The organism is Shinella zoogloeoides (assembly GCF_020883495.1).
Taxonomy (GTDB): Bacteria; Pseudomonadota; Alphaproteobacteria; order Rhizobiales; family Rhizobiaceae; genus Shinella; species Shinella zoogloeoides.
Map to the genome: position 1 here is coordinate 3768201 of NZ_CP086610.1, position 109010 is coordinate 3877210.

118 protein-coding genes and 2 tRNA genes (2 of these 120 cut by a window edge) are annotated in these 109010 nt (G+C 64.9%); 81 read left to right on the forward strand and 39 right to left on the reverse strand.

The features are described 5' to 3' along the window. The 5 genes from K8M09_RS18470 to K8M09_RS18490 all read left to right on the forward strand — a co-directional run. Nucleotides 1–453, forward strand: the end of a protein-coding gene (locus K8M09_RS18470; protein ID WP_160786764.1) for an ABC transporter permease. It extends 687 nt beyond the left edge of the window; 453 of the gene's 1140 nt are visible here — the last part of the coding sequence; its start codon lies off the left edge, out of view; its stop codon occupies nucleotides 451–453. After that, entirely contained in the window at nucleotides 450–2084 is a 1635-nt protein-coding gene (locus K8M09_RS18475; RefSeq protein ID WP_160786763.1) for an ABC transporter ATP-binding protein, read from the forward strand. The genes K8M09_RS18470 and K8M09_RS18475 overlap by 4 nt, the downstream gene beginning before the upstream one ends. Before the next feature lie 8 nt (nucleotides 2085–2092). Then, the gene (locus K8M09_RS18480) at nucleotides 2093–3052 is read left to right on the forward strand and encodes a 2-hydroxyacid dehydrogenase (RefSeq protein ID WP_160786762.1); all 960 of its coding nucleotides are present in this window, start codon (nucleotides 2093–2095) and stop codon (nucleotides 3050–3052) included. A 3-nt stretch (nucleotides 3053–3055) separates the two neighbouring features. Continuing rightward, nucleotides 3056–3529, forward strand: coding sequence for a Cys-tRNA(Pro) deacylase (gene ybaK / locus K8M09_RS18485; RefSeq protein ID WP_160786761.1), 474 nt, complete (start codon nucleotides 3056–3058; stop codon nucleotides 3527–3529). 61 nt (nucleotides 3530–3590) lie between these two features. After that, on the forward strand, nucleotides 3591–4829 hold the full coding sequence (locus K8M09_RS18490) for an aminopeptidase (RefSeq protein ID WP_160786760.1): 1239 nt from the start codon (nucleotides 3591–3593) through the stop codon (nucleotides 4827–4829). Nucleotides 4830–4835: 6 nt separating this feature from the next. On the opposite strand, the gene K8M09_RS18495 is transcribed toward K8M09_RS18490, so the two are convergent. The 3 genes from K8M09_RS18495 to K8M09_RS18505 form a co-directional block, all read right to left on the reverse strand. After that, complete coding sequence (locus K8M09_RS18495) at nucleotides 4836–5426, reverse strand: NAD(P)H-dependent oxidoreductase (protein WP_160786759.1); 591 nt, start codon at nucleotides 5424–5426, stop codon at nucleotides 4836–4838. A gap of 7 nt (nucleotides 5427–5433) precedes the next feature. Further along, complete coding sequence (gene xseA / locus K8M09_RS18500; protein WP_160786758.1) at nucleotides 5434–7014, reverse strand: exodeoxyribonuclease VII large subunit; 1581 nt, start codon at nucleotides 7012–7014, stop codon at nucleotides 5434–5436. An 81-nt stretch (nucleotides 7015–7095) separates the two neighbouring features. After that, the gene (locus K8M09_RS18505) at nucleotides 7096–8928 is read right to left on the reverse strand and encodes a hypothetical protein (protein ID WP_160786757.1); all 1833 of its coding nucleotides are present in this window, start codon (nucleotides 8926–8928) and stop codon (nucleotides 7096–7098) included. 113 nt (nucleotides 8929–9041) lie between these two features. Here K8M09_RS18505 and K8M09_RS18510 point away from each other — a divergent pair, with 113 nt between their 5' ends. Both K8M09_RS18510 and K8M09_RS18515 read left to right on the forward strand, forming a co-directional pair. Further along, nucleotides 9042–10040 (forward strand): glycosyltransferase, encoded by a 999-nt coding sequence (locus tag K8M09_RS18510; RefSeq protein ID WP_160786756.1) that lies wholly within the window; start codon nucleotides 9042–9044, stop codon nucleotides 10038–10040. After that, nucleotides 10037–10426 carry a GtrA family protein gene (locus K8M09_RS18515; protein ID WP_160786755.1) on the forward strand — a complete coding sequence of 130 codons (390 nt, stop codon included), beginning with the start codon at nucleotides 10037–10039 and terminating at the stop codon, nucleotides 10424–10426. Before K8M09_RS18510 ends, K8M09_RS18515 begins: the two co-directional genes overlap by 4 nt. Here K8M09_RS18515 and K8M09_RS18520 read toward each other — a convergent pair. Beyond that, entirely contained in the window at nucleotides 10384–11184 is an 801-nt protein-coding gene (locus K8M09_RS18520; RefSeq protein ID WP_160786754.1) for a helix-turn-helix domain-containing protein, read from the reverse strand. The two genes, K8M09_RS18515 and K8M09_RS18520, sit on opposite strands and share 43 nt — an antisense overlap. Before the next feature lie 127 nt (nucleotides 11185–11311). On the opposite strand from K8M09_RS18520, the gene K8M09_RS18525 reads away from it, so the two are divergent. From K8M09_RS18525 to K8M09_RS18540, 4 genes are all read left to right on the forward strand, one after another. Then, the gene (locus tag K8M09_RS18525) at nucleotides 11312–11722 is read left to right on the forward strand and encodes a hypothetical protein (RefSeq protein ID WP_160786753.1); all 411 of its coding nucleotides are present in this window, start codon (nucleotides 11312–11314) and stop codon (nucleotides 11720–11722) included. A gap of 136 nt (nucleotides 11723–11858) precedes the next feature. After that, on the forward strand, nucleotides 11859–12884 hold the full coding sequence (locus K8M09_RS18530; RefSeq protein ID WP_160786752.1) for a histone deacetylase family protein: 1026 nt from the start codon (nucleotides 11859–11861) through the stop codon (nucleotides 12882–12884). A gap of 98 nt (nucleotides 12885–12982) precedes the next feature. Next, the gene (locus K8M09_RS18535) at nucleotides 12983–13858 is read left to right on the forward strand and encodes an EamA family transporter (RefSeq protein ID WP_160786751.1); all 876 of its coding nucleotides are present in this window, start codon (nucleotides 12983–12985) and stop codon (nucleotides 13856–13858) included. A gap of 77 nt (nucleotides 13859–13935) precedes the next feature. Beyond that, nucleotides 13936–14598, forward strand: a complete 663-nt coding sequence (locus K8M09_RS18540) for an OmpA family protein (RefSeq protein ID WP_160786750.1) — start codon at nucleotides 13936–13938, stop codon at nucleotides 14596–14598. A 7-nt stretch (nucleotides 14599–14605) separates the two neighbouring features. Here K8M09_RS18540 and K8M09_RS18545 read toward each other — a convergent pair whose 3' ends face one another. After that, a complete protein-coding gene (locus K8M09_RS18545) occupies nucleotides 14606–15067 on the reverse strand; it encodes a group III truncated hemoglobin (protein ID WP_160786749.1) in 462 nt (153 codons plus the stop codon). A 58-nt stretch (nucleotides 15068–15125) separates the two neighbouring features. Then, nucleotides 15126–15950, reverse strand: coding sequence for a C40 family peptidase (locus tag K8M09_RS18550; protein ID WP_229341999.1), 825 nt, complete (start codon nucleotides 15948–15950; stop codon nucleotides 15126–15128). A 119-nt stretch (nucleotides 15951–16069) separates the two neighbouring features. Here K8M09_RS18550 and mbfA point away from each other — a divergent pair, with 119 nt between their 5' ends. After that, nucleotides 16070–17053 (forward strand): iron exporter MbfA, encoded by a 984-nt coding sequence (mbfA, locus tag K8M09_RS18555; protein ID WP_160786748.1) that lies wholly within the window; start codon nucleotides 16070–16072, stop codon nucleotides 17051–17053. A gap of 239 nt (nucleotides 17054–17292) precedes the next feature. Here mbfA and pheT read toward each other — a convergent pair whose 3' ends face one another. The 6 genes from pheT to infC form a co-directional block, all read right to left on the reverse strand. After that, nucleotides 17293–19719: a phenylalanine--tRNA ligase subunit beta gene (gene pheT, locus K8M09_RS18560; protein ID WP_160786747.1), complete on the reverse strand. Its 2427-nt coding sequence runs from the start codon at nucleotides 19717–19719 to the stop codon at nucleotides 17293–17295. 22 nt (nucleotides 19720–19741) lie between these two features. After that, nucleotides 19742–20827, reverse strand: coding sequence for a phenylalanine--tRNA ligase subunit alpha (pheS, locus tag K8M09_RS18565; protein ID WP_160786746.1), 1086 nt, complete (start codon nucleotides 20825–20827; stop codon nucleotides 19742–19744). Continuing rightward, nucleotides 20820–21686, reverse strand: a complete 867-nt coding sequence (locus K8M09_RS18570; RefSeq protein ID WP_160786745.1) for a lipopolysaccharide kinase InaA family protein — start codon at nucleotides 21684–21686, stop codon at nucleotides 20820–20822. Before K8M09_RS18570 ends, pheS begins: the two co-directional genes overlap by 8 nt. Before the next feature lie 88 nt (nucleotides 21687–21774). After that, entirely contained in the window at nucleotides 21775–22179 is a 405-nt protein-coding gene (rplT, locus tag K8M09_RS18575; RefSeq protein ID WP_119257270.1) for a 50S ribosomal protein L20, read from the reverse strand. A 38-nt stretch (nucleotides 22180–22217) separates the two neighbouring features. Beyond that, the gene (rpmI, locus tag K8M09_RS18580) at nucleotides 22218–22421 is read right to left on the reverse strand and encodes a 50S ribosomal protein L35 (protein WP_024270153.1); all 204 of its coding nucleotides are present in this window, start codon (nucleotides 22419–22421) and stop codon (nucleotides 22218–22220) included. Nucleotides 22422–22648: 227 nt separating this feature from the next. Further along, nucleotides 22649–23185: a translation initiation factor IF-3 gene (infC, locus tag K8M09_RS18585; RefSeq protein WP_160786828.1), complete on the reverse strand. Its 537-nt coding sequence runs from the start codon at nucleotides 23183–23185 to the stop codon at nucleotides 22649–22651. A 238-nt stretch (nucleotides 23186–23423) separates the two neighbouring features. On the opposite strand from infC, the gene K8M09_RS18590 reads away from it, so the two are divergent. Both K8M09_RS18590 and K8M09_RS18595 read left to right on the forward strand, forming a co-directional pair. After that, nucleotides 23424–24236, forward strand: a complete 813-nt coding sequence (locus K8M09_RS18590; RefSeq protein WP_380735307.1) for an alpha/beta hydrolase — start codon at nucleotides 23424–23426, stop codon at nucleotides 24234–24236. A gap of 116 nt (nucleotides 24237–24352) precedes the next feature. Further along, nucleotides 24353–24967 (forward strand): transglutaminase-like cysteine peptidase, encoded by a 615-nt coding sequence (locus K8M09_RS18595; protein ID WP_160786743.1) that lies wholly within the window; start codon nucleotides 24353–24355, stop codon nucleotides 24965–24967. A gap of 76 nt (nucleotides 24968–25043) precedes the next feature. On the opposite strand, the gene lepA is transcribed toward K8M09_RS18595, so the two are convergent. After that, complete coding sequence (lepA, locus tag K8M09_RS18600; RefSeq protein WP_160786742.1) at nucleotides 25044–26876, reverse strand: translation elongation factor 4; 1833 nt, start codon at nucleotides 26874–26876, stop codon at nucleotides 25044–25046. A gap of 61 nt (nucleotides 26877–26937) precedes the next feature. Beyond that, nucleotides 26938–28188, reverse strand: a complete 1251-nt coding sequence (locus tag K8M09_RS18605) for an MFS transporter (protein WP_160786741.1) — start codon at nucleotides 28186–28188, stop codon at nucleotides 26938–26940. A gap of 142 nt (nucleotides 28189–28330) precedes the next feature. Here K8M09_RS18605 and K8M09_RS18610 point away from each other — a divergent pair, with 142 nt between their 5' ends. From K8M09_RS18610 to K8M09_RS18620, 3 genes are all read left to right on the forward strand, one after another. Continuing rightward, nucleotides 28331–28909, forward strand: coding sequence for a helix-turn-helix domain-containing protein (locus K8M09_RS18610; protein WP_160786740.1), 579 nt, complete (start codon nucleotides 28331–28333; stop codon nucleotides 28907–28909). A gap of 10 nt (nucleotides 28910–28919) precedes the next feature. Beyond that, nucleotides 28920–29450: a GNAT family N-acetyltransferase gene (locus K8M09_RS18615; RefSeq protein ID WP_160786739.1), complete on the forward strand. Its 531-nt coding sequence runs from the start codon at nucleotides 28920–28922 to the stop codon at nucleotides 29448–29450. 92 nt (nucleotides 29451–29542) lie between these two features. Further along, nucleotides 29543–29770, forward strand: a complete 228-nt coding sequence (locus tag K8M09_RS18620; protein ID WP_160786738.1) for a hypothetical protein — start codon at nucleotides 29543–29545, stop codon at nucleotides 29768–29770. On the opposite strand, the gene K8M09_RS18625 is transcribed toward K8M09_RS18620, so the two are convergent. Continuing rightward, the gene (locus K8M09_RS18625; RefSeq protein ID WP_160786737.1) at nucleotides 29771–30769 is read right to left on the reverse strand and encodes an aldo/keto reductase; all 999 of its coding nucleotides are present in this window, start codon (nucleotides 30767–30769) and stop codon (nucleotides 29771–29773) included. It abuts the gene before it with no gap. Between the two features lie 145 nt (nucleotides 30770–30914). On the opposite strand from K8M09_RS18625, the gene K8M09_RS18630 reads away from it, so the two are divergent. Continuing rightward, nucleotides 30915–31811, forward strand: a complete 897-nt coding sequence (locus K8M09_RS18630) for a LysR family transcriptional regulator (protein WP_160786736.1) — start codon at nucleotides 30915–30917, stop codon at nucleotides 31809–31811. Here K8M09_RS18630 and K8M09_RS18635 read toward each other — a convergent pair. Further along, nucleotides 31802–32245, reverse strand: a complete 444-nt coding sequence (locus K8M09_RS18635; protein ID WP_160786735.1) for a GNAT family N-acetyltransferase — start codon at nucleotides 32243–32245, stop codon at nucleotides 31802–31804. The genes K8M09_RS18630 and K8M09_RS18635 overlap by 10 nt on opposite strands. Nucleotides 32246–32484: 239 nt before the next feature. Here K8M09_RS18635 and K8M09_RS18640 point away from each other — a divergent pair, with 239 nt between their 5' ends. Further along, nucleotides 32485–33471 carry a Gfo/Idh/MocA family protein gene (locus K8M09_RS18640; protein ID WP_160786734.1) on the forward strand — a complete coding sequence of 329 codons (987 nt, stop codon included), beginning with the start codon at nucleotides 32485–32487 and terminating at the stop codon, nucleotides 33469–33471. 8 nt (nucleotides 33472–33479) lie between these two features. Here the strand turns inward: K8M09_RS18640 and K8M09_RS18645 are convergent, their stop codons facing one another. Further along, a complete protein-coding gene (locus tag K8M09_RS18645) occupies nucleotides 33480–34196 on the reverse strand; it encodes a pyridoxamine 5'-phosphate oxidase family protein (RefSeq protein WP_160786733.1) in 717 nt (238 codons plus the stop codon). A 53-nt stretch (nucleotides 34197–34249) separates the two neighbouring features. Here K8M09_RS18645 and pdxR point away from each other — a divergent pair, with 53 nt between their 5' ends. After that, the gene (gene pdxR / locus K8M09_RS18650; RefSeq protein WP_160786732.1) at nucleotides 34250–35674 is read left to right on the forward strand and encodes a MocR-like pyridoxine biosynthesis transcription factor PdxR; all 1425 of its coding nucleotides are present in this window, start codon (nucleotides 34250–34252) and stop codon (nucleotides 35672–35674) included. Here the strand turns inward: pdxR and K8M09_RS18655 are convergent. From K8M09_RS18655 to K8M09_RS18665, 3 genes are all read right to left on the reverse strand, one after another. Further along, a complete protein-coding gene (locus tag K8M09_RS18655; RefSeq protein WP_160786731.1) occupies nucleotides 35671–36396 on the reverse strand; it encodes a type 1 glutamine amidotransferase in 726 nt (241 codons plus the stop codon). The two genes, pdxR and K8M09_RS18655, sit on opposite strands and share 4 nt — an antisense overlap. A gap of 63 nt (nucleotides 36397–36459) precedes the next feature. Beyond that, nucleotides 36460–36888, reverse strand: coding sequence for an RbsD/FucU family protein (locus tag K8M09_RS18660; RefSeq protein WP_160786730.1), 429 nt, complete (start codon nucleotides 36886–36888; stop codon nucleotides 36460–36462). Beyond that, complete coding sequence (locus K8M09_RS18665; protein WP_160786729.1) at nucleotides 36888–38117, reverse strand: ROK family transcriptional regulator; 1230 nt, start codon at nucleotides 38115–38117, stop codon at nucleotides 36888–36890. The genes K8M09_RS18660 and K8M09_RS18665 overlap by 1 nt, the downstream gene beginning before the upstream one ends. A 285-nt stretch (nucleotides 38118–38402) precedes the next feature. On the opposite strand from K8M09_RS18665, the gene K8M09_RS18670 reads away from it, so the two are divergent. From K8M09_RS18670 to pyrC, 5 genes are all read left to right on the forward strand, one after another. Further along, entirely contained in the window at nucleotides 38403–39428 is a 1026-nt protein-coding gene (locus K8M09_RS18670) for a sugar ABC transporter substrate-binding protein (RefSeq protein WP_160786728.1), read from the forward strand. Between the two features lie 256 nt (nucleotides 39429–39684). Next, a complete protein-coding gene (locus K8M09_RS18675; RefSeq protein WP_160786727.1) occupies nucleotides 39685–40776 on the forward strand; it encodes an ABC transporter permease in 1092 nt (363 codons plus the stop codon). Further along, nucleotides 40776–41552 (forward strand): ATP-binding cassette domain-containing protein, encoded by a 777-nt coding sequence (locus tag K8M09_RS18680; protein ID WP_160786726.1) that lies wholly within the window; start codon nucleotides 40776–40778, stop codon nucleotides 41550–41552. Before K8M09_RS18675 ends, K8M09_RS18680 begins: the two co-directional genes overlap by 1 nt. Continuing rightward, entirely contained in the window at nucleotides 41549–42172 is a 624-nt protein-coding gene (locus K8M09_RS18685) for a nucleoside triphosphate hydrolase (RefSeq protein WP_160786725.1), read from the forward strand. Before K8M09_RS18680 ends, K8M09_RS18685 begins: the two co-directional genes overlap by 4 nt. A gap of 58 nt (nucleotides 42173–42230) precedes the next feature. Next, nucleotides 42231–43271 carry a dihydroorotase gene (gene pyrC / locus K8M09_RS18690; RefSeq protein ID WP_160786724.1) on the forward strand — a complete coding sequence of 347 codons (1041 nt, stop codon included), beginning with the start codon at nucleotides 42231–42233 and terminating at the stop codon, nucleotides 43269–43271. 16 nt (nucleotides 43272–43287) lie between these two features. On the opposite strand, the gene K8M09_RS18695 is transcribed toward pyrC, so the two are convergent. Further along, complete coding sequence (locus K8M09_RS18695) at nucleotides 43288–43737, reverse strand: DoxX family protein (RefSeq protein ID WP_160786723.1); 450 nt, start codon at nucleotides 43735–43737, stop codon at nucleotides 43288–43290. A 183-nt stretch (nucleotides 43738–43920) separates the two neighbouring features. On the opposite strand from K8M09_RS18695, the gene K8M09_RS18700 reads away from it, so the two are divergent. Then, nucleotides 43921–44220, forward strand: coding sequence for a SelT/SelW/SelH family protein (locus K8M09_RS18700; RefSeq protein ID WP_160786722.1), 300 nt, complete (start codon nucleotides 43921–43923; stop codon nucleotides 44218–44220). A gap of 55 nt (nucleotides 44221–44275) precedes the next feature. Here the strand turns inward: K8M09_RS18700 and K8M09_RS18705 are convergent, their stop codons facing one another. Then, on the reverse strand, nucleotides 44276–44629 hold the full coding sequence (locus K8M09_RS18705; RefSeq protein ID WP_229342001.1) for a BA14K family protein: 354 nt from the start codon (nucleotides 44627–44629) through the stop codon (nucleotides 44276–44278). A 184-nt stretch (nucleotides 44630–44813) separates the two neighbouring features. Between K8M09_RS18705 and K8M09_RS18710 the strand changes: the two genes are divergently transcribed. From K8M09_RS18710 to K8M09_RS18805, 20 genes are all read left to right on the forward strand, one after another. Then, nucleotides 44814–46244 carry a phosphohexomutase domain-containing protein gene (locus K8M09_RS18710; protein ID WP_160786720.1) on the forward strand — a complete coding sequence of 477 codons (1431 nt, stop codon included), beginning with the start codon at nucleotides 44814–44816 and terminating at the stop codon, nucleotides 46242–46244. Nucleotides 46245–46326: 82 nt separating this feature from the next. Continuing rightward, a tRNA-Leu gene (locus K8M09_RS18715) sits at nucleotides 46327–46413 on the forward strand. 121 nt (nucleotides 46414–46534) lie between these two features. Continuing rightward, a complete protein-coding gene (locus tag K8M09_RS18720; protein ID WP_160786719.1) occupies nucleotides 46535–48319 on the forward strand; it encodes a site-specific integrase in 1785 nt (594 codons plus the stop codon). Between the two features lie 296 nt (nucleotides 48320–48615). Continuing rightward, entirely contained in the window at nucleotides 48616–48882 is a 267-nt protein-coding gene (locus K8M09_RS18725) for a ribbon-helix-helix domain-containing protein (protein ID WP_160786718.1), read from the forward strand. Nucleotides 48883–48909: 27 nt separating this feature from the next. Beyond that, nucleotides 48910–49398 (forward strand): hypothetical protein, encoded by a 489-nt coding sequence (locus K8M09_RS18730; protein ID WP_160786717.1) that lies wholly within the window; start codon nucleotides 48910–48912, stop codon nucleotides 49396–49398. Between the two features lie 13 nt (nucleotides 49399–49411). After that, complete coding sequence (locus tag K8M09_RS18735) at nucleotides 49412–49804, forward strand: hypothetical protein (protein ID WP_160786716.1); 393 nt, start codon at nucleotides 49412–49414, stop codon at nucleotides 49802–49804. A 10-nt stretch (nucleotides 49805–49814) separates the two neighbouring features. Next, nucleotides 49815–50165 carry a hypothetical protein gene (locus tag K8M09_RS18740; RefSeq protein WP_160786715.1) on the forward strand — a complete coding sequence of 117 codons (351 nt, stop codon included), beginning with the start codon at nucleotides 49815–49817 and terminating at the stop codon, nucleotides 50163–50165. After that, nucleotides 50162–50782 carry an efflux RND transporter permease subunit gene (locus K8M09_RS18745; protein WP_160786714.1) on the forward strand — a complete coding sequence of 207 codons (621 nt, stop codon included), beginning with the start codon at nucleotides 50162–50164 and terminating at the stop codon, nucleotides 50780–50782. Before K8M09_RS18740 ends, K8M09_RS18745 begins: the two co-directional genes overlap by 4 nt. A gap of 244 nt (nucleotides 50783–51026) precedes the next feature. Continuing rightward, nucleotides 51027–52382: a hypothetical protein gene (locus tag K8M09_RS18750; protein ID WP_160786713.1), complete on the forward strand. Its 1356-nt coding sequence runs from the start codon at nucleotides 51027–51029 to the stop codon at nucleotides 52380–52382. 133 nt (nucleotides 52383–52515) lie between these two features. After that, a complete protein-coding gene (locus K8M09_RS18755; protein WP_160786712.1) occupies nucleotides 52516–53094 on the forward strand; it encodes a recombinase family protein in 579 nt (192 codons plus the stop codon). After that, on the forward strand, nucleotides 53063–55699 hold the full coding sequence (locus K8M09_RS18760; protein WP_229342003.1) for a hypothetical protein: 2637 nt from the start codon (nucleotides 53063–53065) through the stop codon (nucleotides 55697–55699). Before K8M09_RS18755 ends, K8M09_RS18760 begins: the two co-directional genes overlap by 32 nt. Continuing rightward, nucleotides 55696–55935: a recombinase family protein gene (locus tag K8M09_RS18765; RefSeq protein WP_229342005.1), complete on the forward strand. Its 240-nt coding sequence runs from the start codon at nucleotides 55696–55698 to the stop codon at nucleotides 55933–55935. The genes K8M09_RS18760 and K8M09_RS18765 overlap by 4 nt, the downstream gene beginning before the upstream one ends. 68 nt (nucleotides 55936–56003) lie before the next feature. Beyond that, on the forward strand, nucleotides 56004–56153 hold the full coding sequence (locus K8M09_RS18770; RefSeq protein WP_229342007.1) for a recombinase family protein: 150 nt from the start codon (nucleotides 56004–56006) through the stop codon (nucleotides 56151–56153). Between the two features lie 199 nt (nucleotides 56154–56352). After that, nucleotides 56353–57165 carry a TIGR04255 family protein gene (locus K8M09_RS18775; RefSeq protein WP_160786711.1) on the forward strand — a complete coding sequence of 271 codons (813 nt, stop codon included), beginning with the start codon at nucleotides 56353–56355 and terminating at the stop codon, nucleotides 57163–57165. After that, nucleotides 57162–57689 carry a hypothetical protein gene (locus K8M09_RS18780; RefSeq protein ID WP_160786710.1) on the forward strand — a complete coding sequence of 176 codons (528 nt, stop codon included), beginning with the start codon at nucleotides 57162–57164 and terminating at the stop codon, nucleotides 57687–57689. Before K8M09_RS18775 ends, K8M09_RS18780 begins: the two co-directional genes overlap by 4 nt. 214 nt (nucleotides 57690–57903) lie before the next feature. Next, nucleotides 57904–58374: an IS66-like element accessory protein TnpA gene (gene tnpA, locus K8M09_RS18785; protein ID WP_160788234.1), complete on the forward strand. Its 471-nt coding sequence runs from the start codon at nucleotides 57904–57906 to the stop codon at nucleotides 58372–58374. Beyond that, complete coding sequence (gene tnpB, locus K8M09_RS18790) at nucleotides 58371–58727, forward strand: IS66 family insertion sequence element accessory protein TnpB (RefSeq protein ID WP_160788235.1); 357 nt, start codon at nucleotides 58371–58373, stop codon at nucleotides 58725–58727. Before tnpA ends, tnpB begins: the two co-directional genes overlap by 4 nt. A 48-nt stretch (nucleotides 58728–58775) precedes the next feature. Then, nucleotides 58776–60350, forward strand: coding sequence for an IS66 family transposase (tnpC, locus tag K8M09_RS18795; RefSeq protein WP_160788236.1), 1575 nt, complete (start codon nucleotides 58776–58778; stop codon nucleotides 60348–60350). Further along, nucleotides 60347–60910, forward strand: coding sequence for a YecA/YgfB family protein (locus K8M09_RS18800; RefSeq protein WP_064334525.1), 564 nt, complete (start codon nucleotides 60347–60349; stop codon nucleotides 60908–60910). The genes tnpC and K8M09_RS18800 overlap by 4 nt, the downstream gene beginning before the upstream one ends. A 101-nt stretch (nucleotides 60911–61011) precedes the next feature. Further along, nucleotides 61012–61302: a hypothetical protein gene (locus K8M09_RS18805; protein WP_229342010.1), complete on the forward strand. Its 291-nt coding sequence runs from the start codon at nucleotides 61012–61014 to the stop codon at nucleotides 61300–61302. Between the two features lie 397 nt (nucleotides 61303–61699). Here the strand turns inward: K8M09_RS18805 and K8M09_RS18810 are convergent, their stop codons facing one another. Then, on the reverse strand, nucleotides 61700–61915 hold the full coding sequence (locus K8M09_RS18810; protein ID WP_229342014.1) for a hypothetical protein: 216 nt from the start codon (nucleotides 61913–61915) through the stop codon (nucleotides 61700–61702). Between K8M09_RS18810 and K8M09_RS18815 the strand changes: the two genes are divergently transcribed. Both K8M09_RS18815 and gdhA read left to right on the forward strand, forming a co-directional pair. Next, nucleotides 61838–62884 carry an HPP family protein gene (locus K8M09_RS18815; protein ID WP_324256114.1) on the forward strand — a complete coding sequence of 349 codons (1047 nt, stop codon included), beginning with the start codon at nucleotides 61838–61840 and terminating at the stop codon, nucleotides 62882–62884. The genes K8M09_RS18810 and K8M09_RS18815 overlap by 78 nt on opposite strands. Nucleotides 62885–62975: 91 nt before the next feature. Continuing rightward, the gene (gene gdhA / locus K8M09_RS18820) at nucleotides 62976–64328 is read left to right on the forward strand and encodes an NADP-specific glutamate dehydrogenase (protein ID WP_160787255.1); all 1353 of its coding nucleotides are present in this window, start codon (nucleotides 62976–62978) and stop codon (nucleotides 64326–64328) included. 15 nt (nucleotides 64329–64343) lie between these two features. Here gdhA and K8M09_RS18825 read toward each other — a convergent pair whose 3' ends face one another. Both K8M09_RS18825 and rnk read right to left on the reverse strand, forming a co-directional pair. Beyond that, nucleotides 64344–64847 carry a hypothetical protein gene (locus tag K8M09_RS18825; protein ID WP_160787256.1) on the reverse strand — a complete coding sequence of 168 codons (504 nt, stop codon included), beginning with the start codon at nucleotides 64845–64847 and terminating at the stop codon, nucleotides 64344–64346. Between the two features lie 180 nt (nucleotides 64848–65027). Then, nucleotides 65028–65453 carry a nucleoside diphosphate kinase regulator gene (gene rnk / locus K8M09_RS18830; RefSeq protein ID WP_160787257.1) on the reverse strand — a complete coding sequence of 142 codons (426 nt, stop codon included), beginning with the start codon at nucleotides 65451–65453 and terminating at the stop codon, nucleotides 65028–65030. A 360-nt stretch (nucleotides 65454–65813) separates the two neighbouring features. On the opposite strand from rnk, the gene K8M09_RS18835 reads away from it, so the two are divergent. The 4 genes from K8M09_RS18835 (at nucleotide 65814) to K8M09_RS18850 (ending at nucleotide 68734) form a co-directional block, all read left to right on the forward strand. Then, entirely contained in the window at nucleotides 65814–66416 is a 603-nt protein-coding gene (locus tag K8M09_RS18835; protein ID WP_160787258.1) for a carbonic anhydrase, read from the forward strand. Between the two features lie 3 nt (nucleotides 66417–66419). Next, nucleotides 66420–66767 (forward strand): DUF488 domain-containing protein, encoded by a 348-nt coding sequence (locus K8M09_RS18840; protein WP_160787259.1) that lies wholly within the window; start codon nucleotides 66420–66422, stop codon nucleotides 66765–66767. 87 nt (nucleotides 66768–66854) lie between these two features. Then, a complete protein-coding gene (gene metB / locus K8M09_RS18845; RefSeq protein WP_160787260.1) occupies nucleotides 66855–68021 on the forward strand; it encodes a cystathionine gamma-synthase in 1167 nt (388 codons plus the stop codon). 20 nt (nucleotides 68022–68041) lie between these two features. Further along, the gene (locus K8M09_RS18850) at nucleotides 68042–68734 is read left to right on the forward strand and encodes a 5-formyltetrahydrofolate cyclo-ligase (RefSeq protein WP_160787261.1); all 693 of its coding nucleotides are present in this window, start codon (nucleotides 68042–68044) and stop codon (nucleotides 68732–68734) included. Here K8M09_RS18850 and K8M09_RS18855 read toward each other — a convergent pair. From K8M09_RS18855 to K8M09_RS18865, 3 genes are all read right to left on the reverse strand, one after another. Next, on the reverse strand, nucleotides 68698–69972 hold the full coding sequence (locus tag K8M09_RS18855) for a CynX/NimT family MFS transporter (protein ID WP_160787262.1): 1275 nt from the start codon (nucleotides 69970–69972) through the stop codon (nucleotides 68698–68700). The two genes, K8M09_RS18850 and K8M09_RS18855, sit on opposite strands and share 37 nt — an antisense overlap. Beyond that, entirely contained in the window at nucleotides 69969–70646 is a 678-nt protein-coding gene (locus K8M09_RS18860) for a FadR/GntR family transcriptional regulator (protein ID WP_160787263.1), read from the reverse strand. The genes K8M09_RS18855 and K8M09_RS18860 overlap by 4 nt, the downstream gene beginning before the upstream one ends. A gap of 107 nt (nucleotides 70647–70753) precedes the next feature. Then, nucleotides 70754–71785, reverse strand: coding sequence for a trans-3-hydroxy-L-proline dehydratase (locus K8M09_RS18865; RefSeq protein WP_160787264.1), 1032 nt, complete (start codon nucleotides 71783–71785; stop codon nucleotides 70754–70756). 189 nt (nucleotides 71786–71974) lie between these two features. Between K8M09_RS18865 and K8M09_RS18870 the strand changes: the two genes are divergently transcribed. The 3 genes from K8M09_RS18870 (at nucleotide 71975) to K8M09_RS18880 (ending at nucleotide 74565) form a co-directional block, all read left to right on the forward strand. Beyond that, nucleotides 71975–72640, forward strand: a complete 666-nt coding sequence (locus K8M09_RS18870; RefSeq protein ID WP_160787345.1) for a GntR family transcriptional regulator — start codon at nucleotides 71975–71977, stop codon at nucleotides 72638–72640. Nucleotides 72641–72775: 135 nt separating this feature from the next. Then, nucleotides 72776–73480 carry a GntR family transcriptional regulator gene (locus K8M09_RS18875; protein WP_160787265.1) on the forward strand — a complete coding sequence of 235 codons (705 nt, stop codon included), beginning with the start codon at nucleotides 72776–72778 and terminating at the stop codon, nucleotides 73478–73480. A gap of 122 nt (nucleotides 73481–73602) precedes the next feature. Next, nucleotides 73603–74565 (forward strand): dihydrodipicolinate synthase family protein, encoded by a 963-nt coding sequence (locus K8M09_RS18880; RefSeq protein ID WP_160787266.1) that lies wholly within the window; start codon nucleotides 73603–73605, stop codon nucleotides 74563–74565. A gap of 203 nt (nucleotides 74566–74768) precedes the next feature. Here the strand turns inward: K8M09_RS18880 and K8M09_RS18885 are convergent, their stop codons facing one another. Continuing rightward, nucleotides 74769–75806 (reverse strand): Ldh family oxidoreductase, encoded by a 1038-nt coding sequence (locus K8M09_RS18885; protein ID WP_160787267.1) that lies wholly within the window; start codon nucleotides 75804–75806, stop codon nucleotides 74769–74771. A 146-nt stretch (nucleotides 75807–75952) separates the two neighbouring features. Between K8M09_RS18885 and K8M09_RS18890 the strand changes: the two genes are divergently transcribed. The 7 genes from K8M09_RS18890 to lhpI all read left to right on the forward strand — a co-directional run bounded on the left by K8M09_RS18890 (nucleotide 75953) and on the right by lhpI (nucleotide 83523). Continuing rightward, nucleotides 75953–77470, forward strand: coding sequence for an aldehyde dehydrogenase (NADP(+)) (locus K8M09_RS18890; RefSeq protein ID WP_160787268.1), 1518 nt, complete (start codon nucleotides 75953–75955; stop codon nucleotides 77468–77470). Nucleotides 77471–77649: 179 nt separating this feature from the next. Further along, on the forward strand, nucleotides 77650–78459 hold the full coding sequence (locus K8M09_RS18895; protein ID WP_160787269.1) for an ABC transporter substrate-binding protein: 810 nt from the start codon (nucleotides 77650–77652) through the stop codon (nucleotides 78457–78459). Nucleotides 78460–78528: 69 nt separating this feature from the next. Then, nucleotides 78529–79194: an amino acid ABC transporter permease gene (locus K8M09_RS18900; protein ID WP_160787270.1), complete on the forward strand. Its 666-nt coding sequence runs from the start codon at nucleotides 78529–78531 to the stop codon at nucleotides 79192–79194. Between the two features lie 12 nt (nucleotides 79195–79206). Beyond that, nucleotides 79207–79857: an amino acid ABC transporter permease gene (locus tag K8M09_RS18905; protein WP_160787271.1), complete on the forward strand. Its 651-nt coding sequence runs from the start codon at nucleotides 79207–79209 to the stop codon at nucleotides 79855–79857. Next, a complete protein-coding gene (locus tag K8M09_RS18910; RefSeq protein ID WP_160787272.1) occupies nucleotides 79850–80572 on the forward strand; it encodes an amino acid ABC transporter ATP-binding protein in 723 nt (240 codons plus the stop codon). Before K8M09_RS18905 ends, K8M09_RS18910 begins: the two co-directional genes overlap by 8 nt. Before the next feature lie 7 nt (nucleotides 80573–80579). Continuing rightward, a complete protein-coding gene (locus tag K8M09_RS18915; protein ID WP_160787273.1) occupies nucleotides 80580–81830 on the forward strand; it encodes an NAD(P)/FAD-dependent oxidoreductase in 1251 nt (416 codons plus the stop codon). Between the two features lie 10 nt (nucleotides 81831–81840). After that, nucleotides 81841–83523 (forward strand): cis-3-hydroxy-L-proline dehydratase, encoded by a 1683-nt coding sequence (gene lhpI, locus K8M09_RS18920; protein ID WP_160787274.1) that lies wholly within the window; start codon nucleotides 81841–81843, stop codon nucleotides 83521–83523. A gap of 113 nt (nucleotides 83524–83636) precedes the next feature. Here lhpI and K8M09_RS18925 read toward each other — a convergent pair. Further along, nucleotides 83637–83726, reverse strand: a tRNA-Ser gene (locus tag K8M09_RS18925). A 233-nt stretch (nucleotides 83727–83959) separates the two neighbouring features. Here K8M09_RS18925 and K8M09_RS18930 point away from each other — a divergent pair. From K8M09_RS18930 to K8M09_RS18940, 3 genes are all read left to right on the forward strand, one after another. Next, a complete protein-coding gene (locus K8M09_RS18930; protein WP_160787346.1) occupies nucleotides 83960–84274 on the forward strand; it encodes a hypothetical protein in 315 nt (104 codons plus the stop codon). Between the two features lie 24 nt (nucleotides 84275–84298). After that, complete coding sequence (gene msrA / locus K8M09_RS18935; RefSeq protein ID WP_160787275.1) at nucleotides 84299–84949, forward strand: peptide-methionine (S)-S-oxide reductase MsrA; 651 nt, start codon at nucleotides 84299–84301, stop codon at nucleotides 84947–84949. A 229-nt stretch (nucleotides 84950–85178) separates the two neighbouring features. Next, on the forward strand, nucleotides 85179–86171 hold the full coding sequence (locus tag K8M09_RS18940) for a BMP family lipoprotein (RefSeq protein ID WP_160787276.1): 993 nt from the start codon (nucleotides 85179–85181) through the stop codon (nucleotides 86169–86171). A gap of 54 nt (nucleotides 86172–86225) precedes the next feature. On the opposite strand, the gene K8M09_RS18945 is transcribed toward K8M09_RS18940, so the two are convergent. Then, on the reverse strand, nucleotides 86226–86459 hold the full coding sequence (locus tag K8M09_RS18945; RefSeq protein ID WP_160787277.1) for a SlyX family protein: 234 nt from the start codon (nucleotides 86457–86459) through the stop codon (nucleotides 86226–86228). 159 nt (nucleotides 86460–86618) lie between these two features. Here K8M09_RS18945 and K8M09_RS18950 point away from each other — a divergent pair, with 159 nt between their 5' ends. Genes K8M09_RS18950 through deoA form a run of 7 tightly spaced genes read left to right on the forward strand, consistent with a single transcriptional unit; the run spans nucleotide 86619 to nucleotide 93529 of the window. Further along, the gene (locus K8M09_RS18950; protein ID WP_160787278.1) at nucleotides 86619–88154 is read left to right on the forward strand and encodes an ABC transporter ATP-binding protein; all 1536 of its coding nucleotides are present in this window, start codon (nucleotides 86619–86621) and stop codon (nucleotides 88152–88154) included. After that, nucleotides 88151–89284 carry an ABC transporter permease gene (locus K8M09_RS18955; protein ID WP_160787279.1) on the forward strand — a complete coding sequence of 378 codons (1134 nt, stop codon included), beginning with the start codon at nucleotides 88151–88153 and terminating at the stop codon, nucleotides 89282–89284. The genes K8M09_RS18950 and K8M09_RS18955 overlap by 4 nt, the downstream gene beginning before the upstream one ends. Before the next feature lie 3 nt (nucleotides 89285–89287). Beyond that, a complete protein-coding gene (locus tag K8M09_RS18960) occupies nucleotides 89288–90259 on the forward strand; it encodes an ABC transporter permease (protein WP_160787280.1) in 972 nt (323 codons plus the stop codon). A gap of 1 nt (nucleotide 90260) precedes the next feature. Beyond that, the gene (locus tag K8M09_RS18965; protein WP_160787281.1) at nucleotides 90261–90653 is read left to right on the forward strand and encodes a cytidine deaminase; all 393 of its coding nucleotides are present in this window, start codon (nucleotides 90261–90263) and stop codon (nucleotides 90651–90653) included. Further along, nucleotides 90650–91462: a purine-nucleoside phosphorylase gene (locus K8M09_RS18970; protein ID WP_160787282.1), complete on the forward strand. Its 813-nt coding sequence runs from the start codon at nucleotides 90650–90652 to the stop codon at nucleotides 91460–91462. The genes K8M09_RS18965 and K8M09_RS18970 overlap by 4 nt, the downstream gene beginning before the upstream one ends. Continuing rightward, a complete protein-coding gene (gene deoC, locus K8M09_RS18975; protein ID WP_380734870.1) occupies nucleotides 91455–92216 on the forward strand; it encodes a deoxyribose-phosphate aldolase in 762 nt (253 codons plus the stop codon). Before K8M09_RS18970 ends, deoC begins: the two co-directional genes overlap by 8 nt. Beyond that, the gene (gene deoA / locus K8M09_RS18980; protein ID WP_160787284.1) at nucleotides 92216–93529 is read left to right on the forward strand and encodes a thymidine phosphorylase; all 1314 of its coding nucleotides are present in this window, start codon (nucleotides 92216–92218) and stop codon (nucleotides 93527–93529) included. The genes deoC and deoA overlap by 1 nt, the downstream gene beginning before the upstream one ends. Here deoA and K8M09_RS18985 read toward each other — a convergent pair. The 7 genes from K8M09_RS18985 to K8M09_RS19015 all read right to left on the reverse strand — a co-directional run bounded on the left by K8M09_RS18985 (nucleotide 93519) and on the right by K8M09_RS19015 (nucleotide 98921). Continuing rightward, nucleotides 93519–94058 (reverse strand): TIGR02281 family clan AA aspartic protease, encoded by a 540-nt coding sequence (locus K8M09_RS18985; protein WP_160787285.1) that lies wholly within the window; start codon nucleotides 94056–94058, stop codon nucleotides 93519–93521. The two genes, deoA and K8M09_RS18985, sit on opposite strands and share 11 nt — an antisense overlap. 125 nt (nucleotides 94059–94183) lie before the next feature. Further along, entirely contained in the window at nucleotides 94184–94813 is a 630-nt protein-coding gene (gene upp / locus K8M09_RS18990) for a uracil phosphoribosyltransferase (RefSeq protein WP_160787286.1), read from the reverse strand. Nucleotides 94814–94919: 106 nt separating this feature from the next. Beyond that, nucleotides 94920–95876 (reverse strand): adenosine deaminase, encoded by a 957-nt coding sequence (locus tag K8M09_RS18995; protein WP_170299554.1) that lies wholly within the window; start codon nucleotides 95874–95876, stop codon nucleotides 94920–94922. An 8-nt stretch (nucleotides 95877–95884) separates the two neighbouring features. Further along, on the reverse strand, nucleotides 95885–97114 hold the full coding sequence (locus K8M09_RS19000) for a phosphopentomutase (protein ID WP_160787288.1): 1230 nt from the start codon (nucleotides 97112–97114) through the stop codon (nucleotides 95885–95887). Between the two features lie 76 nt (nucleotides 97115–97190). Continuing rightward, nucleotides 97191–97808 (reverse strand): TadE/TadG family type IV pilus assembly protein, encoded by a 618-nt coding sequence (locus K8M09_RS19005; RefSeq protein WP_160787289.1) that lies wholly within the window; start codon nucleotides 97806–97808, stop codon nucleotides 97191–97193. After that, nucleotides 97805–98359, reverse strand: a complete 555-nt coding sequence (locus tag K8M09_RS19010; protein ID WP_229342019.1) for a TadE/TadG family type IV pilus assembly protein — start codon at nucleotides 98357–98359, stop codon at nucleotides 97805–97807. Before K8M09_RS19010 ends, K8M09_RS19005 begins: the two co-directional genes overlap by 4 nt. A gap of 151 nt (nucleotides 98360–98510) precedes the next feature. Continuing rightward, a complete protein-coding gene (locus tag K8M09_RS19015; protein ID WP_160787291.1) occupies nucleotides 98511–98921 on the reverse strand; it encodes a pilus assembly protein N-terminal domain-containing protein in 411 nt (136 codons plus the stop codon). A gap of 332 nt (nucleotides 98922–99253) precedes the next feature. On the opposite strand from K8M09_RS19015, the gene K8M09_RS19020 reads away from it, so the two are divergent. From K8M09_RS19020 to K8M09_RS19060, 9 genes are all read left to right on the forward strand, one after another. Next, the gene (locus tag K8M09_RS19020; RefSeq protein WP_160787292.1) at nucleotides 99254–99451 is read left to right on the forward strand and encodes a Flp family type IVb pilin; all 198 of its coding nucleotides are present in this window, start codon (nucleotides 99254–99256) and stop codon (nucleotides 99449–99451) included. Between the two features lie 113 nt (nucleotides 99452–99564). Then, on the forward strand, nucleotides 99565–100071 hold the full coding sequence (locus K8M09_RS19025) for an A24 family peptidase (RefSeq protein ID WP_160787293.1): 507 nt from the start codon (nucleotides 99565–99567) through the stop codon (nucleotides 100069–100071). 180 nt (nucleotides 100072–100251) lie between these two features. Beyond that, nucleotides 100252–101055 (forward strand): Flp pilus assembly protein CpaB, encoded by an 804-nt coding sequence (cpaB, locus tag K8M09_RS19030; protein WP_160787294.1) that lies wholly within the window; start codon nucleotides 100252–100254, stop codon nucleotides 101053–101055. A 21-nt stretch (nucleotides 101056–101076) separates the two neighbouring features. After that, nucleotides 101077–102528, forward strand: a complete 1452-nt coding sequence (locus K8M09_RS19035) for a type II and III secretion system protein family protein (protein ID WP_160787295.1) — start codon at nucleotides 101077–101079, stop codon at nucleotides 102526–102528. Nucleotides 102529–102575: 47 nt separating this feature from the next. Next, entirely contained in the window at nucleotides 102576–103262 is a 687-nt protein-coding gene (locus K8M09_RS19040) for a CpaD family pilus assembly protein (protein ID WP_160787296.1), read from the forward strand. An 85-nt stretch (nucleotides 103263–103347) separates the two neighbouring features. Further along, nucleotides 103348–104598: an AAA family ATPase gene (locus tag K8M09_RS19045; protein ID WP_380734959.1), complete on the forward strand. Its 1251-nt coding sequence runs from the start codon at nucleotides 103348–103350 to the stop codon at nucleotides 104596–104598. Nucleotides 104599–104634: 36 nt separating this feature from the next. Beyond that, nucleotides 104635–106110, forward strand: a complete 1476-nt coding sequence (locus K8M09_RS19050) for a CpaF family protein (protein ID WP_160787298.1) — start codon at nucleotides 104635–104637, stop codon at nucleotides 106108–106110. A 9-nt stretch (nucleotides 106111–106119) separates the two neighbouring features. Next, nucleotides 106120–107130: a type II secretion system F family protein gene (locus K8M09_RS19055; RefSeq protein ID WP_160787299.1), complete on the forward strand. Its 1011-nt coding sequence runs from the start codon at nucleotides 106120–106122 to the stop codon at nucleotides 107128–107130. An 11-nt stretch (nucleotides 107131–107141) separates the two neighbouring features. Then, nucleotides 107142–108116, forward strand: a complete 975-nt coding sequence (locus K8M09_RS19060; RefSeq protein WP_160787300.1) for a type II secretion system F family protein — start codon at nucleotides 107142–107144, stop codon at nucleotides 108114–108116. Nucleotides 108117–108202: 86 nt separating this feature from the next. Here K8M09_RS19060 and K8M09_RS19065 read toward each other — a convergent pair whose 3' ends face one another. Continuing rightward, nucleotides 108203–109010 carry the 3' portion of a tetratricopeptide repeat protein gene (locus K8M09_RS19065; protein ID WP_160787301.1) on the reverse strand. Its footprint extends 2 nt past the window's final position, so 808 of the gene's 810 nt are visible here — the last part of the coding sequence; only part of the start codon is in view: it crosses the right edge, with 1 base visible at nucleotide 109010; it ends in the stop codon at nucleotides 108203–108205.

Sequence of the window (109010 nt, forward strand, 5' to 3'; positions counted from 1 at the left end):
CTCATCATCGCCGCCATTCTGCCGCCCGGCTTCTGGATCCTGCTCGGCATCATGCTGCTCTTCTCCTGGGTCGGCTTCGTCGGCGTGGTGCGCGCCGAGTTCCTGCGTGCCCGCAATTTCGAATATGTCCGGGCCGCCCGGGCGCTGGGCGTCGGCAATGCGACGATCATGTACCGGCACCTCCTGCCCAATGCGATGGTCGCGACGCTCACCTTCCTGCCCTTCATCCTCTCCGGCTCGATCACCACGCTCACCTCGCTCGACTTCCTCGGCTTCGGCATGCCGCCCGGCTCGCCGTCGCTGGGCGAGCTGATCGCGCAGGGCAAGGAGAACCTTCAGGCGCCGTGGCTCGGCCTCACCGCCTTCGTCGTCATGTCCGTCATGCTGTCGCTGCTGATCTTCGTCGGCGAAGCGACGCGCGACGCCTTCGATCCGAGGAAGACCTTCCGGTGAGCGCTCCCGAAACCATCCTTTGCGTCCGCGACCTGTCGGTGGCCTTCCATCAGGGCGGCAACACGTCGCTGGCCGTCGACCGCGTCTCCTTCGAAATCCATCGCGGCGAGGTCGTCGCCCTCGTCGGCGAATCCGGCTCGGGCAAGTCGGTGACGGCCAACTCGATCCTGAAGCTGCTGCCCTATCCCGCCGCCAGCCACCCCTCCGGCGAGATCGCCTTCAAGGGTAAGGACCTCCTGAAGGCTTCGGATGCGGACCTGCGCGACGTGCGCGGCAATGACATCACCATGATCTTCCAGGAGCCGATGACCTCGCTCAATCCGCTGCATTCCATCGAGCGGCAGATCGGCGAGATCCTCAAACTCCATCAGGATATCGAAGGCCCCGCCGCGCGCGCGAAAATCCTCGAACTGCTCAATCAGGTCGGCATCCGCGAGCCGGAAAAACGCCTTGCCGCCTATCCGCATGAGCTTTCCGGCGGCCAGCGCCAGCGCGTGATGATCGCGATGGCGCTCGCCAACCGCCCGGAACTGCTGATCGCCGACGAGCCGACCACCGCGCTCGATGTCACCGTGCAGGCGCAGATTCTCGAACTCCTGAAAAACCTCAAGGAAGAGCACGGCATGTCCATGCTCTTCATCACCCACGACCTCGGCATCGTGCGCAAATTCGCCGACCGGGTCTGCGTGATGACCAAGGGCAAGATCGTCGAGACCGGCCCGGTCGAGGACATCTTCTCCAATCCGCAGCACGCCTATACCCGCCATCTTCTCGCCGCCGAGCCGCGGGGCGAGCCGCGCCCGGCCGACGACAGCCAGCCCGTCGTCGTGGAGGCGGAGGACGTCAAGGTCTGGTTCCCGATCAAGGCCGGCTTCATGCGCCGCGTGGTGGATCATGTGAAGGCCGTCGACGGCATCGACCTGACATTGCGCGCCGGCCACACGCTCGGCGTGGTCGGCGAATCCGGCTCCGGCAAGACGACGCTCGGCCTTGCGCTGACGCGGCTCATCGCGTCCAGGGGCCGCATCGCCTTCGTGGGGCAGGATATCGCCGGGCGCACCTTCGCCGAGATGCGGCCGCTGCGCCGGCGCATGCAGATCGTCTTCCAGGATCCCTTCGGCTCGCTCTCGCCACGCATGTCGGTCGCCGATATCGTCGCCGAGGGCCTGAAGGTCCACGAACCCTCGCTCTCCGAGGCCGAGCGCGACCATCGCGTGGCGTCCGCGCTGGAGGAAACCGGCCTCGATCCCGCCACCCGCTGGCGCTACCCGCATGAATTTTCCGGCGGCCAGCGCCAGCGCATCGCCATTGCCCGCGCCATGGTGCTGAAGCCCGAATTCGTCATGCTGGACGAGCCGACCTCCGCGCTCGACATGAGTGTGCAGGCGCAGGTGGTCGAGCTTCTGCGCGACCTTCAGGCCAAGCACAATCTCGCCTATCTCTTCATCAGCCACGACCTCAAGGTCGTGCGCGCGCTCGCCAACGACATCATCGTTATGCGCGGCGGGCGCGTGGTGGAAAAGGGCAGGGCGAAGGATATCATCGAGCGACCGGGCGAGGCCTATACCAGGGCCCTCATGGCCGCCGCCTTCAACCTCGAAGCCGTCCGCAGCGAGACGATAAGCCAGTAGGAAACAGCATGTCGACGAAAAGCCCCGTCATCATCGATCTGAAATTCGATCAGGAGCAGGTCGCCGCCGCGCTCAAGGGCGCTTTCCCGGATCGCGAGGTGATCAACCTGCTGCATCCGGGAAACCGCAGCCGTGACCTTGCGGGCATCGACTACGCCGTTGTCTGGAAGCCGGGCGCGGACCTCTTTTCCCGGGCGAAGGACCTCAAGGTCGTCTTCTCCGGCGGCGCGGGCGTGGATCATGTCCTCACGCTGCCCGGCCTGCCGGATGTGCCGCTCGTCCGCTTCGTCGACGAGACGCTGACGACGCGCATGAGCGAATGGGTCGTCATGCAATGCCTCATGCACCTTCGCCAGCACCGGGCCTACGAGGCGCAGCGCCAGAAGCGCGTCTGGCGCGAGCTGGCGCAGCCCGAGGCGAAGGAGATCACCGTCGGCATCATGGGCTTCGGCGTGCTGGGGCAGGATTCGGCGCGGAAGCTGAAGACGCTCGGCTTCAACGTCATCGGCTGGTCGAAGAGCGGCCGCACGGTCGAGGGCTTCGAGACCTATGACGAAAAGGGCCTCGACGCCTTCCTCGGCAGGAGCGATTTCCTCGTCGGCCTGCTGCCGCTGACGCCGGATACGCGGAACATCTACAATACCGGCCTCTTCACCCGCCTCAGCCGCAAAGGCCCGTTCGGCGCGCCGGTCTTCATCAATGCCGGCCGCGGCGGCAGCCAGGTCGAGGCCGATATCGTCGCCTCCGTCAACGACGGCACGCTTTACGGCGCCTCTCTCGATGTCTTCCAGCAGGAGCCGCTGCCGCTCGAAAGCCCCTTCTGGTCGATGGACCGGGTCTTCATGACGCCCCATGCTTCCGCCGCCTCCGACGTCGCCGCCCTCTTCCGCCATGTCGCCCAGCAGATCGAGCGGCTGGAAAGTGGCAAGCCGCTGGAATATCTGGTGGATCGCGGCGCGGGCTACTGAGCCATGTCAAAGACCACCCGCGCGACACAAGCCCTTGCGAAGGCCGGCGTCGCCTTCACCGTTCATACCTACGACTACGACCCGACCGCCGACCGCGTCGGCATCCAGGCCGCCGAGGCGCTGGGCGAAGACCCGTCGCGCGTCCTGAAGACGCTGATGGCGGAGGTGGACGGCAAGCCGGTCTGCGTCATCGTGCCGTCGGATCGCGAGGTCAGCATGAAGAAGCTGGCGAGCGCCTTCAAAGGCAAGTCCGCCAACATGATGAAGCCGGTCGATGCCGAGCGGCTGACCGGCTTCGTCGTCGGCGGCATCAGCCCCTTCGGCCAGAAGAAGCAGGTGCCGACCGCCATCGAGGAGGCGGCGCTGGCGCATGAGGCCGTCTACATGAACGGCGGCCAGCGCGGCCTTCAGGTGCGCCTTGCCCCGCGCGACGTGGTGGCGGCGCTGAAGGCGATTGCCGCGCCCGTTATCGCCTGACCTTCTCATTGCCGCTTCGGCGCACTACCTTTCCCGCATCTATTCCAGAAAGCAGGCTGTCATGACCAATCCTTCCGTCGATCCGCAAAAGCTCGAAAAACTCGCAGAAGTCGCCGTGCGCGTCGGCCTCCAGCTTCAAAAGGGGCAGGACCTCGTGATGACCGCGCCCATCGCCGCGCTGCCGCTCGTCCGCCTCATCACCAAGCACGCCTACATGGCCGGCGCGGGCCTCGTCAGCACCTTCTATGCCGACGAGGAGGCGACGCTCGCCCGCTACCGCCATGCGCCGGACGAAAGCTTCGACCGCGCGACGGACTGGCTCTACGAGGGCATGGCCAAGGCCTATGCCAATGGCGCGGCGCGCCTTGCCATTGCCGGCGACAATCCGATGCTGCTCTCCGGTGAGGACCCGGCAAAGGTCGCCCGCGCCAACAAGGCCAATTCCACCGCCTACAAGCCGGCGCTGGAAAAGATCGCCAATTTCGACATCAACTGGAACATCGTCTCCTACCCGAACCCGTCCTGGGCCAGACAGGTCTTCCCGAACGACCCGGAAAACGTCGCGGTCGAAAAGCTCGCCAACGCCATCTTCGCCGCCTCGCGCGTCGACGTCGCCGATCCGGTCGCCGCCTGGGCGGCGCACAATGCCAACCTTGCCAAGCGCTCGGCCTGGCTGAACGGCGAGCGTTTTTCCGCCCTGCATTTCAAGGGCCCGGGCACGGACCTGACGGTCGGCCTTGCCGATGGCCACGAATGGCACGGCGGGGCCTCCACGGCGAAGAACGGCATTACCTGCAATCCCAACATCCCGACGGAAGAGGTCTTCACCACGCCGCATGCTCTGCGTGTCGAGGGCCATGTCTCCTCCACCAAGCCGCTCTCCCATCAGGGCACGCTGATCGACGATATCCAGGTGCGCTTCGAGGGCGGCCGGATCGTCGAGGCGAAGGCGTCGAAGGGAGAGGCGGTGCTGAACAAGGTGCTGGATACGGACGAGGGCGCGCGCCGTCTCGGCGAAGTGGCGCTGGTGCCGCATTCCTCGCCGATCTCGGCCAGCGGCATCCTCTTCTACAACACGCTGTTCGACGAGAACGCCTCCTGCCACATCGCGCTCGGCCAGTGCTATTCCAAGTGCTTCCTCGACGGTGCGAACCTTTCGCCGGAGCAGATCCGCGCGCAGGGCGGCAATGAAAGCCTTATCCATATCGACTGGATGATCGGCTCCGACAAGGTGGATATCGACGGCATCCGCGCCGATGGCAGCCGCCTGGCCGTCATGCGCGCCGGCGAGTGGGCCTGAGCCCGGTCAAATCCGGTCGATAAGCTTTTCGACCCTGGCGAGGTGCGTTTTGCGCCTCACCGCGTCGATGCGGTCCATGTCGTGGAGCGTGACCAGCCTGAAATCCAGCCCCTTGGCGCAGAAGGCGGCGATGCCGCGCTTCAGGAGGCGCTTTACCGGATTGCCCATGTAGAGATTGACCACCCACCAGGGCGATCCCGTGGTGGTGAAGGCCCAGAAGAGGTGGATATTGCCGAGCCTCGGCTGGATGCGCCCGCCGTCCGGATCGTTCTCGAAGGCGACGCCCGGCGCGAAGACCCGGTCGAAGAAGCCCTTCAGGATGGCCGGGAAATTGAACCACCATTGCGGAAACACCAGCACCAGCCCGTCCGCCTGCTTCAGCCGGGAGACATAGGGTTCCGCTTCCGACGGGTCGTAGGCCGGCTCGAAATAGCGCGCGCGTTCGCCATGGCTGAGCCGTGGGTCGAAGCCTTCGCGGTAGAGGTCGAGCAGGTCGACCGTATGGCCGTTCGCCGCCAGCTTCCGGCGCACCGTCTCGGCGACGCTTGCGGCAAAGCTTTCCTCCAGCGGATGGGCGAGCACGACGAGGATGCGCATGGCGGCCTCAGAACAGTGAACCCTGGCGCGGCGCGGGCTTTTGCGCCTCCGCCTTCGCCGGTTTCTTCCTCGGCGCGCCGCCGCCCGATCCGGTGACGGCATCCACCGTGCCATCGGCGAACTCGATCGCGATAGCGCGGCCGGGGCCGAGTTCCGCCGCGCCCTTGACCGGCGCGCCGTCCTCATCGCGCACCAGCGCATAGCCGCGCTTCAGCACGTTGCGATAGGAAAGGGACTGCAACATGCGGTCCTGCGCCAGAAGCAGGGCGCGCCGCCGGGAAAGATCGCCGGAAAGCGCGCTTTCGGCCCGGAGCGCAAGCCCGCTCAGCCGGTCGCGGGCGCGCTCTGTCTGCGTCTTGATCCGGGCGGGTGTGGCGCGCAGCGAGACGTCGAAGGCCGAAAGGCGGGCGCGGACGTGGTCGAGCCGGCGTTCGACGATGCGTTCGGCCCTGAGCAGCCGGTCGGCGACGCGCTGGCGACGCTCGGCGATGCGGGTCAGCAGCATGTCGGGCCGCAGATGCGCCGCCGTGCGCTCGAAGGTGCGGCGCTTGTTCGCCGTGTTCATCTGCAGGCCGCGCCCGAGACCGGCCGAGGCCTCGTCGAAGCGGCGGCGCGGCAGGGCGAGAAGCTGGTCGAGCGAGGGGAGCGCCCGGGCGAGCGCGCGAACACCCTGCCGGCGATTGTCCATCTGGCGGGCGCACGCCCCGCGCAGGCGCGCGGCAAGCGAGGCGATTTCCGCCTCCAGGTCGGCCTTCACCGGCACGGCCATTTCGGCAGCGCCCGTCGGCGTCGGGGCGCGGCGGTCGGCCGCGTGGTCGATCAGCGTCCAGTCCGTCTCGTGGCCGACGGCGGAGATCAGCGGGATTTTCGAGGCGGCGGCGGCGCGCACCACGATCTCGTCGTTGAAGCTCCAGAGGTCTTCGAGGCTCCCGCCGCCGCGCGCGACGATCAGCACGTCCGGCCGCCGGATCGGCCCGAGCGGGTCCAGCGTGTTGAAGCCCTCGATGGCCGCCGCGACCTCCTGCCCGGACCCTTCGCCCTGCACCTTCACCGGCCAGACGACGACATGGACCGGGAAGCGGTCGGCGATGCGGTGGAGGATATCGCGGATGACCGCGCCGGTCGGCGAGGTGACGACGCCGATGACCTTCGGCAGGAAGGGCAGCGGCTTCTTGCGCTCCGTATCGAAGAGGCCTTCGGCGGCGAGCTTGCGCCGGCGTTCTTCCAGCAGCGCCATCAGCGCGCCCGCGCCGGCCGGCTCCAGCGTCTCGATGACGATCTGGTATTTCGAGGAGCCGGGGAAGGTGGTGATCTTGCCCGTCGCGATCACCTCCATGCCCTCTTCCGGCTTGAAACGGAGCCGGGAAAAGCTGCCCTTCCAGATCACCGCGTCGATGCGGGCCTTGTCGTCCTTCAGCGAGAAATAGGCGTGCCCCGAGGAATGCGGGCCGCGATAGCCGGAAATCTCGCCGCGCACCCGCACCTGGTCGAAGGCCTGTTCGACGGTGCGCTTGATGGAGCCGGACAGCTCCGACACCGAATATTCGGCAAGGTTCGACGGCGAATCGTTTTCGGAAAAGAAGCTCATGGGGCAAGTGTAGTGCGTTTCGCCCGCGATGACAGGGCGGTGCGCGCGGCATCCCCAGCCTGAACTGAATGTCAATTGGCCCTATTCCGGCCGCACCCGGTAAAGCCGCAGCGATGCGCTTTCCGTTCCGGCGATCGGCTCCAGATAGTCCGGCACCCTGCCCTTGAGAAGATCGGCATAGAGGCCGCCCGGTTCCGCCTTCGCAAGGTCGCGGGTCTGGGTGTCGTCCGGGCAAAAGGCGAGCAGCGTCACATGCGCCCCGCGCAGGAAGGCTTCGGCCTGCCGGGGATTGGAAAGGCCGATATGCAGCTCCGTCAGCATACCGCCCTGGTTGCGGTGGTAGGGCGCGGAAAGCACGCGATGGCCGGTATAGCGCAGGATCGGCGCGCCGAGATTGGAGGCTCCGGCGACGACGCCGGCGGGTTCGGCGGCCAGCGGCGCGATGGAGGCCTCGGCGGTGCAGGACAGACGCGGCGTCGGGGCGGCCGCCAGGCCGGCGGTCAGTTTCGCCTGCGAGCGGCCGGGCAGCATCGCGCCGGCCAGCGCCCAGGTTGCGGGCACGGAGGCGAGCGTCAGGGCGATGAAGGCGAGCCCCGTCCTGAGGTTCTTCGGGTCTGCATTGGAGGCCTTGCGCATATCCGCGATGGCAAGGCCGAGAGGCAGGGCGGAGAGCATGTTGGAGAAGATCGCGCCGCGGATCTGGATGAGCGAGACGGCGAAGGCGACGGCAAGCAGGGCGAGGACGACGAGATGCGCTTCGGTCTTCTCTCCGCGCCGGATGCGCCACAGGCAGACCAGCATGGCAAGAAGGCCGGGCGCGTAAAAACTGCCGACCGATCCCGGCTCCAGCCTGAACTGCGCCACGGCGGACTGCGCCTCGATGACGCCGGAAAGCCAGAAGGTCTTCAGCAGCGGATCGAGCGTGTCGAGCGGATTGGCAAGGCAGCCGGGGGCGATGACCAGCACCGCGCCGGCGATGACGACGCCCGCGCCGGCAAGGGCGGCAAGCCGGCCGCGCAAGGACCGGCCGCTCGCCAGCGAGGCGGTCAGGAACAGCGTGCCGCCGCCGAGCGTCGCCAGCGCGTAGAAGCCGTAGGAGAGGCTGTCGCAGGTCACCTGCGTATAGCGCGACGGCGCGACGGTGGCGAAGAAGGCGAGCGTGATCGTCAGCGCCAGCGAAAGGCCGAAGGCGGCCGCCGCCTCGCGGTAGGCCGGCCCTTGCCAGACCCAGCGCAGCGCGACGACGAGGCAGACCGCGCCGATCAGCGGCGTCGTCTCCGCGCCGATGGCGATGGCAAGGCCCGAAAGCAGGCCGGCCACCGCATGGTCGCGCGCCCGCATTCCGGGGTCGAGCAGCATGGCGGCGATGCCGGCGACGAGCGCGAGCTGTACATTGTGGTGGTCGATGGAGCCGGGCTGGAAGCGGTTGAGCGCCACGACGAAGACGGAGGTCAGCACCAGCGTCGCATGCATTCCCATGGTGCCGCCGAGCCGGTAGGCCGCAAGCCCCATGCCGGCGAGCACCGGCACGACCAGCAGCGCCGGCCAGACCGCAAGCGCGATCGCCTCGGCGTGCCGCTGGTCCGCAAACAGCGAGAAGAAGCTGATGAGATTGGCGATGGGCAGGTCGACGAAGCGCGACCAGTGCATCAGCGTGCCGCCGTCGAGGCCGAGGCGGTATTGCGTCGTGTCGAACCAGCTCTGTCCGGCGAGAAGGTCGCGCACCACGACGAGCCGCATCGTGTCGTCATTGTCCGCTCCGACATAATCGGTGGCGAAGGGCAGCGAGATGGCGAGCACCAGCGCGATGGCGACGAGGCTGTAGAGGGCGAGCACGCCGGCCGTCAGTCCCTGGCGACGGGCCGGGGCCTTCGAAGGGGTGAGTGGCAGCGCCGCAGGCATGGATTTCGACACGAACAGCCCTTTCGTCCGCCGTTGGAAGCCAGCCGAAACCTAGCCTTAACCTTCTCAAGAAATAGTAAAACCGAAGGCCGCGCGAGGCGGCCCGCCTTCGGAGACCGCGCGTCATGACGCAAGCCCTGCTGGAAGACCTGGATATCGCCGTGCTGCTGCCCTGCTACAACGAGGCGCAGACGATAGCCGACGTCGTGACCGGGTTCCGCGCCGCGCTGCCGACGGCCCGCATCTATGTCTACGACAACAACTCCACCGATACGACGGCGCTGCGTGCTGCGCTGGCCGGTGCGACGGTCGTGCGCGAGCGCCGCCAGGGCAAGGGCAATGTGGTGCGCCGCATGTTCTCCGATATCGAGGCGGATATCTACCTCATGGCCGATGGCGACGGCACCTATGCGGCCTCCGATGCGCCCGAACTCGTCCGCACGCTGATCACCGAGGGCGCCGACATGGTCGTCGGCACGCGGCGCGGCGTGCATGCCGATGCCGGCCGACAGGGCCACGCCTTCGGCAATCGCATCTTCAATGTGCTCTACCGCTCGCTCTTCGGCAGCGATTTCTCCGATATCTTTTCCGGCTACCGCGCCTTCTCGCGTCGGTTCGCCAAGAGCTTCCCGGCCGTTTCCGGCGGCTTCGAGATCGAGACGGAGATGTCGGTGCATGCCTCGCGGCTGCGCCTGCCGGTCGCCGAACTCGAACTCGACTACGGCCGCCGCCCGGAAGGCTCGCATTCCAAGCTCTCCACCTTCCGCGACGGCGGAAAGATCCTCTGGATGTTCGCCATGCTGATGAAGGAAACGCGCCCCTTCACCTTCTTCGGCGCGATCAGCGGCGGCTTCATGGGCCTCAGCCTCGTCTTCATGGCGCCTGTCCTCCTGGCCTATTTCCAGACCGGCCTCGTCGACCGGATGCCGACCTGGATCTTCTCGCTGGTGCTGATGATGATCTCCTTCCTCGTCTTCTCCGCCGGCATGATCCTCGATTCGCTGGCCCGCGCCCGCGCCGAGCAATTGCGCATCCATTATATGAACCTTCCCGCCGGCCATGCCGGCCACCGCCGCCCCGCGCACGCCGCCGAGGATCTGTCGGCCCGCTCGCGCGCGGCATGAGGCGCATCCTCCTCTTCGCGCTCGTCGGCGGTGCCGGCTTCCTCGTCGATGCCGGCGTGCTCGCCCTGCTTCTCCATGTCTCGCCGCTCGGCCCCTTCAGCGCGCGGATTGTCGCCATCGCAGCGGCCATGCTGGTCACCTTCTGGCTGAACCGCACCTTCACCTTCGGCCGCAGCGACCGGGGCCTTGCGGCGGAGGGCACGCGCTATGGCGGCGTCGGCGTCAGCGCCGCGCTCCTCAACTATGCGGTCTACTCGGCCATCCTGCTGGTTTTCCCGGCCGTATGGCCGGTCCTTGCCGTCGCCATCGCGTCCCTTGCGGCGATGGTCTGGTCGTTCCTGGGCTATTCCCGTTTCGTCTTCGGCGCGTCCGCCTCCTCGAAGTGAGCCCGCGTTCCGGCATCGGCCGGGAAGAAGCTTTCGATCAGCACGCCCTGCACCAGCGCGTCCTGCGCAGAGCCGAAGGAGGTGAGCGTGGTGATCCAGTTGAAGCGCTTCGCGCCGATCTTCATCTCGATGGGCAGGATCGGCAGCCGGTCGCCCTGCGGGAAGGCCGCGAGCGCGGCCTTGATGTCCTCCGTCGCCGCCAGCCGCTCGATGCGCTTCAAAAGCGGGCTGCGTGGCCCCTGGAGCCAGGCCTCGGCGCGGATGCGATGCACGAGGTCGGCGGCCGATTGCGCCCAGTTGACGACGATGGAGCGCAGGGGCGTCGGGCCGAGATAGGCGTCGAGGAAATTGTCACCCGGCGCAACCGCGATGCCCGCCATGCCAGCCAGGCTTAGAAAGGCCTGGTTTGCCGTCAGCACATTGTATTCGTGGTCGAAGACGACGCCCGGATAGGGATCGTGGCGGGCGAGGATCAGGCCGATGGCCTCGGCCACCGCCGGCGGGAAGGCCGAAAGGCCGGCGGCGGGCGCGGTTGCGAAACGCGGGCGAAAACCGGCGGCGGAAAAGAGCAGGCCCTGGTCGCGTGCCGGAATGTCCAGCACGGCGGAGAGCCGCAGGATCATGCCCTCGGAAGGGCGTGAGCGGCCCGTCTCCAGAAAGGAGAGGTGCCGGGCGGAGATGCCCGCCTCGCTCGCCAGCTCCAACTGGCTGAGACGCCGGTGGCTGCGCCATTCCTTGAGATGTTCGCCGAATTCCATATCCGCCTCCTTGCGCGTCCGCCGCAATAGACAGGAGCGGCGGCGGATTTTCCATTACCTCCAAGGTAATTGGTTTGCCTCCCTCGCCGCGGCAGGTTGGCCCCATCGACAACGAAAGGAGCCAACCATGTTCGCAGCCCTCAACCGTAATCTTCTGAAGTCCGTCATGCTTGCCGACGGCGTCTTCTCCCTCGTCGCGGGCATCGCCCTCTTCGCCTTCGCCGGTCCGATAAGCGGTCTCGTCGGCCCGCATGCGACGCCTGCCATCCTCGCCGGCCTTGCCGCCTTCTTCCTCCTGTGGGGCGCGTTCCATCTCGCCGTCGGCCGGCAGGAGCGGCCTTCGCCCGCCGCGGTGCGCGTCGCCATCGCGGGGGATGCGCTCTGGGTGATCGGCAGCGTCGCCGTTCTCTTTCTTGCCCGCGGCGGGCTGACGCTGGCGGGCATCGGCCTCATCGCGCTTGCGGCTGTCGCGGTCGCCGATATCCTGCTCCTCAAGCAGATCGGCCTCGGCCGCCAGCAGCGCGCCGCCATCGCCTGAGCGGCCGCGCCATTCGCCCCGCCATTCGCCCCTGTCAGCCACGAGGGCGAATGGCTGTCTCCTACCCCGCGAGGGAGATTCCCCTTCCGGCAAAAATGCACTACCGTCGCGCCGAACGAGAAATGGGGAGCCTTTCATGCGCGTTATCTTTTCCGAGGACCACAAGCTCAGGAACGCCCGCAGCGAGCTTTACGGCGGCGAGCTGGTGCCGCCCTTCGAGGCGCCGTTCCGGGCGGAATGGATTCTGGCGGCGGTCAAGGACGCCGGTTTCGGCGACGTCGCCGCGCCCGATCATTACGGCCTCGAAACCGCGCTGAAAGTGCATGACGCCGGCTATCTTTCCTTCCTCGAAACGGCCTGGGACCAGTGGAAGGCCGCAGGCTACAACGGCGAGGCCATCGCCACGTCCTTCCCCGTGCGCCGCACCTCACCGCGCATTCCCACCCAGATCGACGGCCTGCTCGGCTACTACTGCAACGCCGCCGAAACGGCGATCTCGCCCGGCACCTGGGAGGCGGCGCTGTCCTCCATGCGCACGGTGCTGACGGCCACCGATATCGTTGCGGGCGGGGCGAAGGCCGCCTTCGCGCTCTGCCGTCCGCCGGGCCACCATGCCGGCATCGACAGCTTCGGCGGCTACTGCTTCATCAACAACGCCGCCGTTGCCGCCCAGCGCTTCCTCGACAAGGGCGCGAAGAAGGTCGCCGTCCTCGACGTCGACTTCCACCATGGCAACGGCACGCAGGATATCTTCTACGAGCGTGGCGACGTCTATTTCGCCTCGCTGCACGGCGACCCGGCCGAAGCCTTCCCGCATTTCCTCGGCTATGCGGAGGAGACGGGCAAGGGCGCGGGCGCGGGCACCACGCAGAACTATCCCATGTCGCCCGGAACGCCCTATTCCGTCTGGGAGGCGGCGCTGCTCGACGCGCTGAAGCGCATTTCCGCCTTCGGCGCGGAGGCCATCGTGCTCTCGCTCGGCGTCGATACGTTCGAAAAGGACCCGATCTCCTTCTTCAAGCTCACCTCGCCGGATTACATCACCATGGGCCGGGCGGTCGCGGCGAGCGGCCTTCCCGTGCTCGTCGTCATGGAAGGCGGTTACGGCGTGCCGGAAATCGGCCTCAACGTCGCCAACACACTGAAGGGCATTGCGGGCTGACCCGGGTCCAGCATCAATTTCATTGAAGCAAGGCGTCACGATTATCCATTTGCCGGGTGGCTGACCCTCCTCTAGGACTGGGCGCCGGAGGAGGCCCCATGGCAGAACAACAGGTTTTATCGCAGCAGAACAATGCGGGTCTCGCCTCCGGCGTCCTGCTCTGCTTCGCCTCCATGTCGTGCATCCAGTTCGGCGCGGCCTTCTCCGCGACGGCCATCGATGCCTACGGTCCTTCGACCACGACCTTCCTGCGCCTCGTCATGGCGGCGGCGGTGCTGGCGCTGATCGTGCGCCCGCCCATGCGCTCCTACAGCCGTGAACAGTGGAAGAGCGCTCTCCAGCTCGGCGCGACCATGGCGGCGATGACGCTGTTCTTCTTCGCTGCTATCGACCGTATTCCGCTCGGCCTTGCCGTGGCGATCGAGTTCCTCGGGCCGCTCGCCGTCGCCACCTTCTCGCTCGGCGGCGGGTGGAGGCTGGTCTGGCCGCTGGCGGCCTTCGCCGGCGTCGCGCTGCTTTCCCATGACGGGAAGGGCTGGATCGGCGATCCGGTCGGGGTGCTCTTCGCCTGCGGTTCCGGCGTCGGCTGGGGCGCCTACATCGTCCTCATGAAGAAGGCCGGCAAGGCTTTCCGCGGCCTCGAGGGCCTTTCCATGTCGCTGATCGTGGCGGCCGTCGTGGCCATACCCTTCGGCCTGCCGCGCGCGCACGAGGCGATGAACCCGGAGGGGCTGGCCATGATGCTGGGCCTTGCCCTGCTGGTGCCGCTGCTGCCCTATGCGCTGGAGATGACGGCGCTGCGCCGCATGCCCATGTCGGCCTTCGGCATCCTGATGAGCCTGGAGCCGGCGCTCGGCGCGCTGGCCGGCTTCCTCGTGCTGAGCCAGCCGATGACGCCGCTGCAGATGCTCGGCACGGCGCTGGTGGTCGCGGCGAGCGCCGGCGTCACGACCAGCGGAAAGGGCGATGGCTAGCAAAGAGCGGCCCCTTTCATGTTCCTGCCGCAATCGCTAGGTTGAAGCAGAAGCATCGATATTTCCGGGGACCATCCATGTACAAGAAAGCCGTGATCGTCGCGTTAGCCGCGACCTATCTCTCCGCCTGCACGACGACCGATCCCTATACGGGCGAGCAGAAGGTCTCCAACACGGCCGGCGGCGCGGCCATCGGCGCGGGCGTGGGTGCCGTCGCCGGTCTGCTGATCGGCAACAATCCGGTCCAGCGCCGCAATGCGGCCCTCATCGGCGCCGGTGTCGGCGCGCTCGCCGGCGGCGCGGTCGGCAACTACATGGACAGGCAGGAAGCGGAACTGCGCGCGCAGCTTCAGGGCACCGGCATCTCGGTCACCCGCGACGGCGACCGCATCATCCTCAACATGCCCTCGAACGTCACCTTCGCGACGGGCGACGACCGGGTCAGCCCGGACTTCTACCCGACGCTCGATTCCGTCGCCATCGTGCTGCGCAAGTTCGACCGCACGCTGATCGACGTGGACGGCCATACCGATTCGGTCGGCAACGCCGCCTTCAACCAGGATCTGTCCGAGCGCCGCGCCAATTCGGTCGCCAACCATCTCGCCTCGCGCGGGATCGACCAGCGCCGCATGTCCACCATGGGCTATGGCCTGGAGCGTCCCATCGCCTCCAACGCGACGGAATCCGGCCGCGCGCAGAACCGCCGCGTCGAAATCGCGATCTCGCCGCTCAGGCAGTGATTGCCGCTCACGCGCGGTTTTTCATCGGGTCGTCGTCGGCCGGGTTGTAGAAGAGCGAGAGCACCAGGCTCTTCGCGATCCGCTCGGCCGTCGCCATGAACCACGCCTTCGCCTCCGGCGAGGGCGCGATATCGTCCAGCGTGGCGGAGAAGAGGCCGAGCCAGGTCTCGAAAAGCGGCGGGCTGATGCCCTGAACGCCCTGATGCGCCATGACGGGCTTGCCGCCATAGCCGCCGTCCTTGAAGGCGACGGCGGACCAGAAGCGCTTCATCGTCTCCATATGCTCCGGCCAGCGGCCCTGTAGCCGGCCGTCGAAGACCGGGCCGAGCTCCGGATGCGCCCGCACGCGGCCGTAGAAGGTTTCCACCAGCAGCGGAATGAAATCGGCGGTGATGCCGATGGCGTGCATCTCCGCTTCCGCGCGGACGCGGATGGCGGCGAAATGGGAGAGGCGGTCGGGTTCGGTCATGGCGCAAGGATAGGGCCGCCGCGCCGCGCCGGCAATCCGGCCGAACGTCGCAGGCAGCTTACGGCCCTTCCCGGCCCGCCGCCCATTCCAGCCGCTTGTAGTCGAAGCCGTATTTCAGCGTCGGCTTGACGATCTCGAAATAGGGCGAGAGGTCGAAGTCGCGCGGCGTATAGAGCGAATGATGGCGGATATGCAGGATTTCCTGGCGCGAATAGGTCGAGGTCGCCGCTGCGTGGCCGGGCGCGCGGGTGATGTCCGGCAGGATGGGATAGCGGATCGCCTCGAAAGCCTCGGCGATCAGCGTGGAGCAGATTGCCCGCGTCGGGTCGCCCGAGCCGAAGGCGATCATGCGCCGCCGCCAGCGCACCGGAATGGGCGGCGTCGGCAGGAAGTAGCGCAGCATGTCCGTGATGTTCTTCATGTCGTATTTCAGCCCCAGCCGGGAGACCATGAAGGTGAGGACCGTGTCCCGGTCCTCCGGCGTCAGGCCGATGGGCCGGCAGATGCGCGTGTTGTAGGTGCGGTACTTGGTGAGGGGCACGGCGACGCACCCTTCGCCAAGATTGACCTCGATGAGCTGCGGCCGCTCCGCCGCCGGCAATGCCGCCTGATCGAGCGTCAGGGGCGCCGCCTCGCCGACGAACAGCGCGGCATGGGACCAGGTGGATTGCGTCAGGTATTTGATCGCCGCCGAGACCTTCTGGTTGCCCTCGACGAGCAGGATATCGCCGGGCCGCAGCGTGCGGGCGAGGGTCTCGGGATCGGAGGGCGTGTAGGGTTCGTAGCCGGAGGTCTGGCTTTGCAGCCGGTCGGCGAGAAGGCGGCCGAAACGGTCGAGCAGCGTGTCGCGGCCAGCGGAAAGCGGCTTCAATGCAGCGGTCAAGTCTCGTCCTTCGCTGGTATCCTTTCATGCACTCTAGCCTCAGCCGCGACGTCCTGTCGAGCTTGACGCAATCGGCCGCGCTCCTATATTTAGAATAATTCTAAATTGGATTTCAGCCGATGTTCTCCCGCCTTCTCCGTCCCGGCAAGCGCAGCCTCGAATCCCTCAGCGAACAGGAAGTCCTGGCGCTCGCCATCTCCTCCGAGGAGGACGATGGCCGCATCTACCTCGCCTATGCCGATGCGTTGCGCGGCGCCTATCCTCATTCGGCCCGCGTCTTCGAGGAAATGGCGGAGGAGGAGAGCCATCACCGCCAGATGCTGATCGACCGCCATATCGCCCGTTTCGGCGACCGCATCCCGCTCGTCCGGCGCGAATATGTGCGCGATTTCCCCGAGCGGAAGCCGGATTGGCTGATCGGCAATATGTCGATCGAGAGGATCCGCGAACAGGCCGAGGCGATGGAGGAGGCCGCGCACCGCTTCTATCTCACCGCCGCCGCGCGAACGGGCGACGCCGCCACGCGCAAGCTGCTCGGCGATCTGGCATTGGCGGAGAAGTCGCACGAATCCCTTGCCCGCCGGCTCGGCGAGGAGCACACACCCGTCGATGTGAAGGCGGAGGAGGACGAGACCGCGCGCCGGCAATTCCTCCTGACCTATGTGCAGCCCGGCCTTGCCGGCCTGATGGACGGCTCGGTCTCGACGCTCGCGCCGATCTTCGCCGCCGCCTTCGCCACGCAGGATACCTGGCAGACCTTCCTGGTCGGCCTCTCGGCCTCCGTGGGCGCGGGCATCTCGATGGGCTTCACGGAAGCCGCCCATGACGACGGCAAGCTCTCGGGGCGCGGCTCACCGCTCAAGCGCGGCCTCGCCTCGGGCATCATGACGGCGCTCGGCGGCCTCGGCCACGCGCTGCCTTATCTCATTCCGAACTTCATGCTGGCGACGACCATCGCCGTTGCCGTGGTCTTCGTGGAACTCTGGGCCATCGCCTTCATCCAGAACCGCTACATGGAGACGCCGTTCTTCCGCGCCGTGCTGCAGGTCGTGCTCGGCGGCAGCCTGGTGCTCGCGGCGGGCGTGCTGATCGGCAATGCGTAAGGGGGGACTCTAGCGCCGTGTCGGGCGGTTCATGTCGCGCACCACCCAGCGGAAGAAGACATAGACGCCGACGCCCATGATGGCGACCGGCAGGAGATTGGCAGCAGTATCCATTTCGACCTCAAATGCCCTCCCGGAGCGGGAGTTAAGGTCTTGCTAACCAATTTACAACATGCAGGGCGGTGACGATCCGTTCACAAAAAGGAAAGCGGGGCGTTACCGCCCCGCTTCGATCCTCATCAGGCGCGCAGCGTTGCGCCCGTGGTCTTCACCACATTGCCGACGATCTTGCCCGTCAGTGCCTCGAAGTCCTCGTCCGTCAGCGTCTTGTCGACCGGCTGGATGACGACCTCGATGGCCACGGACTTCCTGCCCTCGCCCACCGATGCGCCCTCGAACACGTCGAAGACATTGACGGCCGTGATCAGCTTGCGGTCGGCCCCGCTCGCCGCGCGCACGATGGCGCCGGCTTCCACGCTCTTGTCGACCACGAAGGCGAAGTCGCGCTTCACCGCCTGGAAGGGCGAGAGGTCGAGCGCCGGCTTGGTGCGGGTCGCCTTCTTCTTCGGCTCCGGCATGGCGTCGACGAAGATTTCGAAGCCGCACAGCGCGCCGGAGACGTCGAGCGCACCGAGCGCCTTCGGATGGAATTCGCCGAAGGTGCCGAGAACGATCTTCGGACCCATCTTGATCGTGCCGGAGCGGCCCGGATGGTACCAGGAGGGTGCGCCCGGCTCGATCTGCACATTGCCCATCGGCAGGCCGCAGGCCTCAATCACGGCGAGCGCATCGGCCTTGGCGTCATAGACGTCGACCGGCTTGCCGCCGCCCTTGGCCGCATTCGACCAGAGGCGGCCGGAACCCGAAAGCGTAGCCGTGCCGCGGCGAACGCCGCCGGCAACGCGGCGCTGTCCCTCGGGCCGGTCGTTCTCATAGGTGCCGGAGACTTCGAAGATCGCGACGTCGCCATAGCCCTTGTCGGCATTGCGCTGGGCGGCTGCGAGCAGGCCCGGCAGCAGCGAGGGGCGCATGTCGGACATGTCGGCGGCAATCGGGTTGGAGAGCGCCAGTGAGGCCCCGCCGCCGCCGAACAGCTCGGCATGCGCCTTCGGGATGAAGGACCAGGTGACGGCTTCCATCATGCCGCGCGAGGCGAGCGCACGCCGGGCAAGGCGCGAGCGGATCTGCAGCGTGGTGAGGATGCGGCCATTGACCGAGCCGTGGCTTTCCAGCGGCGCGGGCTTGATATTGTCGACGCCGTGGATGCGCATAACCTCTTCCACGAGGTCCGCCTTGCCGTCCACATCGGGACGCCAGGAGGGAACGGCGACGGAGACGCGCTCGCCCGAACCCGTGACCGTGAAGCCGAGGCGGGTCAGGATGTTCGTGCTCTCTGCTTCGGACACATCCACACCCGTCAGGCGGCGGACTTCCGAGAACGGGAAATCGACGATCTTGGCGTCGAAACCCTTATAGCCGACGACGTCGGTCTTCGCCGGCACGCCGCCGCAAAGTTCCAGCACCAGTTCCGTCGCGCGTTCGAGGCCCGGCACCATATATTCCGGGTCCACGCCGCGCTCGAAGCGGTAGCGCGCATCGGTGATGATGCCGTGCGAGCGGCCGGTCTTGGCCACGTTCATCGGGTCCCAGAGCGCCGATTCGATCAGCACGTCGACGGTGTTCTCGTCGCAGCCCGAATGTTCGCCGCCCATGATGCCGCCGATGGATTCGATGCCGTTGTCGTCGGCGATGACGACGTTGGACGGGTTCAGCGTATATTCGCGCGTATCGAGCGCCAGCACCTTCTCACCCACGGCCGCGCGGCGCACGACGAGATCGCCCTTCACCTTGGCCGCGTCGAAGACGTGCAGCGGGCGACCCTGGTCGAAGGTCATGTAGTTGGTGATGTCGACGAGCGCGTTGATCGGGCGAAGGCCGATGGCCAGCAGCCGCTGCTGCATCCAGCGCGGGCTGGGACCGTTCTTCACGCCGCGCACGAGGCGGAGCGCGAAGCCCGGGCAGAGATGATCGTCGCCATCAAGCGCCAGCTTCACCTTGACCGGCGTCTCGCCCTCCACCTTGAAGGAAGGGACCTTCGGGGTCTTGAGCGTGCCGAGACCGGAGGCGGCGAGATCGCGGGCGATGCCGAAGATGCTCGTGCAGTCCGGGCGGTTCGGTGTCAGGTTGATCTCGATGACCGGGTCGTCGATGCCGGCATAGGCGGCATAGCTCGCGCCGACCGGCGCATCCGCCGGTAGGTCGATGATGCCGTCATGGTTGTCGGAGATTTCCAGTTCCTTCTCCGAGCACATCATGCCGCGGCTCTCGACGCCGCGGATGGTGCCGACGGCGAGCGTCACGTCGATGCCGGGCACATAGGTGCCGGGCGCGGCAAACGCGCCGACAAGGCCGGCGCGCGCATTCGGCGCGCCGCAGACGACCTGGATCGGGTCGCCCTTGCCGGTATCGACCATCAGCACGCGCAGCTTGTCGGCATTCGGATGCTGTTCGGCGGAAACCACCTTGGCGATGACGAAGGGCCTGAAGGCCGCCTTGTCGTCGACGTCCTCCACTTCAAGGCCGATCGCCGTCAGCTTCGCGCAGATTTCCTCCAGCGAGGCGTCGGTGTCGAGATGATCCTTCAGCCAGGAGAGCGTGAATTTCATTGTCTTTCTCCTTGGATGCCGGTTACGCGCTGAGGCCGCCGAACAGGGTCGGCATGTCGAGCGGGCGGAAGCCGTAATGGCTCAGCCAGCGGACGTCGGCGTTGAAGAAATCGCGCAGGTCCGGCATGCCGTATTTCAGCATGGCGATGCGGTCGAGGCCCATGCCCCAGGCAAAGCCCTGGTACTCGTCCGGGTCGAGGCCGCCGGCGCGCAGCACGTTCGGATGAACCATGCCGCAGCCGAGGATTTCCATCCAGTCCGTGCCCTCGCCGAACTTGACGATGGGACCCGACGAGCGGTCGCACTGGATGTCGACCTCGAAGGACGGCTCGGTGAAGGGGAAGAAGGACGGGCGGAAGCGCATGGTGACGCTGTCGACCTCGAAGAAGGCCTTGCAGAATTCTTCCAGCACCCAGCGCATGTTGGCGACATTCGCGGTCTTGTCGACCACGAGGCCTTCCACCTGGTGGAACATCGGCGAATGGGTCGCGTCACTGTCCTGCCGGTAGGTCTTGCCGGGGATGATGATGCGGATCGGCGGCTTCTGCGCTTCCATGGTGCGCACCTGCACGGGCGAAGTGTGCGTGCGCAGCACCTTGCGCTCGCCGTTCTCGTCCGCGGGGAAGAAGAACGTGTCGTGCATCTCGCGGGCTGGGTGGCCCTCGGGGAAGTTCAGCGCGGTGAAATTGTAGTAGTCCGTCTCGACGTCCGGGCCTTCGGCAATCGAGAAGCCCATGTCGCCGAAGATCGCGGTGATCTCGTCAACGATCTGGCTGATCGGATGGATGCGGCCGCGCTCGGCCGGCGAGGAGCGGACCGGCAGGCTGATATCCACCGTCTCGGCCGCAAGACGGGCCTCGATAGCGGCGTCGCGCAGCGCGCTCTTGCGCTCGCCGATAGCGTCGGTCACGCGGGTCTTCATGGCGTTGATCGCCGCGCCGCGCGTCTGGCGCTCTTCCGGCGACATGGTGCCGAGCGTCTTCAGGAGTTCCGAGACGGAGCCTTTCTTGCCGAGCGCACCGACGCGCACGGCTTCGATCGCCGCCTCGTCGGAGGCCGCGGCAACGTCGGAAAGGAGCTGCTTTTCCAGTGTGTCGAGTTCAGTCATCTTTACCTGCTTTGCTTGCGTCGGCCGGGCGGGGAGGCAGAAGAACCCCCTGGAGATAGCGGGTTGCGGCGAGGAAGCGTCGCAGATCACTACCCATGTGCACGCGCCCGATCAATCGGGTTGGCGACAAAAACTTGCCGAGGAACCGGAGCATTTCCGTCAGTTCCGCCTCGGCGGCGGGCGGCGCATTGGTGCGCCAGGCGGCATAGGCTTTCTCCGCCGTCGCTTCGCCGAGACGGGCGCGGTCGGTAAGCTGGAGGAAGAGCAGCCACAGGTCGCGCGCCTGGGCGGTCGCGAGCGGCATGGCCGCCTCCGGCTCCTCCTCGAAATCCATGAAGCCGATGCTCCGTTCGCCGGCCACGAAGAAGTCGCGCGGATGCGGGCGCCCGTGGCAAAGGCCCTTGCCGTGCAGCGCGCCGAGATGGGCGGCGCAGGCGACGAGCAGGGCGTCATGGGCGGCGGGATCGATGTCGCGCAGCGCGTCGAGGCGCGCGGTCACGGTCGGCGCGACGTCGGAAAGCACGAGTGCGGAACCGGAGGAATAGAGCACCTTCGGAACGGGCACGCCATGGGCGGCGAAGGTCTCGATGCGGCGGATTTCCCGCGCGATCATGCCCTTGCCGTCGAGATAGGGCGAGGGACGCAGGAACGGCTGGCCAAACAGGCGGGCAAGCGACGTCTGCGCCTTCGTCCAAATCGGCGGGCGCTCCGTGCCATAGCGCTTGATCCAGACGGCGCCGAAGGACAGTTCCACGCGCTCGACCCGGCGGGTCTCGCGCGTCAGCGCGGCCAGAAGCCGCTCGACGTCGCCGTCGGTCATGTCGGGGATCGCGTTGAGGTCGGTCAGCATGCCGTCCATGGTTCTGGGCCCGAAATCCAAACAAAAACCCGCACCGGTTCCCCGGCGCGGGTTTCACAACGAAGCGAAGATTTGTTGTGAGCGCCGGTTAGTTGACGGCGGTCTCAAACTCGTTCTTCGTGCCGGCGTCCTTGAGGTATTCCAGAGCCTTCTTGGCGGCTGCGACGAGCGCGCCGAAAGCTGCGGTCTCATGGATCGCCATGTCCGAAAGCACCTTGCGGTCAACTTCGATGCCAGCCTTGTTCAGGCCGTCGATGAAGCGGCCGTAGGTCAGGCCGTGCTCGCGGACGGCAGCGTTGATGCGCTGGATCCAGAGAGCGCGGAAGTTGCGCTTGTTGACCTTGCGGTCGCGGTAGGCGAACTGCTTGGAACGATCAACCGCAGCCTTGGCGGCGCGGATGGTGTTCTTGCGGCGGCCGTAGAAACCCTTGGCTGCCTTCAGCGTCTTCTTGTGCTTGGCGTGGGAAGTAACGCCGCGTTTTACACGTGCCATGTCATGATCTCCTTAACGTATCAGATGCGCGATGAGTCTTAGAGACCGTTCGGCAGGTAGTTCTTGATGACCTTCTTGCCATCGGGCTCGGCCAGCACCATGGTGCCGCGGGCGTCGCGAATGAACTTGTTGGTACGCTTGATCATGCCGTGGCGCTTGCCGGCAGCGGCAGCGACGACCTTGCCGGTCGCGGTGATCTTGAACCGCTTCTTGGCAGACGACTTCGTCTTCATCTTGGGCATTTTGCTACTCCATTCTTCTTGAATTCGAGAGGCACTGACGAAGGCGCCCCTCCAGCGTAAAGAACGGCCACGGCATGCCCTGCCGGACCGTTCGGACGGCGGCTTGTAACCGATGTCCCTGCAAAGCGCAACCGGATTCCTCGCAAAGCGCGGATTCCGGCCGGAAATGGAAAAGCCGCCCCGAGGGACGGCTTGATCCGTTCAGTGCATGGCACCAGCGATGGGGCTCACTTGGGAGCGAGCACCATCATCATCTGGCGGCCTTCGAGCTTCGGCTCGGCTTCGACCTTGGCAATGGCCAGGGTGTCTTCCTTGACCTGCAGGAGAAGCTTCATGCCGAGTTCCTGGTGGGCCATTTCGCGGCCGCGGAACTTCAGCGTCACCTTGACCTTGTCGCCTTCGTCGAAGAAGCGGTTCATGGCCTTCATCTTCACCTCATAGTCATGGGTGTCGATGTTCGGGCGCATCTTGATTTCCTTGATCTCGACGATCTTCTGCTTCTTGCGCGCTTCGGCCGCCTTCTTCTGGTTGGCGTATTTCAGCTTGCCAAGGTCAAGGATCTTGCAGACAGGCGGTTCGGAGTTCGGCGAGATCTCCACGAGATCGAGGCCGGCTTCTTCAGCCATGCGAAGGGCCTGATCTGTCGGAACGATGCCGTGGTTGGTGCCTTCGGCATCGATGAGCTGGACGCGGGGAATCCGGATTTCCCTGTTGGAACGCGGGCCGTCTTTGACGGGGGCTTCCGCTTTGAAAGGTCTGCGAATGGTCGTGGTCTCCTCGACTGTTTCGACGGGTATGAATCTGTGCGACGATCGGGCCGTTTCGCCCGAAATGCGGCGTTTGTCGGCAATGTGTTGATCGCGCTTGGGAAGTCAATAGCATGCCGCGCGGAAAAAATCACCACCTGTCCTTGCGAGAGCGAATCTGGTCTAGCTCTCGGCAAAAGGCCGGTTGGCGGGCGGTTTTCCGCCGGGGGCGCACAAAGAGGAGATAGGTATGACGATGGCGAACGGCAATGGCGTGGCGGCGGATTTCATCACGGTCGGCGAGGGGAATGACGCGCGGCGCATCGCCGTCGCGCTCCAGCCGCCCGCCGCCGGCAACACGCTCGCCCATTTCGTCTGGCTCGGCGGCTACCGCTCCGACATGTCCGGCACCAAGGCCATCGAGCTTGCCGCCCTTGCCGCCCGCCTCGGCACCGGCTGCGTGCGCTTCGACTATTCCGGCCACGGCATCTCGGGCGGCGCCTTCGTCGATGGCACGATCTCGCGCTGGCTGGAAGAGTCGCTCGCCGTGATCGATCATGCCGCCAGCACTCTCGGTTCGAGCCGTATCGTCCTCGTCGGCTCGTCCATGGGCGGCTGGATCGCGCTGCGCGCCGTGGCCGAACTTGCCGGCAGGAGCGGCATCGACATCGCCGGCCTCGTTCTCATCGCCCCCGCGCCGGATTTCACCTCCGAGCTGATCGAGCCGAACCTGACGGAGACCGAGCGCGCGGCGCTTGCCGAGCGCGGCCAGTTCGAGGAACCGACGCCCTACGGTCCCGACCCGAACATCTACACGCTGAAGCTCATTGAGGACGGAAGAGCGAACCGCGTGCTGACGGGTGCCATCGAGACCGGCTGCCCCGTGCATATCCTGCAGGGTATGGCCGATCCCGACGTGCCCTATGCCCATGCCGTGCGCCTGATGGAGCACCTTTCCGGCGACGACGTGGTGCTGACCCTGATCCGCGACGGCGACCATCGTCTCTCGCGTCCGCAGGACATCGCGAAAATCCTCGAGGCGGCGGAGACCCTCGCCCGCGGAACCTGAGGCGCGGGCGCACCCGTCCAGCCGCATTTTAACCATAATCCAGCTTCGCCAATTCTGATGATTGACGAACGGTCCTTCTCACCGTTAACTCTTTGTTAACGATTAGGGGACGTTCCATGGCACGAATGATTGGTGCGAAGGCTGGGATTGCGGCAATTCTCGCGGTTCTCGTTTCTTCTTCCTCGGCTTTCACCGCACCGGCATCGGCGCTGTCCATGAAGGTGGGCGGCGTTACCTCGCAGCCGATCGGCCATTACGAATTCTGCCAGAGCCACAAGTCCGAATGCCGCGCCGGCGTGCGCACCGCGCCCGCCAAGGTCACGGATTTCGGCTGGTCCATCGTGCGCGAGATCAATGCCAGCGTGAACCGCGACATCACCCCGATGACCGACAAGGAACTGCACGGCGTCGACGAAATCTGGTCCTACCCGGACGGCGCGGGCGACTGCGAGGACTTCGTGCTCCTCAAGCGCAGGATGCTGATGGAAAAGGGCTTTGCCGCCGGCGATCTCCTGATCACCGTCGTGCGCAAGCCCGATGGCGAAGGCCATGCCGTCCTGACCCTGCGCACCGCCCAGGGCGACTACATCCTCGACAACCTCAACAACGAGGTGAAGCTGTGGACCGAGACGCCCTACCGCTACCTCAAGCGCCAGGCGTCGTTCCACGCCGGCCGCTGGGTCTCGATCGAAAACGGCGACGCCGTCATGGTTTCGTCGGTCGGCCAGTAAGCCGCCATCAATCCAGATGCAAAAAGGCCGCGGAGCGATCCGCGGCCTTTTTCGTCTGTCATCGGGGAACGGACCCTTATTCGTCGCCCATCTTGAGCGCCGCGATGAAGGCTTCCTGCGGAATTTCCACCTTGCCGAACTGGCGCATGCGCTTCTTGCCGGCCTTCTGCTTGTCGAGCAGCTTGCGCTTGCGGGTGGCGTCGCCGCCGTAGCACTTGGCGGTCACGTCCTTGCGCAGCGCCGAGATGGTTTCGCGGGCGATCACGTTGCCGCCGATGGCGGCCTGGATCGGGATCTTGAACATGTGCTTCGGGATCAGCTCCTTGAGCTTCTCGCACATGTCGCGGCCGCGCTTTTCCGCGGCCATGCGGTGGACCATCATGGAGAGCGCGTCGACCGGCTCGCCGTTGACGAGGATCGACATCTTCACCAGATGGCCTTCCTTGTGGTCGGTGATCTGGTAGTCGAAGGAGGCGTAGCCCTTGGAGATCGACTTCAGGCGGTCGTAGAAGTCGAAGACGACTTCGTTGAGCGGCAGGTCGTAGGTCAGCATGGCGCGCGTGCCGACATAGGTCAGCTCGACCTGGATGCCACGGCGGTCCTGGCAGAGCTTGAGGATGCCGCCGAGATAGTCGTCCGGCGTCAGGATCGTCGCGCGGATCCACGGCTCATGGATTTCCGAGATTTTTACGACGTCCGGCATGTCGGCCGGGTTGTGCAGCTCGCGCATCGAGCCGTCGGTCATGTAGAGCTGATAGACGACCGAGGGTGCGGTCGCGATCAGGTCGAGGTCGAACTCGCGCTCCAGGCGTTCCTGGATGATTTCGAGGTGCAAGAGGCCGAGGAAGCCGCAGCGGAAGCCGAAGCCGAGCGCCGCCGAGCTTTCCATTTCGAAGGAGAAGGAGGCGTCGTTGAGGCGCAGCTTGCCCATCGCCGAGCGCAGGTCCTCGAAATCGGCCGCGTCGACCGGGAACAGGCCGCAGAAGACGACCGGCTGGGCCGGCTTGAAGCCCGGCAGGGCCTTTTCCGTCGGACGCTTGTCCTCGGTGATCGTGTCGCCGACGCGGGTATCGGCCACTTCCTTGATCGAGGCGGTGATGAAGCCGATCTCGCCCGGACCGAGCGAATCCATCGCCACCATCTTCGGCGTCAGCACGCCGACGCGCTCGACGGTGTATTTGGCGTCCGTGCCCATCATGCGCACGGTCTGGCCCTTGGAAAGCCGGCCTTCGATGACGCGCACGAGAACCATGACGCCGAGATAGGTATCGTACCAGCTATCGACCAGCAGCGCCTTCAGCGGTGCCTTCTCGCCGCCCTCGCTCTTGGGCGCGGGCAGGCGCTTGACGATGGCTTCCAGCACGTCGGGAATGCCGAGGCCCGTCTTGGCCGAGATCAGCACGGCGTCGGAGGCGTCGATGCCGATCACTTCCTCGATCTGTTCCTTGATGCGCTCGGGCTCGGCCGCCGGCAGGTCGATCTTGTTGAGGACGGTCACAAGCTCATGGTTGTTGTCGATCGCCTGGTAGACGTTGGCCAGCGTCTGCGCTTCCACGCCCTGGCTGGCGTCGACGACAAGCAGCGAGCCTTCGCAGGCCGAAAGCGAGCGTGAGACCTCGTAGGCGAAGTCGACGTGGCCGGGCGTGTCGATGAGGTTCAGCACATAGGTGTCGCCGTCATTCGCCTTGTAGTGCAGGCGCACGGTCTGGGCCTTGATGGTGATGCCGCGCTCGCGCTCGATATCCATGTTGTCGAGAACCTGTTCCGACATCTCGCGATCGGCAAGGCCGCCGGTCGACTGGATCAGCCGGTCGGCGAGCGTCGACTTGCCGTGGTCGATATGGGCCACGATCGAGAAGTTGCGGATATGGTCGAGGGGCGTCGAATTATTGGTGCTCATGCGCGCCATATAGCAGCGCGCACGACTCGCGAAAAGCGGTAAATGAACCGTTTCTTCGCCGCAAGCGCCGCTATTCCGGGGCTTTCTCGCCTTCCACCAGCGCGCCGGCATTCGGCACCTGCGCGCTACGGATCTCGAAATTCTCCCGCGCCTGCGGCGGCACGGTCTCGCGCCGCCGCAATCGCGCGGCGACGAAGGCGATGTAGAGCATCGCGACGCCGATGACCGCATAGATGAAGGTTTGGGGGCCGAAGACCGGCGTCAGGGCCGTCACGCCGAGCGGAACGAGGGTTGCGGAGGTCGACCAGGCGACGAGCAGCGTCGAGGCCAGCGGCACGAAATCCTCGGGGTCCGTGCGGTCGTTGGCATGGGCGTTGGCGATGGAATAGACGCTTTCCACCGCGCCGGCCCACAGCGCGAAGACGATCATCAGCAGCACGAAGGCGCTGAAGGACACGAAGAGCGCAGCCACCGCCGCGCCGGTGATCAGCAGGCAGGTGAAGATCAGCACGATGCGCCGGTCGATGCGGTCGGAGAGCGTGCCGAGCGGGTATTGCACGAAGATGAGGCCGAACTGCATGACGAACATCAGCAGGGCGACGTCCGTCTGGCTGACATTGTTGGTGGCGGCGTAGATCGGTGTGAAGCCCTGAACGACCATGGAAAGCCCGCCCGAGGCGAGCACCCCGACGAGCGCGACCGGCGAATTGCGCCAGGCCATGGCGAAGTCGAGATTGACGCGGGCGGGCGGCGGCGGATTGGGCAGCCGGGTCAGGCCGATCGGCAGCAGCGCGACGGTGGTGACGAAGATGGTGACGAGCGGGGCGAGGTTGCTGTCCGCCGGCATGCGGCCGAAAATCCACGCGCCGACGCCGAGGCCGAGCACATAGGCCATGTAGAAGAACGACATGGCCTTGCCGCGCCAGCGATTGTCGCTCGCATGGTTCAGCCAGCTCTGCGCGATGATGAAATTGCCGTTGCCGGAAATGCCGTAGATGCCGCGCGCCAGCACCCAGAGCAGCGGGTTGACGCCGAGCGCGACGAGGAAGGCGGCGATGATGACCAGCGCCAGCGAGCAGGAGAAGGCCCGCGCATGGCCGACGCGGCTGATGATCGGCCCGGCGATGACGCAGCCGATCAGCCCGCCGAAGGCCATGGTCGTGACGGTCGCGCCCGGCGTCCAGGACGGCGCGCCGGTCTGCGACAGCACATAGGGCACATAGGCGAGCATGACGCCGTTGCCGATAGCCACAAGGGTCATCGAGACGACGATGGCGGTGATGGAAAAGAGCGAGGACGCCCGCTGCGCTTCACCTGTCATCCGTCCGCCCTCCTGATTCTGCCGGGCCACCATATCCGTCGCCGCCATGCCGCATTGTCGCCGTAGCGGCATGGGCCGGATTTATTTTCGGGAGAGGGTGAGGCACGTTGACTCCATTATAAGGGATGAATACTCTCTTATAATGGAAAATGAAACCGCCCCCCTGGAAAACGCCATCGGCGAGCGTCTCCGCCTGCTGCGCGTGGCGCGCGGCCAGACCCTCGACGATCTGGCCGGCGCGTCCGGCGTCAGCCGGGCGATGATCTCGCGCATCGAGCGCGGCGAGGCCAGCCCCACGGCGCAGCTCCTTTCGCGGCTCTGCGCCGCGCTGGACCTGACGCTCTCCGCCTTTTTCGCCTTTTCCGAAGGGGAGGGCGATCCGTTGTCGCGCCGCGAGGCGCAGACCGTCTGGCGCGATCCCGAGACAGGCTACCAGCGCCGCGCCGTCTCGGCCCCGAACACGGCCGCGCGCGTCGAGGTGATCGACGTGGAATTCCCGGCCGGCGCGCGCATCGCCTATCCGCCGGAAACGGCCAAGGCGGGCATGACGCAGCATGTCTGGCTGTTTTCCGGCGCCTTGCGCATGACGGTCGGCGAGACCGTCCACGACCTTCGCCCCGGCGACTGCCTCTACATGAGCATCACCGAGGGGCATGTCTTCGAAAACCCCGGCAAGACGCCGGCGCATTATGCCGTGGTGCTGGACCGCGGCCGCAACTGAGGCGGAAAAGATGAGCGAGATCAGGCTGCTCGACGAGACCGAAACCCGCGCCCGCATGGGCGAGCTTGCCGATGTGCTGGCCGATTGCGTCACCGGCGGCGCTTCCGTCGGCTTCATGGCGCCCTACGGGCCGCCCGATGCGCTGCCCTTCTGGGAGGGCGTGGCGGCGGCGGTCGGCGAGGAGGCGACGCTGCTTTTTGCCGCCGAGCGGGCGGGCCGCATCGTCGGCACGGTGCAGGTCGGCATCCGCCAGATGCCGAACCAGCCGCACCGGGCGGATGTCAAGAAGCTCCTCGTCATGGAAAGCGAGCGCGGCCGCGGCCTCGCCCGGGCGCTGATGGCGCTCGCGGAGGCGGAGGCCGCCCGGCGCGGCAAGACCGTGCTGGTGCTCGACACGGCGACCGGCAGCCCGGCCGAGACGGTCTATGAACGCCTCGGCTGGCAGCGTGCCGGCGTCATCCCGGATTATGCGCTCTATCCGGACGGCCGCTATTGCGGCACGACCTTCTTCTACAAGCATATCGGCGGTACGCCCGCCTGACGCCGGCCTGTATCGAAACGGTGCAGGGCGGCGTTCACGCGATGGAAAGGGTCCCGCGGTAGAAGGAAGCCGGATCAACGAGGCGACCCGCCATGCAGATAGCCGGCATCATGAGCACCGCCCTGACGGGCATGGCGCGCGAGACGGCGCGGGCCGAAAGGGCGGCGCAGAGCATCGCGACCCCTTCCGCCCCGCAGAGCGACCCGGCGGAGGATATGCTGGACCTCATCTCCGCCGGCATCGGCTTTCGCGCGAACGCTGCCTCCTTCGAGACGGGCGCGGACCTCTGGACGGTCCTCGCCACGATCAAGCGGGATTGATCAGCGGTTCGCCATCGCGGCCATGCGCTGCGGATAGCGTCCGCCGGCAACCCGCGCCGGCGACAGCAGGTCACCGAGCTTTGCGGCCTCTTCCTGCGTCAGCGCCACATCGGCCGCCGCCACGTTCTGCTCCAGATGCGGCACCTTGCTTGCGCCGGGGATCGGCACGATGAAATCGCCCTGCGCCAGCACCCAGGCGAGCGCAAGCTGTGCCGGCGCCACGCCCTTTTCCTCAGCCATCTCTTCCAGCAGGGTCACCAGCGCCAGGTTGGCGTCGAAGTTCTCCGCCGCAAAACGCGGCAGCGAGCGGCGGAAGTCGTCGGCCGAAAGGCCGTCGAGCTTCTTCAGCGCGCCGGTGAGAACGCCGCGGCCGAGCGGGCTGAAGGGCACGAAGCCGATGCCGAGGTCCCGGCAGGTGTCGAGCACGCCGTTCTCCTCGACCTCGCGGGTCCAGAGGGAATATTCGCTCTGCACGGCGGCGATGGGATGCACGGCATGCGCCTTGCGGATCGTCTCCGCGCCGGCTTCCGAAAGGCCGAGCGCCTTCACCTTGCCCTCGCGCACCAGTTCCGCCATCGCGCCCACCGTCTCCTCGATCGGCACAGCCGGATCGACGCGGTGCTGGTAATAGAGGTCGATCACCTCCACGCCGAGCCGCTGCAGCGAGGCCTCCGCGACGGCCTTCACGTTCTCCGGCCGGCTGTCCGTGCCCGAGATCATGTCGGCCGAGGGCTTGGTGTCGTCGATGCGGAAGCCGAACTTCGTGGCGATCACCACCTTGTCGCGCACCGGCTTCAACGCCTTGCCGACGAGAATCTCGTTCTTGTAGGGGCCGTAGACTTCGGCCGTGTCGAACAGGGTGACGCCGAGTTCGACAGCGCGGTGCAGCGTCCCGATGGCCGCCGTCTCGTCGCTGGAGGGGCCGTAGGCATGGCTCATGCCCATGCAGCCGAGGCCGAGGGCCGAAACGTCGAGGCTGCCGAGATGTCTGTGTTTCATGACGATATCCTTTCGCTTTGGACCGGGAGGGGTCCGCGCCGGGCGGCGAATGGTCCGCCGTCGTCCGGTGAGGTGCAATCTAGGGGGCTGCGCTCCATCTGAAAATTGCTGCAAAAGCCAATGACTTGTTCTATCTGTTAGAGCAATGAACCGCACCCAGCTTTCCCAACTCGCCGTGCTGGCCGTCGTCGCGGAGGTGCGCTCCTTCCGCAAGGCGGCTGCCGAACTCGCCGTCGCGCCCTCCGCCGTCAGCCATGCCGTCTCGGCGCTGGAGGCGAGCCTCGGCGTGCGGCTGCTTGCCCGCACCACCCGCTCCGTCGCGCCGACGGAGGAGGGCCGGATGCTGCTCGATACGCTCGCCCCGGCGCTCTCCGACATCGGCACCGCCATGGAAGCGCTCGCCGACCGGCAGGGCCGGCCCGCCGGTCCGCTCAGGGTCACCATGCCGCTGATCGCCGCGGAGGACATCGTCATGCCGCGCCTCGGCGCCTTCCTGCTGGCCTATCCCGAGATCGAGCTGGAGCTTCGCACCGACGACCGTTTCGAGGATATCGTCGAAAAGGGTTTTGACGCGGGCCTGCGTCTTGGCGAGCATCTGGAGGCGGATATGGTGGCCGTGCGTGTCAGCGGCCCGTGGCGCGGCCTGATCGTCGGCGCGCCGGCCTATTTCGAGCGGCACGCCAAACCCCTCCAGCCGCGCGACCTCATGCAGCACCGCTGCATCCGCCGCCGCTTTTCCAGCGGCCGCCTTTATCGCTGGGAACTGGAAAAGGACGGGCGGCAGGTCACGGTGGATGTGGGCGGCCCGCTCATCGTCTCCGACCAGCGGCTGATGCGCGCCGCTGCGATGGACGGTGCGGGCCTTGCCTATATCTTCGACCAGCGCGTCGCCGGGGATATCGCGGCCGGCCGCCTGGTCCCGGTGCTGGAGGACTGGTGCCCGCCCTTCGACGGCTTTTCGATCTACTATCCGACACGCCGCCAGATGCGCCCGGCGCTGCGCGCCTTCGTCGATTTCTTCCGCTATCGCCCTCAGGCCTGAAGCCGGTAGCGGATATGCCCGTCGGTCTCGACATAGCTGTCGTAGAGTTTTCGCGCCCGGGCATTGTCGTGGCGGGTGTGCCAGTAGATACCGCGCCAGCCGTGCCGTTTCGAGAGCGCGATCAGATCGTCGATCAGCGCCCGCCCCACGCCCTTGCCGCGCGCCGTCCCATCGACGAAGAGGTCTTCGAGATAGCACTCCGGTGCGATGTCCCAGGTGGAATCGTGATAGTGGTGGATGGCAAAGCCCATCACCTTGCCGTCTTCCTCCGCCACGCGCATCGAGACGCGCGAGCCGGGATCGAGCACTCGCGCCCAGGTAAAGGCCGTCACCTCCTCCGACACCTCGGCCTCGTAGAAGGCAAGGTAACCGGCCCACAGCCTTCTCCAGGCCGCCTCGTCGTGCTCGGCCGCATCGCGGATGATGAGGGCCATGGTCAGGCTCCGCTTCCGTCGACTATGGCCGTCCATCCGGCGAGGAGCAAAAGTCCGGTCTTGCCATGAGGGCGAAGCTGCATGGGGTCCTCCAAGGGGTTCGTGCTGAAAAGGCTTTTGCCCAGCATAGTGCGGGGGCCTTCGCTTTGCACGCATTTCCCCTGAATTTTGCGGTGGCCCGCGCTTGCGAGGAACGTACCTCGGCACTAGTCTCCCCCGGCAATCAGGGAGAGCTCACCATGCTGCGTTTCGGAATCCTCTCGACGGCCAAGATCGGCCGCGACCTCGTCGTGCCGGCCATTCAGGATGCGGAAAACTGCGTCGTCACCGCCATCGCCAGCCGCGATATCGCCAAGGCGCGCGCCATGGCGGACCGCTTCTCCGTGCCGCATGCCTTCGGCTCCTATGAGGAGATGCTGGCCTCCGATCTCATCGACGCGGTCTATATCCCGCTGCCCACCTCCCAGCATGTGGAGTGGTCGATCAAGGCGGCCGATGCCGGCAAGCATGTGCTGTGCGAAAAGCCGATCGCGCTCAATGCCGGCGAGATCGGCGCATTGATCGAGGCGCGCGACCGCAACAGGGTGCTGATCGCCGAGGCCTACATGGTCACCTACAGCCCCGTCTGGCGAAAAGTCCGTTCGCTTCTGGCCGAAGGCGCCATCGGCCGGCTGCGCCATGTGCAGGGCGCCTTCACCTATTTCAACCGCGATCCCGGCAATATGCGCAACGTGCCGGCGCTCGGCGGCGGCGGCCTGCCGGATATCGGCGTCTACCCGACGATCTCCACCCGCTTCGCCACCGGCAAGGAGCCGTTGCGCGTGCAGGCGAGCACCGACCGCGACCCGGAATTCGGCACGGACATCTATTCCAGCGTCCGCGCCGATTTCGGCGATTTCGAGCTTTCCTTCTACATCTCCACCCAGCTCGCCCATCGTCAGGTCATGGTCTTCCACGGCGACAAGGGCTTCATCGAGGTAAAATCCCCCTTCAACGCCGACCGTTACGGCGCGGAGGAAATCGAGCTGACCAACCAGAGCCACAGCGAAAGCCAGCACTTCCGCTTCCAGGATGCCCGCCAGTACAAGCGGCAGGCCGAAGCCTTCACCCGCGCCGCGCTCGGCGAGAATGAGGAAGTCGTGACGCTGGAAAGCTCGGTGAACAACCAGAAGCTCATCGACGCCATCTACCGCGCCAGCGAGAAGGACGGCTGGGAGGCGGTGTAAGCCGACGCTCAGCCGCCCTCGTAAAGCCGCTGGCCCTCCCGAAGCGCCGCATCCAGCCGCCCGCCCTCGGGGAAGAGCGCCAGCGTTTCGGGCTTCTCCACGCCCGGCACGAGCCGGGGGCAGGTCTCGGCCGCGCCGAGCACGGTGGTGACGGGGATGACGCCGGCCCAGATCGGCAGGGCGAAGTCGTCCTCGTCGTCGCCGACGCCCTTGGCGCGCACCTTGGCGGCGGCCTCCTCGATGGTCATGGCGATGATGGTCGTCGCCTTGGCCTCCTGCACCGTGATGGGGCGCAGCAGCGCGCTGCGCTCCGGGTAGAAGCGGTCGACGACGTCGCGCATCGCCTCGATCTTCTCTTCCGGATCCTCCACCAGCCGCGCGGTGCCGAAGCACATGGCGGAGCGGTAGTTGGCCGAATGGTTGAAGCCGGAGCGGGCGAGCACCAGCCCGTCGAGATGGGCGACGGTAAGGCAGGCGGGCGTGCCGGCCTTCAGGTGCCGCAGCATGCGGCTGGCGGAAGAGCCGTGCCAGTAGAGCGTGTCGTCCCTGCGCCAGAACAGCGTCGGCGTCGCATAGGGCTGGCCGTCGATGACATAGGCCACCTGACAGAGCATGGCCGCATCGAGGATGGCATGCACGGCCTCGCGGTCGTAGCTCGCGCGCTCGTGCATGCGCTTGACGCGGTTGCGCGGGGTGACGGGGTAGGAAGCGGTCTCTGCGCTCATGGGGATGCTCATGGGGATATTGCCTTTCGACGACGATGCCGCCATGGTGCGCCATGACATTGGATCGAAAAAGCACCAATTCAGAGACAAAAATCAGGACCAATCTACCGGATTGGTCCGCGCTCATTCCCGTCCTGCCGCCGGCGGGCCGGCGGACCCCGGCGCTTTACCGGGAACTGCGCCGCCTGATTGAAGCGGGCGACATTCCGCCCGGCAGCAAGCTGCCGCCTTCGCGCGATCTGGCGCGGCGGCTGAAGACCTCGCGCGGCAGCGTGGTCGCCGCCTTCGAAACGCTGATCGCCGAGGGCTATGCGGTGGCGCGCACCGGCGCCGGCACCTTCGTCGCCGACCGCGTGCCGGTGCTGAAGCCGGCCCTCCCGGCGGAGGCCGAAGCGGCCGCGCCGAAAATGCCGCTGCCCGGCACGCTCGGCGTCGCCATGGCCGATGCGCGCACCCTGAACCTCTTCCGAACGCTGCTGTCGCGCCATCTCACCCGTCCCGGCCCGGAGCATTTCCAGTACGGCGACCCGCGCGGCGGTGCGGCGCTGCGTCAGGCGATTGCCGCCTATCTGCGGCAGGCGCGCGGCGTGCGCTGCGAGACGCGCTCCATCGTCATCACCACCGGCACCCAGCAGGGCATCGACCTCTTCATCCGCAGCGCGCTGTCGCCCGGCGACCGGGTGATGATCGAGGATCCCTGTTATCCCAGCGCCCGCGCCGCCTTCGCCGGCAACGGCCTGCAGCTTTCCGGCCTCGCCGTGGACGGGGAGGGGGCGGATATAGCGCTCGCCGCGCCGGGCGCTCGCGCCGTCTATGTCACGCCCTCGCACCAGTTCCCGCTCGGCGTGACCATGAGCATGCGCCGCCGCCTCGCCCTCATCGACTGGGCGCGGGAAACCGGCGGCTGGATTCTGGAGGACGATTACGACAGCGAGTTCCGCTTCGCCGGCCCGCCGCTCGCCGCCATGCAGGGCATGGACGACAGCGGCCGCGTGATCTATCTCGGCACCTTCTCCAAGGTTCTGTTCCCGGGCCTGCGCCTCGGCTATGCCGTGATCCCCGATCCGCTGCTGGACGCCATGGTGGCCCTGCGCAGCCGCTCCGACCGTAGCCCGCCGACGCTGGCGGAAGCCGCCCTTACGGACCTCATCCGCGAAGGCCATTTCGCCGCCCATCTCCGCCGCGCCCGCCGGCACGCGGAGGCTGCGCGCGATGCACTGGTGGCCGGGCTTTGCGAGGCGAAAAAACTCACGGTCGCGGTGCCGGATCAGGGTCTGCACCTTGTCGCCGGCCTGCCGAAGTCGCTTGACGATATCGAGGCCGTCGAGATCGCCCGCCGGGCGGGCCTCGGCGCTCGCGCCCTCTCGACCATGGCCGTCACCAACCCGCCGCGGCAGGGTCTCGTGATCGGCTTTTCAGGTTTTCCGCCGGAGGTGCTGCATGCCGCCGCCCGGCGCTTTGCTGCGATGATCGGTTAAGCGGCGCGGCGGGTGTCGGCGACATTGATGGTCGCCACGAAGGCGCGGGCGAGGGCAAGCCCGGTCGCGTCGGCCACCGGCCCGTTTTCGGCGGCAAGCGTGGCGTGGCTTTGCAGCCAGCCGGGCGCATTCTCCTCGATCACATCGGGGAAGATGGCCGCCCATTCCTCGACGACCTGCCGGTCCGCTTCGAAATGGAACTGCGTGCCGTAGCTGGCGCGGCCGATGCGGAAGGCCTGGTTCTCGGCGGCGCTATTGGTGGCGAGCCGGACGGCCCCTTCCGGCAGCGTGAAGGTGTCGCTGTGCCACTGGAAGATCGGAAATGCGCCGGCGGCGGCGGAAAGCACCGGATCGGCCGCGCCTTCCTGTGTCGTCGATATCGTGCACCAGCCGAATTCCGGCGCGGCGCCGATGCGGTTTTCCGCGCCATAGGCCCGGGCGAGAAGTTGGCTGCCGAGGCAGACGCCGAGCACGGACTTGTCCGCCTCGCCGAACCGGCGCATCAGCGCGGCAAGGTCGGGCAGATAGGCATGGCGTTCGTCGTCTAGGGCGTTCTGCGGCCCGCCCATGACGACGATGGCGTCGTATTCGCTGTCGCCCGCAGGGATGGCGTCGCCGGCATGGGGACGGCAGATATCGAGGGTGGCCCCGGCTTCCGCAAGCGCCACGCCGACCTGCCCGAGCAAGGTCACCTTGTCGTTTTCCACCACCAGAACCCGCATGCGATACTCCCGCCTTGAATGCCGGGCGACACAATCATGCCGGCCCCGTTCTTTCAAGCCGTCTTACGGATAGATGACGCCCTTGCGCAGGATGACATTGGCGTAGAGCCGCGCTTCGCTGGTCTGCACCAGCGTATGGGCGGCGCGCACGCGGTTGTAGAAATCCGCGCCGACCAGCGGCACGACCGCACGCTTCGGTTCATGGGCCGCGCAGCAGTCGATGATCTCGCGATGCACCGGCTCCAGCGTGTCGCGCTCCTGCCGATAGGTCGAGCGGAAGATCGCCTCTTCCACGAAATCGTCGACGGGCAGGACGGAGAGAATGGCGTTGAGCGCGGGGATCAGCGCCACGCCGTCGAGGCGCACCAGCCGGCGGGCATGCTCGACGCCGGGATAGTTGCCGTCGACGATGGCGATCTCGTCGCCGTGGCCCATGGCGCGCAGGGTGGAGAGCAGTTCGGGGCTGAGGATGGGGTCGAGGCCTTTCAGCATCAGGCAAGCTCCTTGAAGAGGACGTTCTGGTCCGGCAGGTAACGGGAAAAGAGCGGCAGGCTCGCCCCGCCGATCGAGCGGGCGCTGCTGCCGACGGCGCCCTCGACGATCTCGGGCAGGGTGACGCCCTGCAGGTCGAGCCGGTCGATGGCGGCCCGCGTCTCCGCGACGACGCGCGCGCGCACCCAGCCCGGAAAGCCCCCGTCGATGACGACGGCGGAAAAGTCGATAACGGAGGCCGAGGCGACGACGGCCTGGGCGAGCGCGGCCGCCATGTCCTCGATCCAGATGTCGAGCGGCGCGCCGAAATCGACCCAGCCGTCGGGCGAATACCAGAGCGGGCTGGGGTCGATGCCATGCTCGCGCAGGAGGTTTTCCAGCCGGTAGATCGAGGCGATCTTGAGAAGCTGCACCGTCTCGCCGTTGCGGCCCTGCACGGGCAGCGGGCCGATGGCGCCGGCTGTGCCGGTGCGCCCGGTGAAGAGCGCGGAATTCAGCACCACGCCGCCGCCGATGAAGGAGCCGATGAAGAGATAGAGGAAATCGGGATATTGCGGGCCGAGGCCGAAGACGAGTTCGGCGGCGCAGGCGCTGGTGGCGTCGTTCTGCAGCATGACCGGGTAGGACACGCGCCGGACGATCTCCGCCTCGAGATCGACGCCGCGCCACTGGTCCATGTCCTCCTGCGGCGCGCCCACCTCGCTCGCCCAGCTCCAAAGCTCGAAGGGCGCGGCGACGCCGAAGCCGGTAATGCGGGCGCGCTCGGCGGGCGTGATCATCGCCTCCAGCTCCGCAAGCCCCTCCTCGACGAAGGAAAGCAGCGGGCCGGGCATGGGATAGGCATAGGTGCGGCGCACCTGCCGGCGGATGCCGCCGACGAAATCCATCATCACGAGGTCGGCGCTGCGCCGGCCGATCTTCAGGCCGAAGGAATAGACGGCATCCGGGTTGAGCAGCATGGGAACGGAAGGCTGGCCCACCTTGCCGCGCATCGGCGCGCCGCGCATCAAAAGCCCCTCGGCCTCCAGCGCGCGCATGATGACGGTGACGGTCTGGGCCGAAAGCCCGCTGCGCCGGGCGATCTCGGCCTTGGAAAGGCTGCCGTGCCGACGCACCAGCGACATGACGAGGCGCTCGTTATAGGCGCGCACGCGCACCTGGTTGGCGCCCCCGCTCGGATCGAGGATTTCGGCCGGCGACGCGGGTGCCGGCGCGGCATTCTTTGTCATCGTCTCCTCCCGTCCCGGTGCAGGTGCAAATCGCCCCCTCCGGTCCTCTTATAAGCTGGCGTTCCGCTCTTCCACCGGAAACGTTGCAGCCGGGCCTTCGCCCGCTCTTTGCCGAAGCATGACACATCGAATTAATAATTCAATTCGATTTATTTATTGACAGGTTTTTCTTTTGATGGTCTTCTCTGCCACGGAAGCAAGGTCGGCCGGAGGAGGAACCCCGGCCCCTGCGACCGGATGGCCCCGGGAGAGGGGCGCATCCCGTTTCGTCCTTGGGAGGATTACATGAAGAAGACGATCGTTTCCGCCGCTCTCGGCGCGCTTGCGCTTGGCGTGGCCTTCTCGTCCCCGGCCGCCGCCGCAGACGTCACCGCCTGCCTGATCACCAAGACCGACACCAATCCCTTCTTCGTCAAGATGAAGGAAGGCGCCGAAGCCAAGGCCAAGGAACTCGGCGTCACGCTGAAGGCCTATGCCGGCAAGATCGACGGCGACTCGGAAAGCCAGGTCGCGGCCATCGAGACCTGCATCGCGGATGGCGCGAAGGGCATCCTGATCACCGCTTCGGACACCAAGGGCATCGTTCCCTCGGTCCAGAAGGCGCGTGACGCCGGCCTTCTCGTCATCGCGCTCGACACGCCGCTCGAGCCGCTCGACGCCGCCGACATGACCTTCGCCACCGACAACCTGCTCGCTGGCGAATTGATCGGCAAGTGGGCGGCCGCCACGCTCGGCGACGGTGCGAAGGACGCCCGGATCGCCTTCCTGAACCTGACCCCCTCGCAGCCGTCGGTCGACGTCCTGCGCAACCAGGGCTTCATGAAGGGCTTCGGCATCGACGTGAAGGACATCACCAAGATCGGCGACGAGGACGACCCGCGCATCGTCGGCCATGACGTGACCAACGGCAACGAGGAAGGCGGCCGCACCGCCATGGAAAACCTCCTGCAGAAGGATCCGTCCATCAACGTCGTCCACACCATCAACGAACCGGCCGCTGCCGGCGCCTATGAGGCGCTGAAGGCCGTCGGCAAGGAGAAGGACGTGCTGATCGTTTCGGTCGACGGCGGTTGCCCGGGCGTGCAGAACGTCATCGACGGCGTCATCGGCGCGACCTCGCAGCAGTATCCGCTGATGATGGCTTCCCTCGGCATTGAGGCGATCAAGAAGTTCGCCGACACGGGTGAAAAGCCCAAGGCAACCGAAGGCAAGGACTTCTTCGACACGGGCGTCGCGCTCGTCACCGACAAGCCGGCCGCAGGCGTCGAATCCATCGACACCAAGACCGGCAAGGACAAGTGCTGGGGCTAAGACCCGGCGCCGGCCCGGCATGACCGGGCCGGCCATCCGCCATGGACGGATCGGGCAGCGCCGGACGCGCCCGAAGCTTTTGACAATCGCGAAGAGACGTGGGCACCTTTCCTTGCGGAGCGGCGGCGATGATCGCGGCCGTCCCGCAGGGGGCCTGCGGCAGGCGGCGGATGCGCAAGGCGTCTTCCGATGCGTCCATGCATGATTTCATCCGGTAACGCCGCGACGGTCGGCATACGGAAGGGAGGACAGGATCATGAGCGAAGCAACGACGGCCTCACAGCCCTCGCAACCCTCGCAGGAATTCGAGAAGGTGCTGACAGGCAGCGCGACGCAGGTCGCATCCTTCGACACGCACGACAAGACGCCCATCCAGAGGTTTCAGCACTTCCTGCACGGCAGCCCCTCGGCGGTGCCGCTCATCGTGCTCGTGCTGTCGGTCGCGATCTTCGGCGTCATTCTCGGCGGAAAATTCTTCTCCGCCTTCACGCTGACGCTCATCCTCCAGCAGGTGGCGATCGTCGGCATCGTCGGCGCGGCGCAGACGCTGGTGATCCTCACCGCCGGCATCGACCTTTCGGTCGGCGCGATCATGGTGCTCTCCTCGGTCGTCATGGGCCAGTTCACCTTCCGCTACGGCCTGCCGCCGGTGGTGGCGGTCGCCTGCGGCCTCGCCTGCGGCGCGCTTTGCGGCTATATCAACGGCCTGCTCGTCGCCCGCATGAAGCTGCCGCCCTTCATCGTCACGCTTGGCATGTGGCAGATCATCCTGGCGTCCAATTTCCTCTATTCGGCCAACGAGACGATCCGCTCGCAGGACATCGCCACGAACGCCCCGCTGCTGCAGTTCTTCGGCAACAACCTCAAGCTCGGCAGCGCCGTCTTCACCTATGGCGTCATCGCCATGGTGCTGCTCGTCGCCGTGCTCTGGTACGTCTTGAACCACACCGCCTGGGGCCGTCATGTCTATGCGGTCGGCGACGACCCGGACGCGGCGGAGCTTGCCGGCGTCAACGTCAAGCGCATGCTGGTCTCGGTCTATACGCTGTCCGGTCTCATCTGCGCGCTCGCCGGCTGGGCGCTCATCGGCCGCATCGGCTCGGTCTCGCCCACCGCCGGCCAGTTCGCCAATATCGAATCCATCACCGCCGTGGTGATCGGCGGCCTCTCGCTCTTCGGCGGGCGCGGCTCCATTCTCGGCATGATCTTCGGCGCGCTCATCGTCGGCGTCTTCTCGCTCGGCCTTCGCCTCATCGGCACGGACCCGCAATGGACCTATCTCCTGATCGGCGTCCTCATCATCTCGGCAGTCGCAATCGACCAGTGGATCAGAAAGGTAGCAGGCTGATGGCTCTCGAACCCATTCTCACCGCACGCGGTCTCGTCAAGCGCTACGGCCGCGTCACCGCCCTCGACAATGCCGATTTCGACCTCTATCCCGGCGAAATCCTCGCCGTGATCGGCGACAACGGCGCGGGCAAGTCCTCGATGATCAAGGCCATTTCCGGCGCCATCACGCCGGACGAGGGCGAGATCAAACTCGAAGGTAAGCCCGTCACCTTCCGCTCGCCCATCGAGGCGCGCAAGGCCGGCATCGAGACCGTCTACCAGAACCTCGCGCTCTCGCCGGCGCTGTCGATTGCCGACAACATGTTCCTCGGCCGCGAGATCAGGAAGCCCGGCGTCATGGGCAGCATGTTCCGCAAGCTCGACCGCGGCGCGATGGAAAAGTTCGCCCGCGACAAGCTCTCCGAACTCGGCCTGATGACCATCCAGAACATCAACCAGGCGGTGGAGACCCTTTCGGGCGGCCAGCGTCAGGGCGTGGCCGTGGCCCGCGCGGCGGCCTTCGGCTCGAAGGTCATCATCCTCGACGAGCCGACGGCGGCGCTCGGCGTCAAGGAGAGCCGGCGCGTGCTGGAACTCATCCTCGATGTGCGCCGTCGCGGCATTCCGATCGTGCTGATCTCGCACAACATGCCGCATGTCTTCGAGGTGGCGGACCGTATCCATATCCACCGCCTCGGCCGTCGCCTCACCGTCATCAACCCGAAGGACTATACCATGTCCGACGCGGTCGCCTTCATGACGGGGGCCAAGGTGCCGGAGGCCGTCGCGGCATGATTTCGCCCGCCACCATCGTGGATGCAATAACGCGGCGCGCGGGAGACGCGCGCCGCTTCCTCGTCGGTCTCGCCGGCCCGCCGGCGGCCGGCAAGTCGACGCTGGCGCAAGCCCTTCGCGATGGCCTCGCCGCCCGTGGCGAGAGTGCCGAAATCCTGCCGATGGACGGCTTCCATATGGATGACGGCCTGCTTGCGGCGCGCGGCCTCCTGCAGCGCAAGGGCGCGCCGGAAACCTTCGATGCGCGCGGCTTCATCGATATCGTCCACGCCCTGAAGCGGGCGGAAGGCGAGGTGCTGGTTCCGGTCTTCGACCGTTCGCGCGAAATCGCCCTCAACGCCGCGCGCGCCATCCCGCAGGAGACACGGTTCATCCTCGCGGAAGGCAATTACCTGCTCTTCAGGGATGCGCCGTGGGACCGGCTCGACGGTCTCTTCGACTTCACCATCTTCGTCGGCCCGCCCTATGCTGTGCTGGAAGAGCGGCTGCGCCAGCGCTGGCAGGGCTATGCGCTGCCCGAGGACCAGATCGGCTGGAAGCTCTACGGTAACGACCTGCCGAACGGAAAGCGCATCCTGGAGAACTCCCGCCCCGCCGATCTCCATATCGACCTCTTTTGAGGAATTGTCGGTCGTCCCTTCGGGTGCTATCGCAACGCCAGAGACTGGAGAGACGCCGATGACCACCGAAATCACCATCCGCCGGCCGGACGACTGGCACCTGCACCTGCGCGACGGCGCTATGCTCGAAGGCGTGATCGGCGACACCAGCCGCCATTTCGCCCGCGCCATCATCATGCCGAACCTCGTGCCGCCGGTCGTCACCACCGCCGACGCGGCCGCCTACCGCGACCGCATCCTCGCCGCCGTGCCGAAGGGCGACCGCTTCGAGCCGCTGATGACGCTCTATCTCACCGAGCACACCAATCCCGACGACGTCGAGGCTGGCTACAAGAGCGGCCTGATCCGCGCGGTGAAGCTGTATCCCGCCGGCGCGACGACCAATTCCCATGGCGGCGTGCGCGACATGGACAAGGCGATGCCGGTGCTGGAGCGCATGGCGAAGATCGGCCTGACGCTGTGTGTTCATGGCGAGGTCACGACGCCGGAGGTCGACATCTTCGACCGTGAGGCTGTGTTCATCGAGACGGTGTTGGATCCGCTGCGCAAGCGCCTGCCCGAGCTGCGCGTGACCATGGAGCATGTGACGACGAAGAACGGCGTCGACTACATCAAGGCGGCGAAGGAGAACCTCGCCGGCTCGATCACCACGCACCACCTGATCATCAACCGCAACGCCATCCTCGTCGGCGGCATCAAGCCGCATTATTACTGCCTGCCCGTCGCCAAGCGCGAGGAGCATCGGCTGGCCCTGCGCGCCGCCGCCACCTCCGGTGACAGGCGCTTCTTCCTCGGCACGGACAGCGCGCCGCATATCGACCCATTGAAGGAATGCGCCTGCGGCTGCGCCGGCGTCTATACCTCGATCAACACGATGAGCTGCCTTGCCCATGTCTTCGAACAGGACGGCGCGCTCGACAGGCTCGAAGCCTTCGCCTCGCTGAACGGCCCGGCCTGGTACGGCCTGCCGGCCAACGAGGAGACGATCCGCCTCGTCAGGCGCGAGGCGGCGGTGGCCTTCCCGGCGAAGATCGAGACGGGAGCGGGGCCGGTGACGGTGTTCGACCCGATGTTCCCGCTCCACTGGGACGTCGCCTGACGGCCGGAGACGGCCGTCAGAACTGGCGGCCGAGCTTCGCGTCCACCGAATGGCGGTTCGCGCCGCGGATGACGAAGAACAGCATGATCAGCATCCAGAGGATGGACTTCTCCGCGCCGGCCAGGCCCTCGCTCCGCACGATGCCGTGGAAATGGGCGGTGACGGCGAGAACGATCATCGCGGCGAAGGCGGCCGGGCGCGTGAAGAGGCCGATGGCGATCAGGATGCCGCCGAAGAATTCGGTGGCCGCAAGCAGCGGCGACCAGAAGACGCCCGGATAGAAGCCGAGATGCTCGACCATGCTGGTCATCCCGAAGGGATCGAGGATCTTGCCGTAGCCATGGGTGGCGAGAAGCGCGCCGGCGGCGACGCGCAGCAGCGTTTCCGCGCTTTCGTGCAGCGCTGAATAGAGGCCGCCGAGCACGGGGATGATGAGACGGGGGCGGCTGGTGGCAGGCTCGGTCATGGCGGTCTCCTGTCGGAACGTTGCGATGCGCCACCTCTGTTTCACGAATCGCGCAACGACAAGATGCTCGCCCGGAAAAACATGACAAATCAAGGTGACATTTCCGTGAGGCTATAGTCGCCGGGCGCGTGCCAAGCCGCGTCCGCTGCTATATGCTGCGGGCCGCCGACGAAGGAGGTCGCCATGTCCGGGCAAAAGCCGCGCGTTTCCATTCTCTATTGTACGCAATGCAACTGGCTGCTGCGGGCCGGCTGGATGGCGCAGGAGCTGCTCTCGACCTTTTCCGACGCGCTCGGCGAGGTCGCCCTCATTCCGGGCACCGGCGGCAATTTCGAGATCCGCGTCGGCGATGCGCTCGTCTGGGAACGCAAGCGCGACGGCGGCTTTCCGGGGCCGAAGGAGCTGAAGCAGCGCGTGCGCGACATCATCGAGCCGGGCCGCGATCTCGGCCATACCGACAGGACGGACAGCGCCGCCGGCTGATGTGAAGACGGCGGGCCATGGCCCGCCGTCCGAATGAAGGTTTTACCGCCCGGCCTCACCGGTAGGGCGAATAGCAGACCCGGTAGACGCCGCCGCCGGCATGGTAGCGGTTGGTATAGGGATCGTAGGTGCGGTAGCGGTTGAGGCACCAGCGCACATGGGCGTTGCGTCCGCCGCCATAATAGCGCGGCCGCTCGTAGCGCGGGCGATAGTAGCGGCGCTCCTCGCCGTAATACGGGCGATGATGGCGGCGATAGTAGCGCGGCCGCTCATAGCCGCAGTCGTCGCCAATGCAGAACTCCACCTGCGCCTTGGTGACGTCGCTCTTCGCCTGGGCCTTCATGTCCGGCACGGCGAGCGGGGCGGCTCCGGCCGCCCCCATGGGCGCGATGGCCGATGCAATGCCCATCGCGCACCCAAAAACGAGATTTCGAATCCTTGTCATGTGATCCTCACTGGTTCTGGCGGGAATTCTCCCTGTAACGTCCCTGCTTTGCATTCCATTCACGCATTTTGTTTTATTGATGATCGCGACCGCGCATGAACGGGATGTATCGCCGGATCGTCGATCCGCAAGAGGCAGAGGTGAACGCATGAGCCTGAAATTCGGAACCAGCGGCCTGAGAGGGCTTTCGGTGGACCTCGAAGGGCCGGCGAGCGCGCTCTACGCCACGGCTTTCGCGCGCCACCTGCTGGCGGCGGGCCATGCGCAGCCGGGCGACGAAATCCTGGTCGGCCGCGATTTCCGTGCTTCCAGCCCCGCCATCTCGGCCATCGCCATCGCCGCGCTGCGCAAAGCCGGCCTTGCTCCGCGCGACTGCGGCGAGCTGCCGACCCCGGCCCTTGCCCTTCTCGGCCTCGCGCGCAAGGCCGCCTGCCTGATGGTGACCGGCTCGCACATTCCCGCCGACCGCAACGGCATCAAGTTCTACCGGCCGGACGGCGAGATCGACAAGACCGACGAGGCCGCCATCACCGCCGCCGCCGAGGCGATCCGCGCCGAGGGCACGGTCTCCGACGCCGCACGGGAGACGGCCGAGGATATGGGCGCCGCCGCAATGGCGCTCTACGGCGCGCGCAACCGCCAGCTCCTGCCGGACGGCAGCCTTGCCGGCCTGCGCATCGGCGTCTACCAGCACTCGACCGTGGCGCGCGACCTCTTCGTCTCGGTGCTCGCCCATTATGGCGCGGATGTCGTTGCGCTCGGCCGCTCGGAAACCTTCATCCCGGTCGATACGGAGGCTGTCTCCCCGCAGACCGTCGCCCTCCTTCAGGGATGGGCGGCCGAATACGGCCTCGACGCCATCATTTCCGCCGACGGCGACGGCGACCGGCCGCTGATCACCGATGAGACCGGCACGCCGATTCGCGGCGACCTCGTGGGCCTTATCGCCAGCCGCTTCCTCGGCGCGCGCGCCATCGCCACGCCCGTCACCTCCAATTCCGGCATCGAGGCGGCCGTGGATGGCGCAGTGCTGCGCACGCGGGTCGGCTCGCCCTATGTGATCGCGGCGATGAACGAGGCGGTCGCCGCCGGAAAAACGGCCGTCGCCGGCTTCGAGGCGAATGGCGGCACGCTGACCGCGACACCCTTTGCGGTGAACGGCCATGTCCTTGCCCCGCTGCCGACCCGTGACAGCCTGATGCCGGTTCTCGCCGTTCTGGCGCTTGCCGCGTCCCAGAAGCGCCCGCTGTCGCAGATCGCCGCCGGCTTCGCCCTGCCGGCCGCCGCGAGCGACCGGCTGGAGAATTTCCCGGTCGAGACCAGTGCGGCGCTGATGGCCGAGCTGCGCTCCGGTCCCGGTCCGCTCGCCGCCTTCCTCGCGCCCATCGGCGTGCCGCAGAAGACGAGCGATATCGACGGCCTGCGCGTGACGCTGGAGGATGGAAGCGTCGTCCATTTCCGCCCGTCCGGCAACGCGCCGGAAATGCGGTGCTATGTGGAGGCCGCCGACGAGGCCGCCGCCGCGCGGCTTTTGCAGGCCGGTCTCGGGCGCATTCGCGAATGGGCGGCGGGCCGATAAACAGGCTTTTCGCCAAGCCGTTGCAAAAACTTCAAAAAGCCTGTTGACACCGGAGGGCGCTCCTTCTACATCGCTCTCCGTCGCCCAGATGGCGGAATTGGTAGACGCGCCAGCTTCAGGTGCTGGTACTCGAAAGGGTGTGGAGGTTCGAGTCCTCTTCTGGGCACCATTCCATTTTAAGTGATTGATTTCACTTTAGCCCCTTGATTTCATTATCGGAAATCACCCAATGTGGTACACCACAGTGGGACACCGGGGGTGATGGGCGAGTGGCGAAAATGGATCAGCGGATGATGAAGCGCGAGGGCGTTTATTACCTCCGCGTGAAGGTTCCAGCAGTCCTACGGGAAGCCGGTTTGATCCGCCAACGGGAGTTTAAAAAGTCTCTCGGAACCTCGAACCTAGCGGAAGCTCGCCGCTTATTCGTTCTGGAAATCGCCAAGATTGACGCCGAAATTCTCGAAGCCCACCGCCAACTGAAGTTGCAAAACGAACCGATCAAAACCCTCACCCGGTCGGAGATGGAACATCTCGCCGTGCAACTGTTGCACCAACGAGAAGCCAATCGCTTTTCGCCGCCCGACAGGAGCAACAAGGACAGAAGGCCGGATGAGAAGTTCAAGTTTCCTGATCCCAAAGAGGTAGAGGAAGCGACAATCTCGCACGACGAAGCTCTTGCCGATGCTGAAGACTGGCTTGAGCAGCTTCAGCGCCCGGATGATCCGCAGGTGGCGGGCATCGTGTCGTACCGGGCAAAGAAATTCCTGAAGGAAAAAGGCATAGAACTGGCGGAAGGTTCCCCGGAGTTGCGGTATTTCAACGGCCTTGTTCGCCGCGTCTTGCGTGAAGAGGCCGAACGCTCCCGTCGCGAACTGAAGCAGGATTTCTCGAATGCACCCGGCGACGTTCTTTTTCAGGGCATCACCGGGCATAGCCCGCTTCCCGGCAAACATGATCCCGCCCGCGCCGGAACGTGGACGCTCACCAAGTTGATTGAAACCTTCCGTAAGGAGCCCGACCAGCTTGCACTTGCGCCTAAATCCAAGGTTTCCCACGCCGCCCGTGACCGCATCTACGCCGAAATTCTTGGCGCGGAAACCTACATCACCGACATCAAGCGCAAGGACGTGGCGAAGCTGGTCAGCCTGCTTTCCCGGCTGCCCGCGAACGCAACGAAGCGCTTCCCCGGCCTGACAGCTACGCAAGTGGCCGAAAAGGCGGACAAGGAGGGCCACGCTCCCATGACGCGGAAGAATGCGAGCCAGTACCTTTCGAACCTGCATACGGTTTTCGGCTTCGCGGTGCGCAGCGGATTGCTTGAACACAATCCCGTCGCGGGGCTGACCATGGGGACGGATGGTGTTCCCGACGATGAACAGCGTCACCCCTTCAGCGCGGACCAACTGAAGGCAATCTTCAGCGCCCCCCTCTTCACCGGATGCGTTGACGACGAGCGCGGATTTAACAAACCCGGACCTAACCGTCCGCGCCGGGCAAGGTTTTGGTTGCCCTTGATCGCTCTCACGCATGGGCTTCGAATGAATGAAATCGCGCAATTGTATGTCGAAGACATCGAAGAGATGGACGGCCATCACGTCATCGTCATCCGCAAGACCGACGCCAAGGGCGGGAAGACCGAAAAGACCCTGAAGACGAAGAACGCCAAGAGATATGTGCCGCTTCACCCGGAAATCGTGAAGATCGGCTTCCTTGATCATGTCGAGAACATGCGTAAGGCCAAGCAGGTGCGCCTCTTCCCTGAAGTCCAAGCCCTGAAGAGTACCGGCATGTATTCGGGCACGTTCTCAAAATCCTTCGCTTATTTCCTCAAATCCACCGGGGCGAAAGAGGATAAGACCACCTTCCATTCGTTTCGTCACAACTTCACCAACGCGTTGCGCGCGGGATTAGTTGGAAGAGACAACATTCGTATTCTTGGTGGTTGGGCTGGCGGATCGACTGAAGACCGATACGGCAGCGGCTTGCCCGTCAGCATCCTCGCGGAAGCCATCGCAAAGACGACGTTCCCGGTTGATCTAAGCCATCTCCATACCGCGCCCGCTGCCGACGAGTAGCGCCCGCCGCGCCGTCCACATAGCCAGCCCGCACCATCATCCCGCCCGTGCAACAGTTTCACCACCGCGCCCGCCCGGTGCCGCTTCCATATGCGCGTTCTACATATTTGACCTTAACGTCAATAATTGCCGTAGGTATTTGATATGTATAATCTTTTTTGACATTCTTGGCTTTCCTGCTAAGTTGGCTTCGCAGGTTCATTTCGGGGTTCGGGAACCTGCAAAGCGGGTTCCGGTCTTCGCCTCCTATGGGGCCGGAACCCGTCGCACCCCGAAGTCGCACCGGAGAGACGCCAATGACCGAAGTAATGCAGAACGCCGCGTTCAACATGCCCATGAGCCTCGCCCGCAAGCTGGACGCCTATGTTGATCAGGAACGCAATGGCGCTCCCGTGGGCAACGTGAACCGCTCTTCTGTTATCCGGGCAGCGTTGACCGCGTTCCTTGCCGATACCCCGGACCCAAAAGAAGCCGCACCCGCTGCCCGCATGTCTGCCGGTCGCCCGGAAGCGATAAATGGCCGTCCCCGCGTCCGCCGCATTCAGCCCACCAACGCCGATTGATCCCCCCATCACGAAAGGATTTTCCCCATGGCCTCCCTCATTCCGCAGACCTCGAAAAAGTCCGCCGACCCTCAGACCGAAAAGGTTCTTCGCGCCCGCGCCGGTATGGCGTCTTTCGCCAACAGCATTGCATCCCAGGCCAGCGTAAAGGCTGAAGCCGCGCCCGCCCGCAAAGCATTCATCTCCACCCTGGACGGCCACACAGACGCGCCCCAGGTCCAGACCGTCACCAAGGCCCAGAAGTCAGACGCCCTCGCCTCGCTGCCGGTCTCTGCCCGCAAGACAGCCGAACGGTTCGATGCCGACACCCAGGCTTTCATCAACGTCGTCTACGCCCGTCATGCCGAGACCGGGGATGCAATCGACTTCACCTTTGCCGAGGCCGCAACCGTCATGCGCTGCGATGAGGAAAGCGCCCGCCGCCGCGTCGAAGCTCTGACCAGCATCGGTCTCCTGAAGCCTGCCTATAGCCCTATGGGCTCGCTGAAGGGCTATCTCCCGACGATCACGAACTAAGGGGGAGGATGCCATGCACGCGCACCGTCAAGAGGCCCAGGCCGCAGCACCGTTCCACGACGCTATGCCCCATGGTGATTACGCTGCCCGTGCCATGGGCCTCGTCATTCTCCTCCAGGGCCACGCCCACACCCTGGAGGCAGGGGACCGCACTCGCTCGCGTCTCATGCAACTGGTCAGCTATTGGAAGCTCGTCCTCGACATCTGCCATATCGAGCGGGAACGCGCCGCCTACGTTCTTCCGGTCCCCATGGCGCACGACATAGACGGCGATCTTATCCGGCGTCTTAAGCACAACGCCCGCTCTATCGCTGCCACCTTGGGGGCTTGCACGTTCTCCGATCTCACCGGCCTGACGTTGCTCCTACCCGCTCGTCGCACCCCTGCAATCCAGCATCTCCATTAGGGCAATCATCATGACCGACACCTCCAACGACAAGCCGACCACCGGCACTACCCCCCAGGGTGAGGCAACCCGCCCCCGGCAAGTGAACCTTCCGTCTGAAGGTGGTCAGGAGGACCCCCTGGGGTTGCTTCCTTCGTTCAAGTATTTGGAATTTCCGCACAGTGTCTCGCATGCAATCCTAATCGGCATGGACGACAACGAGGCTGCCACAGTGCCCGACCTGGCTGCCCGACTTGATATCCCTTTTGACCAGGTGCAGGCGTGCATGGAAGCCACGAGGGAACGTCTTTCGAACCTGATTGCGACTATCCCCCCCACTGGCCCGACATCGGTTCGAAACAGGACTGGAAATGGGCCATGACAACCCGCTGCCGTGTCTGCACCCATCCCAGGAGGGCTGAAATCGAGGGTGCCCTTCGCTCCGGTGTCTCCACGCGGCAAGTGGCCGTGCGTTTCGGCGTGTCTCGCTCTTCGCTCGATAGGCACATGGGGAACGGGCATTCCCTGGCTCCGGTCGCGCTCTCCGGCGATATCGAGATCGTCCAGGACGTTCCCACGTTCCGCGACCCGTTTGCCCAGGTGAATGCCCTGAAACAGGCCACGTTGTCGTCGTTCAACATGATGCGCCGTCGCGGTGATGATCCGGTGGCAATCGCTTATCTCAAAGAATTTCGCGCCCTTGCCGCCCTGGAGATGGACATTCAAGACCGGCGTGGAGGCCGCGACGACGATGCGCTTTCCAGCACCCGCGATAAGGTCGCCCAGGAGCTTCGCGAGCACCGCACCGCCGTAGACGAGGAGAAGACATATGCCGCGATCAGGGCCAAGCTCCAGGCCCGTCTTGATGACCTGAAAGCCCAGGCCGTGCCGGTGATCGAGGCCACCCCGGACCCCCGCCCCCGGTCGCGCTGCACAAAAAAGGCACCCCCCGCCTCTCCGGTCAGAACACGAACGCGAAATATTACAGAAAAAATCTGAAGTATAAGTGTCAAATCCCTACGTCAAGTGAGGGAAATATACAAAAAAGCCCCAAGGATCAGGTCGATCAAAGGGGCTCTTTGCTATCTTGCGCAGCAGGCGCAGGACGGATAAAGCTCTATCTGCGAGAACAAAGCCTTGAGAACTGCTTACGACCACTGATGACACCAGTCAAGTTGCCTTTCGCGTCACTCTCAAGACTGTTTGCCCTCGCGTCCGACCTACTCGACACGAGGCCGCAGCCATGCCTGAAGACCAGAAATCGAACGTCATCCCGTTCCGCAGATCGCCCCCGAAACCGGCTTTCGGTGGACATGACAGCCCGTCATCTCTCACCGACGCCCGAAAGCCTGTCACTTCAACGAAAATGGCCGAAAACAATGGGTTAGGTGATGGCTGTCACCGATCTAGAAATGGTGTCGTTGCCTCTGTCACTGTCACCGAAAATGGAAAGGCCAAAGCCAAGGGGAAACCGGGAGGATCAGTCTCGGAATACGAGGCCACCGTCTCCGAAGAACAGTGGAAGCGCGACGTTGCGACGATGACGAAAACCCAGCTTCGCAAAACCTATCCCGGCACATGGCAGTCATTCAAAAACATGAGATATGACCGGCCCGATGCGGAAGGTGCAATCATCGATCCCAGCGTAGCCGACCTGGCAGACTTCATGAAAGCCATCGGGCCGCGCCGCCACCAAAACCTGACCGTGGACCGGATCGATACGAACAATCCCACCTATGCTTTCGGCAAAATCAAATGGTCGGACAAGACCGAGCAAGCCAATAATCGACGCAACAACTCGCATGTCAGAAACCCCCGCACGAACGAGTGGGGCACCGTGGCGCAGGTTGCAGCGCAGGTAGGTCGGAAGCCGAACACGATTACCGTTGCCCTGGGCCGCGCCCTGAAGGCCGAACCTGACCGGGACAAGCACGAGGCCATCCGCTCCCGCATTGTCGGGGAGTGCCTATTGCGTGCTGCCGAGGCCAAGGGCCACGATGCTTCCGAGATCGCCACCAGTGAGGCCGCAGCGCCCGCGCCTATGCCGGACTATGACAGGGTGGCCGATCCGACGATGCGTTTGGCCTATCCTGTTTCGAAGGAAGAGCGGCAGGCCATTTACGCGGAATATGATCGGGTGCAGCCTATGGAGACCGTCCGCGTCATCTGCGAAACGGAATATGGCAGCTACACGGCCTATCCCCGCGTCCCGGTCTCCCGGTTCGACTTTTCCCTGGGCCTCGCACGAGGGCAATGGGAGGAGGCCCGCCGTACCCATTGGGATTTTGAAGACCTGGACAATGCGGGTCACCGCCTAACGGATGACCAGGAAGCGGCCTGGGCCAGAGCAAAAGAGGAAATGGCCTTCCTCGATACCAGGATCATGCCCGCCGTCCGCGCACGTCCTGCCTTCCTCGTGGAGCTTGCCGAGCACGTCGAACGCAATGGCCGCAGCCTCACCGCCTGGGAGATCGAAGAGGCCCGCCGCATCGCGACCAGGAAGGCCCAGGAAGAGGCCCAGAGCTACCGTGACGACGACGAGGGCATAGACGAGGAAGACCGGGCCATGAAGCATGCCGAGCGGTTCGGCACCGATTAGGGCGCATCTGAAGTCTCGCCTAACGAGCGTCCAAAAAAGTACAAATTCATGGAATTTCTAAAACGCCCCATTGACGTGTCTATTTTTATGTCTATTAATTAAGTCCATAAACATCTAAGGAGATTGTAGACACATGGGCGAACGCGTTGCATATATCCGGGTTTCCTCAGTCGGGCAGAACCTTGACGTACAGCGCGAGAAGGCAATTGCCGCAGGCGTGGCCCCGGAGAACATCTTTGAAGAAAAGAAGTCGGGCACGAACACGAACCGTCCAGCCCTGAAAGAAGCGCTTCGCTTCGTTCGCAAGGGCGACACTTTCATTGTTTCCCGTATCGACCGCTTGGCCCGGTCGCTGGCTGACCTCCTCGCCATAGTCAAGGAGCTGACGGACAAGGGCGTCTCCCTTCACGTCCTCGACCAGTCGATTGATACCAGCAACCCGGCAGGCCGCGCCATGTTGCAGATGTTGGGCATCTTTGCCGAGTTCGAAGCGGCCATCCGAGCAGAGCGCCAAGTTGACGGCATCGCCAGCGCCAAGGACAAGGGCGTCAAGTTCGGCAGGAAGCTCCTTTTGACCGATGCCAAGATTGCCGAGATTGCGCAGATGCGCCGCGACGGTCTCATGATCAAAGATATCATCGCCAAGACCGGCCTGAAGAAAGCGACGGTCTACAAGGCGCTTGGACAGGCAACCACCGGAGAGGTGGCTTAACCCCCACCTTGCCGCGATACTCGGTGCAACAGTTGCACCGGCATTTCTGCGTTATATTGCGCCGTTGCCCACGCGTCCGGCTCAAGGCTTTGGCAAATGGTCGGCTCATCAAGGAATTGCGAAGCTGGCACTTGGTTGCCTTGCCTCAGTTCACGTTTTGCGCGATGAGTTCTTTGACGCCTATCGCATCCCAGGATTTTCCATGAGCCTAAAAGCTGACCTACTTCGCGCGAAGACAGAAGAAGATGTGAAGGACGCGTATATAAAAGCGATTGGCTTGAAGGCTTATAACAAGACCCTTGTCGATATACGCACCAAAGAAATCTGGTTCGAAGCTAAGGGATTTCCTACACCTCCGGTCGTGATGTTTGCACAACTGTTGTTCTATGTGAGGAATGCGCGGAAACTCGGTGAGCAGATACCACCGTTCCTATGTGTGATCGATACGGAAAAAGCGGCGATAATGGAGACGGCTAACGCCCTGCCGATCCTCGATGACAAGCTGATAAAGTGGCCAAAGTCTGGATCAAAGATCGAAAAATCACTTGCGATCCAGCTCGCGCCCTACATCGAGACCCACTTTGTTGTATATCAGCTTGATACCTACGAGCGCGATTTCATAAATGCAATCAAATCGGCCATCAGCGCCGGTAAAATCATCCGCACCCCTATCACGCCAGACAACCTACGTCAGGTCTTTGACAAGTGGGTCGGGATGATCGGAGAAGAGCTGACAGGCGTAGCGCCGACTGACTATGCCCTGCTCTTCTTTGCCGACATCATGCACGATGGCAAGAAGGCTGCCGTACAGGACCTACCCGCCAAGCTTCTTCATGATGGCGACAAGCCAGTCTTCTTTCTGAACGGCGTAATGTACGAGTTGAACAGCCTACACGGCTATCGGAATTTTTGGGCGATTTACCACCGCCCTCCCGATGAGGAATACCGCCGCTATCTTATCGAACGACGAGATAGTTTGTTGCCGCTCAACGAGCGCGAGTTCAAAGGTGCATTCTATACCCGCCTTTCAGTTGTGGACAAGGCGTACGACGAGTTGGCTGCCGTGCTGGGGAAAAACTGGCAGCAACGCTATATTGTTTGGGATATGTGCTGCGGTGTGGGAAATCTCGAAGTCAAACATTCGAATTATCATAACGTTTTCATGAGTACCATCGACCAAGCTGACATCAATATTATGCGTGCAGCGCACACTTGTGTCGGAGCAACCATCTTTCAGTACGACTACTTAAACGACGACGTAAACGAGTTTGGCCTAATCGACTATTCAATGACTTCGAAGATGCCTGTCGCATTGCAGACGGCAATCGCCGATGCCACAGCAAAGAAACGTGGCGCGAAAAAGATACTGATATTAATCAATCCGCCCTATGCCGAGGCTACAAGTACGGACAACGCGGCCAGTAAAGGCGTTGATCGAAGTAAGACTGGTGTGGCACGTTCCAAATTCGCAAGTGCAGGCATGGATGGATATGGAAAGGCTAGCAACGAGCTTTTCACGCAGTTCCTTGCCCGTGTTCACAAAGAAATACCGACCGCTACCGTGGCGACATTCGGAAAGTTGAAATACGTCAACTCGCAGGCTTTTGAGGAATTTCGTAAGGTCTGGCAAGCCAAATATCTTGGAGGCTTTGTGGTGCACAGTCGCGCCTTCGACGGTCTTAAAGGTGATTTTCCGATCGGTTTTCTTATTTGGGATACATCGAGACCTGAACCTATCACCGAGATCGTGACAGACGTTCTGGACCGAAATGCCGCGTATGTAGGCGATAAGACATTCACCAACATCGAGAACGACTTACTGCTCTCAACGTGGCCAATACGCCCAAAAGCAAACAAGACACCTGCCCTGCCTTTAAAGGGCGCAGTCGAACCCGCCACCACCACGGCAGACTTACGGGGGACAAACTGGTCAGATGGCGCTATCGGATGGTTCAATTGTGCTGGAAACGATCTTCAGCAAGCCAGCCGTTTAACGATGATCCTTTCCTCTGGGTTCGCTAGTGGCCGAGGTTTCTTTATCAACAAAGACAATCTCTGGCAGGTCGCCGTAATGTTCGCCGTGCGCCGACTTATCAAGCCGACTTGGCTCAACGACCGCGATCAATTTTTACAGCCAAACCAGCAACTTACGGATGAGTTCAAAAATGACTGCTTAGTATGGACCCTCTTCAATGGAGCCAATTACACCGCAGCCGTCGAAAAAATTAGATGGAATGGTGCTGACTGGCCCCTCACCAACCACTTTCTCCCCTTTACCGAGGCTGAGGTCGGAGCAAAGACCGCGTTCGCGTCGAATTTCATGACGACTTATATGTCAAAACTCAAGCTCTCCGCTGAGGCGAACGCCGTGATGGCCGAGGGGCGAAAGCTATTCCGACACTACCATCAGCAGAAGTTCGGGCGGACCATTGTTGACGAGTTCAAGCTTGGTCGCTCTGACGTAGGTTGGTGGCAGATACGGCGTGCACTAAAGGCCAACCTCGCGAATGAGTTGACCGACTTTGACCCTCTCGATGCCAAATATAATATGCTCAGTGAGAAACTATCCCCTCAAGTATTCGACCTAGGATTTCTGCCGGAGTGATTATTGCAAAGCTGGACCGACTTGCTCGCAACGTGCATTTCGTTTCCGGCCTGATGGAAGCAGACGTTGATTTCGTCGCACTCGACATGCCACAGGCAAACCGCCTCACTATCCATATCATCGCGGGGATGGCCGAACATGAAGCGGAAGCTATTTCCATCCTGACAAGGGATGCCCTTGCCGCTGCCAAGGCACGCGGCGCAAAGCTAGGTGGAGACCGTGGCAACTTCGCATAAGTCCGCGCCCCTGGCCCGTAGCCTCCCGCAATGTCCGCACTGGCAAGGCTGCCAAGCGGGCAGCAGACGTGCTCCCGGCTATCCTCGACATTCAAGCGTCCGGCGCATCGCTTCGTGGTATAGCTGCCGAATTGACGGCAAGAGGCATCCCAGCACCACGCGGCGGGGCATGGGCAGCAATTCAGGTTTCGTGCATCCTCGCACGACAGGCGGCATAACCCTCGACTTGTCGTGCAACTGTTGCACTTTGAAATCCCCGTCCGGCAGCCATGTGCTACAATTTGGCGTAAAAATGAGATGCGAAATTTGTAAGCGCGCTACTATGAAGAACCAGCAAACGCTTGTATCACAGCAACAAAGGGAAGCTCTCGCGAAGGTCCGAATGGCCCGGATTTCGAGCGGCAAGAGAGGCGTAGAGTGATAAGACCAGAGCATCTGCCAGATTATACAAATCCTCCGCTGAACGAAGTCGTTCTCGGCGTGCAGTTTGCTCCAGCGCGCAATTACCAGCAAATTCAAGCATACGAAGTTTGGCAGCTTTTCAAAGAGACGTTCCCTAATGTGGAAGAGTATCCTGCCATCCCTCCGGCATTCGAGACATTTGGGCTTCCTGCCGGACCTCAGTTGAATTTTGGCTTTGTTACTGGTGCGCAACATGATCGGTTTTGGTTCCTCTCCCCCAAAAAGGAAGAACTGATCCAATTCCAAAGCGACAGACTGCTACACAATTGGCGAAAAGTTGGCGATCAAACAAACGAGTATCCCCGTTTCGAGCGGATGATCGTCAATTTTGAGGGTGAACTGAAAAAGTTGGAGCAATATTTTGCTTCGCTTGCCTCCCAACGGCTGAACATTAATCAGTGCGAGATTTCCTACATAAATCATATACAGATCGGCAATGGACGCGATGGTCTAGGCGTCTCAGACATATTGCGGTTTGCACAATTTCAAGGCGAGCAGCCTGAAGATGTTTCATTCTCGTTTAGGAACACCATATATGATGAGAAGTCGGGGCCTGTCGGTCGCATAATCGGCGAAGCTCAGATTGGAGTGAACAGTCTGGATCAAAGCCGTATAATTGCGCTTACAATTACAGCGCGCGGCGCTCCTACAGAACCAAATATATCTGGTGCGTTGAATTTCTTGAAACTTGGTCGCGAAATGGTAGTGAATACGTTTACGGATGTCACAACTGATTTGTGCCATGAACGGTGGGGAAGAACAAAATGAGTTGGTCGGGAGCAAACGCCGCGTTTTCGCGCACGCCTAGGCTGTTATCTGCCGGACAAATGAACGTCTCCCCGGCTAAAGCTGATCCCTCCGCAAGCCGCACCTCATCTTTGAACAGGCTTATTGTTCAAGCCCCGCATCGCGCTTGGCGAGAAGAAGTTGAGGCAACCCTGTCTGAATTGGTGAGGTTGCCGGTTGGTTGGGATGGCTACCGGGCGGAACCTGTCAGTTTCGAGACGGCCAATTTCGCACTGCGAATGCTTGAAAGCATTTGCGGTAGTGACACTCCCGTGCCGCAGTTGGTCCCCGGTGACGGTGGTGACATGCAAATCGAATGGCACACTCATAAGGGTGACATTGAACTACATGTTCGCGGGGCAAACAGTGTTCACGCGTGGCGCTCGACAGAAAACACCGGCCCAAACGGCGAAGAGATTAATTTGACTTTTAATTTCTTGCCTATCGTCGCTTGGATTGAGCAGTTGTCGGAGCCAATGGTTGATGCTGACGCCGCCGCCGCGTGATGAAAACAATAATGTTACGCCTCACGACCATGCGGGAATAGCCAATACGGATGGCATAATTCGGCGTGTGTCCGAAAAGCAGGTTGTTACTGACAAGTTCGGAAACAGAGTTCTATCGTCTTATGTTTTCAAAGTGAGCGCGACGAACACCCCACCTTTCCTTTTGCGATCGCGGCCGCGAGAACAGCTCCTTCACCGATAGGAGCGGAACGGGATGGTCGAAGATCGCGCTGATGCCATGCTTGAAGCCATGGATGAAGGCATGCATGAAGCCAGGCATGAGGGAAAGTATCGTCGGATCGAGGTGATCACGGGTCGACGCCAGCGGCGGAATTGGACCGACGAGGAGAAGGCGCGGATCCTTGCCGAAAGTGCAGAACCTGACGTGAACATCTCGGCGATCGCCCGGCGCTGGGGCGTCAATCGCGGTCTGCTGAACGTCTGGCGGCGCGAAGCCGGGCTGACCTCTCGACGATCCGCGCAAGCCGGCGCACAGCAGGCCATGTTCGTGCCGGTGACGGTGGTTGGCGATAGAACGTCTTGCGAGAACTCGCCGTCGGATGTCGCCCATGACGCCGCGGGGCGTATTGAGATCGAGATTGCTGGCGCGCGTATGACCGTGATCGGCTCGGTGGCGCCCGAATTGGCGCAGGCGATCGTGGCAACGTTGCGAGCACGCCGGTGATTGGACTTTCGCCTGGTGGAGTGAAGATCATGGTGGCGACGCAGCCGGTCGACTTCCGGCGCGGCATGAATGGGCTTGTTGCGCTGGTGGCGTCAGCGCTTGCAGCTGATCCCTACTGTGGTGACGTGTTCGTGTTCCGCGCCAAGCGTCTCGATCGCCTGCGCTGCATTTATTGGGACGGATCAGGCATGATCCTGGCGACGAAATGGCTGGAGGCTGGCACGTTCGTTTGGCCACCGATCCGTGATGGCGCGATGCAGATGAGTAGCCAGGAGTTCTCCCTTTTGCTGGCCGGTATCGACTGGACGCGGGTCAGGCGAAACACCGTAAAGCGGCCAACGAAAGCAGGCTGATCCTATTGGATTTGCTTGAAGATTCAGGGTCATGTGCTAGGGTCTGCCATGCCGCTTCGACCCGACCCTTTACCTCAGGATGCCGCGCAATTGAGCCGAATCATTCTCTCGCTCGATGCAGAGAATGCCGACCTCAAGGCGCGCGTTGCCTTCCTGGAGCGGCAGCTCTTTGGGCCGAAATCGGAGAAGATGACGGCGATCGACCCGAAGCAGGCGACGCTTGAGCTTGGCGATCTCAGCGACATTCCCGCGGCGGCCAATGACGATGTTGCACCCGTGGCTGACGGCCGAAAGCAGGAGCGGCGATCGCCGGCGCGCAACATCGGCCGGTTACCCAGGCATCTCCCACGGTATGAAGAGCTCATCGAGCCGGAGAGCAAGATTTGCCCGTGCTGCTCGTTCGAGCTGCATTGCATCGGCACGGACGTCAGTGAGGCGCTCGACATCGTGCCGGCGGTTGTCCGGGTGAAGCGGACGATCCGGCCGCGCTACGCATGCCGGGCCTGCGAGAGTGCCATTGTGCAAGCGCCAGCGCCGGCGCGTGTGATGGACGGCGGCATGGTGACCACGGCGTTTGCCGCCCATGTCGCCGTTTCGAAGTTCGCCTGGCATTTGCCGCTTCATCGCCAGGCGCAGATGCTTGCCTCCTGCGGCGTGATCATCGATCGCGGCACGCTCGGGGCCTGGGTGACGCGGGTCGCCTGGTGGCTTGAGCTTCTCTATGACGCGCTGCTTGCCTTCATCCGCTCCCAGCCAAGGGTGTTCTGTGATGAGACGCCGCTCCCGCGGCTTGATCCGGGGCGTAAGCGAACCAAGGTCTGCCAACTTTGGGCGCAGGCGGTCGACGATCGGCCATGGAATGGTCCGGCGCCGCCGGCGGTGGCCTATACTTTTGCCGAAAGCCGCAGCGCGCGCGAGGTCGAGGGGCAATTGTCGTCGTTTGCCGGCGTGCTCCAGGTCGATGGGTACCAAGCCTATAAAACCTTGGCCAAGCGCCGGGGGAGGAGCAATGTCGCTCCCATGCGGCTGGCCTTCTGCCTTGCCCATGCCCGACGCAAGTTCGTCGAAATCGTCAAGATGACCGGGTCTGCTGAGGCCCTGTCGATCCTTGCCAGGATTGCCGAGCTCTATCGGATCGAAGCGAAACTGCGCGGCGAAAATGCCGATACCCGGCTCACGGTGCGGCGTCGCGAGGCAGCGCCCATCATGAGCGAACTGAAGGCCCAGCTCACCGAACTGAGCGACGAGGTGTCGTCGAAATCGGCGCTTGGCAAGGCCGTCACCTACACGCTCAACCACTGGAACGGACTGGCAGCCTTCCTGGAGGATGGCCGGATCGAAGTGGACTCCAATGTGGTCGAGCGTTCGATGAAATCGGTGGCTCTGACGAGGAAGAACTCGTTGTTCGTGGGCAGCGAACGCGGTGGCAAGACGTTCGCGGTCCTCGCATCGCTCGTCAACACGGCAAAGCTCAATAGTGTAGACCCCGAAGCTTGGCTTGCCGACGTGCTCGAGCGCATCATCTCCGGCAAGGTGACCGCGAACCAGATGGATACGCTCTTTCCATGGACCTGGAAGGCCAACCGCGAGAGCATTGCAGATCAGGAGCGACGGGCGGCATGACACAGAACAGCCAAGGGGCTACGGCACGACCGAAGCTCGATGACGAGGCGTTCGAGGCGTTTATCAGGGCACGCCGTCCAGTCTCGCCGATCTGGTCGATGAGCGGCCTCGACGGCTATCTCACGGCTCTCATCATCGGCCCGAGGTTTATCGACCCGCGTCAGTGGATCCCGGAGCTGACTGGCCCGGATGCCCTGAACCTGCCAATGGAAACAACCGAGCATCGAGCCGTCCAGACCATCGTTGCGGAATACAACCGGATATCGGCAAGCCTCGCCGAAACGCCGAAAGATCATCGGCCCAGGTTCACCAAGATCGATGATCAAACCTTTGATCCCTTCGCTTGGGACCTCTGCTTTCTATTGGGAACAAGGTACGCGCCCAAGCTTTGGCAGCCCGTCCTTGGAGGTCATGCCGTCACTGGGGATATCGTCGCGCCCATCCGCAAGCTCGGCGAGGCAAAACGGAACGCGACCCGTCAGGATGCCGTTGCCGTCGCCGAAGCGCTCGTCAAGATCCGAGCCTATTTTATGCCGAAGCGGGCAAAGCAAAAGTTCTGACCGACAGCCGGAAGCCTATTCAGTCAATCACGGAAGCCGTGGGCTCTTCGTTGCGCTCACTTTTCAAAGCATCATCTTCCGGTGCCTATCCCGGAAAATCGGTGGATTTGGAAGCATTGATCGTGGAAGCCGGAATTGATCCGAAGGTCTTTGTAACCACGCCGCGCTGGTGCGGATCAATCCGCTACACGGCAGGGCAACTGCGTGAGCTTGGTTTACAGGTGGGATTTGAGCCCCTTGAAGAGGAGCATCCCCACCCTGCCAATCCCTACCATGGTGAAGTGTGGGGAGATTTTAACAAAGAGCAGCAGAAGCAACTTCGCGCGCGTGCCGCTTGGTATGTGACAATGGACGGGGTTTTCATCCTCGAACAGATGGCCAAGGCCGAATAGTCGGAGGAGTGACTGAAGCAGATTTGTCATAGCCCGCGAGCGAACGTTTAGCGCTATCTTTCATTACGGGCGGCATGATGGTTCGAGTACCATTTTGGGCATCGAACATTCCCGTGCAACAGTTGCACAGAAATTTTCAACGAAATGGGGCACCGCACTGGTACACCACGAAACTGAAAATGACCTATATTTTATTGTTTTTATTGAATAATTTTTGCGACGTGCCGTTTCCTCTTCTGGGCACCAAATTCCCGATCCGGTTTATCCGGATACGTCAAAAAAGCCCGGCTCTGCCGGGCTTTTTTGTTGCCTGCGCTGCGCGGCTTTCGTTCCCTTCCCGGCGAAACAGAATCTTCCCGCCGCACCCTTGCGTCCATGGCGCGATAGGCACATAAGCCTAGAAAATAATCATTTGCCTTTTATCATCAGGATTATCGTGGCCCCACCTCAACACGATGCCCGAAAAGCGGGCATTCTGTCCAAATTCCGGCTGTTTACACCCATCCTGGCCGGCGCCACGCTCAAGGAACGCCTCATTGGCTGCCTCGGGGCCCTGATCGGCATTTGCATCACCGGCCTCGTCTGCGGTTTCTTCATGGGCAACGATGTCCATCTGCCGCTCATCGTCGCGCCCATCGGCGCATCGGCCGTGCTGCTCTTCGCCGTTCCCGCCAGCCCGCTCGCCCAGCCCTGGTCGATTGTCGGCGGCAACACCATTTCGGCCTTTGTCGGCGTCACGGTGTTGACCCTTGTCAGGGATCCGGCCATCGCCATCGGCCTTGCCGTGGCGCTGGCGATCCTCGCCATGTCGCTCACCCGCTCGCTGCATCCGCCGGGCGGCGCTGCTGCGCTCACGGCGGTCATCGGCGGCGCGGCCGTCGCGCGGGCCGGCTTCTGGTTCCCGCTCGTGCCGGTCGCCATCAATTCGATGATTCTGGTCGCCATCGGTATCCTGTTCCACCGCCTGTCCGGCCGGCAATACCCGCACCGTCAGGCGGTCGCGCCGGTCAACACGCACAAGACGGCCGATCCGCCGGCCGCTTTCCGCGTCGGCTTCAACACCGAGGATATCGACGCCGCCATCGCCAGCCTCAACGAGACGCTCGACATCAGCCGCGCCGACCTCGACGCCCTGCTGCGGCAGGTCGAATTGCAGGTGCTGCTGCGCGAACGGGGCGAACTGACCTGCGCCGACATCATGTCGCGCGACGTGGTGACGGTGCAGGCGGACGCGACGGCGGACATGGCGCGCGCGCAGCTCCTCGACCACGACATCCGCACGCTGCCGGTGCTCGACGGCGAGGGGCGGCTTCTCGGCACGGTGGGTCTGCGCGAACTGGCTGCCATGGCGCCGGCTGCGCATCTGCCGATCTCCGAGGCGGCGACCGCAAGCCCCTCCGACCCGGCGATCGGCCTCATCCCGCGCCTGACGGACGGCTCCATCCATGCGGTGGTGGTGATCGACGCGGCGCGGCGCGCCGTCGGCGTCATCTCCCAGACCGATCTGCTGGCCACGCTGGCCAAAAGCCTCTCCCAGACCGGGCGGACCGGCCTGATGGGCGGCCACGGGCAGGGGATCTGATCATGCCCGAACGATGTCATCCCGCCGACCGGCCTTCGCCCGGCGGCTTTATCCAGGAACTATAAGACCGAGAAACGAAAGGAGTGTCGTCATGGCGACCGTCGACGAGAAGCTTGAACCCATCCTTGCCCAGGTGCTGCAGCGCAACCCGGCGGAACCGGAATTCCACCAGGCGGTGCGCGAAGTGCTGGAAAGCCTCGGCCAGGTCGTCTCCAAGCATCCCGGTTACCTGACGGACGCGCTGATCGAGCGCATCTGCGAGCCGGAGCGCCAGATCATCTTCCGCGTGCCGTGGGTCGACGACAAGGGCCAGGTGCAGATCAACCGCGGCTTCCGCGTGCAGTTCAATTCGGCGCTCGGCCCCTACAAGGGCGGCCTTCGCTTCCACCCCTCCGTCAATCTCGGCATCATCAAGTTCCTCGGCTTCGAGCAGATCTTCAAGAACGCGCTGACGGGCCTGCCGATCGGCGGCGGCAAGGGCGGCTCGGACTTCGACCCCAAGGGCAAGTCCGACCTCGAGATCATGCGCTTCTGCCAGTCTTTCATGACCGAGCTGCACCGCCATCTCGGCGAGCACACGGACGTTCCTGCCGGCGATATCGGCGTCAGCGGCCGCGAGATCGGCTGGATGTTCGGCCAGTACAAGCGCCTCACCAACCGTTTCGAAGCCGGCGTCTTCACCGGCAAGGGCCTCAGCTACGGCGGCTCGCTGGTGCGCAAGGAAGCGACCGGCTACGGCGCGGTCTACTTCACCCAGGCCATGCTCTCCACCAAGGGCACGGACTTCTCCGGCAAGCGCGTCACCGTTTCCGGCTCGGGCAATGTCGCGATCTATGCCATGGAACAGGCGATTGCCTATGGCGCCAAGGTCGTCGCCTGCTCTGACAGCAGCGGCTACATCGTCGACGAGGCGGGCATCGACCTCGATCTCGTCAAGGAGATCAAGGAAGTGCGCCGCGAGCGCATGTCGGAATATGCCAAGGCGAAGGCCGGCTCGCATTTCATCCCGACCGGCAAGGGGTCCATCTGGGATGTGCCCTGCGAAGTCGCGCTGCCCTGCGCCACGCAGAACGAGCTGTCCGGCAAGGATGCCCGCATGCTGATCAAGAACGGCGTCATCGCCGTCGCCGAGGGCGCCAACATGCCCTCGACGCCGGAAGCCGTGCGCGCCTTCCAGGATTCGGGCGTGCTCTTCGGCCCCGGCAAGGCGGCCAATGCCGGTGGCGTGGCCACCTCGGCGCTGGAAATGCAGCAGAACGCCAGCCGCGATAGCTGGAGCTTCGAGACCGCGCGTGAACGCCTCGGCCAGATCATGGCCGGCATCCACAACCGCTGCGCCGAAACGGCCGAGGAATATGGCGCCAAGGGCAACTACGTGCTCGGCGCCAACATCGCCGGCTTTACCCGCGTGGCCGAAGCCATGCGCGCGCAGGGCGTGATCTGATCGCATCCCGCCTTTTCAGGCGGCAGACGGCCCCGGACCCGGTCCGGGGCCGTTTTCGTTGGCGGCGGCGAAGGCGCGATCGGCAAGGCCGCCGGCAATCAGCCGAAAGGTCGGCCAGGCGACGGGCGGTTCCGGTCTGGCGACGCCGGTCGCGACCGGCCGGTACAGCACCTTTTCCAGCAGCACCCAATCACGCCGCCCCTCCGGCCTGTCGAAGTGGAATGTTTCACCCTCCCGCAGCCCCAGAAGGGCAAGACCATAGAAGGTGGTGATCGGCAGGAAGGCTCCGCCCGGCACATGGTCGCGCGGAAGGCAGAGCGTGCGGCTGTCGGCAAGCCCGCTGGCGCAGCGGAAGGTGATGCGCGCGTCGATTGTCGCAAGGCCGGCCGGTACCGGGGCGTCCATCGGCAGGCGGCCCGCCGAAAGCTTGCGCTTCAGCAGCGTCAGCCATTCCTCCGCCGGCGGCTGCCAGTCGCGCAGCATCCTGTCCAGCACGTAGCCGTCTCTCGCCGTGAGCATTCCGGGATCCTGTCCCATCGTCATTCTCCATCCTGCCCGCCCTTTGCGGCGGGGCATCAAGGTCCGTGGTGGAGAAGCCCCCTGGCCGCGCGTGCGGCGCAGGGGGTCACGATCCTGCGACGAGGCAACCTCCGATGCGCCCGGACTGGGAGAAGGACAGGAATTTCATGGGCGAAAGCCTTACGAGGCGCGGGCCGTATCCGGCGCACCCGCATGGACGGCGATGACCTGGAGACGGCGCACGCGCCCGTCCCGCGCGGCCCATTCGATGGACTGGCCGGCGGAAAGGCCAAGCAGCGCCGCACCCACCGGCGTCAGCACGGAGATGCGCTGGCGGGAGATGTCGGCGTCCTTGGGGAAGACCAGCTCGGCGGTCTGCGGCGCTTCCTCGTCGATCTGGAATTCGGCGGTGGAGCCGATACGCATCACGCCCGGGGCCATGCGCGCGTCGTCCACCACCTTCGCGCGGTCGAGTTCGGCGGCAAGCTGCTCGGCGGCGTGCGGATCGCGCTCGGCCAGCATGTCGGCAAGGTTGGAAAGGCGCGCGTGCTCGGAACGGGCGATGGTGATGGCGGGCCGGCGGCCCTTGGTCTTGGTGGCGGTCATGAGAACCTCGCGCGGGTTCACGCGGCCCGGCGGGCGCGTGGAAAATCGGAAAACTGGGAAATGATGTCGCGCAATTCTGACGCGGTTCTCGAAAAATGACGGAACCGCTATCGCCCCACGGCCGGGGCGCGACGCGACCAAGCCGAGGGGCTAGTGTCCTGCGAGAGGAAACAGCCGTTTCAGAAATCGGGCAAGGTCGTGCGTCGTCATCATGCCCTTATGATGGGGTGAGGGCACGGGTAAAGTCAAGGGCGGTGGCCGATGGCGCGGCCGAACGCCGCCCCTGCGACGCCCTGTCGGTTTGACAGAAGCCAGCTATGGGCGGATAGCTCGTTGAGTCGGAACGAACGAGGCCCTGCGATGATCGAAGACCTTCTTGCCAGAAACAAGGCGTGGTCCGCCGAGCGCAAAGCGGAGAAGGCGGACTATTTCGAGCGCCTGTCGAAGCTGCAGCAGCCGGACTATCTCTGGATCGGCTGTTCCGACAGCCGCGTGCCGGCCAATGTGATCGCCGGGCTGGAGCCGGGCGAGGTCTTCGTCCACCGCAACGTCGCCAACCTCATCCACCCGGCCGATCTCAACATGCTGTCGGTGGTCGAATATGCCGTGCATCAGCTCGGCGTGAAACACATCATCATCTGCGGGCACTATGGCTGCGGCGGCATCCGCGCGGCGGTCAGCGGCGAGCGCTTCGGGCTGATCGACCATTGGCTGCAGCCCGTGCGCGACGTGGCGGACCGGCGCTTCGAATGCCGGGAATGCGGCGCCTGGAGCGACGCGGATCTCGACCGGCTCTGCGAGGCGTCCGTCGCCGCGCAGGTCGAGCGCCTCGCCCGCACGCCGACCCTCACGGCCGCCTGGCAGGCGGGCCGCGACGTATCGATCCATGGCTGGGTCTACGGCTTGCAGGACGGGCTGCTTTCTGATCTCAAATGCACGGTGCGCGGCAACCGGGGAGGCTAGTTCATGTCCGTCAGGATCAAGCGCGTCTATGACGAGCCGGCGGCGGACGACGGCGAGCGCATCCTTGTCGACCGGCTCTGGCCGCGCGGGATATCGAAGGAAAAGGCGGCGTTCGACGAGTGGATGAAGGAGGTCGCGCCGACCTCCGAACTGCGCAAGTGGTTCGACCATCGGCCGGAGCGCTGGGACGAGTTCAAGGAACGCTATCGCGCCGAGCTGCAGGACAATCCGGCGGTCGAGGCGCTTCGCGCGCGCATCGCGGCCGGCAAGGTGACGTTGCTCTACGGGTCGCGCAACCGCGAATTCAACCATGCCGCCGTGCTCGCCGATTTCCTGGCGGAGAAGGCCTGAGACCGTGCGGTCTCCAGCGGTAGAATTCATTTGTCAGGGGCAGCCGCCCCCGTTAATTTTCATCCGACCGACAGAGGAGTGGCATCGATGACCGAGCGAACGACGAATGAAGTTCAACCGGAAACCGTTGCCGCGGCGCATGGCGTGGCGAGCGATACCGCCTTCGGCGCGATCGCGCCGCCGCTCTATCTGTCCAGCACCTATCAGTTCGCCGATTTCGATACGCCGCGCGCCTATGACTACGGCCGTGTCGGCAACCCGACGCGGGATCTGCTGGCCGAGGCGATCACAAAGCTGGAGGGCGGGGCCGGCGCGGTGCTGACGCCGAGTGGCATGGCGGCGGTGGATATTCTCCTGACCCGGCTGCCCGTCGGCAGCCTCGTTCTCGCGCCGCACGATTGTTACGGCGGCACGATGCGGCTCCTGAAAGCGCGCGCCGGGCTGGGCCAGCTCCGTCTCGCGCTGGTGGACCAGTCGGACCACGCGGCGTTTACGGTGCAGCTTGCCGGCAAGCCGGCGCTGGTGCTGATCGAGACGCCGAGCAATCCGCTGATGCGGATCGTCGATATCGCGGCGCTGTCCGCGCTTTCGCGGGCGGCTGGCGCGCGCGTCGTCGTCGACAACACCTTCCTGTCGCCGGCCTTGCAGAAGCCGCTGTCCCTCGGCGCGGACTATGTGCTGCATTCGACGACGAAATTCCTGAACGGCCATTCGGACGTCATCGCCGGGGCGGTGATCGCCGCCGATGGAGGCGAGGCCCGCGCGCTGCGCCACTGGGCGAATGTGACGGGGGCCATCGCCGCTCCCTTTGACTCCTGGCTGACGCTGCGCGGCCTTCGAACCCTCTTTGCCCGCATGGCCGGGCAGGAGAGGAACGCCATGGCGATTGCCGAACGGCTCGTCGCCCATCCCGCCGTCGCCCGCGTGCATTATCCCGGCCTTGCCGACCACCCGGACCATGCGCTTGCCCGGCGTCAGCAGCAGGGTTTCGGCGCCATGATGAGCTTCGAGCTTGCCGGCGGCGTGGAGGCGGTGCAGCGCTTCGTGCGGGCGGTCAAGGTCATCACGCTCGCTGAATCGCTCGGCGGGGTCGAAAGCCTCGTCGCCCATCCTGCGACCATGACCCATGTCGATATGGGGCCGGAGGCGCGCGCCCGGGCCGGCATCGGCGACGGCCTGCTGCGGCTTTCCATCGGGCTGGAACATGTCGATGATCTTCTGGCCGGGCTGGAAACGGGGCTTTCGGCCTGCTGAAGCCGACCGGGGAGGGTGCGATGGCCGACGACGAGACAAACGATTTCGCTTCCCCCGCCTGTTTCCTGCACGAGATAGACCCGGCCTATTCCGGCCTTTCCGCATCCATGGCCTGGGCGGATGTGAACCGCTGGCGCAAGGCCGAGCGGGAGCGGTTGATCGCCGAGCGCCTCGCCGTGCCGGCGGATGTGCGGGCTGGCTGGGGCGAGATCATCGCGGCGGGCGTGCTCGCGGAAATTGGCGATGTCTCGGGCCTCATCGTCAGCGCCTACTGGCCGTTTCGCGGCGAGCCGGATTTCCGCCCCTTCATGGAAGAGGTCGCCGCGCGGGGCGGGCGCACCGCCCTGCCGGTCGTGGTCGAGAAGGGGCAACCGCTGGAATTCCATCTCTGGCAGACGGGGGAGGCGCTGTCGCGCGGCGTCTGGAACATCCCGATCCCGGCGGAGCGGCGGCCATGCATGCCGGATATCGTCATCTCGCCGGTCGTCGGCTACGATCCGGCCTGCTACCGGCTCGGCTATGGCGGCGGGTTCTTCGACCGCACACTCGCCGCCCTGCCGGCAAGGCCGCGCGTCATCGGCATCGGCTACAGCATGGCGAGGCTCGCCACGATCCATCCGCAGGCGCACGATATCCCGATGGATCTGATCGTCACGGAAGCCGGCACCGTCCGCCCTCAGGCGGACGTTTCCACGGTGCGCGCGTTGACGTAGAGCGCCTTTCCGGCGAACCAGCCATTGATGGCGGCCCCGAGGCCGAGCAGCACGATCAGCACGGCGCTCCAGGCGAAGCTTCCCGTCCAGCCGCGAATGAGGCCGACGACCAGCGGGCCGATGGCGGCGAGCAGGTAGCCGACGCATTGCGCCATGCCGGAAAGATGCGCCGCCATGTGCGGATCGCGCGTGCGCAGCACGATGACGGTCATCGCCACGGCGATCAGCCCGCCCTGGCCGATGCCCTGCAGCACGGCCCAGAACCACACGGTCGAGAGCGGGGCGAAGAGCAGGCCGAGAAGGGCGACGACGGCGAAGCCGCAGAGCGTGACGTTGATCAGCCGCTGGTCCCTGCCGCGCACGGCAAGATGCGGCGCGACGAGGCAGGACGCCGCCTGCACCATGACCGAGACGGAGACGATGGCCCCGGCTGTCACGCCGTCCAGCCCGCGTTCGCGCAGGATCGGCACCAGCCAGCCGAAGACGCAATAGGCGAGCGCCGATTGCAGGCCCATGAAGAGCGTGACGTGCCAGGCGAGCCGGTCGCGCCACAGGCCCTCCACGCGGAAGCCGACGCGCTTCACCTGCGAGCGGGTGGCAAGGACCTGCGGCAGCCAGAGCAGGCCGACGAGAAGGGTGGGCAGCGCCCAGATCGCCAGCGCCCCGTCGAGCGAGCCGCCCAGCGCATGTTCGACGGGCAGCGTCAGCCCGGCGGCGCTGGCCGCGCCGGCGCAGAGCGCCATCGTGTAGAAGCCGGTCATCATCGCCGCCTTGTCCGGGAAGTCGCGCTTGACGAGGCCGGGCAGCAGCACATTGCCGACCGCGATGCTGGCGCCCGCCAGCGCCGTGCCGAGGAAGAGCAGCGGAATGGAGGAGAGGCCGCGCAGCGCCGTGCCGAGCGCCAGCAGGAAGACGACGGCGAGCAGCGTGCGCTCGGTGCCGATGCGCTGGGCAAGACGCGGCGCGAGCGGCGAGAACAGGCCGAGGCAGACCACGGGAAGCGTGGTCAGCAGGCTCGCCCCGGTGGGCGAGAGGCCGAGCACGTCGCGGATTTCCGGCAGCAGCGCCGAGGCGCTGGAAAAGACGGGGCGCAGGTTGAAGGCGATGAGCACGAGGCTGGCGCCGAGCAGGAAGCGCGCGAAGCCCTTCGGCCGGTGCGGCTCGGGTGCGGGCACGCTGTCGGCCTCGGCGTCGATCAGGTCGATGGAGCCGGGATCGTCGGGGAGGGGATGGGTCATGAAAGAAGCAATCGGTCGAGGGTGGAAAGGACGGGCGCCATGAAGCGGCGCACGGCGGCATCCGCCGTGTCGGGATCGCCGCTTTCGATGGCGTCGACGATGGCGGCATGGGCGGCCATGTCGGGTTCGGGCAGGTCTTCGCGCAGGCTCGCCTCGATGGTCTCGGCGATTAGCGTGGAGAAGAAATCGTACATGCCGATGAGCACGGCATTCTGCGAGGCGGCGATCACGGCCTGATGGAAGGCGAGGTCGCGGGCGATGAAGGCCGCCTTGTCGCCGCCCTCGTAATTGCCGCGCTCGGCAAGAAGCGCGCGCAGGCCGGCAATCACAGCCGGCGTCCGGCGCAGCGCCGCAAGCCGCGCCGCCTCCGCATCGAGCGCAAGGCGGGCCTCGAACTGGTCGCGCAGCCCGGCGCGGCGGGCCATGGTGAGGGGGCGCGTGGTGTCGGCGGTGGAGAGCACATAGGTGCCGGACCCCTGCCGCGTCTCGAGGATGCCCTGCGAGACGAGGACGCGCACCGCCTCGCGCACGGTGCCGCGGCTGACGGAGAGCATGGCCGAAAGCGTCGCCTCGTTCGGCAGCTTTTCGCCGATCGTCCAGCGACGGGCGAGGATTTCGGCGCGGATCGTCTCCGCGGCGGTATCGGCGAGATTGGTCTTGCTGAGGGAATGCATGGATAGTCACCAAGTCATCGGATGACTTGGTGACTATCGTCTTTTCGGAGAAAGGTCAAAGCCCTTTCCGCTGCCCGGCGGCGTTTGTGCGCCGCCGGGATGGGTCGTTACTGCTTGCGCGGCCAGGTGTCGGCGAGGCGGTAGCCGGCCGGCCATGGGTCGGACGGATCGAGCATGACCTGGCTGGTGCCGGTGATCCAGGCGCGGCCGGAGATTTCCGGGATGATGGCCGGGCGGCCGCCCACGGTCGTTTCCCCGACGATGCGGCAGTCGAAGCGCGAATCGAGGATCGAATAGCCGGAGAAGGCCTGGCCGACCTTGATCTGGCCGCGGGCATGCAGCACCGCCATGCGCGCCGAGCAGCCGGTGCCGGTGGGCGAGCGGTCGAGCTTGGCGGGCTGGATGACCACCGTGTTGCGGCCGTGCAGCGCGCCGTCGCGCTCCTCGACCGGCAGGGTGAGTTGGCAGAAGGAGATGTGGTTCCATTCCGGGTTTTCCGGATGGGTGAAGCCGAGCTGCTCGTTGGCCGCCCTGGTGATGCGGATGCCGGTCTCGGCCAGTTCCCGCGCCTCGTCCGGCGTCACGGCGAAGCCGAGCGCGCGGGCGTCGGCGAAGACGAAGCTGTCGCCGCCATAGGCGGTGTCGACGGTGAGCGTGCCGAGGCCTTCCACTTCAAGCTTGGCATCCAGCTTGTCTGCGAAGGAGGGAACGTTGGTGACGGTGATGCGCTCGGCCTTGCCGTTGCGGCAGGCGGCGACGACATTGACGAGGCCGCCCGGCGCTTCCAGCACCATATGGGTTTCCGGCTCGACCATGGGCACGATGCCGCTGTCGAGCAGCACGGTGGAGACGCAGATCGAGTTGGAGCCGGACATCGGCGGCGTGTCTTCCGGCTCCATGATGATGAAGCCCATCGTGGCGCGCGGATCCTTCGGCGGAACCAGCAGGTTGATATGGCGGAAGACGCCGCCGCGCGGCTCGTTCAGCACGAAGTTGCGTAGCGTCTGGTCCTCGGCGATGAACTTGCGCTGTTCCCACAGCGTCTTGCCGGGCGGCGGGGCGACGCCGCCGACGATGACGTCGCCCACCTCGCCCTCGGCGTGGCAGGAGACGATATGGATGACCTTGCTGCTGCGCATGGCGCTTCCTCCGGTTTCAGGTTGCAGGGCGGCGATGCGGACGGCCCGACCGACGCGATGGCTCTTTCATAGAAAAATTGGATCCAATATACAATTGGCTTTTTATCGATGGCCCCGCCGGCGGCCGCATGTTGCCCCGCTGCGGGATTCCACCTATGACCATAGCTCCATTTTCAGGGGTCGGACGTGATGAAATTTGCCGCCGTCGATGTCAGGCAGGCCGCTTCCGCGGCCGACATCGTCTATGAATCGCTGCGCAAGGCGATCATCGAGGGCGCGCTTGCCGAGGGCGAGAGCCTGCGGCAGGAAGAGATCGCGCAGATGTTCAACACCAGCCGCATCCCCGTGCGCGAGGCGCTGTCGCGGCTGGAGCAGCACGGCCTCATCACCACCCAGCGCTACAAGGGCGCCGTCGTCGCGGGCCTCTCCATCGAGGAGATCGCGGAGATATTCGAGTTCCGCGCGCTGATCGAGGCCGAGGTGATGCGCCTTGCCGTGCCCAATCTCGACCGGGAGGTGCTGGACCGGGCGCGGCGCTATTGCGACGCCTTCGACCGGGAGACGGACCCGCATCGCTGGGGCGAGATCAACCGCCATTTCCACACCAGCCTCTATGAAGCCGCGCACCGCCCCTACTATCTGCAGAACGTGCGCTCCTCGCTCGACCGGATCGACCGCTATCTGCGCGCCCAGCTCACCTTCACCGACGGCGTGCCGCGCGCCGGCCGCGAGCACGAGGCGATCCTTGCCGCCTGCGAGAAGGGCGATGCGGACCTTGCCTCGCGGCTGACCCGCGATCATGTGCTCGACGCGGGCAAGTCGCTGATGGCCTTCCTGCGGGAACAGCGGGGCTGATTGCGGGCCGGGTCTGCCGCCCTGCTTTTTGCCGCTTCGCGGCCCCTTGACTCCGCTTTTGTCAAAATGCCCTTTTTAACCGATTGATAGCGCGGCCAGAGAATTGTATTTCTTTTGTCGACAAGAGGATTTTCCATGACGGCCAAAGATTCCAGTTCCCTGCCCGAGCGCAAGCGCGGCTCCGGCGTCAAGATGGTCTACGACCTGCTGCGTGACGAGATTCTCGACCTGAAGCTCGCGCCGGGCAGCCCGATCGACGAGGTGCAGCTTGCCGAGCGGTTCAAGATGTCGCGCACGCCGATCCGCGAGGCCCTGGTGCGGCTGGCCGGCGAGGGACTGATCGAGACCCTGCCGAACCGCTCGACCATGGTGTCGAACATCGACTTCCTGAACCTTCACACCTTCTTCGACGCGATGGTGCTGATGTACCGGGTGACGACGCGGCTTGCGGCGCAGAACCACCGGCCGGAGGACCTCGCCATCATCCGCGGTTTCCACGAGGATTATGCGGCGGCACTGACGGGGCGGGATTCGCTGACGATGATCGCCACCAACGCGGCCTTCCACGCCGCCATCGCCGAGGCCGGCCGCAATCCCTATTTCACCGGCCTGTTCCGCCGGCTGCTCGACGAGGGGCGGCGTATCCTGCAGCTCTATTACCAGTCCTATGAGGAGCAGTTCCCGCAGCGCTTCGTGGAGGAGCACGCCGCGATCATCGCCGCCATCGAGGCGCGCGACATCGAGGAGGCGGACCGGCTCGGCAAGACCCATGCGGAAGCCATCGTCGCGCAGGTGCAGAAGCTTTTCAGCCGGAACGACAGGCTCGATATCGCGCTCTGAGTTTTTGTATTTTTCTTGTCGACAAATAAAATACAAGCTGCTATACCCATCATCGAGAGAGGGGGAGGGTTCGTGCATCGTGCCGACCGCCTCGTCGCCAGAACCGCCCAAAGGAGATCGACATGAAGGCCAAGATTTTTTCCGGTGTCATTCCCGCCCTGATGACCCCCTGCAAGGACGACCGCTCGCCGGACTTCGACGCGCTGGTCCGCAAGGGCAAGGAGCTTATCGCCAAGGGCATGTCCGCCGTCGTCTATTGCGGCTCCATGGGTGACTGGCCGCTTCTGACGGACGAACAGCGCATGGAAGGCGTCGAACGCCTCGTCAAGGCCGGCATCCCGGTCATCGTCGGCACCGGCGCCGTCAACACCGCTTCGGCCGTCGCCCACGCCGCCCACGCCCAGAAGGTCGGCGCGCAGGGCCTCATGGTCATCCCTCGCGTCCTGTCCCGCGGCTCCGTCGTCGCCGCCCAGAAGAACCACTTCAAGGCGATCCTGTCGGCTGCCCCGGACCTGCCGGCCGTCATCTACAACAGCCCCTATTACGGCTTCGCCACCCGCGCCGACCTGTTCTTCGCCCTGCGCCAGGACCACAAGAACCTCGTCGGCTTCAAGGAATTCGGCGGCGCCGCCGACATGCGCTATGCCGCGGAAAACATCACCAGCCGCGACGATGACGTCTCGCTGATGATCGGCGTCGACACCTGCGTCTTCACCGGCTTCGTCGATTGCGGCGCCGTCGGCGCGATCACCGGCATCGGCTGCGTGCTGCCGAAGGAAGTGCTGCACATGTGCGCCCTCGCACGGGCTGCCGCCGCCGGCGACCCGGATGCCCGCGCCCGCGCGCTGGAACTGGAATCGGCGCTTGCCGTCCTCTCGTCCTTCGACGAAGGCCCGGACCTCGTTCTCTACTTCAAGCACATGATGGTTCTGAAGGGCGACAAGGAATACACGCTGCACTTCAACGAAACCGACGCCCTCTCCGACAGCCAGCGCGGCTATGTCGAATCCCAGCTCAAGCTGTTCGACACCTGGTATGCCGAATGGAGCAAGCTGCCGGGCGCCGTGCAGAAGTACAAGGCCTGAGCTTCAGGTTCCTCCCAATGAGAAAAGCCCTCCGCAAGGAGGGCCTTTTTTGTTTCCTGAGAGAGTGCCGCCCTTTTCCTCCGTCATATTCGGCCATGAGGCCGGGAGGATGACAGCGGGTGGAGCGCGGCAGGGCCGGAAAGCGAAAAGGCCCTCCTTTCGGAGGGCCTTTCTCTTGTGCGTGGCGAGAGGGCGGCGCGCGGTCAGGAGACCGCGTCGAGGCCCTTGTCCAGCAGGCGGTCGAGCTGCTCCATCTCGGCGGCGGTCAGCGTGACCCCGGCCGTCTCGGAGGTCTTGCGGGCGACGAAACGGCGCTGGGAGGGAAGGCGTGCGCCCTGGCCGACGATGGCTTCGAAGAGGGTTTCGGCGCGGGCGAAGGGATCGCCCGGGCGGCCCTTGGCGAAGGCTTCCGGCGACATGGCGATGATGAGTTCGCCGTGGAACGGCGCGAGCGTCGTGGTGCCGAGATAGTCGAGCACTTCAGGGCTGGTCAGGTCGCCGATCATGATGCCGGCCAGAAGCTCGATCATCGTGCCGATGGCCGAGCCCTTGTGGCCGCCGAAGGGCAGCATGGCGCCGGCGAGCGCGGCTTCCGGGTCGGTGGTCGGGTTGCCTTCGGCGTCGATCGCCCAGCCTTCCGGAAGCTGCTTGCCGGCACGGCGGTGCAGCTCGATCTCGCCGCGGGCGGCGACGGAGGTGGCGAAGTCGAAGACGTAAGGGCTGCCGTTCGGGCGCGGCCAGCCGAAGGCGAAGGGGTTGGTGCCGAGCAGCGGCTTGTTGCCGCCGGTAGGCGCGACGGTGGCATAGCTCGGGCACATGACGAGACCGGCAAGGCCTTCATTGGTCACGGCCTCGACTTCCGGCCAGAGCGCGGAGAAATGGGTGCAGTCGTTGATGACGAGCGCGGCGATGCCGAGTTTTCGCGCACGTTCGGCGAGCACGGGAACGCCAAGCTCGAAGGCCGGGTTGGCGAAGCCGCCTTTGGCATTGACCTTGACGATGGCCGAGCCTTCGTTGCTGTCGAGTTCCGGCACGGCGTCGGCCTTGACCTTGCCGGCCTTGACGGTGCGCAGCGCGCCCTCGATGCGGTAGATGCCGTGCGACTTGCAGGCGTCCCGCTCGCCGGCGACGATGACGCGGGCAAGCGCGCCGGCCTGCACGCCGTTGAGGCCAGCCTTCAGGAAGATGGCTTCGACGCGCTCGTGCAGCGCGGCAATCGACAAGGTGGTGGTTTGCGTCATCTTTCGTCTCTTCAGGCTGGTGCCGACCCATGCAGGTTGGCGATTGAACATTTGCATACATAGAGTATACAAGATTTCGACAAGTGCAATTCGCCGCGCCGACTCCTATATCGGGCCAGCATCATTCCGCAAGAAAGGTACGTCAAATGGCTTTCACCCCCAACGGTAAACATCTCGTCGCCGGGCAATGGCTCGATGGCAACGGCACCTTCACCTCCTCGCCGGCCCATGGCCCGGCGCATGCCTTCGCCGTCGGCACGGTGGAACTGGTGAACCGCGCCGCGGAAGCCGCGGAAGAAGCCTTCCTCAGCTACGGTTATTCCTCGCGTGCGACCCGCGCCGCCTTCCTGCGCGCCATCGCCGACGAGATCGAGGCCCGCGCGGACGCCATCACCGAGATCGGCACGCAGGAAACCGGCCTGCCGGTCGCGCGCCTTCAGGGCGAGCGCGGCCGCACGACCGGCCAGCTCCGCCTCTTCGCCGACCATGTCGAGAAGGGCGAATATCTCGACCGCCGCTTCGACGCGGCCCTGCCGGAGCGCCAGCCGCTGCCGCGCCAGGAAATCCGCCTGATCCAGCGGCCGATCGGCCCGGTCGCCGTCTTCGGCGCGTCCAACTTCCCGCTCGCCTTCTCCACGGCCGGCGGTGACACCGCCGCCGCGCTCGCCGCCGGCTGCCCGGTCGTCGTCAAGGGGCACTCGGCCCATCCCGGCACGGGCGAGATCGTCGCCGAAGCCGTGCTTGCCGCCATCGAGAAGACCGGCGTGCATCCGGGCGTCTTCTCGCTCATCCAGGGCGGCAATCGCCAGGTCGGCGAGGCCGTCGTGCAGCATCCGCTGATCAAGGCCGTCGGCTTCACCGGGTCGCTGGCCGGTGGCCGCGCGCTCTTCAACCTCTGCGCCGCCCGTCCCGAGCCGATCCCGTTCTTCGGCGAACTCGGCTCGGTCAACCCGATGTTCCTGCTGCCGGAAGCCGTGAAGGCCCGTGCGGAAGGTCTCGGCCAGGGCTGGGCAGGCTCGCTCACCATGGGCGCCGGCCAGTTCTGCACCAATCCGGGCATCGCCATCGTGGCCGACGGCCCGGATGCCGACCGCTTCACGGCCGCCGCCGTCGAAGCCCTCGGCAAGGTCGGCGCGCAGACCATGCTGACGGACGGCATCGCCAAGGCCTATCACGACGGTCAGGCGCGCTTCGAAAGCCGCAACACGGTCAAGCCGCTGTTCACCACGCAATCCGCCGGCCGCGACGCGCTGCCGAACCTCTTCGAGATCTCGGGCGAACAGTTCCTCGCCGACCATGCGCTCTCGGAGGAAGTCTTCGGCCCGCTCGGCCTCGTCGTGCGCGTCGGCTCGGTCGATGAGATGGAGCGGCTTGCCCGCAACTTCGAAGGCCAGCTCACGGCGACCATCCACATGGATGCCGGCGACCTCGAAGACGCCAAGCGCCTGCGCCCGGTCCTCGAGCGCAAGGCCGGCCGCGTGCTGGTCAACGGCTTCCCGACCGGCGTCGAAGTCGTGGATTCCATGGTGCATGGCGGCCCGTATCCGGCCTCGACGAATTTCGGCGCGACGAGCGTCGGCACGATGTCGATCCGCCGCTTCCTGCGCCCGGTTTCCTACCAGAACATGCCGGAAGGCCTGCTGCCGGAAGATTTCCTCAACTGATTCAATCCGCTGATTTTCCAGCGGGCCGGGCTTCCCAGGGGAGGCCCGGCCCATTTATTTTATCGATCAGGGATATACTTTTTGTATATTTCTTGTATTTTGAAAATCGGGTTTACGCTCCGGCGCAGGACGGACCTCCGCCCGCGTGAACTGCCAGATCAATCCAGGGAGAGAGAGAAATGAAGAAGACCTCGGTCCTCGCCTTCGGCCTCGTTGCCGCCACCGCCCTCACCAGCCCGGCCAAGGCCGACAAGCTGGACGACATCATCTCGTCCGGCACGCTGCGCTGCGCCGTCGTTCTCGACTTCCCGCCGATGGGCGCGCGCGACGAGAACAACAACCCGATCGGCTTCGACGTCGACTATTGCAACGACCTCGCCAAGGCGCTCGGCGTCACGGCCGAAATCGTCGAAACGCCCTTCCCGGAACGTATCCCGGCCCTGATGTCCGGCCGCGTCGACGTCGGCGTCGCCTCGACCTCCGACACGCTGGAACGCGCCAAGACGGTCGGCATGTCGATCCCCTACTTCGCCTTCGAAATGGCCGTCACGGCCAATGACAAGTCGGGCATCAAGTCCTTCGAGGACATGAAGGGCAAGACGGTTGGCGCCACCGCCGGCACGTTCGAGGCCATCGCGCTCGAAAAGACGATGAAGGAATTCGGCGCCGGTGAATTCCGTCCGTACCAGACCCAGGCCGACGTCTTCCTGGCGCTGAGCCAGGGCCAGATCGACGCCACGGTTTCCACCTCGACCGTCGCCCAGGCCACCGTCAAGAGCGGCAAGTTCCCCGGCATCTCCGTCGTCGGCAAGGCGCCCTACGACATCGACTATGTCGCGCTCTTCACCAACCGCGAAGAATACGGCCTGATCAACTACCTGAACCTGTTCGTCAACCAGCAGGTCCGCACCGGCCGCTACAAGGAACTCTACGAGAAGTGGGTCGGTGGCGAGCTTCCGTCGCTTTCGGTCGACGGCGTTTATCGCTAATCTGCCGTCTTGAAGGCGGCGCGGGAGTCTCTTCCGCGCCGCTGATCGTTTCCGAGGGGTGAGACGGCAATGTTCAGTTATTCCTTCCATTGGAACCAGGCCTTCAAGGCCCTGCCACAGATGCTCGAGGGCGCGCTCGTCACGCTGCAGATCGCGATCCTCTCCATGGCCATCGGCCTGGTGGTCGCCCTGGCGCTGACGCTCTTCCGCATGTCCGGCAACCGCATTCTCAATGGCTTCGCCACCGCCTGGGTCGAGATCGCGCGCAACACGCCGGCCCTCTTCCAGATCTACATGGCCCATTTCGGCCTCGGCAATTTCGGCATCCACCTCAGCCCCTACACGGCGCTTCTGGTCGGTATCGCCTTCAACAATGCCGGCTACCTTGCGGAGAACTTCCGCGGCGCGCTGAAAGCGATCCCGGAGACGCAGACCCGCGCCGGCCGCTCGCTCGGCATGACCTCGCTACAGGCCTTCCGCTATATCGTGCTACCGCAGATGCTGCGCGTCGCCTTCCTGCCGGCCACCAACCAGATGGTCTGGGCGATCCTGATGACCTCGCTCGGCGTCACCGTCGGCATGAACACGGACCTCGCCGGCATCACCCAGGAACTGAACGCCCGTTCGTTCCGCACCTTCGAATTCTTCGCGCTCGCGGCGATCATCTACTACCTGATCGCCAAGGCCGTGACGCTGGCGGCGCGCCTCGCCGCCACGCGCATGTTCCGCTACTGAGAGGGGTAAGCCATGTTCGATACCGCTCTCACCATGGCCGATCTCGGCTTCCTCGCGCAGGGCGCGGCCATGACGCTTGCCGTCACCGCCGTCTCCGTCATCGCGGGCACCGTGCTCGGCGTCATCTTCGGCGTCATCCGCAATCAGGCCGGCACCTACTGGTCGCTGCCGCTGACCTTCCTGCTCGATATCTTCCGCTCCGTGCCGCTGCTCATCCAGCTCGTGCTCGGCAATGCGCTGCAATCGATCCTCAAGCTCGGCTGGGCACCCTTCACCACCTCCTGCGTGGTGCTGTCGCTCTATACGGCGGCCTATTGCACGGAAATCGTACGCGGCGGCATCGCCTCCGTTCCGCCGACCACGCGCCGCGCGGCCCGCTCGCTCGGTATGACCTGGTGGCAGGACATGCGCTACATCGTGGCCCCGCTCGCCACCCGTGTCTCGCTGCCCGCCTGGATCGGCCTGACGCTCGGCGTCATGAAGGACTCCGCCCTCGTGCTCTGGCTCGGCCTCATCGAGCTTCTGCGCGCCTCGCAGATTCTCGTCACGCGCCTTCAGGAACCGCTGTTCATCCTGCTGATCTGCGGCGCCATCTACTTCATCATCAGCTTCCCCATCGCCCGGCTCGGCGGTTACCTCGAAAGACGGTGGTCCAATGATTGAGATCGAAAACGTCCGCAAATCCTTCGGCTCGCTCGAAGTCCTCAAGGGGATCAACCTTACCGTCCAGAAGGGCGAGGTGTTGACCATCATCGGCGGCTCCGGCTCGGGCAAGTCGACGCTGCTGACCTGCATCAACGGTCTGGAGACCATCGACGCCGGTCGCATCGTCGTCGACGGCACCGATGTTCACGCCAAGGGCACCGACCTCAACAAGCTGCGCCGCAAGCTCGGCATCGTGTTCCAGCAGTTCAACGCCTTCCCGCACCTCACCGTGCTGGAAAACGTCATGCTGGCCCCGGTCAAGGTGCTCGGCCAGTCCAAGGCCGAAGCCGAGGCGATGGCCGTCAAGCAGCTCACCCATGTCGGCCTCGGCGACAAGCTCAAGGTCTATCCGAGCCGCATGTCCGGCGGCCAGCAGCAGCGCATGGCGATCGCCCGCGCGCTCGCCATGTCGCCGGCCTATATGCTGTTCGACGAAGTGACCTCGGCGCTCGATCCGCAGCTCGTCGGCGAAGTGCTCGACACGCTGCGCATGCTGGCTTCCGAGGGCATGACGATGATCTGCGTCACGCACGAAATGAAGTTCGCCCGCGAAGTCTCCGATCGCGTCGCCTTCTTCCACAAGGGCGTGATGGCCGAGATCGCTCCGCCGGAGGAACTCTTCGGCGCGCCCAAGAATCCGGAATTGCAGGCGTTCCTCGCCGCTACCCACTGAGGCAAAAATGCAGACTGAAATCGAGCCCGGCGTCGTCGTCATCGGCGCCGGCGTGGTCGGCCTTTCCGCCGCCATCGCCGCGCAGGCCCGGGGCCTTGCCGTCACCGTCCTCGAACGGGAGGAGCCGGCGGCCGGCGCTTCGGCCGGAAATGCCGGGGCGTTCGCCTTCACCGACATCCTGCCGCTCGCCTCGCCCGGCATTCTGAAGAAAGCGCCGAAATGGCTGCTCGACCCGCTCGGGCCGCTCTCCGTGCCGCCGTCCTATGCCTTGCAGATCGCGCCGTGGATGTTCCGTTTCTGGCGCGCCTGCTCGGCCGCCCGTGTCGCCCATTCCACCACCGCGCAGACCGCGCTGATGGACCTTTCCAAGGCCGAGCTGGAGCCGTTCCTGGCCGAGACCGGCACGCTCTCCATGCTGCGCAAGGAAGGCAATCTGCAGGTCTATGAAAGCCAGGCCGAGCTGAACGCCTCGCTGCCCGGCTGGAAGGCGCGCGCGGAGCACGGCATCGAATTCCGCCATATGGGCGCGGACGAGATGGCGGCGATCCAGCCCGGCCTTGCGCCGCGCTTCACCCATGGCACCTTCACGCCCGGCTGGTATTCCATCGCCGACCCCAAGCTCTATACGCTGGCGCTGGCCGATCATTTCCGCGCCAGGGGCGGCAGGATCGAGCGCGCCGAGGTTTCCAGCCTGCACCCCGTCGAAGGCGGCGTGGAAATCCGCATCACGGACGGCAGGACGGTGAGGGCACGCAAGGTGGTGCTCGCCGCCGGCGCCTTCTCGCATCAGGTCGCCCGTTCGCTCGGCGAAACCATCCCGCTCGAAACCGAGCGCGGCTACAACACGACGCTGCCGGCCGACGCCTTCGACCTGCGCACGCAGGTCACTTTCGGCGGCCACGGCTTCGTCGTCACCCGGCTTTCGACCGGCATCCGCGTTGGCGGCGCGGTGGAGCTTGGCGGACTGAAGCTACCGCCGAACTTCCGCCGGTCGGAAGCCATGCTGGAAAAGGCGAGGCGCTTCCTGCCGGGCCTGAAGCCCGAGGGCGGCGTGCAGTGGATGGGCTTCCGCCCCTCGCTGCCGGACAGCCTGCCGGCCATCGGGCCCGCCCGCGCAACGCCGAATGCCGTCTACGCCTTCGGCCACGGCCATCTCGGCCTCACCCAGTCGGCCGGCACGGCCCGCCTTGTCGCCGACCTCCTCACCGATGGCAGGACGGCGATCGATATCGCCTCCTTCTCGCCGCAACGCTTCTAGGGATCGTTCCATGGCCAGCCTTTCCGCCCGCAGCATTCTTGCCAGAACAGCCTCCGGCCCGATCATCGCGGCAGGGGAGGCGCTGAGCTTCTGGGGCGGCGTCGATCCGGCGACGGGCCGGGTCATCGACGTGCATCACCCGCTGCACGGCAAGACGATCACCGGCGGCATCCTGATGATGCCGTCGAGCCGCGGTTCCTGCACCGGCTCCGGCGTGCTGCTCGACCTCGCGCTGACCGGTCGCGCGCCCGCCGCGCTGATCTTCAGCGAGGCCGAGGACGTGCTGACGCTCGGCGCGCTGATCGCCGCGGAAATGTTCGGCAAGTCCCTGCCGGTGCTGCGCCTGTCGCATGACGCCTTTGACGCGCTCTGTCGCGCCAAGACGGCCAGGATCGGCGAGACGAGCATCGAGGCGGACGGCCTCATCATCCCCGTCGCCCCGCCGGCCACCGCCGCGCTCGACCTTACCGAAGACGACCGCGCCATGCTGGATGGCCGCGACGGCGTCGCCGTGCAGCTTGCCTTGCGCATCACCGCCGCCATGGCCGCGCAGCAGGGCGCGACGAAGCTGGTCGACGTGGTGCAGGGCCATATCGACGGCTGCATCTATGCCAGCCCCGCCAATCTCACCTTCGCGGAGAAGATGGCCGACATGGGTGCGAAGGTGCGCGTGCCGACCACGATGAACGCCATTTCCGTCGACCGGGCGAACTGGGAAAAGCAGGGCGTACCGCACGATTTCGGCGATCCGGCCGCCCGCCTCGCCGATGCCTATGTGCGCATGGGCTGCCGCCCGACCTTCACCTGTTCGCCCTATCTCCTCGATAGCGCGCCAAAAACCGGCGAGGCCATCGCCTGGGCGGAATCCAACGCCGTGATCTTCGCCAATACCGTGCTCGGCGCGCGCACGGCCAAGCACCCCGATTTCCTCGATCTCTGCATCGCGCTCACCGGCCGCGCGCCGCTCTCGGGCGTCTATCTGGAGGAGCACCGCAAGGCAAAGCGCGTCATCGACGTCGCCCTGCCGAAAAATGTGGACGACGCCTTCTGGCCGCTCGTCGGCTATCTCGCCGGCCGCGCCGCGCCCGACCGCATCCCGCTGCTCACCGGCCTTGCCGCCGCCAAGCCGACGCGCGACGACCTGAAGGCCCTCTGCGCCGCCTTCGGCACCACCTCCGCCGCGCCGATGCTGCATATCGAGGGCGTGACGCCCGAGGCGGAGGGCGCGGCCGCCGCCGATGCCGACCGTGCCACCATCACCCGTGCCGACATGGTCGAGGTCTGGACGATGTTCAACGAGGGGCCGGAAGAGGTGGAGCTGGTCGCCATCGGCAGCCCGCACGCCTCGGCCTCCGAATGCCGGGCGCTCGCCGATGCCCTCGGCGAGCGCAAGCGGCATGCGGGCGTTTCCGTGATCGTCACGGCGGGCCGCGATGTCATGGCGGAGGCGGGCGACGTGCTCGCGCGCCTCAGGGCAAGCGGCGTCGAGGTCCTGCCGGATCTGTGCTGGTGCTCGATCTCCGAGCCGGTCTTCCCGCCGAAGACGCGCACGCTCATCACCAATTCCGGCAAATATGCCCATTACGGCCCGGGCCTTTCCGGCCGCACCGTGCGCTTCGGCAATCTTGCCGATTGCATCGAGGCCGCGCTGACCGGCCGCGTCCCGCCCCGCCTGCCGCCCTGGCTTGCCTGATCGGTTCAGCGGGAATTGCACGCATAGGATCGCGCACCGCGCTATCGCCGAACGCTTCAAGGCGTCGGCGTTGCCGGGCGGGAAATGTCATGGCTGTCGCTTAAGGGGAGGGATGGCGGACAGAGAGGGATTCGAACCCTCGATAGAGTTTCCCCTATACACGCGTTCCAGGCGTGCGCCTTCAACCACTCGGCCACCTGTCCGTCCGCTCGCTGCCGGTGGTCAGTCCGGCGCGGGTCGCTTTCCTGTTTCCATTCCGGCGAGACGGCGCGATATATACCGAGGTTTCGCGCAGGATCAACCGCTTTCTGACAGATTTTTGAAGGATATGCCGTATGGAGCGAAGGATTGCGCAAGGCCGGCCGTCTTCTTATCTATAGGCGGCAAGGAAGCGGGGCCGAAATCGGCCTCCAGGCGGCACCGGGAGGGTGCGATGATACGGTTCATCCTGAAGGCGATCAGTCTCTTCGCCCTCGTCGTGGCGGTCATGGCGGGCACGATCGATGCGATCCAGTCGGTCTCGGCCTCCGAGCCGGTGCTGACGCCGCTCGCTGTCGCCTGGAGCACGGCAAGTCCCGAGACGATCGCGCTCGTTGCCGACGGCATCATGCGCAAGTTCCCCTATGCCTGGGATCCGGCGGCGCTCTGGGTGCTGTCCCAGCCCGCCTTCGCGGTGCTGCTCGCCGTTTCGCTGTTCTTCTGGATGATCGCCTACAGGCGCCCGCCCGTCGCGGGCCGCTTCACCGCTTGAAACCAATCCCCGCGGGAGACCTGGATGTTCCTCATCGACATGTTCAACAAGAAGACCGTCATGCCGGCGCCGGAGGCCGCTCTGCCCGGCCGCGCCGAACCCATTGCGACCTCCGGGACGCATTTCGTCAACGGCAACCCGCTGAAGGGGCCCTATCCCGCGGGCTTCAAGTCTGTGCTGCTCGGCATGGGCTGCTTCTGGGGCGCCGAGCGGCTGCTGTGGAACATCCCGGGCGTATGGGTGACGGCATCCGGCTATTCCGGCGGCTTCACGCCGAACCCGACCTATCACGAGACGACGACGGGGCTGACGGGGCATACCGAAGTCGTGCTCGTCGTCTACGATCCCGCCACGGTCTCGCTGGAGACCCTGCTGAAGGCCTTCTTCGAGGCGCACGATCCGACGCAGGGCATGCGCCAGGGCAACGATATCGGCACCACCTATCGTTCGGCGATCTATCTGGACGACGAGGCGGACCTTCAGGTCGCCCGGCAGGCGCGCGATATCTATCAGGCCGCGCTCAAGGCGGCGGGGCGGACGGACCGCATCACCACCGAGATCGGCAAGGCCGGTCCGTTCTATTTCGCCGAGGACGCGCACCAGCAGTATCTCGCCAAGAATCCGGGCGGCTATTGCGGTCTGCGCGGCACGGGCGTTTCCTGCGCCATCGGCTGAACGGCCTTTGTTTTCAACAGGCTGGATCCGCCGCGAACGTGCTTCGTTCTCTTCGTCGGCGGCGGTTCCTATTTTTTACCAGCCGAAAAATTTCTGGTGAATTTTTCCCGGCGGCATGCAAGGATGCCGCCAGCCTGACCCAAGGGAAAGGGTCGGTGGCTCCGTCGCGCGCCTCAGCAGGCGCCGCGCGGAAGGTCCCTATAAGATCAATAGCGAACAGGGCTGCACAATGAAAAAAACCCTTCTCACCCTTCTTGCAACCGCTGCCATGTCGGCCAGCGCGCTTGCCGCCGACATCAAGCCGGCGATCATCTATGACCTCGGCGGCAAGTTCGACAAGTCGTTCAACGAAGCGGCCTATAACGGCGCGGAGAGGTTCAAGAAAGAAACCGGCATCGAATACCGCGACTTCGAAATCGCCAACGACGCGCAGCGCGAGCAGGCGCTCCGCCGCTTCGCCGGCGACGGCAACAACCCCATCGTGATGGCCGGCTTCTCCTGGTCCGCAGCGCTTGAGAAGGTCGCAGCGGAATATCCGGACACCAAGTTCGCCATCATCGACATGGTTCTCGACAAGCCGAACGTCCGCTCGGTCGTCTTCAAGGAAGAAGAAGGCGGCTGGCTCGCCGGCATTCTCGCCGGCATGGCCTCCAAGTCGAAGACGGTTTCCTTCGTCGGCGGCATGGATATCCCGCTGATCCACAAGTTCGCCTGCGGCTATATCGGCGGCGCCAAGTCCCTCGGCGCGGACTACAACGTGCTCGAAGCCTATACGGGCACGACGCCGGACGCCTGGAACGACCCGGTCAAGGGCGGCGAAATCGCCAAGTCGCAGTTCGACCAGGGTTCCGACGTGGTCTACCACGCGGCCGGCGGCACAGGTGTCGGCGTTCTCCAGGCTGCGGCTGACGCCGGCAAGCTGGGCATCGGCGTCGATTCCAACCAGAACGGCCTGCAGCCGGGCAAGGTGCTGACCTCGATGGTCAAGCGCGTGGACGTCGCCGTCTACGACGCCTTCATGTCGGCCAAGGACGACAAGTTCCAGCCGGGCGTCAACGTGCTCGGCCTCAAGGAAAACGGCGTCGACGTCGCGATGGACGAGAACAACGCCCCGCTCATCACCCCGGAAATGAAGGCCGCCATCGACAAGGCGCGCGCCGACATCATCTCCGGCACGGTGAAGGTCCACGACTACATGTCGGACGAGACCTGCCCCTACTAAGGGTATCGAACGGCCCGTCTGCGAAAGCAGGCGGGCCGATTCCGTCCTTGACGCTCAATAATGCGGGGGACGGGTAACGGCCGGGGCTTCCAGAGAGCCGGCTTCCAGCGTTAGGAACCGTTCCGTCAGCACATCGAGCTTTGCGCGAAGCTGCTCGACCACACGCCACTGTTCGGCGAGCTGGTCGGAAAGCTCCTCGATCGAATTGGCCTGATGGGCGACATGCTCCTCAAGGCGGGCGATGCGTTCGGCCTTGATATTGTCGTCGGTGCGGTCGGGCGTGGTCATGGCTTTCCTCTTGGCTCCGGGCCGGGTGGAGCGAGCTATACCGGCGTGGCGGCGCGCCCGCAATCGGACTGGACAAGTGCAGCGGAAGCAACAAGACTGCGGGCGGATAGGCCGGGAGAGCGGCCCTTCGACCCCAAATCCCCGTAAGAGTGGATCGTCATGAGCGAATTGGCAATCGAACTGAAGGGCATCGACAAGAGCTTCGGCCTCGTCCACGCCAACCGGAACATCAACCTGAAGGTCCGCAAAGGCACCATTCACGGCATCATCGGCGAAAACGGCGCCGGCAAATCCACCCTCATGTCGATCCTCTACGGCTTCTACCAGGCCGACCACGGCGACATCCTGATCAACGGCGAGAAGGTCAATATCCGCGACCCGAACGCCGCTATCGCCGCCGGCATCGGCATGGTCCACCAGCACTTCATGCTGGTCGAGAACTTCACCGTGCTCGAAAACATCATGCTCGGCGCGGAAGAGAGCCAGATCCTCAATGCCGGCATCACCAAGGCGCGCGCCGAACTGAAGCGGCTGGAGAAGGAATATGCGCTGGAAGTCGATCCCGACGCGGTGATCGAGGAACTGCCGGTCGGCATCCAGCAGCGCGTGGAAATCCTCAAAGCCCTTTACCGCAAGGCCGACATTCTCATCCTCGACGAGCCGACGGGCGTGCTGACGCCGGCCGAGGCCGACCATCTCTTCCGCATCCTCCAGCAGCTCAAGGAGCAGGGCAAGACGGTCCTTCTCATCACCCACAAGCTGCGCGAGATCATGGCGATCACCGACGAGGTTTCCGTCATGCGCCGCGGCGAGATGGTCGCGACGCGCACCACGAAGGAGACCTCCGTCGAGGAGCTGGCCGAGCTGATGGTCGGCCGCCGCGTTCTGCTGCGCGTCGAGAAGGGCGAGGCCAAGCCCGGCGACGTGAAGCTCTCCGTCAAGAACCTCACCGTGCGCGACAGCCGCGGCGTGACCATGGTCGACGACGTTTCCTTCGATCTCAGGGCCGGCGAGATCGTCGGCATCGCGGGTGTCGCCGGCAACGGCCAGTCGGAACTGCTGGAGGCGATCTCCGGCATTCATCGCGCGACGTCCGGCACGGTGCTGCTCAACGGCCGCCCCGTCGACGTGACGGGCAATGCCGACCCGGCGGACCTGCGCAAATGCGGCCTCGCCCATGTGCCGGAGGACCGCCATCATGTCGGCCTCGTGCTGAAATTCGAGGAGAGCGAGAACGCCATCCTCGGCTATCACGACGATCCGAAATACCGGAAGGGCCTGCTGCTCGATATCGACGCCATTCGCGCCGAGGCCGAGGAGAAGATCGCCGCCTACGACATCCGCCCGCCGAACCCGCGATTGAAGACCGCCAATTTCTCCGGCGGCAACCAGCAGAAGATCGTACTGGCGCGCGAGATGGAGCGCAGCCCCGACGTGCTGATCATCGGCCAGCCGACGCGCGGCGTCGATGTCGGCGCTATCGAATTCATTCACAGGCGCATCATCGAGATGCGCGACCAGGGCAAGGCCGTGCTGCTCGTCTCGGTGGAACTCGACGAAATCCGTGCGCTGTCCGACCGTATTCTGGTGATGTTCGCCGGCCGCGTGGTCGGCGAGCGCGCCCCCGATGCCTCTGAAGGAGAACTCGGCCTGCTGATGGCCGGTGTGGAAGGCTCGAAGGAGGCCGCCGAATGAGTGTTCCCTATGCGAAACTGCCGGCCTGGGCCGAATACGGCCTGATCCCGCTGGTCAACCTCGCCGTCGCCTTCCTGATTTCCGGTCTCGTCGTGCTGATCGTCGGCGAAAGCCCGCTGGAAGCCGCCTATCACATGATCAACGGCGCTTTCGGGCGCGGCGAATATATCGGCTTCACGCTCTACTATACGACGACCTTCATCTTCACCGGCCTTGCCGTGGCGGTCGCCTTCCATTGCGGCCTCTTCAATATCGGCGGCGAGGGGCAGGCTTATATCGGCGGCATCGGCGTGGCGCTCGCCTGCCTCGCCTTCGATCGCACCTTGCCCTGGTATCTCGTCTTCCCCATCGCCATCGTGGGCGCGGCCTTCTTCGGCGCGCTCTGGGCGATGATCCCCGGCTGGCTGCAGGCCAAGCGCGGCAGCCATATCGTCATCACGACGATCATGTTCAACTTCATCGCCGCAAGCCTCATGAACTACCTGCTCAACAAGGTGTTCAAGCCGCTCGGCAACATGTCGCTGGAAACCCGCACCTTCGAGGCCGGCGGCCAGCTTCCCAAGCTCGACTGGCTGATGTCGATCTTCGGCCTTTCCGTCGGCTCCGCGCCGTTCAACATCTCCTTCCTGCTGGCGCTTGTCGCCGCCTTCGGCGTCTGGGTGCTGATCTGGCGCACGAAGCTCGGCTACGAGATGCGCACCATGGGCCACAGCCCGGCGGCCGCGCGCTATGCCGGCATCAAGGAGGCGAAGATCATCGTCATCGCCATGATGATTTCCGGCGGCCTTGCCGGTATGATGGCGCTGAACCCGATCATGGGCGAGCAGTTCCGCATGCAGCTCGATTTCGTGCAGGGCGCGGGCTTCGTCGGCATCGCCGTGGCGCTGATGGGTCGCTCGCATCCGGCGGGCATCATTCCCGCCGCGCTGCTCTTCGGCATGCTCTATCAGGGTGGGGCGGAAATCTCCTTCGAGATGCCCTCCATCTCCCGCGACATGATCGTCATCATCCAGGGTCTCGTCATCCTCTTCGCCGGCGCGCTCGAACACATGTTCCGCCCCGCCATCACGCGCATCATCCTCGGCCTTTCGCCGAAGACCGGCGATGTCGCCGCCACCAAGGGAGCCTGATCCATGGATTTCTTTCAGGTCTTCATCGAGCTTGCGCAGTCGACCGTCCGTCTCTCGACGCCGCTGATCCTCGCCGCCCTTGCCGGTCTCTTCACCGAACGGGCCGGCGTCTTCGACATCGGCCTCGAGGGCAAGATGCTGGGCGCGGCCTTCGCCGCCGGCTCCGTCGCCTATATCACCCAGTCGGTCTATATGGGCCTTGGCGCCGCCATCCTCGTCTCGGTGCTGCTGGCGCTGGTGCATGGCTATGCCTCGATCACCCAGCGCGGCAGCCAGATCGTCTCGGGCGTGGCCATCAACTTCGTCGTCGCCGGTTCCACGGTCATTCTCGGCGAGGCCTGGTTCCGCCAGGGCGGGCGCACGCCGGCGCTTTCGGCCGACGGCCGCTTCGGCACGATCAAGCTGCCGTTTGCGGATGCCGTGCGGGAGGTGCCGATCCTCGGCCAGATCTATTCCGGCCTGCTCTCCGGCCATTCGCCGCTCACCTATCTCGCCTTCCTGATGGTGCCGGCGAGCTGGTGGATCCTCTACCGCACGCGCTTCGGCCTGCGCCTTCGCGCCGTCGGTGAAAATCCGGGTGCGGTCGACACGGCCGGCATCTCTGTCATCTGGCTGCGCTACCGCGCCGTCATCTGCTGCGGCATCCTGTGCGGCATTGCCGGCGCTTACCTGTCGCTTGCCGCCAATGCCGGCTTCACCAAGGGCATGACGGCGGGCAAGGGCTATATCGCGCTTGCCGCGCTGATCTTCGCCAAGTGGCGGCCGAAGAACATCCTCTTCGCCTGCCTGCTCTTCGGCTTCCTCGACGCCTTCGCCATCCGCTACCAGGGTTATGCCTTCCCGCTGATCGGCAAGGTGCCGGTACAGCTCATGCAGGCGCTGCCCTATATCCTCACGGTGATCCTGCTTGCAGGCTTCATCGGCAAGGCCATTCCGCCCAAGGCCGGCGGCGTGCCCTATGTGAAGGAACGATAGAATGTCCCACGACCTCTTCGAGGCGGCGCGCGCGGCGATGAGCTTCGCGCACGCGCCCTATTCCAAGTTCCCCGTCGGTGCGGCGATCCGCGCCGAGGACGGGAAAATCTATGCCGGCGCGAATATCGAGAACCTCTCCTTCCCGCAGGGTTGGTGCGCCGAGCCGACCGCGATCAGCCACATGATCATGGCCGGCAACAAAAAGATCGTCGAGATGGCGGTCATCGCGGAAAAACTGCCGCTCTGCCCGCCCTGCGGTGGCTGCCGGCAGAAGATCGCGGAATTCGCCACGGCCAAGACGCCGATCTATCTGTGCGACGAGACCGGCGTGAAGAAGACCATGACCATGGAAGAGCTGCTGCCGCACAGCTTCGCGACGGACATCCTCGGATGAGCGGCGCGACCACGGACCTGTTGCTCTCGCGCCTCGGCGGCGTTGCGCCGCGCTACGGCATCGTGCTTGGCTCCGGCCTCGGCACGCTGGTTGAGGCGGTCGAGAATCCCTTGCGCATTCCCTATTCGGACCTGCCGAGCTTCCCGGTCAGCTCCGTCTCCGGCCATGCCGGCGAGATGGTCATCGGCACGCTCGGCGGCGTGCCGGTCATCATGCTGTCCGGCCGTGTGCATTTTTATGAAAAGGGCGACGCCAATGCCATGCGCGCGCCCATCGAGGTGCTGAAGGGGCTCGGCGTCACCTCGCTGATCCTCACCAATTCGGCCGGCTCGCTGCGCGAAGACATGCCGCCCGGCTCGGTGATGCGCATATCCGACCACATCAATTTTTCCGGCACCAACCCGCTGATCGGCCTTGAGAGCGACGACCGCTTCGTCGGCATGACGAATGCCTATGACGCGGACCTTGCTGCGCGCATGGACGCGGCGGCGGCAAAGCTCGATATCCCGCTTTCGAGCGGCGTCTATATGTGGTTCTCCGGCCCGAGCTTCGAGACGCCGGCGGAAATCCGCATGGCGCGCGTCTTCGGCGCGGACGCCGTGGGCATGTCGACGGTGCCGGAAGTGCTGATCGCCCGCCATCTCGGCCTCAAGGTCGCGGCGGCCTCCGTCATCACCAACTACGGCGCCGGCATGACGGGCGCCGAACTCAGCCATCACGAAACGAAGGATATGGCCCCGATCGGCGGAAAGCGGCTCGCCGCGATCCTCGCCGGGATGATCGCGGGCGGAGGCAATGACCATGCTTGAGGAAACCGCAAAGAAGACGCTCTCGCTGCTGGACCTGACGGACCTGACCGACACTTGCGACGCGGCCGCTATCGAAAAACTCTGCCAGCAGGCGCAGACGCCCTTCGGCACGACCGCCGCCATCTGCATCTGGCCGCGTTTCGTGGCGCAGGCGCGGGGCATTCTCGGCGCTGGCCATGCGGTGAAGATCGCCACGGTCGTCAACTTCCCCTCCGGCGACCTTGCCGTCGCGGATGTGGTTGCCGAAACGCAGAGGGCGATTGCCGATGGCGCGGACGAGATCGACCTTGTCATTCCCTACCGCGCCTTCCTCGCCGGCAATGAGGCGGCGGTGACGGAGATGGTGACGGCGGTGAAGGCCGCCTGCACGCCGCCCGTCATCCTGAAGACCATTCTGGAAACCGGCGAGATCGAGGATGTGGCGCTCATCCGCCGGGCATCCGATCTTGCCATCGCCGCCGGCAGCGATTTCATCAAGACCTCGACGGGCAAGGTCGCCGTCAACGCCACGCTCGATGCCGCCGGGATCATGCTGACGGCGATCCGGGAAAGCGGCAAGCCGGTCGGCTTCAAGCCGGCGGGCGGCGTGCGCACCGTGGGCGATGCCCGCGACTACCTCGCGCTTGCCGCCTCGATCCTCGGCGAAGGCTGGGCAACGCCCAAAACCTTCCGCTTCGGCGCCTCGGGCCTGCTCGGCGACATTCTTTCCGTGCTCGGCGGCCAGCCCGCGCCCTCCGCGCCCGCGAGCTACTGATGCTGCCGCAGGAGACGATCCGCCGCAAGCGGAACGGTGAGCCGCTTTCCCGCGAGGAGATCGCCCGCTTCATCGCCGGCATCACCGATGGCAGCGTCTCCGAAGGGCAGGTGGCGGCTTTCGCCATGGCGGTGTGGTTCAAGGGTATGGCGCGCGAGGAGACCGTCGCGCTGACGCTGGCCATGCGCGATTCGGGCGACGTGCTCGACTGGTCGGATATCGACCGGCCGATCGCCGACAAGCATTCCACCGGCGGCGTCGGCGACAATGTCTCGCTGATGCTCGCGCCCATCGCGGCAGCCTGCGGCCTTGCCGTGCCGATGATCTCGGGCCGCGGCCTCGGCCATACCGGCGGCACGCTGGACAAGCTGGAATCGATCCCCGGCTATACGATCATGCCGTCCGCCGCTCTCTTCCGCCGCACCGTCAAGGATGTCGGCTGCGCGATCATCGGCCAGACGGCGGCGCTCGCGCCGGCCGACAAGCGCATTTATGCCATCCGCGACGTCACGGCGACGGTCGATTCCGTGCCGCTGATCACCGCCTCCATCCTTTCGAAAAAACTCGCCGCCGGCCTCCGGTCGCTGGTGCTGGACGTCAAGGTCGGCAACGGGGCCTTCATGGCGGATGCGGCCGAGGCCGAGGTGCTGGCCCGTTCGCTGGTCGAGGTGGCGAACGGGGCGGGTGTGAAGACCTCCGCCCTCATCACCGACATGAACCAGCCGCTCGCGGATGCGGCGGGCAATGCCGTCGAGATCGCAAATTGCCTCGCCTTCCTCAAGGGCGAGAAGGCCGGGACGCGGCTGGAGCGGATCGTGCTCGCCTTCGCGGCGGAAATGCTGGTCTCATCGGGACTGGAAGCCGATCTGGCTGCCGCCGAGGCAAAGGCGATGCGGGCGCTTTCGAGCGGCGCGGCGGCCGAGGTCTTCGGCCGCTTGGTGCATGCGCTCGGCGGGCCTGCCGATATCGTGGAACGGGCGGATACTTATCTCGCGGCCGCCCCGGTCATTCGCCCGGTCTTTGCCGCCGAAAGCGGCTATCTTGCGTCATGCGACACGCGGGGCATCGGCCTTGCCGTCATCGAGCTTGGCGGCGGGCGCAGCCGGCCGGACGATGCCATCGACCATCGCGTCGGCTTCGACCGCCTTCTGCCACTCGGCACCAGGGTTGAAAGGGGCATGGAGATCGGCCGCGTGCATGCGGCGAACGAGGCCGATGCCGCTCGCGGGGTGGAACGGCTCGGCGCGCTTTATCGCGTGAGCGCGGAAGCGCCGGCTTCTGCGGCGGAAATCCTGACGCGCATCAGCGCGTGAGGCGCAGCTTACCCTCTTCGACCTTGTAAGAGGAGAGGGCCTTCAGGAAGCTCATGCCGATCAGCGTGCCGGACAACGCCTTGTCCTCCAGCACCATGGCCCCGACATTCTCGATGCGCACCGGGCCGATCTCGATCCTGTCGAGGCGGATATAGGCGGCGCGGGCCTTGCCGTTGGCGGTGTCGACCGCATAGCGGAAATCGAGGTCTGCCCTGTCGATGCCGATGCGCTGGGCTGTCGAGAGATTGAGCGCCACCATGCTCGCGCCCGTATCCACCATGCCCTCTTCCTTGCGGCCATTGATGGAGAAGAGGCCGGTGAAATGGCCGTTGGCGTCGCTGCCGATCACGGCGCTGCGATTGCCGGTGTAGCGCGCGGCGTCCTGGCTCGCCGGGGCGGAAACCGTCTCGATCCTGGCCTCTTCCGGCGCCTTGCCGGTCGCGGCGAGATAGCGGGTCGCAAGGTCCGGCACGAAGGTGGCGGCCGCGATGACGGAACCGACGACAAGGACGAGGCTGCGAACGAACATGGGGTGGTCTCCGGGAGGATTTGTCCCGAAATAGCACGCCCCTCGCTAACGGACGGCAAAAGGGGCGCTTTCGGGCGCCCCTCTCCACGATCTTCGTTCGGTTTGGTAAAGGCGGGGTTAACCCGTCACTTCGTGCCGTACATGCGGTCGCCGGCATCGCCGAGGCCGGGCACGATATAGCCCTTCTCGTTGAGCTGGCGGTCGATGGAGGCGGTGTAGACCGGCACGTCCGGGTGATGGGCGCGGAAGCTCTTGATGCCTTCCGGCGCGGCCAGCAGGCAGAGGAAGCGGATATTGGTCGCGCCGCGGGCCTTCAGCGTGTCGATGGCGGCGATGGCGGAATTGCCGGTCGCCAGCATCGGGTCGACGACGATGACGAGGCGCTCGTCGATGCTGTCGGGAGCCTTGAAGAAATATTCGACGGCTTCCAGCGTCTCGTGATCGCGGTAGACGCCGATATGGGAGACGCGGGCCGAGGGCACCAGCTCCAGCATGCCTTCCAGCAGGCCGTTGCCGGCGCGCAGGATCGAGGCGAAGACCAGCTTCTTGCCTTCGAGGACCGGCGCGTCGATCACTTCCAGCGGCGTCTCGATGCGCGCGGTGGTGAGCTCCAGGTCGCGGGTGACTTCGTAGCAGAGCAGCGTCGAGATTTCACGCAGCAGGCGGCGGAAACTGCCCGTGGACGTCTCCTTCTTGCGCATGATGGTCAGCTTGTGCTGCACGAGCGGGTGATCGATGACTGTAACGCCGTCCATGGCCAACCTTCCGAAAACAAGTGATGCCTTCTTTTTCCACGGAACGGCGGCCCGCCGCAAGAGAAGAGAGCCGGCGGGAAGCAACATCCCCAGCCGGCTGCGTCCCCTAGAGGCGTGAAAGCAGCCGCTGGCGCGTCGGCTCGTCCACGAAGGCCGCCTCGATGGCGGTGCGCGTCATGCCGCGGATGTCTTCGTCGCTGAAGCCCATGACGGTCGAGGCGACCTCGTATTCGCGGGCGAGCGAGGTGTGGAAGAAGGGCGGGTCGTCGGAATTGAGCGTGACGCGCACGCCGGCCTCATGCAGCGCTCGCAGCGGGTGGCTCTCGAAATCCGGGAAAACGCTGAGGGAAATGTTGGAGCCGGGGCAGACTTCCAGCACCACGCCCTCGTCCGCCAGCCGTTTCACGAGGTCCGCATCCTCGATGGCGCGCACGCCGTGGCTGATGCGCGAGGGACGCACACGGTCGAGCGCGTCGCGCACGCTGAAGGCGCCCGAAAGCTCGCCGGCATGGATGGTGATGCCGAGGCCGGCATCGCGGGCGATGTCGAAGGCGCGGGTGAAATCGGCGACGCGGTGCATGCGCTCCTCGCCGGCAAGGTTGAAGCCGGTGATCAGGGGATGCGGCCGGCGTGCGGCATATTCCGCCGCCTTCACCACACGCTCTGGGCCGAAATGGCGGATGCCGACGACGATAAGGCGTGTTTCGATGCCGGTCTTCACCTTGGCCCGCTCGGCCCCTTCGGCAAGACCGCGCATATAGGCGTCCGCGCCGATGCCGACCGCGTCGCCCTGGTCGGGCGAGGCGATCAGCTCGCTGTAGATGGCGCCTGCCTCTGCGATCTCGGTCAGGTAGGTTTCTGCGAGCAGCGCGTAATCCTCCTCCGTACGGAAGAGGTTGGCGGTGGCGTCATAGCTCTGTACGAAGCTGGTGAAGTCCTGCCAGGAATATTCGCCGTCCTTGATGAAGCTGGATGTGTCGACGCCGTAGCGCTTCGCCTGGGTGGCGGCGAGGGCAGGGGGCGTCGCGCCTTCGATATGGCAATGAAGCTCCGCCTTGGGCATGGTTTTCGTCACAAAAAGCTCCTTCCGTGCGGCCCCTGCGGGATGCCGAGATGGCGGGCGATGCTTTCGCCGATATCGGCGAAGGTGCTGCGGGTCTCGATGAGGCGCGAGCGCAGGCCTGGGCCGAAGCTGAGGATCGGCACGCGCTCGCGCGTATGGTCCGTGCCGCGCCAGGTGGGGTCGCAGCCATGGTCGGCCGTCAGGATGACGATGTCGCCGGGCTTCAGCTTGCGGTCCACCTCCGGCAGGCGGCGGTCGAAGGCCTCGAGCGCGGCGGCATAGCCCGCTACGTCGCGGCGGTGACCGTAGAGCATGTCGAAATCGACGAAATTGGTGAAGACGAGATCGCCGTCCTTCGCCTCGTCCATCACGCGCAGCGTTGCGTCGAACAGCGCCATGTTGCCGTTCGCCTTGGTGAGCGTGCTTATCCCCTGATGGGCGAAGATATCGCCGATCTTGCCGACGGCATGCACGGTGCGTCCGGCTTCCGTCAGCCGGTCGAGCAGGGTCGGCTCGGGCGGCAGGACGGAATAGTCGCGGCGGTTGCCGGTGCGCTCGAAGGTCTCTGGCGTTTCGCCGAGGAAGGGTCGCGCGATGACCCGGCCGATGCGCCCGCCCGGCCGCTCGTCGAGGATCTTTCGTACGGTCTCGCAGAAGGCCAAGAGGCGGGCGAGGCCGAAATGCACCTCGTGCGCGGCGATCTGGAAGACCGAATCGGAGGAGGTGTAGCAGATGGGCTTGCCGGTGCGGGTATGCTCCAGGCCATGGCGGGCGATGATGTCGGTGCCGGAGGCGTGGCAATTGCCGAGGATGCCGGGCACGTTGCCGGCGCTGCAGATTGCCTCCACAAACTCCGGTTCGAAGGCGTTGCCCTCGACGGGGAAATAGCCCCAGTCGAAGGAAACGGGCGTGCCGGCAATCTCCCAGTGGCCGGACGGCGTGTCCTTGCCGTTCGACACTTCGCTTGCCGCGCCGTGATAGCCGAAGACGCGCTGCGGAACGTCCATGCCCTGTGGGAAGCGTCCCGTCGCGGCGCGGGCCGCATGCAGCAGCCCGAGCGCCGACATGTTGGGAAGCCTCAGCGGCCCCTGCCTCAGACCCGGCCTGTCGGCCGCGCCGGCCGCGCAGAATTCGGCGATATGGCCGAGCGTGTCCGCGCCGAGATCGCCGAATGCCCCGGCGTCAGGCCCGCCACCGATGCCGAAGGAATCGAGAACGAAGAGAAAGGCTCGCGCCATGGATCACCTGCCGTCTGTCCGCATCCCAAAGGAAATGGCATGGCGGCGGCGAAGGGTTCAAGCGAAATCGCGCCTTTCAGCAATCGGTGCAGGAGATGCTATCGCCCTGGCGGGCGCGGAAAAAGCTCGTCTTGCGAAGCGTGATCTCGTTGATGCGCGAGGACAGGTTGGGCGCCATCAGCAGGATTGCATGCTGCATCTCGAACTCCGTGCGCACGATGAAGCCCTGTTTCGCCACGGTGTTCGCAGGCAGCGTAACGGCGTCGCCCTTGGTGTAGGGCGTCCCCTCGGTTTCGTTGGCCGCTCCGCTTGCGCGCGACCATTGCCGCGACCACGCGACCGTCGCGTTGCCGCCGGCATCGATGGTGATGCCGGTCATCTTCAGGCTGTAGACATTCTGCGCGAAGGGCGCGACGACGCTCCGGGTGACTTCCTTCATGGCGGCGAGCATCGTCGTGTTTGTCTTGTCGACGCGCGTCAGCAGGTCGGAAACGTTGCTGGAGGCGCGGGCGACCTTGCGCGCGGCCGTGATGCCCACGGTGATCTCGAAGGCGCCGATATAGGTCATGATGAGGAGTGGCGCGACGATCACGAACTCGATGGCGCCCACACCGCGGCGGTCGTCGATGAAGCGGCGCAGCATCCGGAGGAAGCCCTTGCCGGTCTTTGGGCTGGAGGTGGGCCGGGACATCATTTGTAGTCCTCGGTCTGCACGATGGTCGTTGCGACCATCAGGTAGTTGCGGGTCGAGCCATCGGCGGCCGTGACGTTGGAGAGCAGGGGACGTACGACATCCGTGATGATGTCCCAGCGATAATAGGCGCGCACGATGTTGATGGATTTCTTGCCGCCCGGCGCGAATTTGAAGGCGGCCGTGTCGAGATTGTCCTCGACGATGGAAACCGCCGGGGTGATGTCGGCGTAGCTCGCGAAGCTTTCCACATGGATGAAGAGCCTGTCCTCGGTCTGCGCCTCGGTGTCTGAGCAGGGCATGAGGAGCTTGATTTCCTCGCAGAATGCCTCGCGATATGCCGCCCTGTCCGTATTGGTGGAGGTAATGATGCCGGTCCGTATCCTGCGCGCCATAGTCTCGTTGGCGTTGGCGAAGAGCTGTTCGGCCGAGAAGGCCAGAAGGGTCTCGAGCGAGGCGAAGACGATGATGAAGAATGGCAGGGCAAGCAGGGCGAATTCGATCGCCGTCGCGCCGTCGCGGCGGGTGAGGAAACGCCTGAACAGTCCGTTCATCGACCGTCGGCGGCTTTCTGCATCATGATCGGGCGACATCGCGATCCGTTCCGAGGCTGCTGGAAGCCCCGACAGTAGCGGACAGAGCGTTTATATTTCGTGTGCGCGGCCGCGAGAAACCGAAGGGTTTCCCGTTTATGGACGTGCGGTATCAGCCACCGTCCGTCTTGGAGGCGTGTACTTCGCAGTTCGGGGTGCAGGACAGCACGGAGCGGTCCGTCTGCCGGAAGACGCGCACGGTATTGCCCTCGTCGATGGATACGAGGATGCGCTCATCGACGATCGCATTGCCGTCGGCATCGAGCAGGACGAGGTTCGTCGTTCCGAAATTGCGGCCGGTCAGCACGATGGTCTGGGCGTCGGCCACGGTCGCATCGGCCACCTTGGCGTTGCCGACGATCACCTTGCTGACGGGCCGGTCGAGCCGCAGCACGCGGGCATGGTCCATGTAGACGCGCAGATAGGGTTCCTCCGCGCTCGCGGCGACGGTCGTCGCCAACAGGACGAGGGCGGTCGTCGCAAGCTTTGCTGCGTTCGCGGTAAGGGTCCAGTCGCGTCCCATAAACAGTCATCCCGGCAAGTAACTGGCTGCAGCATCGCCCGGAATGGTGAATGAAGCTTTAAGCCCGAAGGGCGGCGGTCTCGTTTCAACCCTGGCGCTTGTCGCCTGCGCCGCGCGGAATCAAAGGCGGAAAAATGGGAAAACGCGCGAGCGCGCGCTTTGAGAGGGCGTTAACCGATGGGAAACCATAAATCGGGCAATGGCGTGGCAAGGTTGTGTTAACCGAACTCCTTAAGTGGATGGAAATGGCAGGCCTGTAGGTTGCACCCATCCGAACAACGGCAACAGTTGGCGGACGTGCTGAACCAACATCGTGGAGCTAGGAGAATACCATGACCAAGATTTTCGCTCGCCTTCTGAAGGATGAGTCTGGCGCTACCGCCATCGAATACGGCCTGATCGCCGCCCTGATCTCCGTCGCGCTGATCACCGGCGCCACCGCCCTCGGCGGCTCGCTGAACAACATCTTCGATGGTCTTTCGAAGCAGATGGATGCTGCTGAAGAGGCCATGCCGGCAGACCCCACGTAATTCGAGCCAAGCTCGACGCGAAAGCCGCCCTCACGGGCGGCTTTCTGCTTTCCGGCATTAGCCTTTCCGAAACGGATCGGGCGCATCATCCGATCCGACAAAAGGAGATCATCGTGACCCAGGCCATCATCTTCGTCGTATTTCCGCTCTGCCTTGCGATTGCGGCCTGTTCCGATCTCTTCACGATGCACATTCCCAACCGGGTCCCGGCGATCCTGCTGGCTGCATTCTTCGTCGTCGCCCCGCTTGCCGGCCTCGGTTTGACCGATATCGCCATGCATGTGGCGGCCGGTCTCATCGTCTTCTCCGTCTGCTTTGCGCTCTTCGCCTTAAACATCATGGGCGGCGGCGATGCGAAGCTGCTGACGGCCAGCGCCGTCTGGTTCGGGATGACCTTCTCGCTTTTCGAGTTTCTTCTCCTCGTATCGGTCTTCGGCGGCGTGCTGAGCCTTGCGATCATCAGGCTGCGCGCGCACACCAACACGATCCTCGCCTCCGGCCTGCCCATTCCCAGCCATCTGGTGCTGGAGAAGAAGGTTCCCTATGGCATCGCCATCGGCATCGCGGCCTTCATGACCTATCCGGCCTCACCGCTGATGCTCGCCGCCCTCGGCGGCTGACAACGCTTTCCGAACGGCTGCATGTCCGGCGGGCGGCAGGAATGCCGCCCTGAACGCGTTTGTGCAAATTGTGCCGTCAACCGGCCGTTAACCATACCTGTAAGGCGACTATTAACCATAATTACACCATTGCCGGTCAATGTGGGCGGATAGGCGACTCCGCAGCTCAGGAACAACCACATGAAACCGGCGCGAATCATCATTCTGGCAGTAGCCGTCGTTTCGGCGGGCGTTGCGGGCCTGCTTGCCCTGCAGGTCGCCCGCGGTGGGCGCGTGATGACGCGGACCGAAACCGTCGTCGAGCGCGAACCCACGATCAACGTGCTCGTCGCCAAGGAAAGCCTGCCGATCGGCGCGCGCCTCAACCCGGGCACGGTCGCCTGGGCGGCCTGGCCGAAGGGGTCGATCGTCGATGGCTTCATCACCGACCAGAGCCGGCCGGACGCGGTGGAGGCGCTGGACGGCGCCATCACGCGCCTGCCGATCTTCAACGGCGAGCCGATCCGCCAGGAGAAGATTGCCGATTCGTCGAACCGGATCATGTCCTCGCTGCTGCCGTCCGGCAAACGCGCCGTGGCGACGGAGATTTCCGTGGCGACGGGCGCGGGCGGCTTCGTGCTGCCGAACGACCGCGTCGACGTCATCATGGTGCGCAAGGGCGATACCGGCGGCTACGTGACCGAGACCGTGCTGTCCAATGTGCGGGTTCTCGCCATCGACCAGCAGATCCAGGAAAAGCCCGACGGCTCGAAATCGGTCGTCGGCAACACGGCCACGCTCGAACTCAACCCGGACCAGACCAGGGTGATCATGGTCGCCCAGGAAATGGCCGAGCGCCTGTCGCTGGCGCTGCGCTCCGTCGCGGATGCGCAGGAGCCGGACAATGGCGCGGCCGACTACCTGCTCAGCGGAAAAGACGGTGCGCCGCAGGTGCAGATCATCAAGACCGGTGAAATCGTCGGCTCCAAGCCGGCCGCAGAATAATAACGATCAGGAGCTGAACCCGTGTTTGGTATTGCCAGAACTTTTAGAGCTTCTGTCGCAGGCGGATTGAGTTTCTGCCTGGCGTTCTCCGGCCTGCCCGCCGCGCCGTCCCTGGCCGAGGCGGCGACGCCGTCGGTCATCCGCATCCAGGACAGCGGCCCCGGCGCGCGCAAGTCGATCCGGCTCGGTCTCAACAAGGCCATCGTCATCGACCTGCCGAGCGATGCGCACGACATTCTCGTCGCCGACCCGGTGAAGGCGGACGCCGTGACGCGCACCTCGCGCCGTATCTATCTCTTCGGCAAGGAAGTCGGCCAGACCAACATCTTCGTCTTCGGCCCGAACGGCGAGGAAATCGTCAGCATCGACCTCAATGTGGAGCGCGACGTCGACGGGCTTCAGGCGAATCTGCGCCGCTTCATCCCTGATTCCGATATCCAGGTCGAGATCATTTCCGACAACATCGTCCTCAGCGGCACCGTACGCACGCCGCAGGACTCCACGCAGGCGGTGAACCTCGCGCAAATCTTCCTCAAGGGCGGCGAAGCGGCGACCCGCAAGCTGAGCGACAACGACGAGACGGTTATTCTCGGCGGCGGCCGGGAATCGCAGGTCGTCAACATGCTGCGCGTCGAGGGCGAGGATCAGGTCACGCTGAAGGTGACCGTCGCGGAAATCCGCCGCGAAGTGCTCAAGCAGCTCGGCTTCGACAACACGTTCCAGCGCCTTCCCGGCGCTTCCGGCTCCGGCCTCGAGACGCTGATCTTCGATACGACCAGCAGCGGCGTCGCCGGCAATGTCGTTGGCAATATCGGCAAGCTCGGCATCGACACCGCCCTCAGCGCACTCGAACAGGCAAAAGCCATCCGCACGCTGGCCGAGCCGACCCTGACGGCGGTTTCCGGCCAGTCCGCGACCTTCAATTCCGGTGGCGAGCGTCTCTACTCCGTGTCGGACGGCGACGGCGGCACCCGCATCGAGACCTACCAGTACGGTATCTCGCTCGGCTTCACGCCCACCGTGCTTTCCTCGGGCCGTATCGGCCTACGCATCAAGACGAAGGTCTCCGAACCTGTTCTCGACGCGAAGGGCGCGGTCGGTGAATACCGCCGCCGCGACGCGGAGACGGTCGTCGAGCTTCCGTCGGGCGGTTCCATCGCACTGGCGGGCCTCATCCGCGACGAGACGCAGCAATCCGTGTCCGGCACGCCGGTCGCCTCCAAGGTTCCGGTGCTCGGCGCGCTGTTCCGCCACAAGGCCATCGAGCGCAACGAGACCGAACTGGTGATCATCGCCACGCCCTATCTGGTCAAGCCCGTCGCCCGCAACGCCCTGGCGCGGCCGGACGACAATTTCAACGCGGCCAACGACGCCGCCAGCGTCTTCCTCGGCCAGGTGAACCGGCTCTACGGCCAGAAGAACGGACTGCCGGCCCAGCGCTACGAAGGCAGCGTCGGGTTCATCTACAAATGATCGGGTGCGACGTGACGAAGGGACGGGCCCAGCCAATGGCAAACGAAATGCACAGCACCGGAAAGAACCGCCGCATGAACCGCAATCCGAAGCGCAACGCCGCGCTCCTGGCCATGGCCGCCATCATCGCGGTCGCTTCGGGCTGCGCCAATGCCGACCGCACGACGACCGGCTCCCTGCCGGACGACTACCGTACCCGCCATCCGATCGTCGTCGGCGAGCAGGAGCGGACGATCGATATCCCCATCGCCACGGGCGCGACGCGGCTGACCCGCGGCCAGAGCGAGGTGATCGCCGGCTTCGCGGACCGTTACTCCAACGAATCCTCCGGCATGTTCCGCATCGTCGTGCCGCAGGGATCGCGCAACGACGCGGCGACCACAGTGGCCGCGCGCCAGATCCGCAAGGTTCTTGCCAGCCAGGGCATACCGGCCAAGCGGGTGCTCATCGAAAGCTATTCCGCGCCCGATCCGGAGGAGGCCGCGCCGATCCGGCTCAGCTATTTCGCCATTGCCGCCTCGACGGCGCCCTGCGGCCAGTGGCCGGAGGATATCCTGTTCAACACCACCGAGAACAAGAACTACTACAATTTCGGCTGCGCCACGCAGAACAACCTTGCCGCCCAGATCGCCGATCCGAACGATCTTCTCGGCCCGCGCCGCATGACGCCGGCAGACGCCATGCAGCGCGGCAAGGCGCTGGAGCGTTACCGCGAAGCCTATACGAGCATGTGAGGATCGTGACGATGCCTTCCCACTCCCCGAGCAAAGCCAGGGTAACGCCATGAGCACGGTTGACTACGACTTCGACAACGGGCGGATGCAGGACGCAGCGGATGAGACGGTCCGTGCCGCGGACCTGGAGGCCCTGCGTCCGCTGCCGCGCATCTCCGTGCATGCCTTCTGCGAGAGCGAGGCGATGCTGCGCATGATGGAGCGCTGCGGGCAGGACCGCCGCATGGCGAAGGTGAGCCTGAAGGTTTCCAGCGCCAGCGTCGCGGCGGCGGCCAGCATGTTCGCCTCCGCGCCGACGCCCAATCTCCTGATTCTCGAAACCTCGGCGCAGCCGGGCGACATCATGGATGAGCTCGCGCCGCTTGCCGAGGTATGCGATCCCAGCACCAAGGTGATCATCGTCGGGCGCTACAACGACATCCCGCTCTACCGCGAGCTTATCCGCAACGGAATTTCCGAATATATGGTCGGGCCGGTCGGCATGGCCGATGTGCTGAACGCCATGGCGGCGATCTTCATCGACCCGGACGCCGAGCCGCTCGGCCGCTCCATCGCCTTCATCGGCGCCAAGGGCGGGGTCGGTTCCTCGACCATCGCGCATAACTGCGCCTTCGACATTTCCAGCCTGTTCCAGACCGAGGTGATCCTCGCCGACCTGGACCTGCCCTATGGCACGGCCAATATCGATTTCGACCAGGACCCGCCGCAGGGCCTTTCCGAGGCGATCTTCGCGCCGGAACGTCTCGACGAGGTCTTCCTCGACCGCCTGCTGGCCAAATGCTCCGAGCATCTTTCGCTGCTTGCCGCCCCTTCCATGCTCGACCGCGCCTACGATCTCGAGCGCGGCGCGTTCCAACCGGTGCTCGAAGTGCTCCAGCGCAGCGCGCCGGTAACGGTGCTCGACGTGCCGCATGCCTGGTCGGAATGGACGCGCACGCTGCTGTCGGAGGTCGACGAGCTGGTCATCACGGCCGTGCCCGATCTTGCCAACCTGCGCAACGCCAAGAACATGATCGACGCGCTGAAGAAGCTCAGGCCGAACGACAAGCCGCCGCACCTGATCCTCAACCAGGTCGGCATGCCGAAGCGCCCGGAAATCGCCCCTGCCGATTTCTGCGAGCCGCTCGGCGTCGAGCCGGTCGCGATCATCCCCTTCGACGCCCAGCTCTTCGGCACGGCGGCCAATAGCGGCCGCATGATCGCGGAGATGGATCGCAAGTCGCCGACGGCGGAGACCTTCTCGCAGATCGCCCATCTGGTGACGGGACGCGCGACGGTGAAGAAACCCAAAAAGGCCGGCCTCGGCAAGATGCTCGGCCTGCTCGGACGGAAGTAGCCCATAGGGGCGATGCAACAGACTGGATGAAGCGGCATGTTCGGCAAGCGCGGCAATGAAGGTTCCGGCAAGAGCGGCACGATGGGTCAGACGGCCCATGCCGTGCCCGCGGCCGCCACGACGGTAACGGCCGAGCGGCCCGTCGCCGCCGCGCCCGCGCAGCCCGTCTTCGAGCCGGCTCCGCCCCCGGCGGCCGCGCCGGCCGCCGCCGCTACACGCCGCCGCGTGGCGCGCACGGAAGACTACTACGACACCAAAAGCCAGGTCTTCTCCGCGCTCATCGACACGATCGACCTGTCGCAGCTCGCCAAGCTGGACACGGAAAGCGCGCGCGAGGAAATCCGCGATATCGTCAACGACATCATCACGATCAAGAATTTCGCGATGTCGATCTCCGAGCAGGAGGAATTGCTCGACGACATCTGCAACGACGTTCTCGGCTACGGCCCGCTGGAGCCGCTCCTGGCGCGCGACGACATTGCCGACATCATGGTCAACGGCGCGGGCAAGACCTATATCGAAGTGGGTGGCAAGGTGCAGGAATCGGAAATCCGCTTCCGTGACAACGCCCAGCTTCTTTCCATCTGCCAGCGCATCGTCAGCCAGGTCGGCCGCCGCGTCGACGAATCCAGCCCGATCTGCGACGCGCGCCTTCCCGACGGCTCGCGCGTCAACGTCATCGCCCCGCCGCTCGCCATCGACGGCACGGCGCTCACCATCCGCAAGTTCAAGAAGGACAAGCTGACGCTCGACCAGCTCGTGCGCTTCGGCTCGATCACGCCGGAAGGCGCCGCGCTCCTCCAGATCATCGGCCGCGTGCGCTGCAATCTCGTCATCTCCGGCGGCACTGGCTCGGGCAAGACGACGCTGCTCAACTGCCTCACCAACTATATCGACCGGGACGAGCGGGTCATCACCTGCGAGGACTCGGCCGAACTCCAGCTTCAGCAGCCGCATGTCGTGCGTCTCGAAACCCGCCCGCCGAATATCGAGGGCGAGGGCGAGATCACCATGCGCGACCTCATCAAGAACTGCCTGCGCATGCGTCCCGAACGCATCATCGTCGGCGAAGTGCGCGGACCGGAGGTCTTCGACCTGTTGCAGGCGATGAACACCGGCCACGACGGCTCCATGGGCACGATCCACGCCAACACGCCGCGCGAATGCCTCTCCCGTATGGAATCGATGATCGCCATGGGCGGCTACACGCTGCCGGCCAAGACCGTGCGCGAGATCATCGCCGGCTCCATCGACGTCATCATCCAGGCCTCGCGCCTGCGCGACGGTTCGCGCCGCATCACCCACATCACCGAAGTGGTCGGCATGGAAGGCGACGTCATCGTCACGCAGGACCTGATGCGCTTCGAGTTGCAGGGCGAGGACGCCAACGGCCGGATCATCGGCCAGCACATGGGCACGGGCATCGGCAAGCCGCATTTCTGGGATCGCGCCCGCTATTTCAACGAGGACAAGCGCCTGGCGGCGACGCTCGACGCGATGGAAAAGCCGTAAGGGGCAGGGATGTTCGGACTGGATATCACCATCGTCGCGATTTTCGCGCTGGCCGCACTCTCCACCGCGGGCCTCGCCTACGGCCTGCTCTTCTCGCGTATCGAGGCGCAGAAGAAGACGGAAATCCGTGTCCGCCGCGTGCAGGCCAGCGAGACGGACCAGGCCCGGGCGAAGGTCGCGCGCGACCGCATGCAGGAGCTTTCCAAGCGTCGCCGGTCGGTGCAGGAATCCCTGAAGGATCTCGAAAAGAAGCAGCAGGAACAGACCAAGCGTGTCGCGACGACGCTCAAGGCGAAGCTTGCGCAGGCGGGCCTGTCGCTCACGCCCGCGAAATTCTATGTGTTCAGCGTCGTCTTCGGCCTCTTCGCCCTCGTGGTGACGCTTCTGGCGGGCGCGGGCCTGCTGGTGTCGCTCGGTGTCGGCTTCATCGCCGCGGCGGGTTTTCCCCGCTGGTTCGTCGGCTTCCTCATCAAGCGCCGGCTGAACAAGTTCCTAGAGGAGTTTCCCAACTCGCTCGACGTCATGGTGCGCTCGATCAAGTCGGGCCTGCCGCTGACCGACGCGCTCCGGCTGATCGCGTCCGAGGGGCAGGAGCCGGTGCGCACGGAGTTCCGCAAGGTCGTCGAATCCCAGCAGGTCGGCCTCAGCGTGTCCGAGGCCTGCGCGCGCATGTTCACCAGCATCCCGCTGCAGGAAGTCAATTTCTTCTCGATCGTCATCGCCATCCAGAGCCAGGCGGGCGGTAACCTTTCCGAAGCGCTCGGCAACCTTTCGCGCGTGCTGCGCGAACGCCGCAAGATGCGCGCCAAGGTCAGCGCGCTCTCGATGGAAGCCAAGGCCTCGGCGGTCATCATCGGCGCCCTGCCGTTCATCGTGACGCTGCTCGTCTACCTCACCTCGCCGGGCTACATCATGATCCTGTTCACGGATCCGCGCGGCCATATCATCCTCGGCATTTCCGCGGTGTGGATGTCCATCGGCATCTTCGTGATGCGCAACATGATCAATTTCGACATCTAGGATATCCGGTCATGGTCGCCCTGCTCACCGATCCAGCCTTCCTTCTCCCGGCCTTCGTGGTGATCGCCGTGCTGGCGACCTTCTATACGCTCGCCGCACCCTATTTCGACCGCGGCGACCTCGACAAACGCATGAAGGCGGTGGCGCTGGAACGCGAGCAGATGCGTGCGCGCGAACGCGCCCGCCTCAATGCGGAAGCCGTGCAGAGCAAGGCCTCGCTGCGCGCCCAGCACAACACCTCGGTCCGCCAGGTCGTGGAGCGGCTGAACCTGCGCGAGGCGCTGGTCGACGCCAACACGATGAACCGGCTGCGGCAGGCGGGCTACCGGTCCCAGAACGCCCTCAACGTCTTCCTCTTCGCGCGCTTCGTTCTGCCCTTCGTCTTCCTGGCGCTCGCCATCTTCTACATCTTCTATCTCGGCTTCCTCGGTGACAAGCCGTTCCCGATGCGCGTCCTTGCGACGGTCGTCATCGCCTATATCGGCTTCTACGTGCCCAACATCTTCATCTCCAACAAGGTGTCGAAGCGCCAGACGTCGATCCGCCGGGCCTGGCCGGATGCGCTCGACCTCATGCTGATCTGCGTGGAATCGGGCATTTCCATCGAAGTGGCCTTCAAGCGCGTCGCCGACGAGATCGCCATGGCCTCGCCGGAACTGGCCGAGGAGCTGGTGCTCACCACGGCCGAGCTTTCCTTCCTGCAGGAGCGGAGGCAGGCCTATGAAAACCTCGGCACGCGCGTCGGTCTCGACACGGTGAAAGCGGTCACGCAGGCCCTCATCCAGGCCGAGCGCTACGGCACGCCGCTCGCCCAGGCGCTGCGCGTGCTGGCGCAGGAATGCCGCGACCAGCGCATGAACGAGGCGGAAAAGAAGGCCGCTGCCCTGCCGCCGAAGCTGACCGTGCCGATGATCCTGTTCTTCCTGCCCGTGCTGATCGCCGTCATTCTCGGCCCCGCCGGCATCCAGGTTTCCGACCGCTTCTAAAATAAAAGCTCTACCGACATGAAAACGCCCAGGTCGACGCTCGTGTCGGCCGGGGCGTTTGCGTCTTGGGAGGGACGCTTTGGGTCTCAGTTGGTGCTCCGGCTGTCGTCGGCCGCCAGTTTCTTCCAGGCGTTCTGCTGGGTCAGCATGGCGCGCAGATACGCGACATTGGCCTCGGCCTGCGCGGCGGTCAGCTCCTGCCGGGCGATGGTCTCGGCTTCCTGGAAGCGGCCCTGCAGGCCGACGGCGAGCGCGAGGTTCTGGCGCACGCCGCTGTCGGCGCCGGGTTGCTGGGCGGCCGAGCGCAGATAGGTCTCGGCAGTCTTCAGGTCCCGGGCCAGCACATAGGACATGCCGAGATTGGAGAGGACCGAAGGCTCGTTCGGCTGGATGTCGAGCGCTTCGCGGTAACGCTGGCGCGCTTCGCCCGAGCGGCCGAGCTGGTCGAGGATCGCGCCCTCGGCCGATTTCAGCTTCCAGTCCGGCCGGTCCGGGGTCTGGGCGCGCAGGATCGTGTCCAGCGCCTGCTGGAGCTGGCCGGCGGCGGCCTGCGCCTTGCCGTAGGCGGCGAGCACTTCGCGGTTGTTGGGGTTGTTGATGGCGACCTGCTGCATGACGGCGAGCGCCTGGTCGTTGCGCCCGTTCATGCGCAGCACGCTGGCATAGTTCATGCCGACCTGCGGGTCCTTGGGGTTCTTCTCATAGGCCTGACCGATGCTGTCGGCGGCGCTGCGCAGCTCCGTCGCGTTCATCGTGCCGACCGGCTTGCCGCTGTTCGGGATGGAGCCGGTGGTCATGTTGCTCTTGCCGGCACAGCCTGTGACCGCGACGCCGATGGCAAGAAGGGCTGCGCCCGTAAGGAGCGTCGAGCGAATGGAAGGAGGGCAAGCGGCC

Excerpts from the sequence above, each read along its gene's own strand:
- K8M09_RS18905 (WP_160787271.1), top strand. The coding sequence starts at position 79,207 with ATGTTCGATACCGCTCTCACCATGGCCGATCTCGGCTTCCTCGCGCAG.
- ybaK (WP_160786761.1), top strand. The coding sequence starts at position 3,056 with ATGTCAAAGACCACCCGCGCGACACAAGCCCTTGCGAAGGCCGGCGTC.
- rpmI (WP_024270153.1), bottom strand. The coding sequence starts at position 22,421 with ATGCCCAAGATGAAGACGAAGTCGTCTGCCAAGAAGCGGTTCAAGATC.
- K8M09_RS18535 (WP_160786751.1), top strand. The coding sequence starts at position 12,983 with ATGGCAGAACAACAGGTTTTATCGCAGCAGAACAATGCGGGTCTCGCC.
- metB (WP_160787260.1), top strand. The coding sequence starts at position 66,855 with ATGACCGAGCGAACGACGAATGAAGTTCAACCGGAAACCGTTGCCGCG.
- lhpI (WP_160787274.1), top strand. The coding sequence starts at position 81,841 with ATGGCCAGCCTTTCCGCCCGCAGCATTCTTGCCAGAACAGCCTCCGGC.
- K8M09_RS18960 (WP_160787280.1), top strand. The coding sequence starts at position 89,288 with ATGGATTTCTTTCAGGTCTTCATCGAGCTTGCGCAGTCGACCGTCCGT.
- pyrC (WP_160786724.1), top strand. The coding sequence starts at position 42,231 with ATGACCACCGAAATCACCATCCGCCGGCCGGACGACTGGCACCTGCAC.
- K8M09_RS18825 (WP_160787256.1), bottom strand. The coding sequence starts at position 64,847 with ATGCTCACGGCGAGAGACGGCTACGTGCTGGACAGGATGCTGCGCGAC.
- K8M09_RS18515 (WP_160786755.1), top strand. The coding sequence starts at position 10,037 with ATGAGGCGCATCCTCCTCTTCGCGCTCGTCGGCGGTGCCGGCTTCCTC.
- pheS (WP_160786746.1), bottom strand. The coding sequence starts at position 20,827 with ATGACTGAACTCGACACACTGGAAAAGCAGCTCCTTTCCGACGTTGCC.
- K8M09_RS19020 (WP_160787292.1), top strand. The coding sequence starts at position 99,254 with ATGACCAAGATTTTCGCTCGCCTTCTGAAGGATGAGTCTGGCGCTACC.
- K8M09_RS18655 (WP_160786731.1), bottom strand. The coding sequence starts at position 36,396 with ATGCGGGTTCTGGTGGTGGAAAACGACAAGGTGACCTTGCTCGGGCAG.
- K8M09_RS18995 (WP_170299554.1), bottom strand. The coding sequence starts at position 95,876 with ATGCCCAAGGCGGAGCTTCATTGCCATATCGAAGGCGCGACGCCCCCT.
- K8M09_RS18490 (WP_160786760.1), top strand. The coding sequence starts at position 3,591 with ATGACCAATCCTTCCGTCGATCCGCAAAAGCTCGAAAAACTCGCAGAA.
- mbfA (WP_160786748.1), top strand. The coding sequence starts at position 16,070 with ATGTTCTCCCGCCTTCTCCGTCCCGGCAAGCGCAGCCTCGAATCCCTC.
- K8M09_RS18985 (WP_160787285.1), bottom strand. The coding sequence starts at position 94,058 with ATGTTCGTTCGCAGCCTCGTCCTTGTCGTCGGTTCCGTCATCGCGGCC.
- K8M09_RS18680 (WP_160786726.1), top strand. The coding sequence starts at position 40,776 with ATGGCTCTCGAACCCATTCTCACCGCACGCGGTCTCGTCAAGCGCTAC.
- K8M09_RS19050 (WP_160787298.1), top strand. The coding sequence starts at position 104,635 with ATGTTCGGCAAGCGCGGCAATGAAGGTTCCGGCAAGAGCGGCACGATG.
- K8M09_RS18945 (WP_160787277.1), bottom strand. The coding sequence starts at position 86,459 with ATGACCACGCCCGACCGCACCGACGACAATATCAAGGCCGAACGCATC.
- K8M09_RS18875 (WP_160787265.1), top strand. The coding sequence starts at position 72,776 with ATGACGGCCAAAGATTCCAGTTCCCTGCCCGAGCGCAAGCGCGGCTCC.
- K8M09_RS18525 (WP_160786753.1), top strand. The coding sequence starts at position 11,312 with ATGTTCGCAGCCCTCAACCGTAATCTTCTGAAGTCCGTCATGCTTGCC.
- K8M09_RS18635 (WP_160786735.1), bottom strand. The coding sequence starts at position 32,245 with ATGGCCCTCATCATCCGCGATGCGGCCGAGCACGACGAGGCGGCCTGG.
- pdxR (WP_160786732.1), top strand. The coding sequence starts at position 34,250 with ATGACATTGGATCGAAAAAGCACCAATTCAGAGACAAAAATCAGGACC.
- K8M09_RS19005 (WP_160787289.1), bottom strand. The coding sequence starts at position 97,808 with ATGATGTCCCGGCCCACCTCCAGCCCAAAGACCGGCAAGGGCTTCCTC.
- K8M09_RS18520 (WP_160786754.1), bottom strand. The coding sequence starts at position 11,184 with ATGGAATTCGGCGAACATCTCAAGGAATGGCGCAGCCACCGGCGTCTC.
- K8M09_RS18745 (WP_160786714.1), top strand. The coding sequence starts at position 50,162 with ATGACAACCCGCTGCCGTGTCTGCACCCATCCCAGGAGGGCTGAAATC.
- K8M09_RS18605 (WP_160786741.1), bottom strand. The coding sequence starts at position 28,188 with ATGACAGGTGAAGCGCAGCGGGCGTCCTCGCTCTTTTCCATCACCGCC.
- gdhA (WP_160787255.1), top strand. The coding sequence starts at position 62,976 with ATGGCGACCGTCGACGAGAAGCTTGAACCCATCCTTGCCCAGGTGCTG.
- K8M09_RS18880 (WP_160787266.1), top strand. The coding sequence starts at position 73,603 with ATGAAGGCCAAGATTTTTTCCGGTGTCATTCCCGCCCTGATGACCCCC.
- K8M09_RS19040 (WP_160787296.1), top strand. The coding sequence starts at position 102,576 with ATGCACAGCACCGGAAAGAACCGCCGCATGAACCGCAATCCGAAGCGC.
- K8M09_RS18955 (WP_160787279.1), top strand. The coding sequence starts at position 88,151 with ATGAGTGTTCCCTATGCGAAACTGCCGGCCTGGGCCGAATACGGCCTG.
- K8M09_RS19000 (WP_160787288.1), bottom strand. The coding sequence starts at position 97,114 with ATGGCGCGAGCCTTTCTCTTCGTTCTCGATTCCTTCGGCATCGGTGGC.
- deoA (WP_160787284.1), top strand. The coding sequence starts at position 92,216 with ATGCTGCCGCAGGAGACGATCCGCCGCAAGCGGAACGGTGAGCCGCTT.
- K8M09_RS18740 (WP_160786715.1), top strand. The coding sequence starts at position 49,815 with ATGACCGACACCTCCAACGACAAGCCGACCACCGGCACTACCCCCCAG.
- K8M09_RS18730 (WP_160786717.1), top strand. The coding sequence starts at position 48,910 with ATGGCCTCCCTCATTCCGCAGACCTCGAAAAAGTCCGCCGACCCTCAG.
- K8M09_RS18480 (WP_160786762.1), top strand. The coding sequence starts at position 2,093 with ATGTCGACGAAAAGCCCCGTCATCATCGATCTGAAATTCGATCAGGAG.
- K8M09_RS18755 (WP_160786712.1), top strand. The coding sequence starts at position 52,516 with ATGGGCGAACGCGTTGCATATATCCGGGTTTCCTCAGTCGGGCAGAAC.
- K8M09_RS18705 (WP_229342001.1), bottom strand. The coding sequence starts at position 44,629 with ATGGGCATTGCATCGGCCATCGCGCCCATGGGGGCGGCCGGAGCCGCC.
- K8M09_RS18610 (WP_160786740.1), top strand. The coding sequence starts at position 28,331 with ATGGAAAATGAAACCGCCCCCCTGGAAAACGCCATCGGCGAGCGTCTC.
- deoC (WP_380734870.1), top strand. The coding sequence starts at position 91,455 with ATGCTTGAGGAAACCGCAAAGAAGACGCTCTCGCTGCTGGACCTGACG.
- lepA (WP_160786742.1), bottom strand. The coding sequence starts at position 26,876 with ATGGCGCGCATGAGCACCAATAATTCGACGCCCCTCGACCATATCCGC.
- K8M09_RS18670 (WP_160786728.1), top strand. The coding sequence starts at position 38,403 with ATGAAGAAGACGATCGTTTCCGCCGCTCTCGGCGCGCTTGCGCTTGGC.
- K8M09_RS18835 (WP_160787258.1), top strand. The coding sequence starts at position 65,814 with ATGATCGAAGACCTTCTTGCCAGAAACAAGGCGTGGTCCGCCGAGCGC.
- K8M09_RS18735 (WP_160786716.1), top strand. The coding sequence starts at position 49,412 with ATGCACGCGCACCGTCAAGAGGCCCAGGCCGCAGCACCGTTCCACGAC.
- K8M09_RS18720 (WP_160786719.1), top strand. The coding sequence starts at position 46,535 with ATGATGAAGCGCGAGGGCGTTTATTACCTCCGCGTGAAGGTTCCAGCA.
- K8M09_RS18495 (WP_160786759.1), bottom strand. The coding sequence starts at position 5,426 with ATGCGCATCCTCGTCGTGCTCGCCCATCCGCTGGAGGAAAGCTTTGCC.
- K8M09_RS18645 (WP_160786733.1), bottom strand. The coding sequence starts at position 34,196 with ATGAGCGCAGAGACCGCTTCCTACCCCGTCACCCCGCGCAACCGCGTC.
- pheT (WP_160786747.1), bottom strand. The coding sequence starts at position 19,719 with ATGAAATTCACGCTCTCCTGGCTGAAGGATCATCTCGACACCGACGCC.
- K8M09_RS18940 (WP_160787276.1), top strand. The coding sequence starts at position 85,179 with ATGAAAAAAACCCTTCTCACCCTTCTTGCAACCGCTGCCATGTCGGCC.
- K8M09_RS19015 (WP_160787291.1), bottom strand. The coding sequence starts at position 98,921 with ATGGGACGCGACTGGACCCTTACCGCGAACGCAGCAAAGCTTGCGACG.
- K8M09_RS18540 (WP_160786750.1), top strand. The coding sequence starts at position 13,936 with ATGTACAAGAAAGCCGTGATCGTCGCGTTAGCCGCGACCTATCTCTCC.
- K8M09_RS18570 (WP_160786745.1), bottom strand. The coding sequence starts at position 21,686 with ATGGACGGCATGCTGACCGACCTCAACGCGATCCCCGACATGACCGAC.
- K8M09_RS18895 (WP_160787269.1), top strand. The coding sequence starts at position 77,650 with ATGAAGAAGACCTCGGTCCTCGCCTTCGGCCTCGTTGCCGCCACCGCC.
- K8M09_RS18640 (WP_160786734.1), top strand. The coding sequence starts at position 32,485 with ATGCTGCGTTTCGGAATCCTCTCGACGGCCAAGATCGGCCGCGACCTC.
- K8M09_RS18660 (WP_160786730.1), bottom strand. The coding sequence starts at position 36,888 with ATGCTGAAAGGCCTCGACCCCATCCTCAGCCCCGAACTGCTCTCCACC.
- rnk (WP_160787257.1), bottom strand. The coding sequence starts at position 65,453 with ATGACCGCCACCAAGACCAAGGGCCGCCGGCCCGCCATCACCATCGCC.
- K8M09_RS18620 (WP_160786738.1), top strand. The coding sequence starts at position 29,543 with ATGCAGATAGCCGGCATCATGAGCACCGCCCTGACGGGCATGGCGCGC.
- upp (WP_160787286.1), bottom strand. The coding sequence starts at position 94,813 with ATGGACGGCGTTACAGTCATCGATCACCCGCTCGTGCAGCACAAGCTG.
- tnpC (WP_160788236.1), top strand. The coding sequence starts at position 58,776 with ATGCCGCTTCGACCCGACCCTTTACCTCAGGATGCCGCGCAATTGAGC.
- K8M09_RS18860 (WP_160787263.1), bottom strand. The coding sequence starts at position 70,646 with ATGCATTCCCTCAGCAAGACCAATCTCGCCGATACCGCCGCGGAGACG.
- K8M09_RS18810 (WP_229342014.1), bottom strand. The coding sequence starts at position 61,915 with ATGGACATCGTTGCCCATGAAGAAACCGCAGACGAGGCCGGTGATGCA.
- K8M09_RS18590 (WP_380735307.1), top strand. The coding sequence starts at position 23,424 with ATGGCGAACGGCAATGGCGTGGCGGCGGATTTCATCACGGTCGGCGAG.
- K8M09_RS18915 (WP_160787273.1), top strand. The coding sequence starts at position 80,580 with ATGCAGACTGAAATCGAGCCCGGCGTCGTCGTCATCGGCGCCGGCGTG.
- K8M09_RS19045 (WP_380734959.1), top strand. The coding sequence starts at position 103,348 with ATGCAGGACGCAGCGGATGAGACGGTCCGTGCCGCGGACCTGGAGGCC.
- K8M09_RS18885 (WP_160787267.1), bottom strand. The coding sequence starts at position 75,806 with ATGACGCAAACCACCACCTTGTCGATTGCCGCGCTGCACGAGCGCGTC.
- rplT (WP_119257270.1), bottom strand. The coding sequence starts at position 22,179 with ATGGCACGTGTAAAACGCGGCGTTACTTCCCACGCCAAGCACAAGAAG.
- K8M09_RS18910 (WP_160787272.1), top strand. The coding sequence starts at position 79,850 with ATGATTGAGATCGAAAACGTCCGCAAATCCTTCGGCTCGCTCGAAGTC.
- K8M09_RS18700 (WP_160786722.1), top strand. The coding sequence starts at position 43,921 with ATGTCCGGGCAAAAGCCGCGCGTTTCCATTCTCTATTGTACGCAATGC.
- K8M09_RS18965 (WP_160787281.1), top strand. The coding sequence starts at position 90,261 with ATGTCCCACGACCTCTTCGAGGCGGCGCGCGCGGCGATGAGCTTCGCG.
- K8M09_RS18710 (WP_160786720.1), top strand. The coding sequence starts at position 44,814 with ATGAGCCTGAAATTCGGAACCAGCGGCCTGAGAGGGCTTTCGGTGGAC.
- K8M09_RS18665 (WP_160786729.1), bottom strand. The coding sequence starts at position 38,117 with ATGACAAAGAATGCCGCGCCGGCACCCGCGTCGCCGGCCGAAATCCTC.
- K8M09_RS18870 (WP_160787345.1), top strand. The coding sequence starts at position 71,975 with ATGAAATTTGCCGCCGTCGATGTCAGGCAGGCCGCTTCCGCGGCCGAC.
- K8M09_RS18675 (WP_160786727.1), top strand. The coding sequence starts at position 39,685 with ATGAGCGAAGCAACGACGGCCTCACAGCCCTCGCAACCCTCGCAGGAA.
- K8M09_RS18725 (WP_160786718.1), top strand. The coding sequence starts at position 48,616 with ATGACCGAAGTAATGCAGAACGCCGCGTTCAACATGCCCATGAGCCTC.
- K8M09_RS18695 (WP_160786723.1), bottom strand. The coding sequence starts at position 43,737 with ATGACCGAGCCTGCCACCAGCCGCCCCCGTCTCATCATCCCCGTGCTC.
- K8M09_RS18630 (WP_160786736.1), top strand. The coding sequence starts at position 30,915 with ATGAACCGCACCCAGCTTTCCCAACTCGCCGTGCTGGCCGTCGTCGCG.
- K8M09_RS18865 (WP_160787264.1), bottom strand. The coding sequence starts at position 71,785 with ATGCGCAGCAGCAAGGTCATCCATATCGTCTCCTGCCACGCCGAGGGC.
- K8M09_RS18855 (WP_160787262.1), bottom strand. The coding sequence starts at position 69,972 with ATGACCCATCCCCTCCCCGACGATCCCGGCTCCATCGACCTGATCGAC.
- K8M09_RS19060 (WP_160787300.1), top strand. The coding sequence starts at position 107,142 with ATGGTCGCCCTGCTCACCGATCCAGCCTTCCTTCTCCCGGCCTTCGTG.
- cpaB (WP_160787294.1), top strand. The coding sequence starts at position 100,252 with ATGAAACCGGCGCGAATCATCATTCTGGCAGTAGCCGTCGTTTCGGCG.
- K8M09_RS18800 (WP_064334525.1), top strand. The coding sequence starts at position 60,347 with ATGACACAGAACAGCCAAGGGGCTACGGCACGACCGAAGCTCGATGAC.
- K8M09_RS18850 (WP_160787261.1), top strand. The coding sequence starts at position 68,042 with ATGGCCGACGACGAGACAAACGATTTCGCTTCCCCCGCCTGTTTCCTG.
- K8M09_RS18625 (WP_160786737.1), bottom strand. The coding sequence starts at position 30,769 with ATGAAACACAGACATCTCGGCAGCCTCGACGTTTCGGCCCTCGGCCTC.
- K8M09_RS18750 (WP_160786713.1), top strand. The coding sequence starts at position 51,027 with ATGCCTGAAGACCAGAAATCGAACGTCATCCCGTTCCGCAGATCGCCC.
- K8M09_RS18530 (WP_160786752.1), top strand. The coding sequence starts at position 11,859 with ATGCGCGTTATCTTTTCCGAGGACCACAAGCTCAGGAACGCCCGCAGC.
- K8M09_RS18685 (WP_160786725.1), top strand. The coding sequence starts at position 41,549 with ATGATTTCGCCCGCCACCATCGTGGATGCAATAACGCGGCGCGCGGGA.
- K8M09_RS18595 (WP_160786743.1), top strand. The coding sequence starts at position 24,353 with ATGGCACGAATGATTGGTGCGAAGGCTGGGATTGCGGCAATTCTCGCG.
- xseA (WP_160786758.1), bottom strand. The coding sequence starts at position 7,014 with ATGAGCTTCTTTTCCGAAAACGATTCGCCGTCGAACCTTGCCGAATAT.
- K8M09_RS18780 (WP_160786710.1), top strand. The coding sequence starts at position 57,162 with ATGAGTTGGTCGGGAGCAAACGCCGCGTTTTCGCGCACGCCTAGGCTG.
- tnpA (WP_160788234.1), top strand. The coding sequence starts at position 57,904 with ATGGTCGAAGATCGCGCTGATGCCATGCTTGAAGCCATGGATGAAGGC.
- K8M09_RS18890 (WP_160787268.1), top strand. The coding sequence starts at position 75,953 with ATGGCTTTCACCCCCAACGGTAAACATCTCGTCGCCGGGCAATGGCTC.
- K8M09_RS18615 (WP_160786739.1), top strand. The coding sequence starts at position 28,920 with ATGAGCGAGATCAGGCTGCTCGACGAGACCGAAACCCGCGCCCGCATG.
- K8M09_RS18900 (WP_160787270.1), top strand. The coding sequence starts at position 78,529 with ATGTTCAGTTATTCCTTCCATTGGAACCAGGCCTTCAAGGCCCTGCCA.
- K8M09_RS19010 (WP_229342019.1), bottom strand. The coding sequence starts at position 98,359 with ATGAACGGACTGTTCAGGCGTTTCCTCACCCGCCGCGACGGCGCGACG.
- K8M09_RS18970 (WP_160787282.1), top strand. The coding sequence starts at position 90,650 with ATGAGCGGCGCGACCACGGACCTGTTGCTCTCGCGCCTCGGCGGCGTT.
- K8M09_RS18840 (WP_160787259.1), top strand. The coding sequence starts at position 66,420 with ATGTCCGTCAGGATCAAGCGCGTCTATGACGAGCCGGCGGCGGACGAC.
- K8M09_RS18510 (WP_160786756.1), top strand. The coding sequence starts at position 9,042 with ATGACGCAAGCCCTGCTGGAAGACCTGGATATCGCCGTGCTGCTGCCC.
- K8M09_RS18545 (WP_160786749.1), bottom strand. The coding sequence starts at position 15,067 with ATGACCGAACCCGACCGCCTCTCCCATTTCGCCGCCATCCGCGTCCGC.
- K8M09_RS19055 (WP_160787299.1), top strand. The coding sequence starts at position 106,120 with ATGTTCGGACTGGATATCACCATCGTCGCGATTTTCGCGCTGGCCGCA.
- K8M09_RS18950 (WP_160787278.1), top strand. The coding sequence starts at position 86,619 with ATGAGCGAATTGGCAATCGAACTGAAGGGCATCGACAAGAGCTTCGGC.
- msrA (WP_160787275.1), top strand. The coding sequence starts at position 84,299 with ATGTTCCTCATCGACATGTTCAACAAGAAGACCGTCATGCCGGCGCCG.